110 protein-coding genes and 3 pseudogenes (1 of these 113 only partly in view) are annotated in these 112,590 nt (G+C 70.8%); 58 read left to right on the top strand and 55 right to left on the bottom strand.

Going from position 1 to position 112,590, the window contains the following annotated elements:
* The first annotated feature begins 20 nt into the window (after positions 1-20).
* The 12 genes from ODJ79_RS23145 (at position 21) to ODJ79_RS23200 (ending at position 11,410) form a co-directional block, all read left to right on the top strand.
* Positions 21-662, top strand: a complete 642-nt coding sequence (locus tag ODJ79_RS23145; RefSeq protein WP_263025644.1) for an alpha-ketoglutarate-dependent dioxygenase AlkB — start codon at positions 21-23, stop codon at positions 660-662.
* Positions 663-1,639: 977 nt separating this feature from the next.
* A complete protein-coding gene (locus ODJ79_RS23150; protein WP_263025645.1) occupies positions 1,640-2,344 on the top strand; it encodes an ABC transporter ATP-binding protein in 705 nt (234 codons plus the stop codon).
* Positions 2,341-3,045, top strand: coding sequence for an ABC transporter ATP-binding protein (locus tag ODJ79_RS23155; RefSeq protein WP_263025646.1), 705 nt, complete (start codon positions 2,341-2,343; stop codon positions 3,043-3,045). Before ODJ79_RS23150 ends, ODJ79_RS23155 begins: the two co-directional genes overlap by 4 nt.
* 1 nt (position 3,046) lies before the next feature.
* Positions 3,047-3,925: a branched-chain amino acid ABC transporter permease gene (locus ODJ79_RS23160; RefSeq protein WP_263025647.1), complete on the top strand. Its 879-nt coding sequence runs from the start codon at positions 3,047-3,049 to the stop codon at positions 3,923-3,925.
* Complete coding sequence (locus ODJ79_RS23165) at positions 3,922-4,947, top strand: branched-chain amino acid ABC transporter permease (protein WP_263025648.1); 1,026 nt, start codon at positions 3,922-3,924, stop codon at positions 4,945-4,947. Before ODJ79_RS23160 ends, ODJ79_RS23165 begins: the two co-directional genes overlap by 4 nt.
* Positions 4,944-6,209: an ABC transporter substrate-binding protein gene (locus tag ODJ79_RS23170; protein WP_263025649.1), complete on the top strand. Its 1,266-nt coding sequence runs from the start codon at positions 4,944-4,946 to the stop codon at positions 6,207-6,209. The genes ODJ79_RS23165 and ODJ79_RS23170 overlap by 4 nt, the downstream gene beginning before the upstream one ends.
* A gap of 46 nt (positions 6,210-6,255) precedes the next feature.
* Positions 6,256-6,999, top strand: coding sequence for an SDR family oxidoreductase (locus ODJ79_RS23175; protein ID WP_263025650.1), 744 nt, complete (start codon positions 6,256-6,258; stop codon positions 6,997-6,999).
* Positions 6,996-7,775 (top strand): SDR family oxidoreductase, encoded by a 780-nt coding sequence (locus ODJ79_RS23180; protein ID WP_263025651.1) that lies wholly within the window; start codon positions 6,996-6,998, stop codon positions 7,773-7,775. The genes ODJ79_RS23175 and ODJ79_RS23180 overlap by 4 nt, the downstream gene beginning before the upstream one ends.
* Entirely contained in the window at positions 7,772-8,761 is a 990-nt protein-coding gene (locus tag ODJ79_RS23185; RefSeq protein WP_263025652.1) for a phosphotransferase family protein, read from the top strand. Before ODJ79_RS23180 ends, ODJ79_RS23185 begins: the two co-directional genes overlap by 4 nt.
* The gene (locus ODJ79_RS23190; protein WP_263025653.1) at positions 8,761-9,963 is read left to right on the top strand and encodes an acyl-CoA dehydrogenase family protein; all 1,203 of its coding nucleotides are present in this window, start codon (positions 8,761-8,763) and stop codon (positions 9,961-9,963) included. Before ODJ79_RS23185 ends, ODJ79_RS23190 begins: the two co-directional genes overlap by 1 nt.
* On the top strand, positions 9,960-10,544 hold the full coding sequence (locus tag ODJ79_RS23195) for a TetR/AcrR family transcriptional regulator (protein WP_263025654.1): 585 nt from the start codon (positions 9,960-9,962) through the stop codon (positions 10,542-10,544). The genes ODJ79_RS23190 and ODJ79_RS23195 overlap by 4 nt, the downstream gene beginning before the upstream one ends.
* Positions 10,545-10,636: 92 nt before the next feature.
* Positions 10,637-11,410 (top strand): hypothetical protein, encoded by a 774-nt coding sequence (locus ODJ79_RS23200; RefSeq protein ID WP_263025655.1) that lies wholly within the window; start codon positions 10,637-10,639, stop codon positions 11,408-11,410.
* Here ODJ79_RS23200 and ODJ79_RS23205 read toward each other — a convergent pair.
* From ODJ79_RS23205 to ODJ79_RS23220, 4 genes are read right to left on the bottom strand one after another with little or no spacing between them, the layout of a single operon-like run.
* Positions 11,381-11,950 carry a DUF6886 family protein gene (locus tag ODJ79_RS23205; RefSeq protein ID WP_263025656.1) on the bottom strand — a complete coding sequence of 190 codons (570 nt, stop codon included), beginning with the start codon at positions 11,948-11,950 and terminating at the stop codon, positions 11,381-11,383. The genes ODJ79_RS23200 and ODJ79_RS23205 overlap by 30 nt on opposite strands.
* Positions 11,951-11,962: 12 nt before the next feature.
* Complete coding sequence (locus ODJ79_RS23210) at positions 11,963-13,051, bottom strand: alcohol dehydrogenase catalytic domain-containing protein (RefSeq protein ID WP_263025657.1); 1,089 nt, start codon at positions 13,049-13,051, stop codon at positions 11,963-11,965.
* Positions 13,048-14,457 carry an aldehyde dehydrogenase family protein gene (locus ODJ79_RS23215; RefSeq protein WP_263025658.1) on the bottom strand — a complete coding sequence of 470 codons (1,410 nt, stop codon included), beginning with the start codon at positions 14,455-14,457 and terminating at the stop codon, positions 13,048-13,050. The genes ODJ79_RS23210 and ODJ79_RS23215 overlap by 4 nt, the downstream gene beginning before the upstream one ends.
* On the bottom strand, positions 14,454-15,098 hold the full coding sequence (locus tag ODJ79_RS23220; RefSeq protein WP_263025659.1) for a TetR/AcrR family transcriptional regulator: 645 nt from the start codon (positions 15,096-15,098) through the stop codon (positions 14,454-14,456). Before ODJ79_RS23220 ends, ODJ79_RS23215 begins: the two co-directional genes overlap by 4 nt.
* 61 nt (positions 15,099-15,159) lie before the next feature.
* On the opposite strand from ODJ79_RS23220, the gene ODJ79_RS23225 reads away from it, so the two are divergent.
* A complete protein-coding gene (locus ODJ79_RS23225) occupies positions 15,160-16,332 on the top strand; it encodes an acyl-CoA dehydrogenase family protein (RefSeq protein WP_263025660.1) in 1,173 nt (390 codons plus the stop codon).
* Positions 16,329-17,861 (top strand): long-chain-fatty-acid--CoA ligase, encoded by a 1,533-nt coding sequence (locus ODJ79_RS23230; protein ID WP_263025661.1) that lies wholly within the window; start codon positions 16,329-16,331, stop codon positions 17,859-17,861. The genes ODJ79_RS23225 and ODJ79_RS23230 overlap by 4 nt, the downstream gene beginning before the upstream one ends.
* On the opposite strand, the gene ODJ79_RS23235 is transcribed toward ODJ79_RS23230, so the two are convergent.
* The gene (locus ODJ79_RS23235; RefSeq protein ID WP_263025662.1) at positions 17,850-18,272 is read right to left on the bottom strand and encodes a (deoxy)nucleoside triphosphate pyrophosphohydrolase; all 423 of its coding nucleotides are present in this window, start codon (positions 18,270-18,272) and stop codon (positions 17,850-17,852) included. The two genes, ODJ79_RS23230 and ODJ79_RS23235, sit on opposite strands and share 12 nt — an antisense overlap.
* 182 nt (positions 18,273-18,454) lie before the next feature.
* Between ODJ79_RS23235 and ODJ79_RS23240 the strand changes: the two genes are divergently transcribed.
* Together ODJ79_RS23240 and ODJ79_RS23245 are read left to right on the top strand one after the other, a co-directional pair.
* Positions 18,455-18,778, top strand: coding sequence for a 4a-hydroxytetrahydrobiopterin dehydratase (locus ODJ79_RS23240; protein WP_263025663.1), 324 nt, complete (start codon positions 18,455-18,457; stop codon positions 18,776-18,778).
* Positions 18,779-18,801: 23 nt separating this feature from the next.
* Positions 18,802-19,164: a PH domain-containing protein gene (locus ODJ79_RS23245; protein ID WP_263025664.1), complete on the top strand. Its 363-nt coding sequence runs from the start codon at positions 18,802-18,804 to the stop codon at positions 19,162-19,164.
* Position 19,165: 1 nt separating this feature from the next.
* Here the strand turns inward: ODJ79_RS23245 and ODJ79_RS23250 are convergent, their stop codons facing one another.
* On the bottom strand, positions 19,166-20,002 hold the full coding sequence (locus ODJ79_RS23250; RefSeq protein ID WP_263025665.1) for a nucleotidyltransferase domain-containing protein: 837 nt from the start codon (positions 20,000-20,002) through the stop codon (positions 19,166-19,168).
* A gap of 26 nt (positions 20,003-20,028) precedes the next feature.
* Positions 20,029-21,003: a G5 domain-containing protein gene (locus tag ODJ79_RS23255; RefSeq protein ID WP_263025666.1), complete on the bottom strand. Its 975-nt coding sequence runs from the start codon at positions 21,001-21,003 to the stop codon at positions 20,029-20,031.
* 127 nt (positions 21,004-21,130) lie between these two features.
* Between ODJ79_RS23255 and ODJ79_RS23260 the strand changes: the two genes are divergently transcribed.
* From ODJ79_RS23260 to ODJ79_RS23270, 3 genes are all read left to right on the top strand, one after another.
* Positions 21,131-21,595: a MarR family winged helix-turn-helix transcriptional regulator gene (locus tag ODJ79_RS23260; RefSeq protein ID WP_263025667.1), complete on the top strand. Its 465-nt coding sequence runs from the start codon at positions 21,131-21,133 to the stop codon at positions 21,593-21,595.
* A gap of 69 nt (positions 21,596-21,664) precedes the next feature.
* Positions 21,665-22,012: an ArsR/SmtB family transcription factor gene (locus tag ODJ79_RS23265; RefSeq protein WP_263025668.1), complete on the top strand. Its 348-nt coding sequence runs from the start codon at positions 21,665-21,667 to the stop codon at positions 22,010-22,012.
* Positions 21,999-22,490: an SRPBCC family protein gene (locus tag ODJ79_RS23270; protein WP_263025669.1), complete on the top strand. Its 492-nt coding sequence runs from the start codon at positions 21,999-22,001 to the stop codon at positions 22,488-22,490. Before ODJ79_RS23265 ends, ODJ79_RS23270 begins: the two co-directional genes overlap by 14 nt.
* A gap of 2 nt (positions 22,491-22,492) precedes the next feature.
* Here ODJ79_RS23270 and ODJ79_RS23275 read toward each other — a convergent pair whose 3' ends face one another.
* Positions 22,493-23,080 (bottom strand): TetR/AcrR family transcriptional regulator, encoded by a 588-nt coding sequence (locus tag ODJ79_RS23275; RefSeq protein WP_263025670.1) that lies wholly within the window; start codon positions 23,078-23,080, stop codon positions 22,493-22,495.
* Positions 23,081-23,148: 68 nt separating this feature from the next.
* Between ODJ79_RS23275 and ODJ79_RS23280 the strand changes: the two genes are divergently transcribed.
* Complete coding sequence (locus tag ODJ79_RS23280) at positions 23,149-23,604, top strand: GNAT family N-acetyltransferase (protein ID WP_263025671.1); 456 nt, start codon at positions 23,149-23,151, stop codon at positions 23,602-23,604.
* Here the strand turns inward: ODJ79_RS23280 and ODJ79_RS23285 are convergent.
* The 4 genes and pseudogenes from ODJ79_RS23285 to ychF form a co-directional block, all read right to left on the bottom strand.
* A pseudogene (locus ODJ79_RS23285) lies at positions 23,586-24,099 on the bottom strand (GNAT family N-acetyltransferase). The gene ODJ79_RS23280 and the pseudogene ODJ79_RS23285 overlap by 19 nt on opposite strands.
* 219 nt (positions 24,100-24,318) lie before the next feature.
* A complete protein-coding gene (locus ODJ79_RS23290) occupies positions 24,319-24,732 on the bottom strand; it encodes a hypothetical protein (protein ID WP_263025672.1) in 414 nt (137 codons plus the stop codon).
* Complete coding sequence (locus tag ODJ79_RS23295) at positions 24,714-24,998, bottom strand: hypothetical protein (RefSeq protein WP_263025673.1); 285 nt, start codon at positions 24,996-24,998, stop codon at positions 24,714-24,716. The genes ODJ79_RS23290 and ODJ79_RS23295 overlap by 19 nt, the downstream gene beginning before the upstream one ends.
* Before the next feature lie 82 nt (positions 24,999-25,080).
* Positions 25,081-26,160: a redox-regulated ATPase YchF gene (gene ychF / locus ODJ79_RS23300; RefSeq protein WP_263025674.1), complete on the bottom strand. Its 1,080-nt coding sequence runs from the start codon at positions 26,158-26,160 to the stop codon at positions 25,081-25,083.
* A gap of 100 nt (positions 26,161-26,260) precedes the next feature.
* Here ychF and ODJ79_RS23305 point away from each other — a divergent pair, with 100 nt between their 5' ends.
* Both ODJ79_RS23305 and ODJ79_RS23310 read left to right on the top strand, forming a co-directional pair.
* Positions 26,261-27,685, top strand: coding sequence for a DNA-3-methyladenine glycosylase 2 family protein (locus ODJ79_RS23305; RefSeq protein ID WP_263025675.1), 1,425 nt, complete (start codon positions 26,261-26,263; stop codon positions 27,683-27,685).
* Between the two features lie 84 nt (positions 27,686-27,769).
* Positions 27,770-28,264, top strand: coding sequence for a methylated-DNA--[protein]-cysteine S-methyltransferase (locus ODJ79_RS23310; protein WP_263025797.1), 495 nt, complete (start codon positions 27,770-27,772; stop codon positions 28,262-28,264).
* Positions 28,265-28,327: 63 nt separating this feature from the next.
* Here the strand turns inward: ODJ79_RS23310 and ODJ79_RS23315 are convergent, their stop codons facing one another.
* On the bottom strand, positions 28,328-29,044 hold the full coding sequence (locus ODJ79_RS23315; RefSeq protein ID WP_263025676.1) for a helix-turn-helix domain-containing protein: 717 nt from the start codon (positions 29,042-29,044) through the stop codon (positions 28,328-28,330).
* Entirely contained in the window at positions 29,041-29,220 is a 180-nt protein-coding gene (locus tag ODJ79_RS23320; RefSeq protein WP_263025677.1) for a hypothetical protein, read from the bottom strand. The genes ODJ79_RS23315 and ODJ79_RS23320 overlap by 4 nt, the downstream gene beginning before the upstream one ends.
* Before the next feature lie 1,332 nt (positions 29,221-30,552).
* On the opposite strand from ODJ79_RS23320, the gene valS reads away from it, so the two are divergent.
* On the top strand, positions 30,553-33,096 hold the full coding sequence (gene valS / locus ODJ79_RS23325) for a valine--tRNA ligase (protein ID WP_263025678.1): 2,544 nt from the start codon (positions 30,553-30,555) through the stop codon (positions 33,094-33,096).
* Positions 33,097-33,170: 74 nt separating this feature from the next.
* Positions 33,171-33,725: a hypothetical protein gene (locus ODJ79_RS23330; protein WP_263025679.1), complete on the top strand. Its 555-nt coding sequence runs from the start codon at positions 33,171-33,173 to the stop codon at positions 33,723-33,725.
* 63 nt (positions 33,726-33,788) lie between these two features.
* Here ODJ79_RS23330 and ODJ79_RS23335 read toward each other — a convergent pair whose 3' ends face one another.
* The gene (locus ODJ79_RS23335) at positions 33,789-34,592 is read right to left on the bottom strand and encodes a hypothetical protein (protein ID WP_263025680.1); all 804 of its coding nucleotides are present in this window, start codon (positions 34,590-34,592) and stop codon (positions 33,789-33,791) included.
* Positions 34,593-34,646: 54 nt separating this feature from the next.
* Between ODJ79_RS23335 and ODJ79_RS23340 the strand changes: the two genes are divergently transcribed.
* Positions 34,647-35,783 carry a DNA recombination protein RmuC gene (locus tag ODJ79_RS23340; RefSeq protein WP_263025681.1) on the top strand — a complete coding sequence of 379 codons (1,137 nt, stop codon included), beginning with the start codon at positions 34,647-34,649 and terminating at the stop codon, positions 35,781-35,783.
* On the opposite strand, the gene ODJ79_RS23345 is transcribed toward ODJ79_RS23340, so the two are convergent.
* On the bottom strand, positions 35,780-36,787 hold the full coding sequence (locus ODJ79_RS23345; protein WP_263025682.1) for a 4-hydroxy-3-methylbut-2-enyl diphosphate reductase: 1,008 nt from the start codon (positions 36,785-36,787) through the stop codon (positions 35,780-35,782). The genes ODJ79_RS23340 and ODJ79_RS23345 overlap by 4 nt on opposite strands.
* 137 nt (positions 36,788-36,924) lie before the next feature.
* Here ODJ79_RS23345 and ODJ79_RS23350 point away from each other — a divergent pair, with 137 nt between their 5' ends.
* The 4 genes and pseudogenes from ODJ79_RS23350 to ODJ79_RS23365 all read left to right on the top strand — a co-directional run bounded on the left by ODJ79_RS23350 (position 36,925) and on the right by ODJ79_RS23365 (position 39,675).
* Positions 36,925-37,452 carry a hypothetical protein gene (locus tag ODJ79_RS23350; RefSeq protein WP_263025683.1) on the top strand — a complete coding sequence of 176 codons (528 nt, stop codon included), beginning with the start codon at positions 36,925-36,927 and terminating at the stop codon, positions 37,450-37,452.
* Between the two features lie 28 nt (positions 37,453-37,480).
* On the top strand, positions 37,481-38,029 hold the full coding sequence (locus tag ODJ79_RS23355; protein ID WP_263025684.1) for a hypothetical protein: 549 nt from the start codon (positions 37,481-37,483) through the stop codon (positions 38,027-38,029).
* Between the two features lie 9 nt (positions 38,030-38,038).
* Positions 38,039-39,265: pseudogene (gene xseA, locus ODJ79_RS23360) on the top strand (exodeoxyribonuclease VII large subunit); the annotation flags it as partial.
* 200 nt (positions 39,266-39,465) lie between these two features.
* Complete coding sequence (locus ODJ79_RS23365; RefSeq protein ID WP_263025685.1) at positions 39,466-39,675, top strand: exodeoxyribonuclease VII small subunit; 210 nt, start codon at positions 39,466-39,468, stop codon at positions 39,673-39,675.
* Positions 39,676-39,763: 88 nt separating this feature from the next.
* Here the strand turns inward: ODJ79_RS23365 and ODJ79_RS23370 are convergent, their stop codons facing one another.
* Positions 39,764-40,342, bottom strand: a complete 579-nt coding sequence (locus ODJ79_RS23370) for a DUF4245 domain-containing protein (protein WP_263025686.1) — start codon at positions 40,340-40,342, stop codon at positions 39,764-39,766.
* A 101-nt stretch (positions 40,343-40,443) separates the two neighbouring features.
* Here ODJ79_RS23370 and glpX point away from each other — a divergent pair, with 101 nt between their 5' ends.
* From glpX to ODJ79_RS23385, 3 genes are all read left to right on the top strand, one after another.
* On the top strand, positions 40,444-41,481 hold the full coding sequence (gene glpX / locus ODJ79_RS23375) for a class II fructose-bisphosphatase (RefSeq protein ID WP_263025687.1): 1,038 nt from the start codon (positions 40,444-40,446) through the stop codon (positions 41,479-41,481).
* Between the two features lie 76 nt (positions 41,482-41,557).
* On the top strand, positions 41,558-42,427 hold the full coding sequence (locus tag ODJ79_RS23380) for an LLM class flavin-dependent oxidoreductase (RefSeq protein ID WP_263025688.1): 870 nt from the start codon (positions 41,558-41,560) through the stop codon (positions 42,425-42,427).
* The gene (locus tag ODJ79_RS23385; RefSeq protein ID WP_263025689.1) at positions 42,397-42,807 is read left to right on the top strand and encodes a MarR family winged helix-turn-helix transcriptional regulator; all 411 of its coding nucleotides are present in this window, start codon (positions 42,397-42,399) and stop codon (positions 42,805-42,807) included. Before ODJ79_RS23380 ends, ODJ79_RS23385 begins: the two co-directional genes overlap by 31 nt.
* Here the strand turns inward: ODJ79_RS23385 and ODJ79_RS23390 are convergent.
* From ODJ79_RS23390 to ODJ79_RS23405, 4 genes are all read right to left on the bottom strand, one after another.
* A complete protein-coding gene (locus tag ODJ79_RS23390; protein WP_411267364.1) occupies positions 42,804-43,463 on the bottom strand; it encodes a rhomboid family intramembrane serine protease in 660 nt (219 codons plus the stop codon). The genes ODJ79_RS23385 and ODJ79_RS23390 overlap by 4 nt on opposite strands.
* A 38-nt stretch (positions 43,464-43,501) precedes the next feature.
* Positions 43,502-44,191 (bottom strand): S1 family peptidase, encoded by a 690-nt coding sequence (locus ODJ79_RS23395; RefSeq protein ID WP_263025691.1) that lies wholly within the window; start codon positions 44,189-44,191, stop codon positions 43,502-43,504.
* Positions 44,192-44,386: 195 nt separating this feature from the next.
* Complete coding sequence (locus ODJ79_RS23400; RefSeq protein WP_263025692.1) at positions 44,387-45,088, bottom strand: lytic transglycosylase domain-containing protein; 702 nt, start codon at positions 45,086-45,088, stop codon at positions 44,387-44,389.
* 282 nt (positions 45,089-45,370) lie between these two features.
* A complete protein-coding gene (locus ODJ79_RS23405) occupies positions 45,371-46,762 on the bottom strand; it encodes a PhoH family protein (protein ID WP_263025693.1) in 1,392 nt (463 codons plus the stop codon).
* Between the two features lie 255 nt (positions 46,763-47,017).
* Here ODJ79_RS23405 and otsB point away from each other — a divergent pair, with 255 nt between their 5' ends.
* Positions 47,018-47,824, top strand: a complete 807-nt coding sequence (otsB, locus tag ODJ79_RS23410; protein ID WP_263025694.1) for a trehalose-phosphatase — start codon at positions 47,018-47,020, stop codon at positions 47,822-47,824.
* 242 nt (positions 47,825-48,066) lie between these two features.
* Here the strand turns inward: otsB and ODJ79_RS23415 are convergent, their stop codons facing one another.
* Complete coding sequence (locus ODJ79_RS23415) at positions 48,067-48,837, bottom strand: isoprenyl transferase (RefSeq protein ID WP_263025695.1); 771 nt, start codon at positions 48,835-48,837, stop codon at positions 48,067-48,069.
* 194 nt (positions 48,838-49,031) lie between these two features.
* Positions 49,032-50,837, bottom strand: a complete 1,806-nt coding sequence (locus tag ODJ79_RS23420; RefSeq protein ID WP_263025696.1) for a phosphoenolpyruvate carboxykinase (GTP) — start codon at positions 50,835-50,837, stop codon at positions 49,032-49,034.
* A gap of 297 nt (positions 50,838-51,134) precedes the next feature.
* Between ODJ79_RS23420 and ODJ79_RS23425 the strand changes: the two genes are divergently transcribed.
* From ODJ79_RS23425 to ODJ79_RS23435, 3 genes are read left to right on the top strand one after another with little or no spacing between them, the layout of a single operon-like run.
* Positions 51,135-51,899 (top strand): sigma-70 family RNA polymerase sigma factor, encoded by a 765-nt coding sequence (locus ODJ79_RS23425; RefSeq protein ID WP_263025697.1) that lies wholly within the window; start codon positions 51,135-51,137, stop codon positions 51,897-51,899.
* 51 nt (positions 51,900-51,950) lie between these two features.
* Positions 51,951-52,499, top strand: coding sequence for a GtrA family protein (locus ODJ79_RS23430; RefSeq protein WP_263025698.1), 549 nt, complete (start codon positions 51,951-51,953; stop codon positions 52,497-52,499).
* Between the two features lie 29 nt (positions 52,500-52,528).
* Positions 52,529-53,107 (top strand): GtrA family protein, encoded by a 579-nt coding sequence (locus ODJ79_RS23435; RefSeq protein WP_263025699.1) that lies wholly within the window; start codon positions 52,529-52,531, stop codon positions 53,105-53,107.
* Here ODJ79_RS23435 and ODJ79_RS23440 read toward each other — a convergent pair.
* From ODJ79_RS23440 to ODJ79_RS23450, 3 genes are read right to left on the bottom strand one after another with little or no spacing between them, the layout of a single operon-like run.
* A complete protein-coding gene (locus ODJ79_RS23440) occupies positions 53,073-53,651 on the bottom strand; it encodes a PH domain-containing protein (protein WP_263025700.1) in 579 nt (192 codons plus the stop codon). The genes ODJ79_RS23435 and ODJ79_RS23440 overlap by 35 nt on opposite strands.
* A 4-nt stretch (positions 53,652-53,655) precedes the next feature.
* Positions 53,656-54,522, bottom strand: coding sequence for a biotin--[acetyl-CoA-carboxylase] ligase (locus ODJ79_RS23445; protein ID WP_263025701.1), 867 nt, complete (start codon positions 54,520-54,522; stop codon positions 53,656-53,658).
* Positions 54,523-54,547: 25 nt separating this feature from the next.
* The gene (locus ODJ79_RS23450; protein ID WP_263025702.1) at positions 54,548-55,402 is read right to left on the bottom strand and encodes a hypothetical protein; all 855 of its coding nucleotides are present in this window, start codon (positions 55,400-55,402) and stop codon (positions 54,548-54,550) included.
* Positions 55,403-55,577: 175 nt separating this feature from the next.
* Here ODJ79_RS23450 and ODJ79_RS23455 point away from each other — a divergent pair, with 175 nt between their 5' ends.
* A complete protein-coding gene (locus tag ODJ79_RS23455; protein ID WP_263025798.1) occupies positions 55,578-57,143 on the top strand; it encodes an acyl-CoA carboxylase subunit beta in 1,566 nt (521 codons plus the stop codon).
* Here ODJ79_RS23455 and ODJ79_RS23460 read toward each other — a convergent pair.
* The 3 genes and pseudogenes from ODJ79_RS23460 to ODJ79_RS23470 all read right to left on the bottom strand — a co-directional run.
* Positions 57,140-57,874: a M50 family metallopeptidase gene (locus tag ODJ79_RS23460; RefSeq protein ID WP_263025703.1), complete on the bottom strand. Its 735-nt coding sequence runs from the start codon at positions 57,872-57,874 to the stop codon at positions 57,140-57,142. The genes ODJ79_RS23455 and ODJ79_RS23460 overlap by 4 nt on opposite strands.
* A 23-nt stretch (positions 57,875-57,897) precedes the next feature.
* Complete coding sequence (locus tag ODJ79_RS23465) at positions 57,898-58,113, bottom strand: hypothetical protein (RefSeq protein WP_263025704.1); 216 nt, start codon at positions 58,111-58,113, stop codon at positions 57,898-57,900.
* Positions 58,114-60,282: 2,169 nt separating this feature from the next.
* A pseudogene (locus ODJ79_RS23470) lies at positions 60,283-61,530 on the bottom strand (serine/threonine-protein kinase); the annotation flags it as partial.
* A 102-nt stretch (positions 61,531-61,632) separates the two neighbouring features.
* On the opposite strand from ODJ79_RS23470, the gene ODJ79_RS23475 reads away from it, so the two are divergent.
* The 7 genes from ODJ79_RS23475 to ODJ79_RS23505 all read left to right on the top strand — a co-directional run bounded on the left by ODJ79_RS23475 (position 61,633) and on the right by ODJ79_RS23505 (position 68,368).
* A complete protein-coding gene (locus ODJ79_RS23475; RefSeq protein ID WP_263025705.1) occupies positions 61,633-61,830 on the top strand; it encodes an acyl-CoA carboxylase epsilon subunit in 198 nt (65 codons plus the stop codon).
* A gap of 147 nt (positions 61,831-61,977) precedes the next feature.
* Positions 61,978-62,406 carry a hypothetical protein gene (locus ODJ79_RS23480; RefSeq protein ID WP_263025706.1) on the top strand — a complete coding sequence of 143 codons (429 nt, stop codon included), beginning with the start codon at positions 61,978-61,980 and terminating at the stop codon, positions 62,404-62,406.
* Positions 62,406-63,782 (top strand): hypothetical protein, encoded by a 1,377-nt coding sequence (locus ODJ79_RS23485; RefSeq protein WP_263025707.1) that lies wholly within the window; start codon positions 62,406-62,408, stop codon positions 63,780-63,782. The genes ODJ79_RS23480 and ODJ79_RS23485 overlap by 1 nt, the downstream gene beginning before the upstream one ends.
* A 3-nt stretch (positions 63,783-63,785) precedes the next feature.
* The gene (locus ODJ79_RS23490; protein WP_263025708.1) at positions 63,786-64,949 is read left to right on the top strand and encodes a S8 family serine peptidase; all 1,164 of its coding nucleotides are present in this window, start codon (positions 63,786-63,788) and stop codon (positions 64,947-64,949) included.
* Between the two features lie 255 nt (positions 64,950-65,204).
* The gene (locus tag ODJ79_RS23495) at positions 65,205-66,536 is read left to right on the top strand and encodes a hypothetical protein (protein ID WP_263025709.1); all 1,332 of its coding nucleotides are present in this window, start codon (positions 65,205-65,207) and stop codon (positions 66,534-66,536) included.
* A gap of 2 nt (positions 66,537-66,538) precedes the next feature.
* On the top strand, positions 66,539-67,687 hold the full coding sequence (locus ODJ79_RS23500; RefSeq protein ID WP_317620692.1) for a S8 family serine peptidase: 1,149 nt from the start codon (positions 66,539-66,541) through the stop codon (positions 67,685-67,687).
* Positions 67,688-67,753: 66 nt separating this feature from the next.
* The gene (locus ODJ79_RS23505; RefSeq protein WP_411267365.1) at positions 67,754-68,368 is read left to right on the top strand and encodes a Maf family protein; all 615 of its coding nucleotides are present in this window, start codon (positions 67,754-67,756) and stop codon (positions 68,366-68,368) included.
* 123 nt (positions 68,369-68,491) lie between these two features.
* Here the strand turns inward: ODJ79_RS23505 and ODJ79_RS23510 are convergent, their stop codons facing one another.
* Genes ODJ79_RS23510 through ODJ79_RS23520 form a run of 3 tightly spaced genes read right to left on the bottom strand, consistent with a single transcriptional unit; the run spans position 68,492 to position 70,810 of the window.
* Positions 68,492-69,247, bottom strand: coding sequence for an ABC transporter permease (locus ODJ79_RS23510; RefSeq protein WP_263025711.1), 756 nt, complete (start codon positions 69,245-69,247; stop codon positions 68,492-68,494).
* A gap of 3 nt (positions 69,248-69,250) precedes the next feature.
* A complete protein-coding gene (locus ODJ79_RS23515; RefSeq protein ID WP_263025712.1) occupies positions 69,251-70,195 on the bottom strand; it encodes an ATP-binding cassette domain-containing protein in 945 nt (314 codons plus the stop codon).
* A 42-nt stretch (positions 70,196-70,237) separates the two neighbouring features.
* Complete coding sequence (locus ODJ79_RS23520) at positions 70,238-70,810, bottom strand: PadR family transcriptional regulator (protein WP_263025799.1); 573 nt, start codon at positions 70,808-70,810, stop codon at positions 70,238-70,240.
* Positions 70,811-70,869: 59 nt separating this feature from the next.
* On the opposite strand from ODJ79_RS23520, the gene ODJ79_RS23525 reads away from it, so the two are divergent.
* The gene (locus ODJ79_RS23525; protein WP_263025713.1) at positions 70,870-72,618 is read left to right on the top strand and encodes an acetyl/propionyl/methylcrotonyl-CoA carboxylase subunit alpha; all 1,749 of its coding nucleotides are present in this window, start codon (positions 70,870-70,872) and stop codon (positions 72,616-72,618) included.
* A gap of 184 nt (positions 72,619-72,802) precedes the next feature.
* On the opposite strand, the gene ODJ79_RS23530 is transcribed toward ODJ79_RS23525, so the two are convergent.
* Genes ODJ79_RS23530 through ODJ79_RS23550 form a run of 5 tightly spaced genes read right to left on the bottom strand, consistent with a single transcriptional unit; the run spans position 72,803 to position 77,521 of the window.
* The gene (locus tag ODJ79_RS23530) at positions 72,803-73,576 is read right to left on the bottom strand and encodes a TetR/AcrR family transcriptional regulator (RefSeq protein WP_263025714.1); all 774 of its coding nucleotides are present in this window, start codon (positions 73,574-73,576) and stop codon (positions 72,803-72,805) included.
* A 30-nt stretch (positions 73,577-73,606) separates the two neighbouring features.
* Positions 73,607-74,149 carry a GNAT family N-acetyltransferase gene (locus tag ODJ79_RS23535; RefSeq protein ID WP_263025715.1) on the bottom strand — a complete coding sequence of 181 codons (543 nt, stop codon included), beginning with the start codon at positions 74,147-74,149 and terminating at the stop codon, positions 73,607-73,609.
* Between the two features lie 5 nt (positions 74,150-74,154).
* Positions 74,155-75,018 carry a transglutaminase family protein gene (locus ODJ79_RS23540; RefSeq protein WP_263025716.1) on the bottom strand — a complete coding sequence of 288 codons (864 nt, stop codon included), beginning with the start codon at positions 75,016-75,018 and terminating at the stop codon, positions 74,155-74,157.
* Entirely contained in the window at positions 75,015-75,953 is a 939-nt protein-coding gene (locus ODJ79_RS23545) for an alpha-E domain-containing protein (protein WP_263025717.1), read from the bottom strand. The genes ODJ79_RS23540 and ODJ79_RS23545 overlap by 4 nt, the downstream gene beginning before the upstream one ends.
* Positions 75,947-77,521 (bottom strand): circularly permuted type 2 ATP-grasp protein, encoded by a 1,575-nt coding sequence (locus ODJ79_RS23550; RefSeq protein ID WP_263025718.1) that lies wholly within the window; start codon positions 77,519-77,521, stop codon positions 75,947-75,949. Before ODJ79_RS23550 ends, ODJ79_RS23545 begins: the two co-directional genes overlap by 7 nt.
* A 370-nt stretch (positions 77,522-77,891) precedes the next feature.
* On the opposite strand from ODJ79_RS23550, the gene ODJ79_RS23555 reads away from it, so the two are divergent.
* Positions 77,892-78,686: a DedA family protein gene (locus tag ODJ79_RS23555; protein WP_263025719.1), complete on the top strand. Its 795-nt coding sequence runs from the start codon at positions 77,892-77,894 to the stop codon at positions 78,684-78,686.
* On the opposite strand, the gene ODJ79_RS23560 is transcribed toward ODJ79_RS23555, so the two are convergent.
* Positions 78,616-80,016 carry an NAD(P)H-quinone dehydrogenase gene (locus ODJ79_RS23560; protein WP_263025720.1) on the bottom strand — a complete coding sequence of 467 codons (1,401 nt, stop codon included), beginning with the start codon at positions 80,014-80,016 and terminating at the stop codon, positions 78,616-78,618. The genes ODJ79_RS23555 and ODJ79_RS23560 overlap by 71 nt on opposite strands.
* Before the next feature lie 85 nt (positions 80,017-80,101).
* On the opposite strand from ODJ79_RS23560, the gene ODJ79_RS23565 reads away from it, so the two are divergent.
* Positions 80,102-80,563 carry a gamma-glutamylcyclotransferase gene (locus tag ODJ79_RS23565; RefSeq protein ID WP_263025721.1) on the top strand — a complete coding sequence of 154 codons (462 nt, stop codon included), beginning with the start codon at positions 80,102-80,104 and terminating at the stop codon, positions 80,561-80,563.
* Between the two features lie 24 nt (positions 80,564-80,587).
* Here the strand turns inward: ODJ79_RS23565 and ODJ79_RS23570 are convergent, their stop codons facing one another.
* The 3 genes from ODJ79_RS23570 to ODJ79_RS23580 all read right to left on the bottom strand — a co-directional run bounded on the left by ODJ79_RS23570 (position 80,588) and on the right by ODJ79_RS23580 (position 82,977).
* A complete protein-coding gene (locus tag ODJ79_RS23570) occupies positions 80,588-81,325 on the bottom strand; it encodes an SCO6745 family protein (RefSeq protein ID WP_411267366.1) in 738 nt (245 codons plus the stop codon).
* Positions 81,326-81,392: 67 nt separating this feature from the next.
* On the bottom strand, positions 81,393-82,334 hold the full coding sequence (locus ODJ79_RS23575) for a hypothetical protein (RefSeq protein ID WP_263025722.1): 942 nt from the start codon (positions 82,332-82,334) through the stop codon (positions 81,393-81,395).
* 10 nt (positions 82,335-82,344) lie between these two features.
* Complete coding sequence (locus ODJ79_RS23580) at positions 82,345-82,977, bottom strand: MBL fold metallo-hydrolase (RefSeq protein ID WP_263025723.1); 633 nt, start codon at positions 82,975-82,977, stop codon at positions 82,345-82,347.
* A 109-nt stretch (positions 82,978-83,086) separates the two neighbouring features.
* Between ODJ79_RS23580 and ODJ79_RS23585 the strand changes: the two genes are divergently transcribed.
* A complete protein-coding gene (locus ODJ79_RS23585) occupies positions 83,087-84,103 on the top strand; it encodes a DUF4349 domain-containing protein (protein WP_263025724.1) in 1,017 nt (338 codons plus the stop codon).
* Positions 84,104-84,619: 516 nt separating this feature from the next.
* On the opposite strand, the gene ODJ79_RS23590 is transcribed toward ODJ79_RS23585, so the two are convergent.
* Both ODJ79_RS23590 and ODJ79_RS23595 read right to left on the bottom strand, forming a co-directional pair.
* Positions 84,620-85,879 (bottom strand): amidohydrolase, encoded by a 1,260-nt coding sequence (locus tag ODJ79_RS23590; RefSeq protein ID WP_263025725.1) that lies wholly within the window; start codon positions 85,877-85,879, stop codon positions 84,620-84,622.
* 265 nt (positions 85,880-86,144) lie between these two features.
* On the bottom strand, positions 86,145-87,710 hold the full coding sequence (locus ODJ79_RS23595; RefSeq protein WP_263025726.1) for a methylmalonyl-CoA mutase: 1,566 nt from the start codon (positions 87,708-87,710) through the stop codon (positions 86,145-86,147).
* Positions 87,711-87,917: 207 nt separating this feature from the next.
* Between ODJ79_RS23595 and ODJ79_RS23600 the strand changes: the two genes are divergently transcribed.
* Positions 87,918-89,837 carry a serine/threonine-protein kinase gene (locus ODJ79_RS23600; protein ID WP_263025727.1) on the top strand — a complete coding sequence of 640 codons (1,920 nt, stop codon included), beginning with the start codon at positions 87,918-87,920 and terminating at the stop codon, positions 89,835-89,837.
* 27 nt (positions 89,838-89,864) lie between these two features.
* Positions 89,865-91,508, top strand: coding sequence for a phospho-sugar mutase (locus tag ODJ79_RS23605; RefSeq protein WP_263025728.1), 1,644 nt, complete (start codon positions 89,865-89,867; stop codon positions 91,506-91,508).
* A gap of 46 nt (positions 91,509-91,554) precedes the next feature.
* Here ODJ79_RS23605 and ODJ79_RS23610 read toward each other — a convergent pair whose 3' ends face one another.
* Entirely contained in the window at positions 91,555-92,244 is a 690-nt protein-coding gene (locus ODJ79_RS23610; RefSeq protein ID WP_263025729.1) for a GOLPH3/VPS74 family protein, read from the bottom strand.
* A 93-nt stretch (positions 92,245-92,337) separates the two neighbouring features.
* On the opposite strand from ODJ79_RS23610, the gene ODJ79_RS23615 reads away from it, so the two are divergent.
* A complete protein-coding gene (locus ODJ79_RS23615; protein WP_263025730.1) occupies positions 92,338-92,826 on the top strand; it encodes an NUDIX hydrolase in 489 nt (162 codons plus the stop codon).
* Here ODJ79_RS23615 and upp read toward each other — a convergent pair.
* Positions 92,823-93,455: a uracil phosphoribosyltransferase gene (gene upp / locus ODJ79_RS23620; RefSeq protein WP_263025731.1), complete on the bottom strand. Its 633-nt coding sequence runs from the start codon at positions 93,453-93,455 to the stop codon at positions 92,823-92,825. The two genes, ODJ79_RS23615 and upp, sit on opposite strands and share 4 nt — an antisense overlap.
* A gap of 59 nt (positions 93,456-93,514) precedes the next feature.
* Here upp and deoC point away from each other — a divergent pair, with 59 nt between their 5' ends.
* From deoC to ODJ79_RS23645, 5 genes are all read left to right on the top strand, one after another.
* The gene (gene deoC / locus ODJ79_RS23625; RefSeq protein WP_263025732.1) at positions 93,515-94,441 is read left to right on the top strand and encodes a deoxyribose-phosphate aldolase; all 927 of its coding nucleotides are present in this window, start codon (positions 93,515-93,517) and stop codon (positions 94,439-94,441) included.
* An 8-nt stretch (positions 94,442-94,449) separates the two neighbouring features.
* Positions 94,450-95,868, top strand: a complete 1,419-nt coding sequence (locus tag ODJ79_RS23630) for an aldehyde dehydrogenase family protein (protein WP_263025733.1) — start codon at positions 94,450-94,452, stop codon at positions 95,866-95,868.
* A gap of 136 nt (positions 95,869-96,004) precedes the next feature.
* Entirely contained in the window at positions 96,005-96,796 is a 792-nt protein-coding gene (locus ODJ79_RS23635; RefSeq protein ID WP_263025801.1) for an aldehyde dehydrogenase family protein, read from the top strand.
* Positions 96,797-96,915: 119 nt separating this feature from the next.
* Positions 96,916-97,779: a DNA primase gene (locus tag ODJ79_RS23640; RefSeq protein ID WP_263025734.1), complete on the top strand. Its 864-nt coding sequence runs from the start codon at positions 96,916-96,918 to the stop codon at positions 97,777-97,779.
* Between the two features lie 67 nt (positions 97,780-97,846).
* A complete protein-coding gene (locus tag ODJ79_RS23645; protein ID WP_263025735.1) occupies positions 97,847-100,102 on the top strand; it encodes a transposase in 2,256 nt (751 codons plus the stop codon).
* Positions 100,103-100,150: 48 nt separating this feature from the next.
* Here ODJ79_RS23645 and ODJ79_RS23650 read toward each other — a convergent pair whose 3' ends face one another.
* Positions 100,151-100,807 (bottom strand): 4a-hydroxytetrahydrobiopterin dehydratase, encoded by a 657-nt coding sequence (locus ODJ79_RS23650; protein WP_263025736.1) that lies wholly within the window; start codon positions 100,805-100,807, stop codon positions 100,151-100,153.
* A 137-nt stretch (positions 100,808-100,944) separates the two neighbouring features.
* On the opposite strand from ODJ79_RS23650, the gene ODJ79_RS23655 reads away from it, so the two are divergent.
* Complete coding sequence (locus ODJ79_RS23655; protein WP_263025737.1) at positions 100,945-101,634, top strand: HAD family hydrolase; 690 nt, start codon at positions 100,945-100,947, stop codon at positions 101,632-101,634.
* Positions 101,635-101,810: 176 nt separating this feature from the next.
* Here the strand turns inward: ODJ79_RS23655 and ODJ79_RS23660 are convergent, their stop codons facing one another.
* From ODJ79_RS23660 to ODJ79_RS23680, 5 genes are all read right to left on the bottom strand, one after another.
* Complete coding sequence (locus tag ODJ79_RS23660) at positions 101,811-102,401, bottom strand: GTP-binding protein (RefSeq protein WP_263025738.1); 591 nt, start codon at positions 102,399-102,401, stop codon at positions 101,811-101,813.
* A gap of 1 nt (position 102,402) precedes the next feature.
* Complete coding sequence (locus tag ODJ79_RS23665) at positions 102,403-102,783, bottom strand: DUF742 domain-containing protein (protein ID WP_122982576.1); 381 nt, start codon at positions 102,781-102,783, stop codon at positions 102,403-102,405.
* A 132-nt stretch (positions 102,784-102,915) separates the two neighbouring features.
* Positions 102,916-103,320 (bottom strand): roadblock/LC7 domain-containing protein, encoded by a 405-nt coding sequence (locus ODJ79_RS23670; protein ID WP_014447580.1) that lies wholly within the window; start codon positions 103,318-103,320, stop codon positions 102,916-102,918.
* Positions 103,317-107,015: a nitrate- and nitrite sensing domain-containing protein gene (locus ODJ79_RS23675; RefSeq protein ID WP_263025739.1), complete on the bottom strand. Its 3,699-nt coding sequence runs from the start codon at positions 107,013-107,015 to the stop codon at positions 103,317-103,319. The genes ODJ79_RS23670 and ODJ79_RS23675 overlap by 4 nt, the downstream gene beginning before the upstream one ends.
* 455 nt (positions 107,016-107,470) lie before the next feature.
* Positions 107,471-108,556, bottom strand: a complete 1,086-nt coding sequence (locus ODJ79_RS23680) for an adenosine deaminase (RefSeq protein ID WP_263025740.1) — start codon at positions 108,554-108,556, stop codon at positions 107,471-107,473.
* 26 nt (positions 108,557-108,582) lie between these two features.
* On the opposite strand from ODJ79_RS23680, the gene ODJ79_RS23685 reads away from it, so the two are divergent.
* Positions 108,583-109,539 (top strand): putative RNA methyltransferase, encoded by a 957-nt coding sequence (locus ODJ79_RS23685; RefSeq protein WP_263025741.1) that lies wholly within the window; start codon positions 108,583-108,585, stop codon positions 109,537-109,539.
* On the opposite strand, the gene ODJ79_RS23690 is transcribed toward ODJ79_RS23685, so the two are convergent.
* The 4 genes in view from ODJ79_RS23690 to ODJ79_RS23705 are tightly spaced (at most 28 nt apart) and all read right to left on the bottom strand, a layout consistent with a single transcriptional unit that may run on beyond the window.
* Entirely contained in the window at positions 109,536-110,216 is a 681-nt protein-coding gene (locus tag ODJ79_RS23690; protein ID WP_263025742.1) for a DUF4272 domain-containing protein, read from the bottom strand. The two genes, ODJ79_RS23685 and ODJ79_RS23690, sit on opposite strands and share 4 nt — an antisense overlap.
* 6 nt (positions 110,217-110,222) lie before the next feature.
* Positions 110,223-111,500, bottom strand: a complete 1,278-nt coding sequence (locus ODJ79_RS23695) for a thymidine phosphorylase (protein ID WP_263025743.1) — start codon at positions 111,498-111,500, stop codon at positions 110,223-110,225.
* Entirely contained in the window at positions 111,497-112,216 is a 720-nt protein-coding gene (locus tag ODJ79_RS23700) for a cytidine deaminase (RefSeq protein WP_263025744.1), read from the bottom strand. The genes ODJ79_RS23695 and ODJ79_RS23700 overlap by 4 nt, the downstream gene beginning before the upstream one ends.
* A 28-nt stretch (positions 112,217-112,244) precedes the next feature.
* Positions 112,245-112,590, bottom strand: the 3' end of a protein-coding gene (locus tag ODJ79_RS23705) for an ABC transporter permease (RefSeq protein WP_263025745.1). Its footprint extends 923 nt past the window's final position; 346 of the gene's 1,269 nt are visible here — the last part of the coding sequence; the start codon falls outside the window, past its right edge; it ends in the stop codon at positions 112,245-112,247.

Genomic DNA, 112,590 nt, shown 5'->3' on the forward strand with positions numbered 1-112,590 from the left:
AGATGTACTAAGATATGCGAGTGACCAGCACCTACCAGCCGTCGATGCTCGACCTGGTGGCCGGGCCCAGCCCGACGCCCAGGCTCGAGCCGCTGCGCGGCCGCGTGACCCGCCACCGGCTGACCGCCGGGGCCTGGGTCGACGTGCTGCCCGGCTGGTTGCACGGGTCCGACGAGGTCTTCGACACGCTGCTCGGCATCGACTGGCGGGCCGACCGCCGGCAGATGTATGACAACGTCGTCGACGTGCCCCGGCTGCTGCGCTGGTTCGGCGGCGACGAGACGCTCCCCCACCCCGCATTGATCGAGGCCAAGGCGGCGCTGAGTGCCTACTACGCGGAGGAGTTGGGCGAGGAGTTCGTGACCGCCGGCATGTGCCTCTACCGCGACGGACGCGACAGCGTGGCCTGGCACGGCGACACGATCGGGCGCTCGGCCCGGCACGACACCATGGTCGCCATCCTGTCGCTCGGGTCGCCACGCCACCTGTCTCTGCGGCCGCGGGCCGGTGGGCACGAGACGCTGCGCTTTCCACAGGGGCACGGCGACCTGATCGTGATGGGCGGGTCCTGCCAGCGGACGTGGGAGCACGCGATCCTCAAGACGGCGAAACCGGTCGGGCCGCGCATCAGCGTCCAGTTCCGCCCGATCAACGTGGCGTGATTCAGGGGCGCACGGGCTGCGCCCTAGAAAGACCGCCCACCGGACGCCGCCGGGGTTGAGGTGCCGGCGCGCGTACGGGCCAGGGCAGGCGCAGCGCGGGCGGGCGCTGGCAGGGCACGGCGAGGGGGCGGGCCCGGCGCGGCGCAGGTGCGGCACGGCGCGGGTGCGGGCGCGGCACGGGTGCGGGCGCGGCACGGCGCGAGTGCGGGCACGGCGCGAGTGCGGGCACGGCGCGAGTGCGGGCACGGCACAGCGCAAGAGCGGGTCCGGGCGCAGCACGGGAGCGGAGGGGCGCGGGAGCGGCGCGGACGGGTGCGGGCGCGACACAGCGCGAGAGCGGGTCCGGGAGCAGCACGGCAGCGGCGCGGCGGAGGTGGGGCACGGCGCGGCGCGGGAGCGACACGGCGCGGGAGCGGGTCCGGGAGCAGCACGGGAACGGCGCGGCGGAGGTGGGGCGCAACACGGCGCGGCACGGCACGGGAGCGGGCGCGGCACGGCGCGGGAGCGGGCGCGACACGGCGCGGGAGCGAGTCCGGGCGCAGCGCGGGAGCGGCGCGGCACGGGAGAGGGCGCGGCACGGGAGCGGCGCGGCGGAGGTGGGGCGCAACACGGCGCGGGAGCGGGTCCGGGCGCAGCGCGGGAGCGGCGCGGGAGCGGCGCGCGGCGCGGGAGCGGCGCGCGGCGCGGGAGCGGCGCGGCACGGGAGAGGGCGCGGCACGGCGTGGCTACGGCGCGGGTGTGGGCGCCGGGCTGGCTCGTGCGGGCGTGAGACCGCCGTCGCAGGTGTGGCCTTTGGGCGCCGGCTTGAGTGTGCGGGCACGCTCGTGGGCGCCTCGTCGGGGGCTGTTTGGCGAACGACGGGCTACGTCGGGCAAACCAATGGTTGACGCGGCGACCTGGAAAGTTACACTCCAAGTGTAAAAAGTTGACCTTCACGCTCCACTCAGGACTTCCACCGGTGCAAGCCCGAGGTGACCATGTCAACGCACGATGACCAGGGGCTTTTCCTCCATCACATAACGGTTCGCTTCGGCGGGCTACTCGCGCTCGACGATGTCTCGCTCCGCGTGCCGCCTGGGCGGGTGGTCGGGATCATCGGGCCCAACGGGGCCGGCAAGACGACGCTCTTCAATGTGATCTGCGGGTTCGTGGCGCCGCAGTCGGGCGCGATCACGTTGGACGGCCGGCCGCTGCGGCCCCGGCCGCACCGCCTCCATCGGCACGGCATCGCGCGCACCCTCCAGGGCGTGGGTCAGTTCGGCGGCCTGACGGTCCTGGAGAACGTGCAAGTGGGACAGCGCCGAAAAGCCAAGGCCGAGGAGGCGTACGCCGCCCTCGAGCGCTGCGGCGTCGCCGAGTATGCGGGCGCGTACCCGGCCTCGCTGCCCTATGCCAAACGGAAACGGGTCGAGTTGGCCCGGGCGCTGGTTGCCCGGCCGCGGATCCTCATGCTGGACGAGCCGGCCGGCGGGCTGGACGCCGATGAGATCGGCTGGCTGGCCGACCTGATCCGGGACGCCGGCACCACGGTTCTGCTGGTCGAGCACCACATGGATCTGGTCATGTCGGTCTGCGACGAGATCCTCGTGCTCGACTTCGGCAAGCCGATCGCGCTCGGCACCCCGGGCGAGATCCGAACGAACCCCAAGGTCGCCGAGGCATACCTGGGAGCCGCCGCATGACCGCGTTGCTCGAGGTGGAGGGGCTCACTGCTGGGTACGGGGCCGCGCCCGTGCTGCACGACGTCGGCCTCACCGTGGGCGCCAGCCGGATCGTCGCCGTGCTCGGGGCGAACGGTGCCGGCAAGACGACTCTCCTCCGTACGCTCTCCGGCCTTTTGCCGTTGTCCGCCGGCCGCGTGACGTTCGACGGCCTTGATCTGCGCGGGGTGAAGGTCGAAAAGATGGTCCGGCACGGCATCGCGCACGTGCCGGAGGGCCGTGGCGTGGTCACCGAGCTGACCGTGGACGAGAACCTGCGGCTCGGCGGCCTCTGGCGCAAGCCGCCCACGAAGCTCGACGAGATCTACGACCTGTTCCCGGCGCTCGCCAACCGGCGCAGTCACCTCGGTCATCAACTGTCCGGCGGCGAGCGGCAGATGCTGGCGATCGGCCGGGCGCTGGCCGCGAAGCCCCGGCTGCTGCTGCTCGACGAGCCGTCGCTCGGGCTGGCTCCGAAGATCACCGCCCAGATCATGGGGCTGCTGCGCGACCTGCGCGACCGCACCGGCCTGGCCGTGCTGCTGGTCGAGCAGAACGTGCGCAGCGCACTGTCCATCGCCGACGAGGGCATCGTGCTGAATCTCGGCCGCATCGCGGCCCGGGAAAAGGCCGACAAACTGGCCGGTGACGCCGACCTCCGGCATGCCTACCTGGGGTTCTGACATGGACCGTTTTCTTTACCTGACCTTCGACGGCCTGAGCCGGGGCGCCGTCTACGCAGCGTTCGCCCTGGCCCTGGTGCTGATCTGGCGGGCGGCGCGGATCGTGAACTTCGCCCAGGGCGCGATGGCGGTGGCGACCGCGTACGCCGGCTATTCGGTGGCCAACGCGACCGGCTCCTACTGGCTTGGGTTCGCCGTCGCCATCGCCGGTGGCCTCGTGCTCGGCGCGGTGGTCGAGCGGGTGGTGATGCGCTTCGTCGACCACTCCTCGCCGCTCAACGGCGTGGTGGTGGCGCTTGGCCTGGTGCTGATCATCCAGGGTGTGCTCGGGATGATCTACGGCAACGAGTACCGGCCGGCCCCGACACCGTTCAGCCGGGACGCGTTCGAGATCGGCGGCATCGCCATCCTCTCCCGTTACGACCTGTTCGTGTTCGCCGCGGTGGGTGCGGTCGTCGTCCTTCTCACGCTTCTTTTCACGCGTACGTCGACCGGCTTGCGGATGCGCGCGGCGGCGTTCGCGCCGGACGTCTCGCGGCTTCTCGGGGTGCCGGTCGGCGGGATGTTGACGCTCGGCTGGGCGCTCGCGGCGGCGGTCGGCTCGCTCGCCGGAATGCTGGTCATCCCCACCGAACTGGGCCTGCACCCGAACGCGATGGATCTGCTGTTCATCTCGGCGTTCACCGCGGCGGTGCTGGGCGGCCTGGACAGCCCGGTCGGCGCGGTGGTCGGCGGCCTGGTGGTGGGCCTGCTGCTGACGTACGTCAGCGGCTATCTGGGCGCCACGGTCGCGCCGATGGCCGTGCTGATCCTGCTCGTGGTGGTGCTGTTGAGCCGGCCCGACGGCCTGTTCTCCAAGGCGAAGGCGAGGACCGCATGACGATCGTCGAGCCGGTGGCAACACGGACGAAAAATCAGCAGAAGTCGTCGCAAATAAACAAGTTCGTGCCGTTGCTGGTCGTCATTGCCGGGGCGATCATCGTCGTCGCCCTGACCTACACGCTGCCGCCGTTCCGGAACTACCAGTTGGCGACCATCGGCGCGTATCTGTGCGTCACCGCGGGGCTGACCGTCCTCACCGGGCTCAACGGCCAGCTCAGCCTGGGGCACGGCGCGCTGATGGCAACGGGCGCCTACACCTTGGCGCTCTGGCAGAACAGGTTCGACCTGCTGCTGCCCGGGATCATCCTGGCGGTCCTGGTCACCACCGCGGTCGGCGGCGTCATCGGGCTCGCCGCGGCCCGCCTCCGCGGCCCCTACCTGGCCGGGCTGACGCTGGCGGTGGCGGTGGTCGTGCCGAGCATCACCAGCACGTTCGACCAGACGTTCAACAGCGACCAGGGCCTGCCCGTGGCGCTCGACCCGCCGCCGGGCGTGATCCCGGTCGAGCAGTGGCAGGTGTGGATCTGCTGGGCGGGCGCGCTGGTGACGGTGCTGGTTCTCGCGTACCTCGTCCGCGGCCGCTTCGGTCGTGACCTGCGCGCGGTGCGGGACGACGAGACGGCCGCCAAACTCGCGGGCGTCGGCGTCGCGCGTACCCAAGTCTTGGCTTTTGTGGTTTCCGCGGCCTGCGCCGGGTTGGCCGGCGCCCTGTTCGCGGTGCTCGCGCAGAGCGTCTCCCCCGGCGCCTTCCCGCTCAGCCTGTCGCTGTTCCTGGTGATGGCGATCGTGATCGGCGGCCTGGGCCGGCTCACCGGCGCGCTGATCGGCGCGTTCCTGCTGGTCGTGCTGCCGTCGGTGGCTCAGTCGATCGCCGAGGACGCGGGGTCCCAGCACCTCGAGGGCAACCTCGCGCTGACCTTCTTCGGCATCGTCCTGGTCCTCGTCATGCTCGCCGCTCCTGGCGGGCTGGCCTCCCTGAAGTTCCCCCGCAAACCCCGTAAGCAGAAAGGCCAAGAATGAAACGCACCGCGACCGTCCTCGCCGCGCTGCTGCTGGCCGCAGGCTGCAGCAACGGAAACAGCAATAGCAGTGGTGGTTCCAGCAGCAATACGCCCGGCGTGACCGACAACTCGATCCTGATCGGCTCGCATCAGCCGCTCACCGGGCCGGCCGCCGCTGGGTACTCCGAGATCGCCCCGGCCACCAAGGCCTACTTCGACTACGTCAACGCGAACGGCGGCGTCTACGGCCGCAAGATCACATACAAGTACCTCGACGACGGGTACAACCCGGCCAACACCCAGCAGGTCGTCCGCCAGCTCGTGCTGCAGGACAAGGTGTTCGCGATCCTCAACGGCCTGGGCACGCCGACGCACACCGGCGTCCTCGACTTCCTCAAGACCAACCGGGTGCCCGACCTCTTCGTGGCCAGCGGCAGCCGCACCTGGAACCAGCCGGACAAATATCCGGGCACGTTCGGCTTCAACCCCGACTACACCGTCGAAGGCAAGATCCTTGCGACGTACGTGAAGCAGACGTACGCCGGCAAGAAGGCCTGCTTCCTCGGCCAGGACGACGACTTCGGGCGGGACAGCCTGGCCGGCGTCGAGAAGGTCCTCGGGCCGGTGGCGACCAAGCAGACGTACGTGGTGACCAACCCGAACGTCGGCCCGCAGATGGGCGCGTTCAAGGCCGCGGCCTGCGACGTCGTGATCCTCGCCAGCATCCCCGGGTTCACCGCGCTGTCGATCGGCACGGCCGCGAAGATCGGCTTCAAGCCGCAGTTCGTGGTCAGCAACGTCGGCTCCGACCCCAGCACGCTGACCAAGACGCTGGGTGCGGCGGCGCCGCTGCTCGAGGGTTTGGTGGCGGCCGGCTATCTACCGCTGGACACCGACGAATCCAACCCCTGGATCCAGCTTTACAAGAAGGTCAACACCCAATACAACGGGAACGCCGCATTCGACAACAACGTCGTCTACGGCATGTCCGTCGGCTATCTGTTCGTCCAGGCGTTGCAGGCCGCCGGCAAGGACCTCACCCGGGACAAGCTGACCGAGGCGGTACAAAAGGGCGGATTCACCGGGCCGGGATCGGTCCCGCTGCGCTTCTCCGCGCAAGATCATTCCGGCTACGCGGGTGAGCAGATCACCAAGCTCACCGGCGGCAAGGCGTCCTACCTCGGGACGCCGTTCACCACCGACGACGCGGACGGCGCGGTCACGGCGTTCACCGGGGCGGCCGCGGTGCCGCCGCAGAACGGTATCCCTACGGCCCAGTAACGTCTGGGTAGGAACGAATCTCGAAGTTGCTAGCAAAGGAGCGGCGATGGCGGACCAAGTGGCGATCGTGACCGGAGCCAGCCGAGGAATCGGCTTCGCTATCGCGCAACGTTTCGTTGCCGAGGGCTATCGGGTCGCCATCACCGGACGCAACGCGGAGGCGCTCGCCCAGGCCGCACTCGACCTGGGCGGGCCCGACGTGGCGATCGGCATCCCCGGCAAGGGCGATGACACCGACCACCGGGCCGAGGTGGTCGACACGGTGATCGGCCGATTCGGCCCGATCACCACGCTGGTCAACAACATCGGGATCAACCCGGCGTACGGCCCGCTCGGCTCGCTCGACCTGGGCGCCGCCCGCAAGATGATCGACGTGAACGTGCTCGGCACCCTCGGCTGGGTGCAGGAGGCACTGCGCGGCGGTCTGTCCGAGGGCGGCGCCATCGTCAACATCTCGTCGGTCTCCGGCGTGCGCCCGGCGCCGGGGATCGCCTTCTACGGGGTGACCAAGGCCGCGCTGATCCACCTCACCGAGGAGCTGGCCGTCGAGCTGGCGCCGAAGGTGCGGGTCAACGCGGTCGCCCCGGCCGTGGTGAAGACCAGGTTCGCGACCGCCCTCTACGAGGGTCGCGAGGAGAAGGTGGCCGCCACCTACCCGCTCGGCCGGCTCGGCGTGCCCGAGGACGTGGCCGGCACGGTCGCCTTCCTCTGCGGGCCGGACGCCGCCTGGATCACCGGCCAGACCATCGTCATCGACGGCGGCGTCACGCTGACCGGGTCGGTGCAGTGACCCGGCGCGTCGTGGTCACCGGCGCCGGCGGCGGGATCGGCGCGGCCCTGGCCCGCCGGTTCGCCGCCGACGGCGCCGAGGTGATCGTCAGCGACCTCGACCCGGCCGCCGCCGCGGCGGTGGCCGGCGAGATCGGCGGCCGGGCCGTGCCCGGCGACGCCGGGAACGAGGACGACACCCGTCGGCTGATCGACACGGCCTGGGCCGAGCTCGGCGGGATCGACCTGTTCTGCTCAAACGCGGGCGTGCTCACGGCCGGCGACGAGAACACCCCGGACGCGGCGTGGACCAGGGATTTCTCGGTCAACGTGCTGTCGCACGTCTACGTCACCCGGCACCTGCTGCCGCGCTGGCTGGATCAGGGTGAGCCGAAGCGGCTGCTCATCACGGTCAGCGCCGCCGGGCTGCTCTCGATCCTGGGCAGCGCCTCCTACGCGGTCACCAAGCACGGCGCCCTGGCGTACGCCGAGTGGCTGCGGGCCACGTACGCGCATCGGGGTTTGCTGGTGCAGGCCCTGTGCCCGCAGGGGGTGCGGACCGACATGCTCACCCGCAGCGACGAGCACGACAGCGCGAGCGCCGCGATGCTCGCCGAGGGTGCGCTGGAGCCCGCCGAGGTGGCCGAGGTCGCCGCCAAGGCGATCGAGGGCGAGAGCTTCCTGATCCTGCCGCATCCCGAGGTCGCCGACTACTACCGGTTGCGGGCGACCGACACCGACCGGTGGCTCGGCGGGATGAACAAGATCCAGCGCGCGTTCGAGGACGGTCGCCGGTGAAGGGCCTCGACCTCGCCGTCCTGCAGGCGTATCTCGGATCGGGTCCGTTGACCGGCCGGATGTTCGCCGGCGGAAGATCCAATTTGACGTACGCGATCACCGACGGCGAGCGGCGCTGGGTGCTCCGCCGGCCCCCGCTCGGCCACGTCCTGCCGACCGCGCACGACATGGTCCGGGAGCATCGGGTGCTGGAGGCGCTGTCGAAGGCCGGCTTCCCCGCCCCCACCCCCGTTCTACTTTGTACGGATATTTCGGTCATCGGCGCTCCGTTCTACATGATGGAGCACGTCGATGGGAGAATTTACCGCGACGAATCGGATTTGTCTGATTTGGGCGCGTCGGCGCTGCGCGGCCTGATCCTCGCGCTCGTGGACACGCTCGCCGATCTGCACGCACTCGACCCGGCCGCGATCGGGCTCGCCGACTTCGGCCGCGCCGAGGGTTTCAACCAGCGCCAGGTCGGCCGCTGGAAGAAGCAGCTCGACGCCTCCCGCAGTCGCGACGTGCCCGGCATCGAGGAGCTGCACGCCCGGCTGGCCGTGGACATCCCGGCCGGCGGCCCGGGCGCGGTCGTGCACGGCGACTACCGGCTGGACAACGTGCTGATCGGCGACGGGCTGCAGATCAACGCGGTGCTCGACTGGGAGATGTCCACGCTCGGCGACCCGCTCAGCGACGTGGCCCTGATGCTGGTCTACGCCGGGCTCCCGCTGCAGGTCGACGGCGGACGGGCGACCGTGCCGCTGAAGGTCGCGGGGCATCCCACGCTGGCCGAGATGAGTGCCCGCTACGCCGAGCGCAGCGGGCGCGACGTGAGCGACCTGCACTGGTACGTCGCCTTCGCCGCCTTCAAGCTCGCGGTGATCCTGGAGGGCGTGCACTACCGCTACGTCCAGGGGAAGACGGTCGGTGACGGCTTCGATACGATCGGCAACCTGGTTGGCCCGCTGGTGATGCGCGGCCACGAGGCGCTGGAGGGGAACTGATGGAGTTCGGCTTCGACGCGAGGACCGAGGACTACCGGAAACGGCTGCTGTCCTTCATGGACGAGCACGTCTACCCGGCCGAGCCGTCCCTCGCCTCGCATTCGGGATGGGAGCCGCCGGAGGCCCTCCCCGAGTTGCAGGCGCGGGCGAGGGAAAAAGGCCTGTGGAACCTCTTCCTGCCCGGCGAGCACGGCGCCGGCCTGACCAACCTCCAGTACGCGCCGCTCGCCGAGATCACCGGTCGCAGCCCGTCGCTGGCGCCGGCCGCGCTGAACTGCGCCGCGCCGGACACCGGCAACATGGAGGTACTCAACGAGTTCGGCTCCGCCGCGCAGCGGGAAGAGTGGCTGACGCCCCTGCTCGAGGGCGAGATCCGGTCCGCCTTCGCGATGACCGAGCCGGGCGTGGCCTCCTCGGACGCCACGAACATCGGCACCCGGATCGAGCGCGACGGCGACGAGTACGTCATCAACGGCCACAAGTTCTACATCAGCGGCGCGATGAACCCGAACTGCAAGATTTTCATCGTGATGGGCAAGACCGATCCGGCCGCCGCCCGGCACGTCCAGCAGAGCATGATCCTGGTGCCGCGGGACACGCCCGGCCTGCAGATCAAGCGCGGCATGCACGTCTTCGGCTACACCGACGGCGATCACGGCGGGCACGCCGAGGTCATCTTCGACAACGTCCGGGTGCCGGCGGCGAACCTGATCGGCGAGGAGGGCAGCGGCTTCGCGATCTCCCAGGCCCGTCTCGGCCCCGGCCGCATCCACCACTGCATGCGGCTGATCGGCATGGGCGAGCGGGCGCTCGAACTGATGTGCACGCGGGCGCTGGCCCGCACCGCATTCGGCAAGCCGATCGCCGAGCAGGGCGTGGTGCAGGACTGGATCGCCGACTCCCGGGTGCGCCTCGAGCAGGCCCGCCTGCTGGTGCTGAAGGCGGCCTGGCTGATGGACACGGTCGGCAACAAGGGCGCACACACCGAGATCCAGGCCATCAAGATCACCGTTCCGGCCACGGTCGAGTGGATCATCGACAAGGCCATCCAGACGTACGGGGCGGCCGGCGTCAGCCAGGACACCCCACTCGCCGCGCTCTGGGCCGGCTCGCGCACCCTCCGACTGGCCGACGGCCCGGACGAGGTGCACAAGCGGTCGCTGGCGCGGCGCGAGCTGAACCGCTACCGGAGCCACTCGTGACCACTTCCCCGCAGCGCGTCGACGGGCGTACGGCTCGCTCCGAACGCACCCGCAACGCCATCGTCGACGCCCACCTCCAGCTCATCCACGAGGGCGACCTGCGTCCCACCGCCGAGCGGATCGCCAAGCAGGCCGGCGTCTCGCTGCGGGCGCTCTGGAGCCACTTCTCCGACCTGGAGGCGCTCTTCGCGGCCAGCGGCGAGCGGGTGCTGCGCCAGGCCGCCGAGGGCCACCGGCCGGTGTCCACGGAGCTGCCGCTGGCCGAGCGGATCGACGCGTACACCAAGCAGCGCGCCCGGATGCTGGAGCAGCTGGCCCCGAACTCGAGGGCGTCGGCGCTCAAGGAGCCGTTCTCGGAGACCTTGCAGCACTATCGCCGCGCCCACCTGAACCGGGCCCGGGACGAGATCGCGACGCTGTTCGCCGCCGAGATCGACGGGGATCAGGAGCTGCTGGACAGCCTCACCGCGGTCACCATGTCGGCCACCTGGTCGACCTGGCGGGAGGTGATGAAGATGTCGGTGGCCGCGTCCCGGTCGGCGTTGTCGCGCACCTTCACGGCCCTGTTGACCACCGCATGATCCATTAGCATGGGACGATGCCGTGCTCGCTGGGTCACCCTGTCGAACCTCGGGAGCGCGTCCTTCCCGGCCTCTACCGCTGCCTGACGTGGGTGACGATCCTGGTGCCGCAGCCGTTCGGGCCGACCGGTGCGGTGCAGCCGGTGCCGACGTCGTATCCGCACGGCGAGATGTATTACGACGCCTCGGTCGAGCCGATCGCGACCTGCGCCTGCGGCCAGTACGCCGCCACCGTCTGCCCCCAGTGCCGCCGGTATCGCTGCCCGGCCTGCCAGCCGTCCGGCGGCCCGGTCTGCACCGAGTGCGCCGACACGGCCGTGCCGCCGGACGCGGCGGACCGGGAGCGGCGGCTCGGCCTGGTCGCGCAGATCCCGGAGCCGACCGAGCGGCTGCTCCAGGCCGCCATGGTCCTCGAGGACGATCCGGGCGACGACCTCTACGCGGCGCTGTACCGGGTCTGCCCCTTCCTGCCGTTCATGCCTGGCATGACCTATTGGGAACCGCTGGCGGCGGTCTTCCCGCCCGGCCCGCAGTGGGTGCCGTGGGACTCCGGCATGGTCGGGCGGTGGTTCGCCGCCCGGGCCGCCGCGCAGCGCCTGCGGCCCGGCTTCGAGATCGCCGAGGGGCGGGTGTTCGCCCAGACCGCGTACGGCTGGCGGCTCCTCGGCGGCAGCACGGTCCGGGAGGACGACGGCTTCACCGACACGGCGTTCGTGCTCACCTCCGGCGCGGTGCTGCGCGCGGTGGCGCCCGAGGAGCGCCGCCCCGGGTTCATCGCCACCCGCCGCACCGAGCCCACCGGGCTGAACCTCCTGGCGCTCGCCGAACTGGGCGGCCTACTCGGTCTGCAAGCACCGGTCGGCTGACGGGCGCGGCCGGGCGTTGCGCAGGCGGATGCCGCTGAAGCCGGCCGTGCTCTCGACGACCTGATCCCAGAAGGGCCACAGGTTGTCGAGCAGGCGCAGCTGGATGCCGGCCGACGCGTGGCAGTCGAGCAGGTCGCCGACCGGCTCGGGTGGCCCCAGCGGGGTCACCGGCTCGGTGGCCACGAGCGCGTGCGGTTCGGAGTCCGGGGACGAGACGTGGTGGAACGGGCCGGCGGGGAGGCGGTAGGCGTACACCATCGTGGTTTGCATGGTTTTCAGCCACTCGAACTCGATGGCGTGGACCCGCTCGCCGCAGCCGGGGCCGATGATGCGCTCCCGGTCGGCGGTCGTCGTGCGGTCGCGGACCCACGCCATCGCGCGCGGGCACTGCCTGGGAAACCAGTAGCTCGGCGCGTTGCGCCAATCCACGGCCCAGACGTACGGGGTGGTCGTGCCGGACGTGGCGGCCACGTGCGGCACGAACCTGGTGATCGTCGGGTCTTCCGAGAAGTGCAGAACCTCGCCCGGACGCGGTCGCATCCGGTCACCCTGTCACAGGACGACGACCGAGCGGGCCCCTTCCCCGCGCGACATCCGGTCGAACGCCGCGGGGACGTCCGGCAGCCCGATGCGGTCGGAGATCAGGTGGTCGACGGAGAGCGCGCCGGAGAGCACGTCCGCGGCCAGCTTGGGGATCTCGGCGTCGAAGTCGGCACCGCCGTAGACCGAGGAGCGCAGGGTGCGGGCCGAGGAGAAGATGTCCAATGCGGACAGCTGGACCAGGTCCTCGTTGCTGCCCATGCCGACGACCGTGACCTGCCCGCCGCGGCGGGTGGCCCGCCAGGCGGCGCGGATGGTGGCGGCCCGGCCGACGCACTCGAAGGCGTGGTCGGCACCGCGGCCCGAGGTGCGCACCCGGATCTCCTTGGAGAGCGCGTCCGAGGACACCACGAAGTCGGTGGCGCCGGCCGTCTCGGCCAGCCCCTTCTTCGCCTCGGAGACGTCCACCGCAATGACGGCGGCCGCGCCGGCCGCGCGGGCCGCGGCGACCACCGAGAGGCCCACGCCGCCCAGGCCGATCACCACGACCGACTCGCCGGGGGCGACCCGGGCGGTGTTGCGGACCGCGCCGGTGCCGGTCAGCACGCCGCAGCCGAGCAGCGCCGCGCGATCGAAGCCGAGCTCGGCCGGGACCTTGATGACCGCGCTCTCCGGGGCGACCACCTGATCGGCGAACGCGCCCAGACCGAGCGCCACGTGCACCGGCACGCCGTCCAGGGTGATGCCGTTCGCCAGGGCGGCGACGCCGGACGAGGTCGAGCAGAGCCACGGCTCGCCCTGTCGGCAGAACCAGCAGTCGCGGCAGGGCGGCTGCCAGTTGAGGACCACGGGGTCGCCGACGGCGGCGCGGGTGACGTGCTCGCCGGCCTCGATCACCTCACCGGCCGCCTCGTGCCCAAGGATCAGCGGGTACGGCGCCCGGATCGTCTCGTTGACCATGGAAAGGTCGGAGTGGCAGACCCCGGCCGCGCGGATGCGCACCCGCACCTGGCCGGGCCCGATCTCGGGCAGCCGCAGCTCGGCCACCTCGGGCCGGGCGCCGGACGAACGAACCACCACGCCGTTGAAGTAGTTGGTCATCGCTGAATCGCCTTCACCTGTTGGAATTCAGTGAGACCGTACTCGCCCAGCTCGCGGCCCACACCGGACTGCTTGTACCCGCCGAACGGCGCGAACGGGTTGAAGGCGCCGCCGTTGACGTCGACCGCGCCGGTCCGCATCCGCCGGGCCACCGCGAGCGCCCGCTCGTCCGAGCCCCAGACGCCGCCGGCCAGGCCGTAGCGGGAATTGTTGGCGATCGCCACGGCCTCGTCGTCGTCGGCGAACGGGATGATCGACAGCACCGGGCCGAAGATCTCCTCCTGGGCCAGCTCGCTGTCCGGGGCGACGTCGGCGAAGACGGTCGGCGCGACGAAGTGTCCCCGGCCGGGCAGCGGCGCGTCCGGGCCGCCGGCGACCAGGCGGGCACGGGAACGGTCCACGAACCCGCGCACCCGGTCGCGCTGCGCCGCGGAGACCAGCGGCCCGAGCCGGGTGCCCTCGTCGAAGGGGTCACCGACGGTGTAGCCGCCGGCGGTCTTCGCGGCCAGCTCGACCGCCTCGTCGTAGTGCGAGCGGTGCACCAGCATCCGGGTCCACGCCGTGCAGGTCTGCCCGGAGTTGAGGAACGCGTTGCCGACACCGACCTTCACCGCCTTGACCACATCGGCGTCCTCGAGGATCACGTTGGCCGACTTGCCGCCCAGCTCGAGCGCGACCTTGGCGATCCGGTCGGCGGCCGCGTGGGTGATCGCCCGACCGGTCGCGGTCGACCCGGTGAACGACACCATGTCGACCCCCGGATGCCCGGCGATGGCCGCGCCGACCACCGGCCCGGTGCCGGTGACCAGGTTGAGCACGCCGGCCGGGACGCCGGCCTCCGCAGCGGCGTCGACCAGCAGGTACGCCACCAGCGGGGTGAGCTCGCTCGGCTTGAGCACCACGGTGCAGCCGGCCGCCAGGGCCGCCGCCACCTTGGCGACCACCTGGTGCAGCGGGTAATTCCACGGCGTGATCGCCCCGACCACCCCGACCGGCTCGTGGACGATCAACGAGTTGCCGATCGTCTCGTCCGGCGAGGGGCGTACGGCGAGGTCGGCGTAACCACGCAGGACCGTGAGCGGAAGTCCGGCCTGTACCGCCTTCGCGATCTTGAGCGGCGTGCCCAGCTCGAGCCCGACGGTCCTGGCGATGTCGCCGGCCCGGGCCGCGAGCGAGGCGTGCAGGCGGTCGAGCACCGCGCCGCGATCGGCCATCGAGCGGCCCGCCCAGCCGTCGAAGGCTTTCGTCGCGGCCGCGACGGCCCGGTCGACGTCCTCGGACGTGCCGGCCGGCACGCGCGCGATGATCTGTTCGGTCGCCGGGTTCTCGACCGGGATCGTCTCGGGAGAGGCGGGCGGCACCCACTCCCCGCCGATGAACAGCAGCGGACGGTCTAGCGAGGTCATCGACTGATCTCCCCTTCGTGGGCAAACAGAGCTTTCTGCGCGGAAAGGCCCTTGATGAGCAGGTCGAGGCCGAGCTCGAAGGCGGCTTCGTCGACGGCCTCATGATGCGCCGCGAGCAGCGGCGCGCGGTGCAGATGCGGGTATTGGTCATACAACTGCGGGTCGATGTCGAAGCCGAGCGCGAACGAGCCGAGCGCCGAGCCGGTGACCAGATAACGCATGAGCGCGCCGATGTGGGTGGCCCGGGCGGGCGGCCAGCCGGCGTCGACCAGCGCGCCGAAGACCGCCTCGGCCATGGCCAGCGCGGCCGGCCGGCGACCGGGGCCGGTGGCCAGCACCGGCACGATGTTCGGGTGGGCGACGAGAATCGCGTGGTACGACCTCGCCCAGCGGCTCAGCGCCTCGGGCCACTCGTACGTGCCGAAGCCGGTCAGATCGACCTGCTCGATCACCGCGTCGGCGACGGCGTCGACGATCTCGGCCTTCGTGCCGAAGTGGTTGTAGAGCGAGGGCCCTTGGACGCCGAGCTCGGTGGCGAGCCGGCGCATCGACAGCGCCTCCAGTCCTTCCTCGTCGACCAGGGCGGACGCGGCCTCGATGATCCGCTCGCGAGTCAGCAACGCCTGCCGAGGTCGGGCCATGCAGCATTCTCCTAGGAATTCGCACTGGACGCGCAAAAACTTACACCGCTAGTTTAAGCGTATGGACTTCTCGCTCACCGACGAAGAGCGTGCGATTCGCGACACCGCTCGTCAGTTCATCACCAAAGAGGTCATGCCGCTGGAGCAGGAGGTACTCCTTCGTGAGCGCCGCCACCAGCCCGGCCTGGAGCTCAGCGAGCTGCGCGAGCTCCAGCAGAAGGCGAAGAAGTTCGGCTTCTGGGGCCTGTCCACTCCGGAGGAGTACGGCGGGATGGACCTGCCGGCCATCCTCCAGTCGCTGATCTGGACCGAGATCGGCCGTACCTTCGTGCAGTTCAGGTTCGGCGGCGAAGCGGACAACATCCTCTACTACGCCAACGAGGACCAGAAGCGCGAGTTCCTCACCCCGACGATCGAGGGCGAGCGGATCTCCTGCTTCGCGATCACCGAGCCGGGCGCCGGCTCGGACGCCGCCAACATCAAGTTGCGAGCCGTCCGCGACGGCGACGACTGGGTGCTCAACGGCGAGAAGACGTTCATCACCAACGGCAACGACGCCGACTTCGCGATCGTGGTCGCGGTGACCGACCCGTCCCGCAAGGCCAGCAGCGGCGGCGCCACGGCATTCCTGGTCGACCGCTCGATGGGCTGGCGGTCCGAGTTCATCCAGACGATGGGCGAGGGCGGCCCGGCCGCGCTGATCTTCGAGGACGTCCGCGTGCCGCACCGCAACATCCTCGGCGAGATCGGCCAGGGCTTCGAGCTCGGCATGAAGTGGATCGGCAAGGGCCGCTACCTCATCCCCTCCAACGCCCTGGGCATCGCCGAGCGAGCCCTGTCGATGGCCATCGACTACGCGAACACGCGCGAGACGTTCGGCGCCCGGATCGGCGTCAACCAAGCGATCCAGTGGATGATCGCCGACTCCGAGGTCGAGCTGGAAGCGGCCCGCTGGCTGATCTTGCGGGCAGCCTGGACTGTTGACCAAGGCTGGGATCCCCGACACTCTTCATCGATGGCAAAGCTGTACGGCGCCGGCATGGTCAACCGGGTGGTGGACCGGGTCATGCAGATCCACGGCGGCATGGGTTACACCCGTGAGCTCCCGATCGAACGCTGGTACCGGCAGGTCCGGCTGATGCGGATCTACGAGGGCACCGACGAGATGCAGCGCCTCATCATCTCGCGCGACCTGCTGCGCGGATACACGAAGATCGGAGGGCACCTGGCATGACCCAACTGTCGCTCGCCACCGTCCTGGCTGAAGCGGCCCGGAAACACCCCGGCAAGGTCGCCGTGATCGACAGCGCGACGACCGAGCGGATCACCTATCGCGACCTGTGGCAGCAGACCCTCGCGTACGCGGCGGGCCTGCGCGAGCTCGGCATCGGCCCGGGCGACACGGTCGCGATCCAGATCCCCAACCTTGCCGACTTTCCCCGGGTCTACTACGCGACGCTCGCGGTCGGGGCCACCATCGTCCCGATGCACCTGCTGCTCACCCCGGCCGAGAACGCGTACGTCCTGCGGGACAGCGGCGCCAAGCTGCTGGTCGCGCACTCCAGCCAGCTGGCGAACGCGGTGGAGGCGGCCAGGACGGCCGGGATCGAGGCGGTGTCGGTCGGCCCGGCGGTGCCCGGCGTGCGCCGGCTCGAGGACGCGGCGGCCGCCGTGCCTCCGCTGCGCACGTACGTGAGCCGCGAGGCCGAGGACGTGGCGGTCGTCTTCTACACCAGCGGTACGACCGGCAAACCCAAGGGCGCGCTGCTCACCCACCTCAACCTGGTGATGAACACGGTCGTCAACGTCTTCGACGTGCACGACCTCTACCCGGACGACGTGGTGATGGGCTGCCTGCCGCTGTTCCACACGTTCGGGCAGACCGTCGGGATGAACGGGACGTTCCGGATGGGCGGCACCATCGTGCTGATGGCCCGGTTCACCGGCGAGGCCGCGATCGACCTGATGGTCAAGGAGAACGTGACCATCTTCCACGGCGTCCCGACCATGTACATCGGACTGCTCGAGGCGGCGGCGAAGGCGGACCGGCTGCCCGCGCTGCGGCTGTGCGTCTCCGGCGGCGCGTCGCTGCCGGTGGCCGTGCTCGAGAAGTTCAACGAGGCGTTCCACGCGACCATCTTCGAGGGGTACGGGCTCTCCGAGACGTCGCCGACCGCCACCACCAACCAGCCCGCGTTCGGGGTGAAGGCCGGCACCGTCGGCCACCCGATCTGGGGCGTCGAGGTGGAGATCGCGCGGCCGGAGCTCGACGACCGGATCGAGTTCATGGAGAACGGCGAGCTCGGCGAGATCGTCATCCGCGGGCACAACGTGTTCTCGGCGTACCTGAACAACCCGGAGGCGACCGCACAGGCCGTCGTCGACGGCTGGTTCCGCACCGGCGATCTCGGCACCAGGGACGATGACGGGTTCATCACGATCGTCGACCGGAAGAAGGACATGGTGATCCGGGGCGGCTTCAACGTCTACCCCCGCGAGGTGGAGGAGGCGTTGGCCCGGCACCCGGCCGTGCTGCAGGTCGCGGTGATCGGCGTGCCCGACCCGGTGCACGGCGAGGAGATCTGCGCGGTGGTGGTGCCCGATCCGGGCGGCGTCACGGCCGAGGAGCTCATCGAGTGGTCGCGGGAGAAGCTGGGCAAGCACAAGTACCCGCGCCAGATCCGGTTCGCCGAGTCGCTCCCGCTGGGCCCGAGCATGAAGGTCCTGAAGCGGGAGCTGCGGAAGACCTACTCAGAGCAGTAACGGCGGAAGGGCGGCGACGATCGGCTTGTCCGCGGGCAGCCAGTGCACGGTGTCCAGCTCGTCCGCGGACAGCCAGCGCATGGCGTTATGTTCGAGGGCCCGCGGTTCGTCGTCGCCCAGCAGCTGGACGGCGAAGACACGCAGAACCGCGCGACCGTGGGCGAGCGGGACGTCCGGGCCGATCCGGGCGCCCACCGCCACGCGTACGCCGAGCTCCTCGACGCACTCGCGGGCGAGCGCCTGCTCGTCGGTCTCGCCCGGCTCGACCTTGCCGCCGGGAAACTCCCATCGGCCGGCCACCTCGGGCGGCGCGGAGCGCTCGCAGGCCAGCACGCGACCCTCGGCGATGATCGCCGCCGCCACGATGACCCTGCGTGACTTTACGGCGTTGACGTGCTGTTCCCCCGGCATGAGATGAGAGCTTCCCACAAAACTTCACCGTTCAGGTTGTCCAAGCCGTCCCGATCGTCACGCAAACACGTATATGTGGGCGTGGACATGGTTGTCCCGAAAGACAAGACTGTGGGCACCGACCATGACGACACGGCGACAGTTTGGCCACAAGCCGGCAACGACGCCTAGGGGGTGCGGCGATGCGGGCCAGAAGACGTCGGGCCAACGGCACCGACTATCTGAGCGACGCACTTGCTCTGCTGTCCGGCTGGACGCGCGACGGCGTTCAGCTCAAACGCGAGCTGGCATGCGACGAGAGTCAGCATGCCGCATTGACGGAACGGATCAAGGTGGCGGCGGACACACTACACATTCGGCCCAGTATCCGGCGCCTCGACGGTCACACACAGATCTGCCTGGGTTCCCGCGATGGCGACGCCATCACGGACGGTGAGGTCACGCTGGCCGCCCGGATCGAGGACTTCTACCGGACCGTGGTCCAGGCCGCTCAGCCCACGCCATAGAGGCGGCTCGCTAGGCTCGCCTCATGAGCGACGTCATCTTCGACAACAAGGGCCAGCTCCAGCAGGTCGAGAGCGGCCTCCTGGACGGCGAGCAGATCATCGCCGTCTACGACGCGATCGGGGCCGGCACCGGGTTCATCGGGCTGACCAACCGGCGCATCATCATCCAGGACAAATCCTTCATCGGTAAGCGCGTCGCGATCACGAGCATCCCGTACTCCAAGGTCAGCTCGGTCAGCGTCGTGAGCAACAAGAGCTGGGCCGGTGAGTTCTTCTCCTCCGGCACCATCGTCATCACCGTCGGCACGCACCAGCACGAGGTCGAGTTCCGCGGGGTGGAAAAGACCCAGCACGTGCACAACGTGATCCTGCACTACACGTCGTAGCTCAAGATCGGATCATCAGGGCGCACGCGTCCGCGGTGTCGAGCACGAGATCCGCGGCGATGTCGATGGCCGCGGTCAGTTGCAGCGGGTCACCGCTGAGGCAGCCGAACGTCTGATCCACCCGCTCCCGGAACCGCTTCGGAGCACCGGGCAGGGCGGCGGCCGCGGCCACCGCGCCCTTCTCGTTGATCAGCCACTCCCGGGCGGCGCCGTGCAGGGCGTGCGCGCACACCCCGACCACCCGGAACAGGCAGCCCGCGACGTAGGCGCTGTCGGCGCGGGAAACCGCCTTCCGGGCCACGGCGATCAGGAAGTCGGCCTCCCACAGGGCGGCGACCAGCGCCTCGGACAGCTTCGGTGGGTAGTCGCGCATCCGCGACTGCACCTCGGTGAGCTCGCCGGTGTGGTCGACCAGAATGCGGCCGAGGGCGAGCTCACCCACGTACGCGAAATCGGGGAAACCCAGCGGATGGCCGCTCTGCACGTGGAACCCGAACCTGCCGCGCTCGGCGTCGGCCCGGACGGCCAGCACCCGGTCGAGGTCCCGGTAGATCCAGTCCACCGCCTGCCCGTCGATCCGAAGCCAGCCGCCGCCGTCGACCCACGGCCCCCAGCCACCGGGCGCGGTGACCATGGCGGCCGGCCCGCCGATCGACTTGGCCAGCCGGTCGAGCCCGTCGACGTCGAGCGGAGAGCGGTAGTAGAGGCCGATGTCGGTGTCCGAATCCGGGGTGTGCGCACCGCGGGCCCGGCTGCCGCCGAGCACCAGGCCGACCACGCCGGGAACCTCGGCGACGCGCTCGGCGACCTCGATCAGGTGGGCATCGGTCAGCGGCACGGGTTCCAGTCTTCCCCCTGGCGCGGTCAGCAGACCAGTCCTTCGAGATAGCCGATGTCCTCGGCGTCCGCTGCGTCGAGATAGCCGAGGTCCTCGGCGTCCGCGACCGGGTCGGGCGGAGGGATCGAGGCGGCCTCCTCGTGGCCACCGTCCGAGCAGAGCGGATTGCCGACGAACGGGAGGCAGAGGTTGAGGATCAGGCCGCAGTTGCGCACCGGGCGGTTGGGCGCCGGACGGTTGTTGTCGGTCGCCGGGCGCTGCGGTCCCTGGACGGGGCGCCGCACGGGGCGCTGGGTGCCCAGCGAGACCACCTGAAACTGGGGCCGGCGGGTCACGACGGTGGCGATCAGTCTCCGGTCGGTCGGCCGGCCGTCCGTGAGTGTCACCAGATAGCGGAGGGTTTCCAGACCGTTGACGCCGGGCGTCTCGATCTGTCGGGTGCCGCGCGGAAGGCCCGGATCGCGGACCGTCCTCGTCTCGTACGGAATCTCCCTGGTTTCGGTCTCGACTCGCGTCGTTTGTACCGGTTGCACCGCGCCGCCGGCGACCGGCGCGGGTCCGCCGATCACCGCGGACTTCGGCGGCGCTGCCGCGTTGATCCCCGGGTTCGCCTTTTGCTGATTTTTCGGCATGGGGTGCTGCTTGTCGGCGCGAAGCTTGCTCGCTGCCGCCTCCCCCGCCGGAACCGGCACCAGGATCGTCCCAGCGGCCGTGCCCGTGGCCAGATCCGCGCCGTCGGCCGTGCCCGTCCCGGTGGCCACGCCTGTGCCTCCTGCCGCCGGAGCGGCCCCGTTCGGCTCGGTGACGATCCGCGGCCCGGGTGCCCGGCCGCCACCACCCTCGACCAGGGTCGCGACGCCGGCCACCCCGGCGCCGAGCACGACCAGCACGGCGCTGGCGCCGCTCGCCATCCGCACCCCGAACGGCAACCTCGCCCACCAAGACTTACGTGGCATTTCGAGCAATTGTTGCCACGAGTCACTAGATGTCTGGTTTTGCACCTCAGCATTGGACAAGCGCGCGGACCGGGATGCAAGCACCGTCCCCCTGCTGGCGAGCCGATCAAGCGCGTCATTCGCTTGTTTCGTCAAACAAACCCTCGGGCGCCGGAGCCGTAGGATCCATCTCATGCCCGCCACGCCACCCGACGGCATCCCCCCGCTGAGCCCGGAGGAGGAGGCGGTGATGCGCGCGCTCGGCCGGCTGATGCTGGTGCTGCCCCGCTCGCTCAACAGCGATCTCGAGCGCGACCAGCGCATGACCGCCAGCGAATACAGCGTGCTCCGGCACCTCTCCGAGTCGCGCTGCGGCCGCATGCGGATGAGCGAGCTCGCCCAGTCCTGCGACATGTCGCTGAGCGGCATGACCCGGCTGGCGGCCAAGCTCGAGGCGCACGGCTATCTGAAGCGCACCAAGTGCGCCGACGACGCCCGCGGCTGGAACGCCGAGCTCAGCGAGCAGGGCCTCGCCCGCCTCGAGCAGGCCTGGCCGACCCATCTGGCCAGCGTCCGGCGCCACATCTTCGACCATTTGGGCGACCTCGACCTGCCGACGCTGGCCAAGGCCCTGAACGCCATCGCCGGGGACGCCTGAAATTCAAACCCTTTCCTCTCGTACGCCGTTGTTCCTTGACGTATTCCGTTATGGGTATACGATCGCGTCATGGCACGAGCGGCAACGACGACGGACGCGTTCAACGCGGTGGCCGAGCCGCGGCGCCGGCAGATCCTCGACCTGCTGGCCCAGGGCGAGCGCCCGGTCAACGACCTGGTCGCCCAGCTCGGCCTCGCCCAGCCCCAGGTCTCCAAGCACCTGCGCGTGCTGCGCGAGGTCGACCTGGTGCGCGTCCGCGACGAGGGCCGCCAGCGGCTGTATCGGCTGAACCCCGGGCCGCTGCGTCCGATCCACGCTTGGCTGAGCCGGTACGAGCAGATGTGGAACGACCGTTTCGATCTGATGGACGCCGTCCTGGCCGACCTTTCCGAGGAGGATTCGAATGACAACCACTAGCGGCACGGCCAAGGTGACCCTTCCGGCCGACAACCAGATCCTGATCACCCGGGAGTTCGCCGCCCCGCGCGCGAACGTGTGGCGCGCCTACACCGAGCCCGAGCTCATCAAGCGCTGGTGGGCCGGCCGGAAGGGCACGGTCACCAGCGTCGAGGTCGACCTGCGGGTCGGTGGCCGCTGGCGCTACGTGATGACCGCCAACCGCGGCTTCGAGGTCGCCTTCCACGGCGAGTTCCGTGAGATCGACGCCCCGGCCCGGCTGGTCAACACGGAGGCCTACGAGGGCGTCCCCGACCCGGACGGCACCGCCGGACTGGTCACCGTGACGCTGGCCGAGCGGGACGGGCGGACCTACCTGGAAATGCTGTGCGAATACCCCGACAAGGCCGTCCGCGACATGGTCGTCGACTCGGGCATGGAGTCCGGCATGCAGGAGTCCTACGACGCCCTCGAGCAGGTCGCGGCCGCGCTCGCCTGAGCTCAGGCCAGCCCGTAGGACGCCAGCGTGGCATCCAGCATCCGCTCCTGAGCGTCCGCCGGATAAGCGGCCGGATCGGCGGCGGCGAACGCCGCGGCGCCCTCCACCATCGCGCCCAGGGCGAGCGCCGCAACACTGACGCGCGCGGCCGGCCACTCCGGGGCGGCGGCGCCGATCAGGCGTTCGAGGCGCTCGCGCCACAGCCGGTTGTTACCCCGGTGGATCTCGATCAGCTCGTCGTCGGCGAACGCGGCGGCGAGGAAGCCGATCCACACCACACTCCCGTTGATGGTCTCCTCGTCGATCGCCAGGCCCTGCCGGAGCACCGCCCGCAGCGCCTCCCGCGGCGAGCCGGCCGCCGCCTCCAGCGCCTCGACCCGCCGGCGCGAGGTCTCGTGCAGCAGTTCGCGGGCGTGCCGCAGCAGCGCCCGGCGGTTCGGGAAGCGATGCATCACCAGCCCGGTCGTGCAGCCGGCCGCGGCCGCCACGGCCCGCACGGTCAACCGCTCGAGGCCCTCGTGAGCCAGCACGTCCCAGACCGCCCGGGACAGCGCCTCCTGCTGAGCGGGCCGATCCGCCGTCCGTGACACGAGTCTCCCCCTCCATTTCCGTAACGGATGTTACCGTAACGTCCGTTACGAACAAGGGGGGTGGGCCGATGGCCTGGACGATCGAGGAACGCGCCTGGGACGACCCGGCCGGCGAGGCCCTGCGCGCCGCCCAGCGCACCGAGCTGGACGCGCGGTACGGCAGCGACGACCACGAGCCCGGCGCCGCCCCGTCGGCCGCCGACATCGACGTCTTCCTGGTCGCCGTCACCCCCTCCGGCACGGCGATCGCCTGCGGCGCCCTCCGCCGGCTGGACGCCCGCAGCGCCGAGGTCAAGCGCATGTACGTCGAGCCGGCCAGCCGCGGCTCCGGCGTGGCCGCGGCCCTGCTTCGATCGCTGGAGCAGCAGGCCCGCGCCCACGGCTGGACCACCCTGCGCCTGGAGACCGGACCGGCCCAGCCGGACGCGATCCGCTTCTACGAGCGCGAGGGCTACCGGCCGATCCCCCTCTACGGCGCGTATGTCGGCTCGGACCTGTCGCTCTGCTACGAACGCACGCTGTGAGCCCGGTCGGTCAGATTCAGGTACATGATGTGGAGGCCGACCAGGCCGCGCTCCGGGTGGTCGAAGGCCTCCGGAACGGTGGCGAGCACCTCGAAGCCCAGTGAGCGCCACAGCCGCACCGCGGCCTCGTTGGTCTCGACCACGGCGTTGAACTGGATGCTGCGGTATCCCGCGGCCCGCGCCCACTCGACGACGTGCTCGCCCAGGGCGCGACCGACGCCGCGGCCGGCATGCCGCGGATCCACCATGAAGCTGGCGGTCGCCACGTGCGCTCCACGACCCGGCCGGTTCGGGCCCATCTTGGCGCTCCCGAGAACGGTCGGCCCGTCCACCGCAACGACGGTACGGCCCGGCGGCGACTCCATCCACAACCCGCGAGCCTGCTCCGAAGAAAGACCCTCGGGGTACGCGTAGGTCTGTCCCCGCGGCGACGATCTCCCGGAAGAAGGGGTAGATCGCCGGCCAGTCGCCGTCCTCAGCGTCCCGGATCATCATCGCGCCAAGGTAAGCCGGTCAGCCGCGCCCAGCAAGCAAATCGTCCACCACCAGCGGTCAGTCGACCGGCGGAGAGATGGCCGCGCAGGTGGACGTCAGGGGCGACCACCACGACCGTCATCGGCGGCGCACGGGATCAGACGTCGAAGCGGAACTCGACCGGATTACGTCGCCGAGCAACATCACCCGGTGACTGGCCGACGACACCGCAGCAAGGGCTCAAACCGCCACAAGCCGGACGCGATCGCCGCAGAGCTTGACCATGTCGTCAATGTCGGAAGTCAACATGACCACGGGGCGATGCTGGCGCAACGCAGCCTCGGCAACCGCCGCATCGATCGCGTACTTGTGCCCGTGCAAACCGGCATCCATCAGTAGGTTCGACGCAGCCCTCGCCTCCTCCTCGCCCACCGGGACTACGCGCAACCCAGAGAGCACCCCGTTCAGGCGAGCCTTGTGGGTGCGAGCGTGGACTGCCTCGATGATGGTGAGTGCGCTGATCACGGCCTCCATGCCACGCGAGCGCGCCTCGGCAGTCAATGCCACCACCTGCTCGTCGTCGGCAAGCAGCTTCGAGAGCCCTTCGCTGTCGAGGACCAGCGTCCCTTCGTGGATCAGCTTGCGGCGGGCCATTCGCCCTCCTCGGCGAACACCTCGTCGAAGACCTGCCGCGCCCGCTGACGAGCCTGCTCGGAGACCGGGCCCTTGCGGCTCTCGTAGTCCGCCAGGTACTCGTCAAGCATCTGCCCGCGCAACTCTCGCTCGACCGCCTCGGCGATGAACGCGGAGAACTCCCGCCTGCCTACCCGCGCCCGGATCGCCTCGGCGGTTCCCTCCGGCAGCGACAGGCTCACCCGCGTCGCGGGTCCTTCGCCGATGCCGTACCCCGTTTCGCCCATGCCCCCAGTGTGTCAAACGAGTAGGAAAACCGCTATGCTGACACTGCGGGGCCGACGCCAGCCGGCAGATGTTGACCCGAAATCAGACATTAAATCTGAATTCGACGACGTCGCCGTCCTTCATGATGTAGTCCTTGCCCTCCATGCGGACCTTGCCGGCCGCCTTCGCCGCGGCCATCGAGCCCGCGGTCATCAAGTCGTCGAAGCTGACGATCTCGGCCTTGATGAAGCCGCGCTGGAAGTCGCTGTGGATCACGCCAGCGGCCTCGGGAGCGGTGGCGCCGACCGGGATCACCCAGGCACGGGCCTCCTTCGGGCCGGCCGTCAGGTACGTCTGCAGGCCGAGCGTGTCGAAGCCGACCCGGATCAGCTGGTTCAGGCCCGGCTCGGTCTGGCCGGTCGACTCGAGCAGCTCCATCGCCTCCTCGGGCGGCAGGTCGATCAGCTCCGACTCGATTTTCGCGTCCATGAAGACGGCCTCCGCCGGGGCGACCAGGGCCCGCAGCTCGTCGAGGAACGCCGCGTTATTGAGCTCGGCCTCGTCGACGTTGAACACGTACAGGAACGGCTTGGTGGTCAGCAGGTGGAGCTCGGCGAGCAGGGAAAGGTCGATGTCCTGGCCGCCGGAGTACAGCGTCACGCCGTCGTTGAGCAGCTTGAACGCGGCCTCGGCCGCGGCCACCGCGGTAGCGCGGTCCTTCTTGAGCTTCGCCTCCTTCTGCAGGCGCGGCAGGGCCTTCTCCACCGTCTGCAGGTCGGCCAGGATCAGCTCGGTGTTGATCGTCTCGATGTCGTCGGCGGGCGAGACCTTGCCGTCCACGTGCAGGACGTTCGGGTCGGAGAACGCGCGCACCACCTGACAGATCGCGGACGCGTCGCGGATGTTCGCGAGGAACGCGTTGCCCCGGCCCTGGCCCTTCGACGCACCGCGCACCAGGCCGGCGATGTCGACGAAGCTGACCGGCGCGGGAATCACCTTCTCGCTCTGGAACAGCTCGGCGAGCTTCCCCAGTCGCTCGTCGGGCAACCCGACGACCCCGACGTTCGGCTCGATCGTGGCGAACGGGTAGTTCGCGGCGAGCACGTCGTTCTTGGTCAGGGCATTGAACAGGGTGCTCTTGCCGACGTTCGGCAGGCCGACGATTCCGATGGTGAGGCTCACGGAAACCCAGTCTACGCAACCGGCCGAGAGCGGCCCGGCGGCGATGCTCATGTCCGAATCCCGCCAGCCTTGCGAGGCAAAAGCGCGCAGACTCGACGCCATGGAACTGGACTTCGAGCGGTGCTACCGAGCCGTGGACAGCCGGGACCAGCGCTTCGACGGCTGGTTCTTCACCGCCGTGACCAGCACCGGCATCTACTGCCGACCGTCCTGCCCGGCGATGACGCCGAAGCGGGAGAACGTCACGTTCTTTCCGTCCGCGGCCGCCGCCCAGCGCGCCGGCTTCCGCGCCTGCAAGCGTTGCCGGCCGGACGCCGCGCCCGGCTCCCCGGAATGGGACGTGCGCGCCGACCTGGTCGGCCGCGCGATGCGGCTGATCGGCGACGGGGTGGTCGACCGCGAGGGCGTGCCGGGCCTGGCGAGCCGGCTGGGCTACACCGAGCGCCACCTCAACCGGATGCTCACCGCCGAACTGGGTGCCGGTCCGCTGGCGCTCGCCCGGGCCCAACGCGCGCAGACCGCGCGCATCCTGATCGAGACCACCGACCTCGGCCTCGCCGAAATCGCGTTCGCGTCGGGCTTCGGCAGCGTGCGGCAGTTCAACGACACCATTCAGGAGGTGTACGCGCAGCCGCCCTCGCAACTGCGCGAACGCCGCCCGGTCCGGACGGCCGAGGCGGGCACGATCAACCTCCGGCTCGCCTATCGGTCGCCGCTGCACGTCCCGGCGCTGCTCGACTTTCTGGAGATGCGGGCGCTGCCGGGCGTGGAGGAGCGGTCGGGAAACACGTACCGCCGCGGTCTGGTCTTGCCGCACGGAAGCGCGACGGTCGCGCTCACCCCGGCCGACCGCTGGGTCTCCGCGTCGCTGCGGCTGGCCGACGTGCGCGATCTCGCGCCGGCCGTGGCCCGCTGCCGGCGGCTGTTCGATCTCGACGCGGACCCCGACGCCGTCGATGCCACGCTGAGCGCGGACGTCGCGCTGCGCGCGTCGATCAAAACCGAGCCGGGCGTACGCGTGCCGCGAGCGGTCGACGGCTTCGAGATGGCCGTGCGCGCGATCGTGGGGCAGCAGGTCAGCGTGGCGGGTGCGCGCACGACGCTGACCCGCATGATTCGCGCGGCCGGCGGCTTCGACGGCGCCGACCTCGTCGGGTTCCCGGCGGCCCGAGCGGTCGCCGACCTGCCGGACGCGGCGTTCGGGATGCCGGCCGCCCGGCGCGACACGATCCGGCGGCTGGCCGAGGCGGTCGCCGACGGAAAGATCGACCTGGAGCCCGGCGCCGACCGCGAGGAGTCGGCGGCCCGGCTGCTCGAACTGCCCGGGATCGGGCCGTGGACGGCCGGCTACGTGGCGATGCGCGCGATCGGCGACCCGGACGTGTTCCTGCCGACCGACCTGGCGGTGCGCCGGGGTGCGGCCGCACTCGGCCTGCCGGACACGCCGAAGGCCCTGGAGCGGCACGCCGAGCGGTGGCGGCCCTGGCGGTCGTACGCACTGATCCGCCTGTGGCGAGCCTCCTGAACCCAGTTGTCCACAGGCACCGAGAACGTCGAGCGCGGCCGGCCCCGGCGGGCCAGGCTGGGCAACCAACCCCTGGAGGAGACGATGTTGAAGTACCAGACCATGGAGACCCCGGCCGGCCCGCTCACGATCGTGGTCGGCGAGACCGGCGCCGTGCGCGCCGCCGGGTTCACCTCCGAAGTGGACGACCTGCTCCCCCTGATCCACCCGGCGCTGGCCGGCGAGGCGGTCCCGGCCGACGACGTGGGCCCGGTCACCGGCCACGTGCGCTCCTATCTCGACGGTGACCGCACCGCGCTCGACGCGGTGGTCGTCGAGCAGCGCAGCAGTGGGGAGTTCATGGCGCACGCGTGGCGGGTGATGCGCGACATCAAGCCGGGCAGCCCGGTGACCTATTCCGAGTTCGCCCGGCTGGCGGGCCGGCCGGCGGCGGTCCGGGCAGCCGCGGCGGCCTGCGCGCGCAACCCGGTGGCCCTGTTCACCCCGTGCCATCGGGTGCTGCGGCTGGACGGCTCGCTCGGCGGCTACCGCTGGGGGCTGGACGTGAAACGCTGGCTGCTCGACTTCGAGGCCGAGTGAGGGGCCGAATGACCGGTGGTCGCCCGGCTCCCGCCCTTGGGGAGCGGAGGCCGGGCGACCGGCTCACGCCTGGGTGCGGTCGTCGTCGAACAACCTGCGGAGGAGGGTGAGTTCGTCGGAGCGAGCGTTCCAACCGGTGATCGACTCGCTGGGCGGCGCCGTTCCCCCGGACGGGTCGATCGTCATGTGCCACTCGAGGTGCAGGGCGGTGTCGTTCACCCAACTTCCGCACCGGTCGCACTTGAAGGCGGTCTGGGCGACATTCACACCGTCGCTTTCCGAGTGCCCGGCGGTGCCGGTCGGAAGCCGGACCGGTTCGGCTACCGGCACGCTGGCCCGGCCCCGGATCGTTCCGGGCTGGCGTCGGTGCATGTTCGCCGCCGTCCAGAGGATGTGCCACTCCCGCAACACGGCCGGCGGGACCCGGAAGCACCGTCCGAGCCGCTGCACCAGCACCCAGGAGGGCATCGCCTTGCCACAGAAGACCTTGGACAGCGTCGCCTTGCTGTACTCGACCTTGTCCCCGAGCGCGGTGAGGGACGGCTTGCCCGCCCGGGTGTAGGTGAGGCTGAGGTCGGCGATCAGATCGTCGTAGGCACGATCCGGATCCATCAGCTTGGCCCGGTTCCGGGCCTCGGCATCCGAATAGGGGAACGGGATCTCCCGCGGGTGTGCCTCCGCCGCCTCGGTCTCGCGCCCGGTCGCCCGGCGATGCCGCCCGACCGGCATACGCGGCGCCTCTTCCCGGTGGTCGATGTCATTCCGGCGGCGCTCGGTCATGCCGTGCCGCCCGAGAAGCGCGCCAGGAACGTGCCGATGGCCGGCGACGGGGCGCCGTCGAGCAGCCACCCGGCGACCGTCGCGCCGGCGAGGCCGAGCCCGGCCATGGTCATCAGCGCCGTCGGCAGATCGCGCCCGCTGCAGATCAGGAGCAGCCCCGGAACCAGCACAAGCACAAGAACGAGGATTCGCCCTCCGACGCGACAGTCACGGACAGTGGTCGGCTCTTTCACCGGCACCAGGCATTGCCATGGGGTGGGCAGATTAACGTGTGGGACTTTCATATTCCGGATGACCCCTCATCTGGATGGTCTCGGACCTTGGTCAAAGGGCGCGAGAAACCAGATGGTGGACTGGCCGCATCGCCCCGGCCGCCGATTCTGTGCGGCGGCTAAGAGAGATTCCAGCACTCAGAGTGGCCCCGATCAAGGCCTACTGGACACGCCGGACAAGCGTGCAACTTGCACGTCCCGGTAGTGAGACAACTTAACTATTCGCACGGAAAGACGCCCGCGAAACGACGCGGACGGCAATTCCGGATAATGCGATCGAGGGGCCGGTCAACGCCATGGCGGCGCCGCATCGACCCCTCGACCGATCCGGAAAGACTGCCACCATAGCCGCTTTCCGGCCTTGCCATCTCCGATTGCGGTCCGAGACCAATCAGAACCAGCATCGGGCGAAAATGCATGACCTTCGCACGGGTCACCCTACTAGCCGTGCACCGATGCGACCAGGCCCGCCAAGGCTGAGCCGCGACGCTCAGGCCGGAGGCCTCCTCGCCATCGGCCATCAGAGTCGGTGCAACGGCCACGACGCGCCACCCCCACGAAACACCGCGAAACGGCCGGCGCCGCCCAACGAAGCCTGAGCAGGCAGATTTCAGCATAACGATCGTCCTGGTTTAGAAACCACGCGAAACACGGCGAAACGCGAAGCGCCGGTACGCAACGACCGGAGCTGCACGATCGGGCGGTCTGCGGTTGCCCGATCGCGCTCCTCGGCCCGGCGGCCCGAAAGGCACGGCCAATGATCAGGAGAGGGCTCCCGTGCGGGCCCGGTTTTGTCGCAATCCTTTGCCCGTAGGCATGAAACCACCGCGACTCCAATCGGAGATGCCCCGCAAAAATGACTCGCCCGGCAGGAAAGCCTCGCGTTCTGCGACGGGCCGAGGCGGCATTCGCCGATCCGGTCCACCGAATGCGCCGAATTGTTGATCCCGAAGCCACTCTGGTCAGATGGTTGCCTTATTAGCATCGGTATCAGTGGGGCGAAACACCTGATGAGCGCTAAAGACGTGATACTGGCATAGTGGACACCGAAAAATACGATGCGTAACGTCTCGGGTTCCTGCCGTCAGGACGTTGAACGAAATTTCGCGTTTCCCTGGTTCGGTGATCGGCAGCGCCACCCGGGCGCCCGCGGGACACCGCCCGACCGTTCGAGGCGACGCGGCCGGGCGGGTTATCGGGCGGTCACGATCCGCATACCGCCGTAGCATTCTGCCCATGACTGATACGGGTAGGACCGCGCGCGCCGGTCTCCCCGAGCGACCGTCGCTGGACGGCCTCGAGGGCAAATGGTCGCGCCGCTGGCAGGAGGAGGGTGTGTATGCGTTCGACCGCTCGAAGGAGCGCTCGGACGTATATGCCATCGACACGCCTCCACCGACCGTATCGGGCGAGCTGCACATGGGGCACGTCTTCTCGTACACCCACACCGACACCGTCGCGCGGTTCCAGCGGATGCGCGGCAAGGCCGTCTTCTACCCGATGGGCTGGGACGACAACGGCCTGCCCACCGAGCGCCGGGTGCAGGTCCGCTACGGCATCCGGTGCGACCCGTCCCTGCCGTACGACCCGGCCTGGCGGCCGCCGGCCACCCCGCCGAAAGACCCGATCTCCGTCTCCCGGCGGAACTTCGTCGAGACCTGCGCCGAGCTGACCACCGAGGACGAGAAGGCGTTCGAGCAGCTGTGGCGCACGCTCGGCCTGTCCGTCGACTGGGGACTGACCTACACCACGATCGGAGATCGGGCCCGGGCCGTCTCGCAGCGCTTCTTCCTCACCAACGTGGCGCGCGGCGAGGCGTACACGGCCGAGGCCCCGACGCTGTGGGACGTCGGCTTCCGCACCGCGGTCGCCCAGGCGGAACTGGAGGATCGGGACCGCCCCGGCGCGTACCACAAGCTGCGCTTCCACGGGCCGGACGGCCCGATCGAGATCGACACCACCCGGCCCGAGCTGCTGCCGGCCTGTGTCGCCCTGGTTTTCCACCCCGGCGACGAGCGCTATCGGCACCTGGTCGGCCGGACGGTCAAGACGCCGTTCTTCGACGTCGAGGTCCCGGTGCACGAGCACCCGCTCGCCGCGCCGGACAAGGGCACCGGCATCGCGATGGTCTGCACCTTCGGCGACACCACCGACGTGACCTGGTGGCGTGACCTGCGGCTGGAAACGCGCGTCGTGCTGGGCCGGGACGGCCGGTTCCGGCCGGACCGCCCGGCCGGGGTGCCCGCGGCGGCGTACGAGCCGTTCGCCGGCCTCACGGTGAACGCGGCCCGGCGGGAGATCGTCCGGGTGTTGCGCGAGGCGGGCGACCTGATCGGCGAGCCTCGGCCGGTCACCCACCCGGTCAAGTTCTACGAGAAGGGCGACTCGCCGCTCGAGATCGTCACGAGCCGGCAGTGGTTCATCCGCAACGGCGGGCGCGAGCCCGAGCTGCGGGAGAGGATGCTGGCCCGGGGCCGGGAGCTGCGCTGGTTCCCGGAGCACATGCGGCACCGGTACGAGCACTGGGTCACCGGCCTGACCGGGGACTGGCTGATCAGCCGGCAGCGCTTCTTCGGCGTCCCGATCCCGGTGTGGTACCGGCTCGACAACGCTGGCGAACCGGATTACACCCAGCTTCTCATACCGGACGAATCAGCACTGCCGGTTGACCCTTCCTCGGAGTGTCCGCCCGGCTTCGACGAGTCCCAGCGGGACGTCCCCGGCGGCTTCACGGCCGACCCCGACGTCATGGACACCTGGGCCACGTCGTCGCTGACCCCGCAGATCGTCGGCGGCTGGCACGACGACGAAGACCTCTTCCGGCGCGTCTTCCCGATGGACCACCGGCCGCAGGCCCACGAGATCATCCGGACCTGGCTGTTCTGCACGGTGCTGCGCGCCGACCTGGAAAACGGCGTGCTGCCGTGGCGCACCGCGGTCCTCTCCGGCTGGATCCTCGACCCCGACCGCAAGAAGATGTCCAAGACCAAGGGCAACGTGGTCACCCCGCTCGACCTGCTCGAGCAGAACGGCTCGGACGCGGTCCGGTACTGGGCGGCGAACGGCCGGCCGGGCGCCGACCTGGCCTACGACCCGGCCCAGATCAAGGTCGGCCGGCGACTGGCGACCAAGCTGCTCAACGCGTCGCGGTTCGCGCTCGGCCTGGGCGCGGCGGAGGCGCTGCGGCAGCCGGTGACCGAGCCGATCGACCGGGCCATGCTGACCCGGCTCGCCACCGTGGTCACCGCGGCCACCGAGGCGTTCGACCGGTACGACCACACCGAGGCCCTGCAGGTCACCGAGGCCTTCTTCTGGACGTTCTGCGACGACTACATCGAGCTGGTCAAGGAGCGGGCGTACGCATCCGGCCCGGCCGCGGACTCGGCCCGCGCCGCGCTGGCGGCCGGGCTGTCGGTGCTGTTGCGGCTGTTCGCGCCGGTCCTGCCGTACGTGACCGAGGAGGTCTGGTCGTGGTGGCGGTACGGCTCGGTGCACCGCTCGACCTGGCCGACCCGGTACGAGCTGACCCGGGTCGCGCCCGAGGGCGACGTCGGCCTGCTCGACCTGGCCGGCGAGGCGCTGCGTCAGGTCCGCAGGGCAAAGTCCGACCGGAAGCTGTCGATGAAGGCCGAGGTGCCGCTGGCCGAGGCGCTCGGGCCGGCGGCGCTGCTCGACCGGCTCGCCCTGATCGAGGGTGACCTGCGGGCGGCGGGCCGGATCGGCAAGCTCGACCGGCTGCCCGACCGCACGCCCGAGCTGGTCATCGCCTGCGCCTTCTGACGCCTCGCCGGAAACGGGGCCGGGACCGGTTAAAACGCCGGTCTCGGGCCCCTCCTGCGGGCAGCATGAAGGGCATGTCGATCGCGCCCGAGCAGGTGGCGGCGCCCGCCACCGACACCGTGCTGTTCCGATCCTCGCCGTGGCGGACCTTCGGCACCGTCTTCGCGCTGCTGATGCTCTCGTTCACGGCGGTGTCGCCGATCGCCGCGCTGCTGGCCGGCGGCACCGGCAACCCGTGGTGGCAGACCGCCCTGCAGGCCGCCGCGATCAGCGTCATTGCCGCCGGCCTCTACGCCTGGTCGACCCGGGGCGCGCTGAAGACCTGGATCCGGATCTCGTCGGGCGGCCTCGAGATGGCCGCCCAGGACAGCGACCCGATCCTGCTGGCCTGGCCGGACATCGCCCACGTGCAGGTACGCCGGCAGGGCATCCGCTCGATCCTCGAGGTCACACCGCTGGACCTCGACCGGGTGCACCCGGTGCAGGGCGACGGCCCGGGCGGGCCGGCGATGACCGAGACCGCCGAGGGGCCGGCCTTCACCGCCGACCTCACCGAGCTGTGGCCGGGCCCCCGCGCCCTGCGGCGCGAGCTGGCCCGGCACCTGCCGCCGGAAAAGCCGGCACCCTAGCCGGACCCGGCCAGCTCGAACGAGCCTCGGCCGCCTCGAACCAGTCCCGGCCGGCCGCCTCGGTCAGAAATCTCCGCCGAAGTCGCCGCCGCCGAAGTCCCCGCCGTCGAAGCCGCCGAAGTCCTGGCCGCCGCCGTCGTAGCCGCCGCCGTCGTAGCCGCCGTTGTCGAAGCTGCCCGCGTCATACATGCCGTCGGCGCCGCCGCCGAAGTCCTGCGCGGCGTCCTGGAAGCCGTCCTGGTAGCCGTCGCCGTAGCCCGTGTCGCCGAAGCTGGGCGAGAACAGCGCGTCGAAGATCAGCAGGCCGCCGAGCGCGCCGGCCCCGGCGCCGAGCGCCGTCTTCCACACCGGCGTCGAATACCACCCGGCCGGCACCGGACGGCCCTGCACCCGGCCGCCCGGGTAGTAGTAAGGCATGTCGGGTTGGGGCTGCGGGCCGGCCTTGTAGTGCTGGCCCTGCACGGTGACCTCGCGCTCGCGGGTCAGCTGGCCGACGCCCTGCGCGGTGGACAGCGGCGGCAGGTCGGGGCCCGGGTCGATGCCCATCGCCACCCGGGCGGCGCGCACGTAGTTGAGGCCCTCCAGCGCCGACTCGCGGGCCAGCGCGAACTGGTGCACGGTCTTGGCCTGCTGGAGCTGGCCACCGGCCGCGTTGTACCGCTCGCCGGCGTCGGCCAGGGCCTGCCGGGCGGCCGCGTCGTCGCCGTGCAGGTTCATCAGCTGGCCGCCGAGCCGCTCATACCACCGCTGGGCGTCGGCGCGCGCGTCCTCGAGGCTGGTTTGCTGGCTCGCGGCGCCATTGCGGCGCGCGAGCATGACCACCAACAGGACGACGATGACGATGGCCAGGATCAGCAACACGCTCATGTCTTAACGGTACCCTCGCGGTTCTTGTCATACCGATCTGGCAATCTGCCCGTTGTGACCGTCTCGACGCTGGCCGTGGTGCTCCTCTGTCTGGCGGCGGGCGTCGCCCTCGGGTGGCTGGCGGCCCGGTTGCGGGCGGCGGCCGACATCGCCCGGCTCGAGGCCACCGTGCAGGCCCACCGCGACGGCGAGGAGCGGCTCGAGCAGTCGATGCGCGCCCTGTCGTACGAGTCGGCGGCCCAGTCGCAGGAGGCGGTGGCCCTGGCGGTCGCCCCGCTGCACGACACGCTGCGCCGCTACGAGCAGCGGGTGGCCCAGCTCGAGCGCGAGCGGGTGGATGCGTATGCCGAGCTTCGCGAGCAGGTGCGGCAGATGGGCGCCGTCTCCGGCGAGCTGCGCACCGAGACGAAACAGCTGGTGGCGGCGTTGCGGGCGCCGCAGGTGCGCGGCCGCTGGGGCGAGCATCAGCTGCGCCGGGTGGTCGAGGCGGCCGGCCTGCTGGAGCACTGCGACTTCGCCGAGCAGGTCACCGCCGCCGACGGCGAGGGCGGCGTGGTCCGGCCCGACCTGGTGGTCCGCCTGCACGGCGGCCGCAGCGTGGTGGTCGACGCGAAGGCGCCGCTGGAGGGCTACCTGGCCGCCGCCGAGGCCCGCGACGAGCGCACCCGGGAAGCCTGCCTCGACCAGCACGCCCGCCACCTGCGCGGGCACGTCGACGCGCTCTCGGCGAAGGAGTATTGGGCCGTCTTCGAGCCGGCCCCCGACTTCGTGGTGCTGTTCGTGCCGGCCGACCCGTTCCTCGACGCGGCGCTGCGGCACGACCCGACCCTGATGGAGCACGCGTTCCGGCGCAACGTGGTGCTGGCCACCCCGGCGACGCTGGTGGCGATGCTGCGCACGGTGGCGTATTCGTGGCGGCAGGAGGAGCTGGCCCGCAACGCGCTGGAGGTGCACGGCCTGGCCCGCGAGCTGTACGCCCGGCTGGCCACCCTCGGCGACCACGTGGGCAAGCTCGGCACGGCCCTGGGCGGGGCGGTCACCGCGTACAACAAGGCGGTGGGTTCGCTGGAGTCGCGGGTGCTGGTCAGCGCCCGCAAGCTGGCCGAGATGGGCGTCTCCCGCGAGGAGATGCCGGCGCCACCGCAGGTCGAGGTCGCGCCCCGCCAGCCTCAGGCGCCGGAACTGAGCTAGCGATCGTCGCCGGGCGACTGCCCGCGGAGCGAAGCGGAGCCGGCCAGCTCAGCCTTCTTCATGTCGCGGCGCAGCTCCTGCGGCAGCGAGAAGGTCAGCCGCTCCTCGGCGGTGGTGTACTCGGTGACCTCGCCGAAGCCACGCGACGCGAGGTGGGCGAGCACCTCCATGACCAGGTCCTCCGGCACGCTCGCGCCCGAGGAGACCCCGACGGTGGTGGCCTCGGAGAGCCACTCGTCCTGGATCTCGGAGGCGTAGTCGACCAGGTAGCCCGCGCCGGCGCCGGCGTCGACCGCCACCTCGACCAGGCGTACCGAATTCGACGAGTTCTTCGAGCCGACGACGATCACCACGTCGCAGTCGGGGGCGATCTCCTTGACCACGTGCTGGCGGTTCTGCGTGGCGTAGCAGATGTCGTCGCTGGGCGGCGACTGCAGCAGCGGCAGCCGGGTCTTGAGGCGGGACACCGTCTCCATGGTCTCGTCGACCGAGAGGGTGGTCTGGGACAGCCAGACGACCTTGGCCGGGTCGCGCACCACGACCTTGTCCACCGCGTCCGGCCCGTCGACCAGCTGGATGTGCGCCGGGGCCTCGCCGGCCGTACCGATGACCTCCTCGTGGCCCTCGTGACCGATGAGCAGGATGTCGTAGTCCTCGTTCGCGAAGCGTTTCGCCTCGTGGTGCACCTTGGTGACCAGCGGGCAGGTGGCGTCGATCGCCCGCAGGTTGCGCGCGCGGGCCTGCTCGTGCACCTCGGGCGCGACGCCGTGCGCCGAGAAGACGACGATCGACCCCTCGGGGACCTCCTCGTTCTCCTCCACGAAGATCGCGCCGCGGGCCTCGAGGGTGCTCACCACGTGCTTGTTGTGCACGATCTGCTTGCGTACGTAGACCGGGGCGCCGTACAGCTTCAGCGCCTCCTCGACGGTCTGCACCGCCCGGTCGACGCCGGCACAATAGCCGCGCGGCTTGGCCAGCAAAACACGCTTACGAGGTTCGCTCACCCGGCCATGGTACGTGCCGACCTCCGGCCGCCGCCGGTCTGCGAGATGTGCCACACGCCTGGTCCCGCGGGCGACGCGGAGAACCCGGGCCCATCCGGGCCGACCGCGGGGCCGCAGGACTGCGGCATACTCGTCCGGTGGCGGACGAGACGATGATCGATGAGAAGGCGCCCTCGCGGTGGGCCGCCGCGGGTCGGACGGCGCGCTGGCTGCTCGGCGCATTATCCCTGGTCTGCGGCTTCACCTGGATCCTGTTGACGGTGCACGGCACGAGCGCGGCGGGCGACCTCACGGTGGGCACGGTCTTCGCGGTGGCCGGGCTGGTGCTGCTCATGCCGCACCGAATCCGGCTGCCCCGGCTGGTGACCACGCTCGTGATGGTCATGGTGGCGATCGCCGGGACGGCCGCCGGCCTGGCCCGTGGGACGGAGCGCGTCAGCGGGATGTATGCGTACATCGCCGACCGCGGCTTCCCGGTCACCTGGGCGCAGCGGGGAGCGATCGCCGACGACGTGGACACGGCCGAGCGGCTCGCGCACTCCGCCAACTGGACGGTCGACCTCATTTCGCTCGCCACGAACCTCTTGTTCTGGGCGTACACGGGAATGATCTTGGTAGTGATCGCCGTGCTCATCCGCCGCAAAGCGGGGGAAAGCCGCCGGTAGCGGTGCTTTTGCGACGATACTCGGTCGCATGAGCGACGCCGAGCCGGAGGGCCACGGCCCGCTGGCCTCGTTTCTGATCATGGCCCGGCTGATGATCGGCTGGTGCTGCACGGCGCTCGGAGCGCTCGGCCTGCTGATGGGCTTCGGCGGCGCGCGCTATCTGACCTACCACGCGGTGCTGCTGCTCGGCGGCCTGGCGCTGCTCGCGTTCCGGCCGATGGTCCGGCGCCCGCGGCCGATCGCGTACGTGGTCGGCGGCGGGGTGACCGCGCTCGGCCTGATGCTGTCCGCCGTGCCACGCGCCTCCCGCGCGGTGTGCTGTCACCTCTCGGGATATGCCCATCCGCACGGATTCCCGCTCGCGTTCGTCGCCTCCGGTCATTTCGACCCGTGGCGGGCCTTCGCCGATCTGCTCTTCTGGGCCCTGGTCGGCCTGATTCCGCTGGTCGTGCTGACGCGCCTGTGGCCGGCCCCGGCGCCCGGCGCGAGCGTCGAGCAGCCGGCCGCCCGGCCCGCCGGCCACGCCGAGCAGCGGGCCGAGGTGGCGGACGACGAGAATGTCGGTGGTCTTCCGTAATCTGGCCCGGTGAGTGAGCCCGAGCCGACCGCGACGCCCAAGAGCACCGCCGACGAGCCCTGGCCGGTCCGCGTCGTCAGTCAAAAGGTCGGCGCATGGATCGCCAAGCTCGGCTGGGTCTGGGTCGACGGCCAGGTCGCCCAGATCAGCCGCCGCCCCGGCTCGTCCGTGGTGTTCCTGACCCTGCGCGACCCCTCGGCCGACCTCAGCCTCACCGTCACCGCCCACCGCGACGTGCTCGACGCCGGCGCCCCCGAGCTGGCCGAGGGTGCCCGGGTCACGCTGCACGCCAAGCCCGAGTTCTACCCCGCTCGCGGCACGCTCAGCCTGCGCGCCGACGAGATCCGCCAGGTCGGCCTGGGCGAGCTGCTCGCCCGGCTGGAGCGGCTGAAAAAGCACCTCGCCGCCGAGGGGCTGTTCGCCCGCGACCGTAAGCGCCGGCTGCCCTTCCTCCCGCAGCGGATCGGCCTGATCACCGGCCGGGCCAGCGCCGCCGAGCGCGACGTGCTGATGAATACCCGTCGTCGCTGGCCCGCCGTCGACTTCCGGGTGATCAACGTGCCGGTTCAGGGCCCCACGGCGGTGCCCCAGATCATCGACGCGCTCAAGGTGCTGGACAACGACGACACGATCGACGTGATCGTGATCGCCCGCGGCGGCGGCAGCGTGGAAGACCTGCTGCCGTTCTCCGACGAGGCGCTGTGCCGGGCGGTCTTCGGGGCGCGCACCCCGGTGGTCAGCGCGATCGGGCACGAGACCGACGCGCCGCTGCTCGACTACGTCGCCGACCTGCGCGCCTCCACCCCCACCGACGCGGCCAAGCGGATCGTGCCCGACCTGGCCGAGGAGCGGCAGCTCATCGACATCGCCCGGCGCCGCATCGAGCGGTCGGTGCTGACCCTGGTCGAGCGCGAGGAGCATCGGCTCGCCTCCTGGCGGTCCCGGCCCTCGCTGGCCCGCCCCGAGCTGCTGGTCGACCAGCGCGCCGCCGAGGTGACCGGGCTGCGCGAGCGGGCGGTCCGCAGCCTCGAGCACCGGCTGCGCCGCGCCGACGACGACCTGCGGCACACCCTGGCCCGGCTGCGCGCGCTGTCCCCGGCGGCGACCCTGCAGCGGGGTTACGCGATCGTCCAGCGCGCCGACGGCCACGTGGTCCGGGCGGCGGGCGAGGTGCGGGCCGACGACCCGCTCCGCGTGCGCCTAGCCGAGGGCGAGCTGCGAGCGACGGTGACCGAGACGCCCGCGACCGAGGCGACCGCGACCGAGGCGACCGCGACCGAAACGACCGGGACCAAGGCGCCCGCGACCAAAGCGACCAGGGCCAAGGCGACCAGGGCCAAGGACACCAGGGCCAAGGGCACCGAGACCAAGGCGACCGGGACGGCCGCGGCGGGAGCCGACCGAACCGACATCGACCCATCGGCAGAGGAGAGCGCATGACCGACGACACCCTGTCCTACGAGCAGGCCCGCACCGAGCTCGCCACCGTGGTGGAGCGCCTGGAGCAGGGTGGCAGCTCGCTGGAGGAGTCGCTCGCGCTGTGGGAGCGCGGCGAGAAACTGGCCGACATCTGCCAGCGCTGGCTCGACGGGGCCCGGGAGCGCATCGACGCCGCCCGAGCCGCCCGCGCTGAGTCCGACAACTAGCTCAGCCGCCCGCCCGAATCCGGCGGCAGCACAGCCCCGCACCCGAACCCCCCGACTAACTCACGCGCGCGCCGAGCGCCGGCGGCGGCTAGCTCAGCGTCGACGCGAGGGCTTCCAGCTGCGACAGCTCGGCCTTGCCCACCACCACGATCGTCCGGGTCGGCTCGGCCAGGACCAGCGCCTTCTCCCCCTGTCGCCCGTCGTAGACCCGCCACACCCCGGCCGGCGTGCGGAAGACGTCGAGCGCCTTGCCGCCGCTGCCCAGCTCACCGGGGAGGAGCGTGGCCGGCGGGACGCTGCTCTCCACCAGTTGCACCGGGTCCTTGCCCGGGTCGACGTAGCCGATCCGCAGCGTCGCCCCGTCGCTCTGCCGCTGGAAGGTCGCGCTCGCCGTGTGCCAGTCGTCGCCCAGCCCGCGCGGCACTGCCACCGGGAACGCGGCCGCCTGCTGCGCCTCCTGGATGGCCGGCGTTGCATCGACGGTCACCGGCGCGTCGCCGCTCAGCACCACCCGATAGAAGATCAGCAATAGTGCGATCGGCACCAGCAGCACCGCCAGCGACAGCGTCATGTCCCGGGCGGACCGCTCCTGCCCTCGGCCGAGCCGGGCCGGAGCCTCCTCGGCGGGCCGGCTCTCGTTGGTCTCGGTGCTGGGTGCTGGTTCCACGCACCCATTGTTAACCATGTCGCTGATGCGGGACTTTGCGCGTCCGGACATGTGAGGATCGGTGGATTACCAGCCCCGCAACGTCGCGAGGAGGCGCCCTTATGCCTGCCCGGGTTCCGCAGGATCTCGACCGCAACATCGCTCTCGACCTGGTCCGCGTGACCGAGGCCGCCGCCATGGCGGCCGGTCGCTGGGTAGGACGCGGCGACAAGAACGGTGGTGACGGAGCCGCCGTCGACGCCATGCGCAAGCTGATCAACTCGATCCAGATGCGCGGCACCGTGGTGATCGGTGAGGGCGAGAAGGACGAAGCCCCGATGCTCTTCAACGGCGAGCTAGTGGGCGACGGCACCGGCCCCGAGGTGGACGTGGCGGTCGACCCGATCGACGGCACGACGCTGATGAGCAAGGGCATGCCGGGCTCGGTGAGCGTTCTGGCGGTGGCCGAGCGTGGCGCGATGTTCGACCCGAGCGCGGTCTTCTACATGGAGAAGATCGCGGTCGGCCCCGACTGCGCCGACGTCATCGACATCAACGCCCCGACCGCCGAGAACCTGCGCCGGATCGCCAAGGCGAAGCGCTCGTCGGTCTCCGACGTGACGGTCTGCATCCTCGACCGCCCGCGCCATGGCCGGTTGGTCGAGGAGGTACGCCAGGCCGGCGCCAACATCAAGTTCATCTCGGACGGCGACATCGCGGGCGCCATCTCGGCCGCCCGGATGGAGTCGGACGTGGACGTGCTGATGGGTATCGGCGGCACCCCGGAGGGCATCACCGCGGCCTGCGCGCTGAAGTGCCTGGGCGGCATGATCCAGGCCAAGCTGTGGCCGCGGGATGACGCCGAGCGGGAGAAGGCGGTGGCCGGCGGCCATGACCTGGACCGCGTGCTGACCACCGACGACCTGGTCACCGGCGACAACTGCTTCTTCGTGGCCACCGGCGTCACCTCGGGTGACCTGCTGAAGGGCGTCCGGTACCGGGCCGGCGGCGCGCACACCCAGTCGATCGTGATGCGGTCCAAGAGCGGCACGATCCGGGTGATCGACTCCTACCACCGCCTGGAGAAGCTGGCCCTCTACTCGGCGGTCGACTTCGACGGGCACCTGCCGACCGTCCCCATGGGAGAGCCGGTCATCTGACGGGAAGGCGGGCCGCGGCCCGCCTTTCCTTTGGGCTGATAGTCAGCTCTACTGACGATCGGTTAGGCTGACGAACATGACGGAACTGACGATCGGCTGGAAGGCCTCCCCACAGCACTTCACCATCGGCGAGTACCGCGAGCTCTGGCGCCTGGTCGACGCCGCGGGCTTCGACAGTTGCTGGGTCTTCGACCACCTGCGACCCATGGGCCGGGACCGCGACGGCGACATCTTCGAGGCCTGGACCGTCCTGGCCGCGATGGCCGAGGCGACATCCCGGGTACGCGTCGGCACCCTCGTGTCCAGCAACCTCTATCGGCACCCGGCATTACTGGCCAAGATGGCCACCACCGTCGACCACATCAGCGGCGGCCGGCTCGACCTCGGCCTGGGCGCCGGCGGCGATCCGGGCGTCGACCCCGCGATCGGGCTGGCCGAGCTGTCCGGCCGCGAGCGGGTGGAGCGCCTGGACGAGTCGGCCCAGATCGTCCGCCACCTCTGGACGCGGCCCCTGACGACCTTCGCCGGAAAGCACTACCGGCTCACCGACGTACCCGCCGACCCCAAGCCGGTCCAGCACCCGATGCCGTTGTGGCTGGCCAGCAACGGCGAACGGCGAGGCCTCCGGGTTGTCGCCGAGCGGGCCACCGGTTGGCTGACCGCGACCTTCGACACCACGCCCGGCGACCTGACCCGGCTGATCGGGTTGCTGGATCAACACTGCGAGAAAGCGGGCCGCGATCCGGGTACGCTCCGCCGCGGCGTCCAGTTCCCGCTGCCGGAGAGCGATGATGAGATCCTCGAAGCCGTCGAGGCGTTCGCCCGCGCGGGCTTCACCGATCTGGTCCTGATGCCTCGCGGCGGCGGCCTCGCCCGCGTGGCCGCCACCGGAACCCTGCTGCCAAGGATGCGAGAGTGCTTCAAGACCGCCTCGGGTACCTCCTGAAACACGCTCAGTCGGCGCTGGCCGCGCACACCGCGGCCGCGCTGGAGCCGCTGAACATCAACGGTCGCGAGCTGGCCGTGCTGTCCGTGCTGGGTGCCGCCGAGCCGCTGGCCCAGCAACAGGCCGCGACCAGGCTGAGCGTCGACCGTACGACGATGGTCGACCTGGTGGACACCCTGGAGCGCAAGGGCATGGTCGAGCGCCGATCGGACCCGGCCGACCGGCGCCGCAACCTGGTCCACCTGACCCCGGAGGGCGAGAAGACCCTGGCCGAGGGCAACCGCCGCTACCAGGAGATCGAGCGCGGTCTGCTGACCGAGAGCGAGGCCGACGACCTCAAGCGGCTGCTACGCCGGCTGCTGGCCAACGCCGAGTCTTAGCCGTCGGTGAGCGTGGGCGCGTAGAGCGCCGGCTGCGGCTTGAGCTTCTTCCGGCGGAACAGGATCGCCGCGATGACGCCGCCGAGCAGCCCGAGCAGGTGCCCCTGCCAGGAGATCGGCTGGTCGGTCGGCAGGATGTTGTAGAGCTGGTACCAGTACAGCAGCCCGATGAACGCGGCCACCGCGAGGTTCCACCAGCTGCGCTCGACGAGCCCGCGGGTCAGCAACAGCCCGAGATAGCCGAAGATCACTCCGCTGGCACCGACCACCACGGTTCTCGGGTCACCGATCAGCCACACGCCCAGCCCGCTGACCAGCATGATCACGAGCGTCGACCAGATGAATCGCCGCCCACCGCCGGCCAGCGCGAACGTGCCGACCAGGATCAGCGGGACGGCGTTGCCGTACAGGTGGTCCCACCCGGCGTGCAGAAACGGGCTGAACAGCACGCCGTCGAGCCCGTACAGGTGGTGGGGGATGATGCCGCCGGCCGCGTCGAGCCGGCCGTGCCCGATACCCCGGTCGATGACCTCGATGAGGAACAGGAACGGGATGACCGCGCACATCGTCACGAAGGCCCGCCCGAGGGAGGCGTAGAACGCCGGGGTGCCGAACTTTGTCGCATCTGACTGAGCGTCCGCACCGTCGTAACTCATGGTTCCCATGGTCCCAGGCCGCGGCAACGCCTGCCAGATCAGCCGAGCCTGCGGGTGGCCTCGCGAATGTCGTCGCGGAAGGTGGAGATTTGCGAGTAGACGCCCGGATAGCCGTCCCGGGCGCAGCCGAGCCCCCAGCTCACGATGCCGACCTGGACCCACTCGCCGGTCGCGTTCCGGCCGACCATCGGGCCGCCGGAGTCGCCCTGGCAGGTGTCGACGCCGCTCTTGCCGGCGCAGATCGAATCGGACGCGACCAGCTTCACGCCGGCCTTCTTGTACTCGGCGGCGCAGGTGTCGTCGGGAACGGACGGGACGGTCGCGTAATGCAGCTTCCGCTCCTGCCTCATCGAGCCCTCGCGGGTCTGCCCCCACCCCATCACCACGAACTCACCCTCCTCCACGGTGCCCTCGACCAGCGGCAGGGTGGGCAGGTCGAGCACGCGGTCGAGCTGGACCAGCGCCCAGTCGTCGCCGCGGGTCTCGTCCCGGAAGCCGGGCGCCCGGAACACGGTGACCGAGTGGGCGACGATCGCGCCGCGGGACTTGAGGTCGACCGCGCCGGCGATGACCTTGATGCCGGTGGTCGGTCCGGTACGGCCGACACAGTGCCCTGCGGTGAGCACCACCCGGGGCGCGGTCAGGGCGCCACCGCAGCCCATCGAGAGCCGCACCACCCACGGGAACTTGCCGGACGTCGCGACGGCCCCGCCGACGACCTCGGCCACCGGTCTCGACGCGGAACCCGCGTGGGCCGGCAGATCGGTGACGGCCGCTACGCCCGCGATGGCACTAATGAGGACGAGCGCGGCGTTTCGGACCATACATACATTTGAGCACAGCAAAACGGGCCGCGCGGCGTATGCCACGCAGCCCGTTTTGTCAAATTTGTCTAAATCGCGCCGATGAGCTAGGGCAGGCCCCTAGTACCAGCCCGTGTTCTGCGAGTGCGACCACGCCCCACACGGCGAGTTGTAGCGGTTCTCGATGTAGTCCAGACCCCACTTGATCTGCGTGGCGGGGTTGGTCTTCCAGTCGTCACCGAACTTCGCCATCTTGCTGCCGGGCAGCGCCTGCGGGATCCCGTACGCCCCGGAGCTGTTGTTGGTGGCCTTGTAGTTCCAGCCACTCTCGCGGGCGAAGAGCTTGTCGAGGCAGGGGAACTGGTCGATCTTGAAACCGGCCGCGAGCATCAGCGCGCACCCGGTCTGCCGGCTGCCGCTGAAGTCGTTGCAGGAGCCCGGGATCGGGCCGTTGTAGGCGACCGGTCCGCCGCTGCCGCTGTCCGCGGCCTTCTTCGCCGCGGCGGCCTTCTTCGCCGCGATGGCCTTGGCCTCGAGCGCATGCGCCTTGTCGGCCGCGGCCTTCGCCTCGGTGGCGGCCTTCGCCGCGGCGTCGCCCTCCGCCTCGCGCTGGTAGGCGCGGGCCGCGGCGTGCTCGGCTTGCCGCTGCTTGAGCAGCTGCATGTCGTCGACATCCACCTGGACGACGTTCGAAGCTTCGGAATGCTGCTGTGGTGCCGGGACCACCCGGTCCTTGCCGAGGTACACGCCGCCGATCAGGCCCGCAACAAGCAGACCGACCGACGCGGAACGTACTCCGACCCGGCTCCAAGGCCGACTCACGAAGTATCCCTTCGTCGGGGGCAGGGACGCGGCACGCCCGGCCGCCCGGAAGGCGGTTGGCCGTGCCGCGAGCACCGCGACCACTCGGGCCGACGCCTCGGTCTCAGTCGATCAAGGCGGTGGCCCGACGTCGATCTCCGACGAAGATGACCACGCGATGGCGCTCGCCGAACACCATTGCGCAAGGTGAAGTGGATGTGAAATGCGTACGCAGTGATGTGATGTTGCTCACATAAATTTTCAGCGCAAACCGGTCGATAGTTCGCCCATTCGAGGGTCACCTCATAGCGGGATGTCCTCCAGCAGATCGGTGACCACCTCAGCGATCGGCGACCGCTCGGACCGTGTCAAGGTCACGTGGGCGAAGATCGGATGCCCCTTCAGCGCCTCGATGACCGCCGTCACGCCGTCGTGCCGGCCCACCCGCAGGTTGTCCCGCTGGGCGACGTCGTGGGTGAGCACCACCCGCGACCCCTGCCCGATACGGGAGAGGACGGTGAGCAACACGTTGCGTTCCAGGGACTGCGCCTCGTCGACGATCACGAATGCGTCGTGCAGGCTGCGGCCGCGGATGTGGGTCAGCGGCAGCACCTCGAGCATGCCGCGGGCCATGACCTCCTCCATGACGTTCGCGTGCACCACCGCGCCGAGGGTGTCGAAGACCGCCTGCGCCCAGGGCGACATCTTCTCCGACTCGGTGCCGGGAAGGTAGCCCAGCTCCTGGCCGCCGACCGCGTAGAGCGGGCGGAAGACGATCACCTTCTTGTGGCGGCCGCGCTCCATGGTCGCCTCGAGACCGGCGCAGAGCGCGAGCGCCGACTTGCCGGTGCCGGCCCGGCCGCCCAGCGAGACGATGCCGATCGACTCGTCCAGCAGCAGGTCGAGCGCGACGCGCTGCTCGGCGGAGCGGCCCCGCAGGCCGAACGCCTCGCGGTCGCCGCGGACCAGGCGCACCGTCTTGTCGGGGTTGACCCGGCCGAGGGCCGAGCCCTTCGACGAGTGGATCACCAGGCCGGTGTGGCAGGGCAGGTGCTCGGCCTCCTCCAGCTCCAGCTCCGCGCCGCCGTAGAGCGCCGAGACCTGCTCCTCGGCGAGCTTGAGGTCGGCCATGCCGGTCCACGTCGGGTCGCTGGCCTGGCCGTGGCGGTACTCGTCGGCGGTCAGACCGACCGACGCCGCCTTGACCCGCAGCGGCATGTCCTTGCTGACCAGCGTGACGTCCCCGCCTTCGGCGGCCAGGCCGAGCGCCACGGACAGGATGCGGGTGTCGTTCGAGTCGTTGCGGAACCCGTGCGGTAGCACACTCTGGTCGGCGTGGTTGAGCTCCACCCGAAGGGTGCCGCCCTCGTCGTTGCAGAGCACAGGCTGATCGAGCCGGCCGAACTTGATACGCAGCTCGTCCAGCATGCGCAGCGCCTGCCGCGCGAACCAGCCCAGCTCCGGGTGGTGACGCTTGCCCTCCAACTCCGTGATGACCACGAGCGGGATGACCACCTCGTGATCGGTGAACCGGCGGAATGCCGCCGGGTCGGACAGCAGGACCGAGGTGTCCAACACAAAAACACGGCCCGTCGGGGCCGGTTCGGCGTCAGCGTGGCGATCGCGGGGTGTGCGTCGCGTTGCAGCGCGGGTGTTGGAGGGGGTGCCCTCGGCGTCAGATCGGCGTGGTGTCACAGGCCTGCTCCAGCGGGCGTGCAACCCGTCGACGCCCGCGGTCCGCAACCTCCGGCGGCCGGCTGTTGCACGGGGTCGGATTGCGGGGCCCCGTGGCGCACTTGTCGCAGGTCCGGGCCGTCCGGCTGACTCGGGATGACCCCGTGTCATGCCTAGAACGCTAGCGGTCAACAGGCTTACGCGGTAGTACGCAAAACCCGGCTCAGGGCAATTTCTCAGGCCGCCAACCGGACTTCCGGCAGGTAATCTGACGTCGTGGCAGAGACTCAGCGTCCGAACCATCCGCCGAGCATCGCCGAGGCCTGGGCCGTCACGGTCGCGCGGGCGGCGGAGACCACCTTCTTCTTCGACTTCGACGGTGTCCTTTCCCCGGTCACCGACGACCCCGACGCGTCCCAGCCGGTCGCCGCCGTGCCCGGCGTGCTCGAGCGCCTGGCGTCCGCCGTGCGCCGGGTGGCGATCGTCTCGGCCCGCCCGGTGAGCTTCCTGCGGTCACGCTTCGAGTCGCTCGAGCGCGTCGACCTGTACGGGCTCTACGGCCTCGAGGTGTGGCACGAGGGCGACGTGGTCACCGAGCCGGCCGCGCTGCCGTGGATACCCCCCATGTCCGACCTCGCCGAGCGGGCCCGGGCCGAGCTGCCCCCGCAGATCCTGGTCGAATACAAGCGGCTCTCGGTCGCCCTGCACTACCGCACGGCGCCGCAGCTGGCCGGCGAGGTCGAGCGCTGGGGCCACGAGCAGGCCGAGCGTCTCGGCCTGCGGGTCCAGGGCGGCCGCATGGTGATCGAGCTGAAGCCGCCGGTCGACCAGGACAAGGGCATGGTCATCACCGAGGGCGTCCGGAACGCACACTGCGCCTGGTATTTCGGCGACGACATGTCCGACATCAAGGCGTTCGACGCGCTGCGCGCCCGCGAGGCCGTCGACCCCGACTTCTTCGGCGTCGCGGTCGCGGTGGCCAACCCGGAGACCGGCGCCGAGGTCTCCAGCGCCGCCGACCTGACCTTGGATTCGCCCGACGCGGTGGCGGCATTCCTCACCGACGGATTGCGCCGCTTCTAAAAGTCAAATTCCCTTTACCGTACGAGGCTGAGCCAAGCCCCCGCCGATCACCGCGACCTGGCTGCCGTCCCGGCCCTTTGCCGCGAGCGTCCGGGCGGAGCTGCAACCCGGGCCGGCCGGCCCAGGCGGTTGGTCGCCCGTCTGCCGCCGCTCACCGCCGCGTCGTGAGGCGCCGCGTCGTGAGGCGCCGCGTCGTCAGGCGCCGCGTCGTCAGGCGCCGCGTCGTCAGGCGCCGCGGCGGGTCATGCGCCGAAGCGGCGCTGGCGGCTCGCATAGGAACGCAGCGCGCGCAGGAAGTCGATGCGCCGGAAGTCGGGCCAGTTGGCGTCGTGGAAGTAGAACTCGGACTGAGCCGACTGCCAGAGCAGGAAGCCGGAGAGCCGCTGCTCGCCACTGGTCCGGATGATCAGGTCGGGGTCGGGCTGGCCGCGGGTGTAGAGGTGCTCGGCGATGTGCTCGACGTCGAGGATCTCGGCGAGCTCCTCCAGCGTGCCGCCGGCCGCCGCGTGCTGTTGCATGAGGGAGCGGACCGCGTCGGCGATCTCGCGCCGGCCACCGTAGCCGACCGCCATGTTGACCTCGACGCCGACCGTGCGGTCGCGGGTCTTCTCCTGCGCGGCCTTCAGCGCGGCCGCGGTCGAGGCGGGCAGCACGTCGAGCGCGCCGACCATGCGCAGCCGCCAGGGGTTGCCGTCCTCGGCCAGCTCGGTCGCGAGGTCCTCGATGATCCTCAGCAACGGGTCGAGCTCGGCGGACGGGCGGCGCAGGTTGTCGGTGGCCAGCAGGTACAGCGTGACGTGCCGGATGCCGGCCTGGTCGCACCAGGTGAGCAACTCCTTGACCCGGGCGGCGCCCACCCGGTGACCGTCGTTGGGGTCGACGAACCCCATCTCCTTGGCCCAGCGCCGATTGCCGTCGCACATGACGCCGACATGCTGGGGGACGGGCTTGCCGACCAGCCTTCCGGCCAGCCGACGCTCGTAGAAGGAATAGACCAGGGACCGCACACTCATCGCCCCAAACCCTAGCCCCCATACCAGCCGGCGGCCTCGTCCGGGCGGTTAATAACGTTTGTCACGGTGGGCGAGAACGCGTGCTCGACGCGTACGGGCAAAGACGCCGCACAAAGCCGCCTCGCTCCGCCCCGGCAGGAAGCCGAAGCGGAGCGAGGCGATGGAGAAGAAGCGAGGCGATGGAGAAAGAAGGGTCAGGCGTCCGCCAGCCGAGCACGGAGGGCGTCGAGCTCGGCCCAGAGGACGGCGGGCAGCTTGTCACCGAACTTGGCGAACCACTCGGTGACCTGAGGGATCTCGGCCAGCCACTCGTCCCGATCGACCTTGAGGACGGCGGTCAGGTCGTCCTCGGACAGGTCGAGGCCGGTGAGGTCCAGCGCGGTCGCGGTGGGCACGTGGCCGATCGCGGTCTCCACCGCATCGCCCTTGCCGTCGAGGCGCTCGACGATCCACTTGAGCACCCGGCTGTTCTCGCCGAAGCCCGGCCACAGGAACCGGCCGTCGTCGCCGCGGCGGAACCAGTTGACGTAGAAGACCTTGGGCAGCTTGGCGGCGTCGCCGGACGCGCCCTTGGCCATGTCGATCCAGTGCTGGAAGTAGTCGCCGGCGTGGTAGCCGATGAACGGCAGCATCGCCATCGGGTCGCGGCGTACCACGCCCACCTGGCCGACCGCCGCCGCCGTGGTCTCGCTGGACAGCGTGGCGCCCAGGTAGACCCCGTGCACCCAGTCGCGCGCCTCGGTGACCAGCGGGACCGTGGTCTTGCGGCGGCCGCCGAAGAGGATCGCGTCGATCGGTACGCCGCGCGGGTCGTGGTACTCGTCGGCGAGAATCGGGCACTGCTCGATCGGGGTGCAGAACCGGCTGTTCGGGTGGCTGGACGGCGCGGCCGAGTCCGGCGTCCAGTCGTGGTTCTTCCAGTCGGTGAGGTGCGCGGGCGGCTGGCCCATGCCCTCCCACCAGATGTCCCCGTCGTCGGTGAGCGCCACGTTGGTGAAGACCGAGTTGCCCTGGGCGAGCGTGCGCATCGCGTTCGGGTTGGTGTGGAAGTCGGTGCCGGGCGCGACGCCGAACAGGCCGAACTCCGGGTTGGTGGCCCAGAGGCGGCCGTCCTCGCCGAAGCGCATCCAGGCGATGTCGTCGCCGACCGTCTCCACCTTCCAGCCGGGCAGGGTCGGCTCGAGCATGGCGAGGTTGGTCTTGCCGCAGGCCGACGGGAACGCACCGGCGATGTACCGGACCTGCCCCTCGGGCGACGTCAGCTTCATGATCAGCATGTGCTCGGCGAGCCAGCCCTCGTCCCGGGCGGCCACGCTGGCGATGCGCAGCGCGTAGCACTTCTTGCCGAGCAGCGAGTTGCCGCCGTATCCGGAGCCGTACGACCAGATCTCCCGGGTCTCCGGGAAGTGCGAGATGTACTTCGTCTCGTTGCACGGCCAGGCGACATCCGGCCGGCCGGGCTCGAGCGGGGCACCGACCGAGTGCAGCGCCGGCACGAAGTCCGCATCGTCGCCCATCGCCTCGAGGACACCGGCACCCATCCGGGTCATGATGCGCATGCTGGCGACGACGTACGGGCTGTCGGTGAGCTCCACGCCGAACATCGGCTGCGGCGCGTCGAGCGGGCCCATGCAGAACGGGACGACGTACATCGTCCGGCCGCGCATGCACCCCCGATACAGCTCCGTCATGATCGTTTTCATCTCGGCCGGCGCCATCCAGTTGTTGGTGGGTCCGGCATCGGCCTCGTCGACCGAGCAGATGAACGTGCGCTCCTCGACTCGGGCCACGTCACCCGGGTCGGTGCGGGCCCAGAACGAGTTGGGCTTCTTGGCCTGGTCGAGCCGGACCAGGGCGCCGGAGTCGACCAGCGCATCGGTGATGCCGGTCCACTCCGCCTCCGATCCGTCGCACCAGACGATCCGGTCGGGCGTGGTCAGGGCTGCCACCTCGGCCACCCACGCCAGGAGACGGGGATGGGAGGTCGGGGGTTGTTGCATGCGATCTCCTTCGGTCGGCACTGACCAATGACCGCCAGGCCGGGCGCCCGGCTAGGTCATGGGAGTCACATGAGCGTAAGGCGATTCGACGTGCTGTTCATCGGTTGTTCCTGTGGATAACCGCACAATCATCGGAAGCTTTGCTTGCAGACGATCGATTCTTCGTCGGTAAGTGCAGTTCTGCGCAACATCGGCCGTACGACGCCCCGCCACCTGCTCGTCCGGGCGCTTCCAAAAAACGGACTAAAAGTCCTAAACTGCTGTTATCTGATCTTCCCCGTCCAACAGGGGGCAGGAATGACGATCCCGGCAGAAGGACCCGACTCGGACAGCGACTTGCTGGCCGCGGTCCGCTCCGGCGACACCGCCGCGTACGGCACGTTGTACGAGCGGCATCGCGGAGCGGCCCGCCAACTCGCGTACGGGCTCGCGCACGACCCGGCCGACGCCGAGGACCTTGTTGCCGAGACGTTCGCCAAGGTGTTCGCGTCGCTGCGCGCCGGGCGGGGTCCCCTGGTCGCCTTCCGCGCCTACCTGAACACGACCATGCGGCACGTCTGCTACCACCGCACGCGGCGCGACCGGCGGCTCGAGTTCACCGACGACCTCACCCGGTACGACGAGGGCCAGCCGTTCACCGACCCGGCGCTGGAGGGGCTCGAGCGGGCGTACGCCGCGGCCGCCTTCCGGCAACTGCCCGAGCGCTGGCGGGACGTGCTCTGGCAGACCGCGGTCGAGGGCAACTCCCCGGCCGAGGTCGCCGGGATGCTCGGCATGACGCCGAACGCGGTGGCCGTGCTCGCCCACCGCGCGCGGGAGGGGCTCCGCAGTCTTTATCTGCAACAGCACCTCGCGGTGGCCGAACACCCGGAGTGCCGCTGGGCCGGCGACCGGCTCGGCGGTCACCTGCGCGGCCGGCTCGCACCCCGCGACGCCGGCCGGATGCACGCCCACCTGGGCTGGTGCGGCGAATGCCGGGGGCGGTTCGCCGAAATCCGCGAAATCGACGGTCTTCGTCACCGATCGTATCGACAACGACACCACGCCCGTCGCGCCGGTTAAGACTCGCCAACGAAAAGTGCGCACCGTGACAGCCGCCGGTACTCTCGGGTCGTGCCCGACACCTCGCCCACGCCGCCGTCACGCGTGCGGGCCAAGCTTCAGGCTCTGATCCGCGAGGTAGGCAAGTTCGGCACGGTCGGCGCGGTCTCGTTCGCCGTCGACTTGACGGTTTTCAATGTCCTGCTGCAGCTCGGCCTCGAGACGCTGTTCGCCAAGACCATCTCCACCGTGATCGCAACGACGGTCGCCTTCGTGGGCAACCGGTTCTGGACCTGGCGGCACCGCTCGCACACCAACATGGCTCGGCAGTACACGATGTTCTTCGTGCTGAACGCCATCGGCCTGGGCATCGGCCTGGCCTGCCTGGCGATCAGCCACTACGGACTCGGGCAGATCTGGCCGGCGCTGCAGACCCCGCTCGCCGACAACATCTCCGGCCTGCTCATCGGCACCGCCTTCGGCACGCTGTTCCGCTTCTGGTCGTACAAGCGGTTCGTGTTCCGCGCCACAGAAGAATCCGATCAGGGCACTGCGGGGCGGCGCCCCGAGCGTCACGCGGCTACCGTTGCGGAGACCTCGCCCATCGGTGACTCCGCGTGACCATCCCCTCACTTCGTTAGGTTGACCCCATGCCTTCAGCCAGTACGCTGACGGAACGCCTGCGCCATCTCGCCCCCGAGGCGATCGCGTTCGGTGTCATCGGCGCCGGCAACACGCTGCTCTACATGGCAATCACGTGGGCAGCCCTGCCGATCGGCGCGGTCAAGGCGAGCGTCATCGCGACCATCGTGACCACCACGCTGGCGTACTTCGCGAACCGCTACTGGACCTACCGGCACCACACGCGTACGGCGCTGCGCCGCGAGTACACGCTGTTCTTCGGGTTCAACCTGGTCGGCATGGTGATCCAGTCGGGGATGGTGGCGCTCGGCAAGTACGGCTTCGGGCTCACCGAGGAGCACGACGAGCTGGCGTTCATGGGGTTCACCGTGATCGGCATCGTGATCGCCACGGTGTTCCGCTTCTGGGCGTACCGCACGTTCGTCTTCCTGAAGCCGCCGGTGGACGGGCACGAGGCCGACCTGGCCGACCTGGACGCGGTGGCCGGCCTGGCCGAGCTCAGCGCGGAGGCCGAGCTCAGCGCGGAGGCCGAGCTCAATGCGGAGGCCCAGCTCACCGGCGGGGCCCAGCTCGACGCCACGCGCTGAGCCCGCGCTGCGGCGGCACCTCGGGCTCGTCGTCTTCCTCTTCTTCTTCCTCGTCGTCCTCGGGCAGGCGCTCGATCAGCTCGTAGAGAGCGCTCTGCAGCTGGTGCGCGTGCGGGACGGCGGTCAGCACCGCGGCCTGGTCGCCGATCGAGTCGACGGTCAGCGTGCCCGAGCCGAAGAGCCGGTCCAGCAGGGACTGGGCCAGCAGGTGGTCGTTGATCCGGTTCAGCGGCAGGTCCCGGCGCTCGCGGGCGATCACCCCGTCCTGCAGCAGGAGCCGTTCGTCGGTCAGCACGTAATGGGTGCACCGCCAGGCCACGAGCGGACCCGCGCCGTACCTGATGCCGTAGTAACCCATGATCGCGACGACCACGCCGAACGCCAGGAAGCCGCCGGTGTTCTGCGGGAGCATGACCCACGCGAAGGCCGTCGTGGCCACCGCCAGCACCGTGACCAGGGCCGGGCGGATCGCCGTCCGCCAGTGCGGGTGCAGGTGGAGGACGACCTCCTCCTCGTCGGTGAGTACCTCGTCCGGGAAAGCCACGCGGTCAGCGTACGTGCAGCACGTCACCCGCCGAGACGCGAAGGTCGGCGCCGTCAGCCGTACGGATCACCAATTGCCCGTCGGCGTCGACCGATGTCGCCTCGCCGGTGGCCTCGCCGCCGCCGGGCAGCAGCGCGCGCACCGGGCGGCCGATCGTGGCGCAGCCCCGCCGGTACGCGCCGAGCAGGCCGGACATCTCCGCGTCGCCGCCCGCCTCGCGCCACCCGGTGTACCAGTCGGCGACGCCCCGCAACACGGCGCGCAGCAGCGGCTCCCGGTCGGTCGCGCCGGCACCGGCCAGCAACAGCGAGGTGGCCGGCAGCCCGGTCGTCTCCGGCAGCTCCTCGGCGCGGGTGGTCACGTTCAGCCCGATGCCGACCACCACGGCGTCGCCGGCCACCTCGGCGAGGATGCCGGCCGCTTTGCCGGGCCCGTCGGCCGGGCCGACGAGCAGGTCGTTCGGCCACTTCAGAGCGGCCTCCACCGCGGCGACCTGGCGCACCGCCTCGAGCAGGGCAACCCCGGTCAAAAGCGGCAGCCAGCCGTACGCGCCGGTTGGCACCGCCGGCCAGCCCCGCTCGTCGTCGGCCACGCCCGGACGCAGCAGCACACTCAGCGTCAGTCCGGCCCGCGCCGGCGACGTCCACTGCCGATCGCGGCGACCGCGCCCGGCGGTCTGCTGCTCGGCGACCACGACCAGGCCCTCCGGCTCGCCGCGCAGGGCCGCCGCGGCCGCGTCGGCGTTGGTCGAGGCGGTCTCGGCGCGTAGGTCCACCCTGGTCCAGAACCCGCCCGGGGTCACCAGCGCCCGGTCGACGCTGCGCGGGGACAGCGGCGGGCGATCCAGGTCGTCGTACGGCGAGGACGGCATTCCCCGAGCCTAGTCGCCCTGGTTTCTAGTCCCGCCGGGGCGACGGGTCTGCCGCGTGCCTGCTCACGTAGACGGTGCTCGGGTCGCTCGGCTGCTCCGGGTCGGGACGCGGGCGCGGCCGTGGGCGCCGGGGCTCGGGCTTCGCCAGGCGCTTCTCGTTCCGGCCGGACCACGAGCGGGGCAGGTCGATCAGGCCCGTGCGGTCGTCGGCGGGCGGCCAGGTGGGCAGTAGGCCGGTCGGCTCGGAGATCGGGATCAGGTCGAAACCGGTGGCCGGCTCGTAGTCGGGGACGGCGGGGAGACGCTCGACCGGGCGGGGCCAGCCGTACCCCTTGGCCGACGGCTCGGCGTCGCCGGCCAGGTCGACCGGGATCGGGGTCCAGTACTCGCCGGGGCGGGGCTCGTCGGGCGGGTCCTGGTACCGGGGCCGCACCCAGCCCTCGATGCGGTCGCCGTAGCGATCCGGCGGGGGCGAGGCCGGGGACGGGAGTGGCGGCGGAGCGGGCTCGTCGTTCTCCGCGACGTCCCCGCCGTCCGCCTCGACCGGCATCGCCGGGTCCTCGTCGTCGGAGAAGCCGATCGACGCCAGACCGCCCTGATCATCCTCATCGGACGCCGTGGGCACCGAGGGCGCGGCGACCGGTTCTCGCGGCCGCCCCGGCCGGGCGCTCCCGGCCGCCTCGCCCAGCCCAGCGCGCCGATCACGCTCACCGTCGCCGATCTGGCCGCGTTCGGCCCGGACCAGGTCTTCGGTCCCGCGCGCCGGCCGCCGCCGGGCGCCGCGCTCCTGGGTGCCGAACAGGATCGAGCGGAAGCTGAGCAATGTCGCGAGGCCACCGGCGATGAGGGCGAGCCCGGCCCCGGTCATCCAGTTCGTCACGACCGGAGTAACGAATAGGGCATTGGGTGCGAAACGCACCCGTAGCGACGCTCGATCCGGGGCCGCATTACGATCACGACGAGGCTTGTTCCCAACGGCGGAGGACGACGTGACGACGCAGCAGGACTCCCCATCCGACCGCCCCACCACCACACTTGACCGGACTGAAGACTCGATGAAGGCCGACATCCACACCACCGCCGGGAAGCTCGCCGATCTCGAGCTGCGCACCGACGAGGCGGTGCACGCCGGTTCGGCCCGCGCCGTCGAGAAGCAGCACGCCCGCGGCAAGAAGACCGCCCGCGAACGCATCGAGCTGCTCCTCGACGAGGGCTCGTTCGTCGAGCTGGACGAGCTGGCCCGGCACCGCAGCACCAACTTCGGCCTGGAGCGGAACCGCCCGTACGGCGACGGCGTCGTCACCGGCTACGGCACCGTCGACGGCCGCCAGGTCTGCGTCTTCTCCCAGGACTTCACGATCTTCGGCGGCTCGCTCGGCGAGGTCTTCGGCGAGAAGATCGTCAAGGTCCTCGACCTGGCCATGAAGATCGGCTGCCCGATCGTCGGGATCAACGACTCGGGTGGCGCCCGCATCCAGGAGGGCGTGGTCGCGCTCGGCCTCTACGCCGACATCTTCTTCCGCAACGTCCGGGCCAGCGGCGTCATCCCGCAGATCTCGCTGATCATGGGTCCGTGCGCGGGCGGCGCGGTCTACTCCCCGGCGATCACCGACTTCACCGTGATGGTCGACCAGACCTCGCACATGTTCATCACCGGGCCCGACGTGATCAAGACGGTGACCGGCGAGGAGGTCGGCTTCGAGGAGCTGGGCGGCGCCCGCACCCACAACTCGCGCAGCGGGAACGCCCACTACCTGGCCGCGGACGAGGACGACGCGATCGACTACGTGCGCGCGTTGCTGTCCTACCTGCCGTCCAACAATCTGGACGAGCCCGTCGTGTTCGAGGAAGCGGCGGACCTGTCCCCCTCGGCGGCCGATCTCGCGCTCGACACCCTGATCCCCGACTCGGCCAACCAGCCCTACGACATCAAGCAGGCAGTCGAGGCCGTCGTCGACGACTTCCTCGAGGTGCAGCCGCTCTACGCGCAGAACATCGTGGTGGGCTTCGGCCGGGTCGTGGGCCGGCCGGTCGGTGTCGTCGCCAACCAGCCCATGCACTTCGCCGGCACACTCGACATCGCGGCCAGCGAGAAGGCGGCCCGCTTCGTGCGCACCTGCGACGCCTTCAACATTCCGGTGGTCACCTTCGTCGACGTGCCCGGCTTCCTGCCCGGCACCTCCCAGGAGTGGGACGGCATCATCCGCCGGGGCGCCAAGCTGATTTACGCGTACGCCGAGGCCACCGTCCCCAAGGTCACCGTGATCACGCGAAAGGCGTACGGCGGCGCGTACGACGTCATGGGGTCCAAGCACCTCGGCGCCGACCTGAACTTCGCCTGGCCCACGGCGCAGATCGCGGTGATGGGGGCGCAGGGCGCGGTCAACATCCTCTACCGGGGCGAGCTCGCGGCGGCCGGCGATCCGGCGGCGCGGAGGGCCGAGCTGATCCAGGAGTACGAGGACACGCTGGCCAACCCCTACATCGCGGCCGAGCGCGGGTACGTGGACGCGGTCATCCGCCCATCCGAGACCCGAGCGCAGATCACCAAGGGACTACGGATGCTGCGCACCAAGCGCGAGACGCTGCCGCCCAAGAAGCACGGCAACATTCCCCTTTAGGAGGTCGCTGCTGGCAGCCACTGGCCGGCCAGCAGGAAGGCGCCGGCCACGAGCGCGGCCAGATCCACCGCGAGGAAGACACCGACCCAGAACAGGGCCGGCACGTGGGTGATGTGCGCGAGCTGGTCGGCGTCCGACTGCGGCATCCGGCCCCGGCGGCGGAGACTCTGCAACTCGAAGATCGGGCGAACACCCCCGAACAGCAAGAACCAGACCCCGGCGTACGCGAAAACGGCTTGGATCTGCGGCGACGCGAACCAGGACACGATGAAGACGATCGCGCCCGTGACCACCAGCGAGATCACGCCGAACAGGTTGCGCACGTTGATCAGCATGAGCAGCAGCAGAAGCACCGCCAGCCAGAGCAGCAGGGTGATCCGGTTGCCGCCGAGCAGCCAGGCGCCGAGCACGCCGACCAGCGACGGCGCGACATACCCGCCGAGCAGGGTCAGGATCATCCCCGGCCCGGTCGGCCGACCCGACGACAGGGTCAGGCCGGAGGTGTCGAACTCGAGGCGGATGCCGCGCAGCCGACGGCCGGTCAGCAGCGCCGCCAACGCATGACCACCCTCATGGGCGATGGTCACCGCGTTACGGGCCACCCGCCAGACCGGGCGGATCGCCACCGCCAGCAAGCCGGCCAGCGCGGTGAGCAACACCAGCAGGCCGGGCGGGTCCGGCTGAGCGCCGAGCAGCTTGTCCCAGAAGTCAGTCACACCGTCGATCGACACGCCGGGGACTGTAGCCGATCACGCTAAGCCCGCGGCCGAGCCACCGTCTTGCCGGCCCCGTCGGACCGGTGCAGCAGGGCGCGAGCGGCGACCACGCCACCGGCGAGGGCGACCAGGCCGGCCACGATCAGAAGCATGGTGACCACACCGGCGGCGGCGACCAGGATCGCGACATCAGCGATCGCGATCAGCATCCAGAGACCGATCGTGGGCTTACTGCCGTGCCGTCGGCAGTTCATGGCACTGCACCTCCATCCGTGACACCGAACGGATTACCCATTTCCGCGGTGTCACGCACATCGGTGTCGTCAGCCCGGCTGAAATCCCTGGTAGAGGGTCTTAAGTTGGGCCTGCGACGGACCCCAGTCCTCCGGTGAGACATACCACGACAGCATGTACGCGGAGTGCGCGTCGACCCGAATGTTGCGCCGGACCACGTGCTGCGGGTTGCCGTTCTCCGAGGTGTACAGATACTCCCAGTCGGCGGCCGAGTCGTAGTCCCGGTACTGCACCTTCCTGATCCCGAGGAGCGAGTAGTCGCGCTTGTTGCTGCCCGCGGCCTCTTTGTCCTTCAGGTCCTGGTAGGCGTCCGGCTGCGGGCTGTTGGTGCGGTCGACGATCAGCAGGCGGTTGTTCCACCGGAACTCCACCGTGACGCCCCGACCGCCGGTGATCTTCGCGTTGTTCGGGATGGGGATGGTGAACGCGGGGGCGCTGGAGGTGGCCGGCTGGGTGTACATCCGCCAGCCGGCGGGCAGGACGAAGCTGCCGGGGGTGGGCGCTTGACTGGTCGCGGACGGGGTCGTCGAGGCGTTGTCGCTGGGCCGGCCGTTCCCGTTCGAGCCGTTCCCGTTCGAGCCGTTCCCGTTCGAGCCGTTGCCGGCCGGGCCGTTGCCGGCGCCGGTCGGCTTGACCACGGCGGTCGGGGCGGCGGTCGGCTTGGTCGTCGACGGGGTGTCGTCGTTGCCGAAGGCCTTGACGGCCAGCACGACCAGCAGGACGAGGACGACGAGCAGGACGGCGGCGCCGATACCGGCCTGAGCGTAGGTCAGGCGGGTGCCGAAGACGGTGATGCCGGGGCGGGCGGAGGGGCGGACCTCCATCGGGCGCCAGGCCGGCCTCGTCGAACGGCTGATCGGCGGGGAGATGGGAGCTAGGTCGTCCGGGTCCCTGCCGGAGTGGGCCGCGGGGTCGCCGGCTGCCGGGGCGCGCTCGTCTTGGCCTGTGGCGGGCTTGCTTTGCCCGGCGGTGGACTTGCTTTGCCCGGCGGTGGACTTGCCGGGCCCGACGATGGGCACGCTGGGCCCGGTCGTCGCCATGTCGGCAGGCGGCGTGGGCTCGTTCGGGGTTGGCTGGGCCTTGTCGGTGCCGGCTGTGGGCGTGTCGGGGGCGGCCTTCGCCCTGTCGGTGCCGGCTGTGGGCGTGTCGGGGGCGGCCTTCGCCTTGTCGGCAGCGGTGGCGGGCTCGCTCGGTTCAGCCTTCGGGTCGCCGGGCTGGGGCTGGGCGGGCTCTGTCTCGGGCTCGGCCGTGGGCTCTGCGGTGGGCTCGACCCTGGGCTCGGCCGTGGACTCAGCGGTGTGCTCGGCCGTGGGCGAAGCGGGACGGGTGAGCGGGACCTGGACGGCAGCCAGCGACATTTCCGATTTATCGGCGTTTAGCGGGGTGGCCTTGGCTCCTTCGAGCGCGTCGGCCGCCTGCGGCTGGGCCTTCTTCGGCTTCTTGGCGTCCCGGCCGGTGTCCCTATCGGATATTTCCGACTTGTCGGCGTCGGTGCTGTCGGTGACGACCGCGGCTTCGTCGTTCGCGGACTTCGTCGGGCTCCCGGTCGATGGGGCCGCGGCGACCTTCGCGTCGGGCTGGGCTTCCGTGTGGGGCTGGGTCTTCGCCTCAGGCCGTGCCTTGGCCTTCGGCTGCGCCTTCGTTTTGGGCTGCGCCTCTTCGGAAGGCTTCGCCTCCTCCGCAGACTTCGCCCCTCCCGCAAGCTGCGCCTCTTCCGCGGGCTGCGCCCCTTCCGAGGGCTTCGCCTCGGGCTGCTTTGTGTCGGCCGGTCCAGCCTTGGGCTGCTTCGTCTCCGCGGGCGGGGTGGCTTTCTTCTTCGGGCGCTGCGGGGCGGGGACGACCGTGGTCGCCTCGGCCGAGTTGGTTATCGGGCCGCGGACCACGGTGGTGGCGTCCGCGGGCGGGCCGCCGACGATCGTCGTGGCATCGGCAACCGGGCCCCGGACGACCGTGGTGGCGTCGGCGGGCGGACCACTGACGACCGTGGTGGCGTCGGCCGGCGGGGTGTCGACGCGGCTGACCAGCGAGGTCGCCTCGGCTAGGGACTGTTCGTGCTCGGGGGCAGCCTGGCGCCGGCGATTGGCGGCGACGTCCGCGGCCGTGAACGCGCCCGGCCCGCCTCGACTCGTGCGCATCGGGGGATTCGCGGGCGTCGCTCCCGGGCGCACCGGGGGCGAGCCCGGGGGTGGACTCGATGCGGTTGGGGCGTGGTCGCGCGTACCAAAGAATTTGGAGGTTTTGTCGTCTTTGACTGGCGGGGTATCCACCCGCGTCGCGTCGAGGCGGGGGGCGTCGACCCTGGTCGGACGGTCCGGGTCGGTGCGGCCGACGGGCGCCTTGCCCGGCACATAAACCGGCGGCCGGCCCTCGCCGACCGCCGGGCGACCACCCGTGAGCGGCGCACGACCCGGCGGATCCACCGGTCGCGCCGGAATAACCGGCGGCCGGGGCCCCGGCACCACCGGAGTCGCCCCGGTCGGGCCCATCGCGCCCAGCCGGTCGCGGCCCACGCCCGGCCGGCGCATGGTCGGGCTCATCGGGAAGGCAAGCTTGGAGCGGCGGCCGGCGGCCCGGTTGAGCAGGCGCTCGGCCTCCTCCGCGTTGATCCGGTGCGACGGGTCCTTGCGGAGCAGACCGTTGAGCACCGGCTTGAGCGGGCCGGCGTTGCGGGCGGGCGGCGGGTTTTCGGTGGCCAGCGCCGCGAGCGTGGCGATCGCCGACGGACGGGCGAACGGCGAGGCGCCCTCGACGGCGGCGTAGAGCGTGGCGCCGAGCGACCAGAGGTCGGCGGCGGGGCCGGCGGTGCCCTCGCGAGCACGCTCCGGGGCGATGTACGCCGGCGAGCCCAGCACCAGCCCGGTACGCGTGACGTTCGGGTCGCCCGGCACGGTGGCCAGGCCGAAGTCGGTGAGCACGACCCGCCCGTCGGCGCCGATCAGCACGTTGCCCGGCTTCACGTCGCGGTGCACGACGCCGGCCCGGTGCGCGGCGCGCAGGGCCCCGAGCACGCCGAGGCCGATCTCGGCGGCCCGAACCGGGTTGAACGGCCCCTCGGCAGCCAGCGTGTCCTGCAGGGAACGGGACGGCACGTACTCCATGACGATCCACGGGTCGGCATCCGTCCGCAGCACGTCGAAGACGCGGACCACGTTCACGTTGTTGAGCCGGGCGATCGCGCGCGCCTCGCGCAGCGACCGCTCACGCATCTCCTGCCGCTCGCCCGGGGTGAGACCGGGCGGCGGAACCAGCTCCTTGATGGCCACGTCGCGGTGCAGGACAACGTCGACCGCCCGCCAGACGCGACCCATCCCGCCCTGACCGAGCGGCGCAATGAGCCGGTAACGGTCAGCGACTACGGCTGGGGGAGAAGAAGACATCACGCAGAAAATACCCGGTCCTGTCCAGCGACAGCGAATCGATCAGCCGAGTGTGGGACGCGTGTCACCGGACAAGCTACTCCCCTGTCGTACGCTCGGTCGATGGATGAGGAACCGCTGGTCAGCGTCGTACGCGGCACTCCGACCGATCGAGAGCTGGCCGCCCTGGTCGCGGTCATCGCGGCCCGATCCACCTCGATGGATACGGTTTCGCCCCGGCCACCCGTTTCCGCCTGGATGATGTCCGCACGACCGTCGATGGGCCCTTCCTCGTGGCGCCACTCCGGCCTCCCCCGATAGATCATCAATCATCGATCAATCGGCGGGAGATACTACTGTCCACATCCGCTGGAGAGGGTTCCACGAAGCTGGCGACGACCGACTACTCTCTCCTATGCGTCGTCGGCGTTCCGGTGATGTGCAGAGTTCGGTCGGGGGAGGGCACGAATGATTCCTGAGGACGACCTGGGTCCCGCCTGGTTGCGTGACTATGGGTATACGGATTTCAGCCAGATCGAGGCCGACATCCAGGCGATGGAGCACTTCGCCCAGAAGCTGTCGGCTAACGTCGCCGACAACTACGCCCCACACCTGACCACGGTCACCGACGGCATGTCGACCAAACTGCCCGACCCGCCGAGCGAGTTCATCGAGCTCTACACGTTCCTGTTCGTACACCGCGACGCCATGGACGTCACCCACCAGAACGTCTACAACTACGCGAACGGCACAAAGAGCTTCGCGATCGCCGCGAAGGACATCAGCGACACCTACCGCGGCTCGGACGCCTTTTCCCACGCGAAGGTGGGCGACGTCAACAAGGCTTTCGATCAGGTCGGCATCCCGGCCCAGCAGCCCGATCAGGGGGTGGCCTGATGTTGGACGGAGGCGGCGGTGGCGGCGGTACCCCGTGGGAGTCGATGACTCTCGAACTTATGCAGCAGCTGATCCAGAACCCGAGCACCGACGCCCAGTGGAAGCTGGCCAGCGCGTGGCAGAAATCCGCTGACCTGTTGAGCGAGCACAGGTTCCAGGTGCAGCAGTACCGGGACAATCTCGCCGCCGCCTGGCCTCCGGAGAAGAGCGCGGCATCGGCCGCCTATCTGGACCGGCTCGACCAGCTGATCAAGAACCTCTCCGACACGTACGACGCGTCGGTCACCAACCAGGCGGCTCTTTCGGCAGCGACTGGGTCCATCTATCGCGCCCAGCTCCAGATGGACAAGATCTACGAGGAGTACTCGGCCAACAAGACTGCTCTGGACGCCTACAACGCCAAGTTGGTGCAGCAGCAGAACAGCGCCACCCCGACACCGAGTCCCAGCGCGAGCGGCGACGAGCCGCCGGTCGCCCCGGGACGGCAGGAGGCGCTGCGAGCCCAAGCCGCAACGTTGCTCAGCGGCGTGAGTACCGAGCTGGCTCAGGCCCAGGCCCACATCGTCAAGCCGGTCGCCTACACCGAGTATCCGACGTTCGAAGATAACAAGGCCATCCGAGACGGGGGCACCTACAGCGCTCCCGCACTCCCGCCGATCATCCCGACCTCGGTCGACGGCACGACCACCACTACGCGGCCAACGGGGACTACGACTACCTTCCCGACCTCCACCCCGGCGACGGCCACCCCGGTAACGCCGACCACCGGCACGCCCCCGCCTGGCATCGTGCTCGGCGGGGCAAGCCCAACCTTGCCGACGACAGCACCCGGGATCAGTCCGATAGCTCCGATCAACCCCGGTGGCGGTGGCGGCGGGCCGCTGCCCAACCCCGGTCTCCTACCGCCGAGCATCGGCCCGCTGCCAGGCGGAAGCTCGCCGCTGAAGCCGGCCGCGCCCGGTGTTGGGCCTGGAGGTCTCGGCGTGCCGCGTGAAGGAGTCCTGCGGTCCGGCGGTCTGCCCGAGGGTGGCATGCGAGCGATGGCGCCCGGCGGCATCATCGGCGGTAGCCCAGGCGCCCGCGGCCTCGGCCAACCGGGCACCGGAACCCGGCGCGTCAACCCGGTAGGCGGCGTCATCGGTGAGAGTGAAGGCGGGGTCGGCTCACGTCGCGGCGTTGGCATGCCCGCCGCGGAGCACCCCGCCGGTATGTACGGACAGGGCGCGGCCGGTCGACGGTCCGGGCGTCGGGACGAGGGCGAGAACATGCACTGGGACCCCGACAACCCGTGGGCGACCGTCGAAGGCGTCGACCCGGTTGTTCTGCCGATCCAGGCTCAGCGCGTCGATCCAGGTCCGGCGATCGGGCTCGGCTGACCGATGCGTTCTCGATTCGCCGCGGCCGCAGGGGCCATCTCACTTGCGGCCGCCGTTGCGGTTCCGGCGACTCCCGCGTTCGCGGACAGTGTTCGCAACGATCAGTGGTACCTCAAGAGCCTGAACGTGGCGCAGGCCCAAACCATCAGCGAGGGATCCGGCGTCTCAGTCGCCGTCATCGACACTGGGGTATACCCGCATCCCGACCTCCAGCGGAACCTCCTGCCGGGGGCCGATCTCCTGCCCGGGGGTACGGGTGACGGACGCGTCGATGACAACGGTCACGGGACGAATGTGGCGGCGCTGGTGGCCGCGCACGGAAGAAACAACGACGGCGTCCTAGGAATCGCGCCGTCCGCCAAGATTCTCCCAATCAAGATCGGGAACAAGGCGAACGGATTGTCCATCGATGCCGCGACGGATGCCTTCGGCTGGGCAATAGCCCACGGTGCGAAAGTTATCAACGTATCCTCAGGAACCGGCCCCACCGACGCACTGATCAATTCGGTCAACGGGGCGATCAGTCATGACATCGTCGTTGTTGCGGCCGCCGGAAACACTAGCGAGGCAGCCATTCTCAGCTATCCGGCGGCGATTGACGGCGTCCTTGTCGTGGGCGCCACCGACCGGAATGGGAAACACGCGCCGTTCTCGATAGTCGACAAGAAGGTCGACATCTGCGCGCCCGGCAAGGACGTCATCACGGCCGAGCCCAAAAAACGATACGCGGACGTCGACGGCACATCCTTCGCGGCGCCCATCGTTTCGGGTGCGGCCGCTCTAGTGCGGGCGAAGTTTCCCAACCTGTCCGGCCCTGAGGTCATCCATCGTCTGGAGGCGACCGCCGACGACATCGGCCCGCCCGGGCGTGACGACCAGTGCGGCTACGGCGAGCTGAACATCGTCAAGGCGCTCACCGCCGACGTGCCCCCGTTGGCCAATAGCACCGCCTCCCCCGCCGCCACCGCGTCGGCCACCGCGAGCAGCGACGGTCAGGCCCACTACATCGACCCGGGCGCGACGACGGCCGCCGCCCAGCCCGAGAACGGGGACACCAAGCCGGCCTCGAGCAGCACGCCGCTGATCCTCGGACTGGTGGTCGGCCTCGTCGTGGCCGGCGGTCTGGTGGCCCTGTTCGTAGCCCGGCAGCGCCGCAACAACTCCTGATCTTCCCGCCGCACAATTGATCGTCGATCATTATTCGGCGTCCACCCCGATTGGGTTATCCACAGGCGCCGGATAATTTTCTTCCGCGCTGGCGCCGATTGGCTACTCTCGCCTATGCGTCGCCCCCACGGTCGCAATTAAGATCAGAAATCCCCACAGCGACTCCGACAAACTTCGCCATGCGAAGATCCGCGACGCGCTAACGGCATTCGGCCGGGCGCATATCCCGGCCGAGACCCGGCAAGGATGTGGCCCATGCTGGACACAGGCGGCGGTGGCGGAGGAACGCCCTGGGAGTCGATGACGCTCGACTTGATGCAGCGTCTGATCCAAAACCCTGACGTCGAAGCGCAATGGCAGCTGGTCGAGGCGTGGAACAAGTCCGCCCAGCTACTTGGCGATCACCTGTACCAGATGCAGGAATACCGCAACAACCTCGCGGCCGTCTGGCCGCCGCAAAAGAGCGCGGCCGCAGCGGCATACCTCGATCGTCTCGACGTGCTGATCAGGAGCCTCAACGAGACCTACGAGGCATCGATCGCCAACCAGCGAGCCCTTTTCGTGGCCACCGGTTCCATCGATCAGGCGCAGGCCCAGATGCACAAGATCTACCAAGAGTACGAGAGCAACAAGGCGGCGCTTGAAGCCTTCGCTGCGAACAGCCAACAGACTGGCGCGACATCCGGCCCGAGCAACGTAGCGCCACCGGTCGCCCCGAGCCGCCAGGAGGAACTCCGCCTCCAGGCCGTGAAGCTGCTCAGCGGCGTGAGCACCGACCTCGCCGAGTCCCAGGCTCAAGTCATCAAGCCAACCCCGTACAAGACGATCACCGAAAGAGGTGACATCACGACGCCCGCCACCGGCGGCCAATTCGTGGCCCCGCCGATTCCGCCGATAGTCCCGCGGCCCGCCGCTCGCAACGCGCCAACTGCGCCTTCGGATGCGGAGAAAATGTTGCCGTCGTCGGCCGCGGCGAGTAAGGCTGGCGGACTGCCGCCCGGGCTGGTCCTCGGAGGCATCGACCAGCCCGTGCTACCGCCACCGTCCACCGCCGGCGTCGGCTCCTTAGAGTCTCCGCTCCCCGGCGTAGCGGGCGGTCCGCAGTCGAATCGTGGCTTTCCACCGCCCAGTGCGGGAGTGTTTCCCGGAATCGGATCACCCGTGCCGCCGACCGGTCCTGGCCCGGGACGGCCAGTCGACGTGCCCCACGAGGGCGTAACTCGTGCCGGAATTCGCATCCCTGGAGGAGCTACGCGGGCCAGGACACCGAGTGGATTCATCGGCGGCTTTCCCGGCGGCGTCTCCAGTCAGTCGGGCTCCGGGCGCATCACGTCGCGACGCATCAATCCGGTCGGTGGGCTTATCGGCGAGGGCGGGCGTGCGCTACGTTCCCGGCACGGCGCCGGCGAGCAATCCGGCGGACTGTATGGAACGGGCGTCGGACAGCGGCAGGGACATCGCCAGGACGAGGAACGGCCACGATGGGATCCCACCAATCCGTGGGAGATCACCGAAGGCGTTGACCCGATCGTCCTGCCGCCGCGGGAACGACGGATCGATCCAGGACCTCTGATTGGACTCGATTGAGGATGCGACTCAGAATCCTCGCGGCCACAGGAGCCACCGTTCTCGCAGCCGTCGTTGCGACTCCGCCCTCTCCGGCGGTCGCCGACGGCACTCGCGACGCCCAGTGGTACCTGAAGACTCTGCAAATCTTACGAGCGCATGCCATCACCGAAGGCGTCGGCGTTACCGTCGCGGTCGTCGACAGCGGGACCTACCCACATCCCGATCTGCGACGAAACCTCCTCACCGGCGCGACCACCGTCACTGGCGAGACTGGCAATGGGCAGGACGACAATTCCGGCCACGGCACGAATATGGCAGCGGTGATCGCCTCGCACGGACGAGGAGGGGACGGGGTTCTGGGAATTGCGCCGTCTGCCAAGATTCTGCCGATCAAGGTGGAGAACACTCCGCGAGAGGCCAACAAGGCCAACCTGGGCAAGGGCATCGAGCAGGCCGTGACGAGCGGTGCCGACGTCATCAATGTGTCGGTGGGAACGGGCCCCGACCCTGACATCGAAGATGCGGTCGCGGACGCTCTGACCGCGAACATCGTGGTCGTCGCCGCCGTCGGCAACGCGCCGCAGTCGGCGATCATCGACTATCCGGCCGCGATAGCCGGGGTGCTGGTCGTCGGCGCCACCGGTATGGATGGGAAGCACGCGTCCTTCTCCATCGACGACTCCAAGGTTCAGCTCTGCGCCCCTGGCGAGAAGATCAGAACGGCTGAGCCGAAGACCAGATACGTGGACAGCACGGGGACCTCGCCGGCCACGGCGATCGTTTCCGGGGCGGCTGCTCTGGTGCGGGCGAAGTTTCCTGAGCTGTCGGCTCGTGAGGTCGTTCATCGGTTGACCGCTACCGCCGACGACATCGGGCCGCCCGGGCGGGACAAGGAGTGCGGCTTCGGCGAGCTGAACATTGTGAAGGCGTTGACCGCTGACGTGCCGCCGCTGGCGGGGGCTGCCTCTGCCGCCACCCCCACGGCCGGTTCGGTGGGGAGCGGGCGGGACGGATATCTCGATCCGGGGGCTACCGCCGTGACTCCGCCGGCAGCGCAGGTGGTCTCGAACGGTGCACCGCGAACCCTTTTGGTGGTGCTGGGCGGGTTGGTCATTGCCGGTGGGGTGGTGGGGTTCCTCGTGTTGTGGCGACGCCGGCTCCGGCGCTGAAACTTCGGGTTGAAACGCGGGGTCTGTGGGCCTTCGCGCATGGTTGTGGCTTGTAGCCTCGGTGGCGTGGGAAACGACATCAACTACCGGCTCGTCCTGGCCTCGGCCAGCCCGGCTCGGCGTGCTCTGCTGAGCGCCGCGGGCATCGATGCCGAGGTGGTGGTCAGCGGGGTGGACGAGTCCAACGTCGATGCCGGGGACGCGTACGGGATCTGTCTGACCCTCGCCCGGATGAAGGCGCGCGCGGTGGCCGCCGAGCTGCCGCCGGATCCCGGTGTTCTGGTGCTCGGGTGTGACTCGGTGCTGGCGTTCGACGGGCAGGTTTTCGGTAAGCCCGCCAGCGCCGAGGCAGCCGCTAAGCGGTGGACGATGATGCGCGGGCGATCCGGCGTGCTGCACACCGGGCATCACCTGACCGGGCTGGTCAGTGGCCGGCAGGCCGAGGCGGTCGGCACCACCGTGGTGCACTTCGCGGAGGTCACCGACGAGGAGATCGCCGCCTATGTGGCGACCGAGGAGCCGCTCAACGTGGCCGGGTCGTTCACCATCGACGGGCGGGGCGGCGCGTTCGTGGAGCGGATCGAGGGCGACGCGGGCAACGTCATCGGGCTGTCCCTGCCGCTGCTGCGCAGACTGCTCCTCGAGATGGGTGTCTCGATCACCTCACTCTGGCGAGCCTGACCCGCCCAAGAGGCACCCGCCCAAGAGGCACCCGCCCAAGAGGCACCCGCCCAAGAGGCACCCGCCCAAGAGGCACCCGCCCAAGAAGGACCCGCCCCGAGAAGGGCGGGTCACCAACTCGATTCACCGCACGCTGCGAGCGAACTCCCGCGCCGCCCACCCCACCGCAGCGGCGGCCAGCACCGCCATGATGAGCAGGCCCTGCCAGACCGCGGGCGCACCCAGATCACCGCGGAACAACGCCCGCGTCCCGTCCACCGCCCACGAGAACGGGTTCCAATCGGCGATCCCCTGCAGCCAGCCCGGCGCGAACGTCAGCGGCAGCAGGATCCCGGAGAGCAGCAGCACCGGCTGGGCCACCGTGTTCATCAGCGGCGCCAGCGCGTCCTCGCTCTTCACCACCAGCGCCACGCCGTAGCTGAGCGCCGAGGTCATCAGCGAGATCAGCGCGAGCATCAGGTACGCCAGCAGCAGGTTGAGGAGGACCACGCGCAGGTCGAAGATCAGCGCCAGCAGCGTGATGATCACGGCCTGGGCGATCAGCGAGACCACGTCGCGCAGCGAGCGGCCGAGCAGCAGCGCCAACCGGCTGACGGGAGTCACCCGGGATCGTTCGATCACTCCGGCGCGCAGTTCGGCGATCAGGCCGAAGCCTTGGAACAGGCCCCCGAAGATCGCCAGCAGAACCAACAGACCAGGGACGAAGATTTCGTACGCCTCGGCGTTGGAGCTCACCTGGAGCGCGGGTTTGAGCAGCGGCGCGAACAGCAGCAGGTACATCACCGGCTGGAAGACGCCCACAAAGATCCAGACCGGGTTGCGCAGGAGCAACTGCATCTGACGTTGGAAGATCAGCGAGGTGTCACGCAGCATTTTCATGGGTCAGCTCTCCCGCAGGGATCGGCCGGTCTTGGTGAGGAACACGTCGTCGAGGCTGGGCCGGTGCAGCTCGATCGCCCCGAGCGGGACGTCGGCCGCGTCGAGAGCGCGCAGGATCTGCGGGATCGCCGTGGCGCCGTCGTCCACGAACAGGCGCACGCTGTCGTCGTACGTCTCGATCTTGTAGTTCTCCAGGGCCTGGGCCGCCGCGGCGATCGCGTTCACCGGCAGGGCGACCCGCACGACGTCGCCGGAGATCTCCCGCTTGAGGGCAGCGGGCGTGCCGGACGCGACGATCTCGCCGTTGTCCATGATGGAGATGCGGTCGCAGAGCGCGTCCGCCTCGTCCAGGTAGTGCGTGGTGATGAAGACCGTCATGCCCTCCGCACGCAGACGGCGGATCTCGTCCCACATGTGTGCGCGACTCTGCGGGTCGAGCCCGGTGGTCGGCTCGTCGAGGAAGACGACCTGGGGCTCGTGGATGATGCCGAGCGCGATGTCGACCCGGCGCCGCTGGCCGCCCGAGTACGTCTTGCACCTGCGATCGGCGTACTCGCTCAATTGGAAGCCGTCGAGGACACTCGCGGCACGCGCCTGAGCCGACGCCTTGCTCGCGCCGTAGAGGCGCGCCTGCAGCACCAACTCCTCGCGCGCGGTCGAGTCGTCCCACGTGCTGCCGCCCTGGGCGACGTAGCCGATCCGGCGGCGCACCTCGCCGGGATCGCGGCGCAGGTCGGCGCCGGCGATCGTGGCGGTGCCGCCGTCCGGCTCGATCAGGGTGGCGAGCATGCGCAGCGTGGTGGTCTTGCCGGCCCCGTTCGGACCGAGGAAGCCGAAGATCTCGCCCTCGGAGACGTCGAGATCCACGCCGCGTACGGCCTCGACGGTCTTTTTCTCGCGCCCCTGGCGCGACGTGAACGACTTGCGCAACCCGCGAGTCTCTATCATGCGGGAAGCGTACGATGCTCAAGTTTTACTAGTCAAACTTGACTAGAGCTCCCGGGGCCACTCCTCATAACCGGGCCGGTCCGGCAGGTACGGGTCACCGGCCTCGATCTTCTTGGCCGTCCGCTCGCACCAGGCGATCTCCGCCTCGGCTCGGGCGATCGACAGCTCCCACATCCAGGACACATAGATCGGCTTCCGGTCCGCCCAATCGGCCGCGGTGGCCGCCTCCAACTGCTGCGTGCCCGCCCGCAACTGCAAGGCCCGGTTGCGCAGCGCCGCGGCCGCCTCCTCCCGGGACAGTGCCGGCAGGAACGCGAAGGCCGCCATGAACGGATCGGGCGCCGCGGTCATGGTCCACCAGTTGCCGCGCAGCAGCGTCTGGAACTCGGCCTGGCCCTTCTCAGTGATCTCGTACGTGGTGCGGGCCGGCCGGCCGCCGACCTGCTCGGTGCCGACCTCGCGCAGCAGGCCCTCCTCGCTGAGCTTCCGCAAGGCGTGGTAAATCGACCCAGGCTGCACATTGGCCCACTTGTCCGCGCTCCAGCTGAGCAACTCGCGCCGCACGTCGTAACCGTGGACGGGCTGCATCCAGTGCACCAGGCCGAGGATCATCATGCGCGTAGCGGACACTACTTCAGAGTAGAACTGTCGGCCGTTGCCACTAAGCTCAGGCCGTGCGCAAGGTATTGATCGCGAACCGTGGCGAGATCGCCGTCCGGGTCATCCGGGCCTGCCAGGACGCCGGCCTCGCCAGCGTCGCCGTCTACGCCGACAGCGACCGCGACGGCCTGCCGGCCCGGCTCGCCGGCGAAGCGTACGCACTGGGTGGCGAGACCGCCGCCGAGACCTATCTGCGGATCGACAAGCTGCTCGACGTCGCGGCCCGCAGCGGCGCCGACGCGGTGCACCCGGGCTACGGCTTCCTCTCCGAGAACGCCGAGTTCGCCCAGGCCGTGCTCGACGCCGGGCTGATCTGGGTCGGCCCCACCCCGCAGGCGATCCGCGACCTCGGCGACAAGGTCACCGCCCGGCACATCGCCCAGCGCGCGGGTGCCCCGCTGGTGGCGGGCACGGCCGAGCCGGTGGCCGACGCCGACGAGATCATCGTCTTCGCCCGCGAGCACGGTCTGCCGGTGGCGATCAAGGCGGCGTTCGGCGGCGGCGGCCGGGGGCTCAAGGTGGCGCGCACCCTCGACGAGATCCCGGCGCTGTTCGAGAGTGCCACCCGCGAGGCGGTCGCGGCGTTCGGGCGCGGTGAGTGCTTCGTCGAGCGCTATCTCGACCGTCCCCGCCACGTCGAGGCGCAGGTCCTCGCCGACCTGCACGGCAACGTCGTGGTGGTCGGCACCCGAGACTGCTCGCTGCAGCGCCGTCACCAGAAACTGGTGGAGGAGGCGCCGGCCCCGTTCCTCACCGACGAGCAGCGCGCCCAGATCCACTCCAGCGCCAAGGCGATCTGCCGCGAGGCGGGCTACCACGGCGCCGGCACCGTGGAATACCTGGTCGGCCAGGACGGCACGATCTCGTTCCTCGAGGTCAACACCCGTCTGCAGGTCGAGCACCCGGTCAGCGAGGAAACGGCCGGCATCGACCTGGTCCGCGAGCAGTTCCGCATCGCCGACGGCGCGACGCTGGCCATCACCGAAGACCCGACCCCCCGCGGCCACGCGATCGAGTTCCGCATCAACGGCGAAGACCCTGGCCGCAACTTCCTGCCGGCGCCCGGCACGGTCACGTCGCTCACCTGGCCGCTCGGCCCCGGCGTGCGGGTCGACGCGGGCGTCGAGGCGGGCAGCGTGATCGGCGGCAACTTCGACTCCCTCCTCGCGAAAATCATCGTGGTGGGCGCGACCCGCGAGGAGGCGCTCGAGCGCTCCCGCCGCGTCCTCGACGAGACCGTGGTCGAGGGCATCGCCACCGTTCTGCCGTTCCACCGCGCGGTGGTGCGCGACGAGGCGTTCACGGCCGCGCCGTTCACCGTCCACACCCGATGGATCGAGACCGAATGGGCCGCCGTCGTGCCGCCGTTCGTCGCGGCGGCGGCCGGCGCCGCGCCGGCCGAGCGCGAGACCGTCGTGGTCGAGGTGGGCGGGAAACGGCTCGAGGTGAGCCTGCCAAAGACCCTTTTCTCCGGTACGAGTTCAGCACCCGCCGCCCGGCCCAGTGCGCGTCGATCGGGTGGCGGTGCGACCGCGGCCGCGGCGAGCGGCGCGACCGCGCTGACCGCCCCGATGCAGGGCACGATCGTCAAGGTCGCGGTCTCCGACGGCGACGAGGTGCAGGAGGGCGACACCATCGTCGTGGTCGAGGCGATGAAGATGGAGCAGCCCCTGCAGGCGCACAAGCCGGGCACGGTCGCCGGCCTGTCCGTCGAGGTCGGCGCCACGGTCACGGCCGGCACGGTGATCTGCACGATCGACTGAGCAAGCCGCCGCACCGAGCGGACCGCCGCACCGAGCCGCCCGCCGCACCGAGCCGCCCGCCGCACCGAGCGGACCGCCGCACCGAGCCGTCCGCCGCATTGAACGGACTGCCGCACCGAGTGGGCCGCCACGCCCGGTGGGTCGCCACGCCGAGTGGGCCGCGCACTGAACCCGGCCGCCACGGCTATGACGCGTGCACCCAGGCGAGCTCGGTGAACAACTGCCGGGCTGCCTCGGCCGGGTCACCGTCGCTGTCCGGGAACGCGCCGGTCAGCCACAGCGTGGCAAAGCCGTGCGCCATCGACCAGCCGGCCCGGCCGGCGGTGCGCACCTCCGGCGGCGCGGTCTCGGCGGCGCCGGGTTTAGCGGGCCGAGCCGGTCGCACCACGCCGTCCGTCACGCTCACCACAGTGGACGTGGCACCACCGGCCGAAGCACCGCCAGCCGAGGCACCGCCATCCGAGGCGCCATCGGCCGGAGCACCGCCGGCCGAGGCCGCCACGCCGCCGTCCGGAGCGGGCACACCGTCGGACGCGGCCGGCATGGCGTCGGGCAGGTCGAGGACGGCGGCGTAGAGCATGTCGGCTGCCCTCGCCCGAGCGGCCAGCAGGTCGGGATCGTCCCGGTGGTAGAGGTCGGTGCGGAACATGACCTCGAACATCGCCCGGCGGGTCACCGCGAACCGGATGTAGGTGACGCCCATCTCGACGATGCTGTTGCTGGCCAGCCGGGACGTCGCCAGCGCCTTGGCCAGTTGCTCGAAACCCTCGATCGCGAACGCGGTGAGCAGCCCCGCCTTGTCTCTGAAGTGGTGGGTGGGCGCCGTGTGCGAGACCCCGGCCCGGCGGGCCAGGTCGCGCATGCTCAGCGTGGCCACGCCGTTCTCGGTGATCGCCTCCTCGACGGCTGCCAACAGGGCCCGGCGCAGATCGCCATGATGGTAGGTCGGTTTCGCCATGGCCCGATGGTAACTAGCCACTGGCAAGATTCAGGACGTGGGCAGCCAGAAGCGAAGTTTCTCGTCGAGCTGGTCGTGCAGCACGCCGCCGTTGCGCTCGATCGTGCGACGGGAGGCCACATTGTCGTCGTCGCAGGTGATGAGCACCCGCGACAGGCCCAGGGACGCCGCTATCGGGAGCGCGGCCGCGAGCATCGCCGTGGCGTGCCCCTGCCGGCGGGCCGACGGGCGCACGTCGTACCCGATGTGGCCGTTTCGTTCGCCGACCCGGCCGGGCGCGAGCCGGTGCCGAATGCCCAGCCGGCCCAGGTACTCGTCGCCCTCGACCCACCACACCGACGTGGTGGGCACGAACAGCGCCGGGCGCGGCGCGTCCGCCGACTCCTGGGCCAGCAGGTCGCCGACGAAGCGGGCGAACTCCGCCTTGTCGTCCCAGGTAGCGCCGTAGACGCGGAGGTACATGCCCACGTTGGACTCGTCCGAGGGCAGGCCGCGCCCCTCCGCCCGGTGCTCCGCCATGGCACGCAGGAACGAGGCTTGAAGCTCGACGGTGGGCGAGATCAGTGCGGGCACGACGCTCAGCGTAGGCGAGTGATGGTCACCTCGACGCCCTGTCCGGTGCTCTTCGGCCCGGCGTAGACCCCCTTGAGCGGCGGCACGTCCCCGTACTCGCGCCCGCGCCCGACCACGACGTGGCGCTCGCCGACCGGTACCCCGTTGGTCGGGTCGAAGGCCGTCCACCGGCCCACCCACCACTCCACCCAGGCGTGACTCTGCCCGACGAGGCTTTCCCCGATCGCGGCGGACGGCATCGGGTGCAGGTAGCCGGACACGTACCGGGCCGGCAGCCCCATCTCCCGCAGCATGCCCACGGTCAGGTGGCTGATGTCCTGGCAGACGCCCTTGCGCTGGGCCCACGCGTGCAGCGCGTCGCTCTGCACCCCGGTCGCGCCGGGCTGGTAGGTCACCTCACCGCGGACGAACTCGCAGACCGCGAGCGCGGCCAGGTACGGGGTGGCGTGCGAGCCCCTGATGTCCGCGACGATGCCGCGCAGCTCGTCGTCGAGCCCGGTGCGCGGGCTGGGCACGAGCAGCTCGTACCAGCGGTCGACCGCCTCGGGCAGCTCCAGGGCGTCCCAGCTCGGGCCCTCGCCGGCCGAGATCAGGTCGCCGGGCGGCAGCGTCTCCACCGTGGACGTCGCGGTCACGGTGAGCGCCTCGTGCCTGGCGTGCACATCGAACGCGGTGACGACGGTGCCCCAGTAGTCCTCGTACCGGTACGTGCGGGCCGGCGGCCACACCTCGACCCGGGCGTCGAGCACCGCCTGCCGGGCCTCGTTGCGGGGCCACATCCGAGCCTCGTTGTACGACGACGACACCGGCCCGGCGTAGTCGAAGCCGGTCCGGTGCTGAATGCGCAGCCGCCACGAATCCACCGTCATGCGACCGCTCCCCGAACCCAGTTGACCGCCGAGGTCTGCCGGAAGTACCGCCGGGAGACCGCGTCGTTGACCTGCGAGCACGTCTTCTCCAGGCTGGCCAGCACCGCGGACATCTCACCGATCAGCTCGTCCGCGCCGCGGAACTCGAGGTTGGTGCGCGCCCGGCCGACGATCCGCTGCGCGTCGGTGGCCACGCCGGCCCGGCCCGGGTCGGGCTCCAGATCGGCGAGGCAGCCCTCGGCGGCCGACAGCGCGGCGAAGACCGAACGCGGGAACAGCCGGTCGAGCAGCAGGAACTCGGCGGCGTGGCGGTCGTCGAGCGCGCCCCGGTACGTACGCAGGAAGGTTTCCCAGGCCCCGCTGGAGCGCAACAGGGTCATCCAGGACGGAATGCTGCCGCCGGCCCGCTCGTGGGTGCGCAGCAGCCGCGCGGTCATGTCGACCCGCTCGACGCTGCGGCCGAGCACCAGGAACAGCCAGCCCTCGTCCCGGCTCATGGTGGCGTCGGTGAGCCCGGCCATCACCGCGCAGCGCTCGCGCACCCAGCGGAAGAACGCGTGCACGCCCTGCTGCTCGACCTGCCGGCGGGCGTTGGGCAGGCCGTTCCAGGTGGCGTTCAGGCACTCCCACATCTCCGAGGAGACCGTCTCGCGGGCGCCGCGCGCGTTCTCCCGGGCCGCGGCGAGCGCGCCGACCACCGAGGACGGGTTGTGGTCGTCGAGGCCGAGCAGCCCGATCACCTGGGCCGAGGTGAACGGGCCGTCGACGATCGGCATGCCCATCACGGCCAGCAGCGAGCGGCAGGCCGAGTCCTCCTGCGTCCAGGGGTCGGCGAGGACCCGCTGCAGGTGCACGTCGAGGATGCGGGCGGTGTCCTCGGCGCGCTCGACATAGCGGCCGATCCAGTACAGGGACTCCGCGATGCGGCTCAGCACGACGATCTCCCCTGCTGCTGCTGTTGTTGTTGCTCCTCACTGCCCGATGCGCCGGGGCCGAGATCGGGGCTGGCGGCCGGCGAGAGCGGCGCGCGCGTGATCGGCCGCGAGGGCACCTCGAACGGCACCATGTCGTCGTCCCCGGCGAGCACCCAGGTGTCCTTGGAACCGCCGCCCTGACTGGAGTTGACCACCAGCGCGCCCTCGGGCAGCGCGACCCGGGTGAGCCCGCCGGGCAGCACCCAGATTTTCTCGCCGTCGTTCACCGCGAACGGCCGCAGGTCGACGTGCCGGCCGCGCAGCCGGCTGCCGACCAGCGTCGGCACCATGGAGAGCTTCACCTCGCGCTGGGCGATCCATCCGCGCGGGTTTTCCAAGACCTTTTCCCGTACGTCCGACAGCTCCCGTTCCGAGGCCTGCGACCCGATCACGATGCCCGCGCCGCCGGCCCCGTCCACGGGCTTGAGCACCAGCGAGTCCAGCCGGGGGAGCACCTCGTCCAGCACGCCCGGCTCGTCCAGCCGGTAGGTGTCCACGTTGGCGAGCAGCGGCTCCTCGTTCAGGTAGTAGCGGATCAGGTCCGGCACGTACGTGTAGAGCAGCTTGTCGTCCGCGACCCCGTTGCCCACCGCGTTCGCGATCGTCACCCGCCCGGCCCGCGCCGCGTTCAGCAGGCCGGCCACCCCGATCACCGAGTCGGCCCGGAAGTGCACCGGATCGAGGAAGTCGTCGTCGATCCGCCGGTAGATGACGTCCACCCGCTGCTCGCCGCCCGTGGTGCGCATCGCCACGTCGTTGCCCACGCAGACCAGGTCGCGCCCCTCGACCAGCTCGACCCCCATCTCCCGGGCGATCAGCGCGTGCTCGAAGTACGCCGAGTTGTAGACGCCCGGGCTGAGCACCACCACGGTCGGGTCGCTCACCCCGACCGGCGCGGCCGCTCGCAGCGCCCGCAGCAGCATCGCCGGGTAGCTGTCCACCGGCAGGATCCGGGTGGCCGCGAACACCTCGGGCAGCACCTGGGCCATCGCCCGCCGGTTCTCCATCACGTAGCTCACCCCGGACGGGATGCGCACGTTGTCCTCGAGCACCCGGAACGTGCCCTGCTCGTCCCGGATCAGGTCGACGCCGGCCACGTGGATGCGGACGCCGTTGGGCGGGTTGATCCCGGCCGCGGCCCGCAGGAAGTGGGCGCTGGTCGCGATGATCCGCCGGGGAACCACGCCGTCGGCGAGCACCTGGCCGGTCCCGTACACGTCGGCGAGGAACGCCTCGAGCGCCCGGATCCGCTGCGCCACGCCGAGCTCGACCGACCGCCACTCCGCCGCGGCGATGATGCGGGGCACGATGTCCAGCGGGAACGGCCGCTCGACGCCCTTGAGCGCGAAGGTGATGCCCTGGTCAAGGAAGGCTCGGGCCAGCACCTCGGCGCGGGTGCCCAGCTCCGCGCTGGAGAGCGGCTGGAGCGTGGCGTGCAGCGCCTCGTAGCTCGCCCGGGGCATGCCCAGTTCGCTGAACATCTCGTCCCAGCCCGGGCCGAGGCGGTACTCCTCGAAAAGATCCGCCATGCGAGGACCCTACGCACGGCTCGTTTCGCTTGCGTAACACGGAAAATGCGCTCTTCAAGCGGGATTTACGGGTGGGCCGTCGGTACGGGACCTACCGACGGCCCATCGCCGAGACACCGAGAACGGGGGACCCGGCGTCTCCGGCAATCAAACGGTACGCCCGGGAGCGGCGAGCGAAAAACTCGCTCGGCGCGGGCGGGTGAAATCGGGGGAAATAACCGGCGCGGCTTCCCACCCATGATCGGGATCTCCCCGTGTTCGTTATCACCAAGGCAGGGGCCTGATCAGGGCGCATGCTGTAACACAGCACATTCTCAGCTACACCGATCGAGAATATGCCGAGCGCTGACGGGGGGAGGTGGCCAGTCCGATGACCGAATTGTTGGCGATGATGGCCACCCCGCTCTGGGCCTACTTGGCGCTGTTCGGCTTCCTGACCGTCGACGCGATGATTCCGGTGGTGCCGACCCAGGCGATCATGATCACCTCCGGGGCGCTCACCGTGTACGGCAACCTCAGCCTGCCGCTGGTGATCGCGGTCGGGGCCGCCGGCATGTTCGCCGGCGACACGATCGCCTTCCTGCTCGGCCGCTCCACCGGCCAGGTCGGCCGGGGCTGGCTGGCCGCCCTGCGCGCCCGCTGCGCCCCGAGACATGACGAGGCGCCCCGCGAGCGGTCCAAGACCCGCAAGGCCGCGGTCCGCTTCACCCGGGGGCTGCGCAAGCCGGGACCGCTGGTGCTACTGCTCTGCCGATTCGTTCCCGGCGGCCGGATGGCCGCCGGTTTTCACGCCGGCCGCACCGGTTACCCGATGAAGCTCTTCGTGCTCTACGACGCGGCCGCCGCGCTCTGCTGGGCGGGCTACGGCGGCCTGGTCGGTCACGTCGGCGGGACGGCCATCACCCAGTCGGCCTGGCGGCTGTTCGTGATCGCCGCCGCCGCGGCGCTGGTCTTCGGCACGGCCGGCTGGATCCTCGCCCTCTCCGGCGGCCGCAAGGAGATCGACGCCGAACTGGCCGTCGACGCTCACCTGGCCGCCGAGGCCGAGCTCGCGCTGGAGCTCGAGGTCGCCGAGGCGGTGGCCGAGGCCGACGTCATTGCAGCTCGTGCTGCATCAGCTGACGAGCAGCTTCCGCGATCGACCCGGACAGCGACGGGTAGATAGTGATCGTGTGGGCCAGCTGGTCCACGGTCAGGTTGTTCTCGATCGCCATCGTGATCGGCAGGATCAGCTCGCTCGCCTTCGGCGCCACCACCACGCCGCCCACGATCTGACCGGTCGCCGGCCGGCAGAACAGCTTCACGAAGCCGTCGTGCAGGTCGGCCATCTTGGCCCGGGCGTTGCCGGTCAACGGCAGCATCACCTGGCGGGCCGGCACCCGGCCGGCGTCCACGTCGTTCTGCGTGACGCCGACGGTGGCCAGCTCGGGGTCGGTGAAGACGTTGGCCGACACGGTACGCAGCCGCAGCGGTGCGACCGCCTCCCCCATCGCGTGCCAGATCGCGATCCGGCCCTGCATGGCGGCGACGCTGGCCAGCGGCAGCACGCCGGTGCAGTCGCCGGCCCCGTAGATGCCCGGCACGTTGGTGCGCGACACCCGGTCGACGGTGAGGTAGCCGCCGTCGCCGACCTCGACGCCGTACTCGCGCAGGCCCAGCTTCGCCGTGTTCGGGATGGCGCCGACCGCCATCAGCGCGTGCGAGCCCTCGACCGTACGGCCGTCGGCGAGGGTGACCAGGACGCCGTCGCCGGTGTTCACCACCGACTCGGCGCGGGACTGGTTGAGGATCGTCATGCCGCGCTCGCGGAACACCCGCTCGATCGCCATCGCCGCGTCGGCGTCCTCGTGCGGCATGACCCGCTCGCGGCTGGAGACCAGCGTCACCTTCGTGCCCATCGCCAGGTAGGCGCTCGCGAACTCGGCGCCGGTCACGCCGGAGCCGATCACGATCAGGTGCTCGGGCAGCTCGGTCAGGTCGTACACCTGCCGCCAGTCGAGGATGCGGACGCCGTCCGGCTTCGCGGTCGGCAGCACGCGCGGGGTGGCGCCGGTCGCGAGCAGCACCGTGGCCGCCTCGATCGAGTACATCTCCCCGATCTCGGGCATGACCAGCACCTGGTGGGTGTGGCCGAGGGTGTCCTCGCCGAGCAGCGCCCGGCCCTGGACCACCTCGACGCCCGCCTTAATCAGCTTCGTCTGGATGTCGGCCGACTGAGCCAGGGCAAGCTTCTTGACCCGGCTGTTCACCGCCACCGCGTCGACCTGGACGCCGTCCAGGCCGGCCGAGCGGATACCGAACCGGTCGTTGTGGCGATATCCGGTCATGACCTCGGAGCTGGCGATGAACGTCTTCGACGGAACGCAGTCGGTCAGCACGCATGCGCCGCCCGGGCCGTCGGCCTCGACGAGGGTTACTTCCGCGTCGAGCTGGGCGGCGACCAGGGCCGCCTCGTACCCGCCCGGCCCCCCACCGATGATCACGATCCGACTCACGACGTACCCCTCCGTAACAACGCGACTGTGCCGACACGCACTCTCTTATTCTCCACCAAGGCCGTATCGGGCTATCGTCATCGCCGTGCGTCATTACGCCGCGTATGGCTCAAATCTCGACCCGGCCCGCATGCGGGCCTACTGTCCGCACTCGCCCATGGTTGGCGTCGGGTGGATAGAAGGCTGGCGCCTGACCTTCGCCGGTGAGGGGGAAATGGGCTGGGAGGGAGCGGTCACGACGATCGTCGAGTCGCCTGGCGACCGCGTCTTCGTGTCGCTCTACGACGTGCATCCGTGGGATGCGTCACAGCTCGACGAGGTCGAGGGGGTGACTGCGGGGGCATACCAGAAGCTCACCGTGCGTGTTTCTACGCTCGAGGGCGAGTTCCCGGCGTGGGTCTACGTCTACGACGGGTACGAGGGCGGGCTGCCCACCGCCTGGTATCTCTCCGAGATCGCCAACGCCGCCGAGAAGGCCGGCGCCCCGGACGACTACGTCCAGGACCTGCGCCGCCGGCCGAGCGCGACCTCCACGCCGGAGATCTGACCGCTGCCGTTCCCCTGCGGGGCGTCAGCGGGCCAGGCGCTGGCTCAGCGACTCGAGAAGGCCGACCAGCTCGATCCGCTCGGCCATGTCGAGCGTCGCGTACGCCTGGCCGGCCAGCGCGTCGGCCACCGAGTCGGCCCACATCAGCCGCCGCACGATCGGCCCCGCCGACGGGTACGGCGGCTGCCAGCCGAACGCGACCGCCCCGGTCTCCCCCTCCGGCCCCGCGATGATCGCCTGCAGCGGGGTGAGCCCGCTGGCCCGCACGGCCACCAGGTGCACCCCGAGCCGGTGCTCGTGCAGCAGGTGCAGGGTCACCGCGGCCCGCGCCCCGGCGGCCTGGTCCGGCACCGGCATCGCTCGCCACGCGGCGAACAGTGGCAGCGCGGCGCGATCGGCCGCGTCCACCACGCGGCCGCCCAGCTCCAGCAGACGGCTCAGCCGGGGGAAGCCGCCGATCTGCTCGATGCCCCATTTGCACAGCTCGTGCAGATGCCAGCTGGCCACCTCCATCGGCGCCGACGTCTTGGCGGTGGACTCCCAGCCGTCGATGACGGCGTCCGGAGCGATGAAGCCGATGGCCGCGGCCACCGTCTCGGGTCGTACGTCGCCGAGCGCACCGGCCCGCGCAGACACGTGGTAAGCCCAGCCGGACAGCCCCAGCAGACGCGCTCGGCGCAGCGTCTGCGGCGACTCGGCAAAGGCACCGACGATCGTTGCGAGCCCGGTCATGGCGTTGGCGGCAGCCTGTTCGGGGGTCACGCGGTGATTCTGCTCTTACCCCGACCGATCTGGAAAATATTCTTCCTACCTGGGGCGACGATTCGGATCAATCCGGCTCGTCCGCTTCCAGGTCCTCCAAGGCCGCCTGTACGTCGCCCACCTGGCGCCGGGCGGCGGCCGCCTCCCGCTCGGCGGTGCGACGGGACTGCTTGCGCCGGGCGACGTCGGCCTGCGCCTCGGTGCGCCGACGCTCCAGCTCGGCCAGCTCGGCGTCCAGGTCCTCGACCCGGTGGCCGGCGTCCCGCTCGGCCGCCTCGGCCCGCTCCAGCTGCTCGTCGGCCCGGCGCTCGGCGGCCTGCGCCGAGCTCAGCTCACGGCGCAGCTCCCGGCGGCGCTGCTCCCACTCCCGCCGGCGACGCTCGGCGGCCTGCCGGTCGCGCGCCGACTGCTGCGGGAACTCCACCACCTCGCCCTCGGCGCCGTCCTCCTCGCCGGTCTCGTCAGCGTCGGTGTCGGTGTCGAGGTCGCTGACCAGGCGCAGCCGGGGCCGCGGCACCTCGCCGAACCCGGCGTAGGTGGCCGCGCGAATCAGTCGCCCGGTACGCACCTGCGCGGCCACGGCCGGCTCGGCCAGCGCCGCGGTCAGCGTCGCCTCGACCTCGCCCAGCGGCAGCTTCGCCCCGGGCTCGGCGCGGGCGCCGGCGTCGGCGGCGAGCGCCTCCGTCGCCAGCTTGCGGGCCGCGCCGACCAGTGCCGAGACCACCTGGCGCCGCTGCGCGTTCAGCTCGCGCAACTGGTCGCCGTCGAGGCCGCGCTGCGCGTCGCGCAGCGCGGTGGACAGGTCGACCAGTTGCTCGATCAGGTCGGGCCGGCGCAGCGCCAGCAGGTTGACCACCCAGGCGGCGACGGTCGGCTTCTTCAGCGCGGCCAGCCGCTTCGCGGCGTCCCGGTCGCCGGCCTGCTTGGCATCGTTGATCGCGGCGGTCCGGGCCGCCACGAAGCCGTCCGGCGGCTCCTCGTAGAGCCGCTGGATCAGCGCGTCGGTCATGCTCGGCACGTCAGATCGTGGTTTCGGGCGCCACGTGCGCGTAGGTGGTGCCGGAGAGCCGGGTCAGGTGACCGTCGGAGATCTGCGCGCCGGTCGGGTTCAGCAGCGCGTCGTGCACCGCGAAGGCGCGGGCCGGCTTCACCGCGCGGACGAAGTCGATCGACTCCATGAGCTTCATCCACGGAGCATTCAACGGGACGAACAGCGTGTCCACGACCGTGTCCTCCGGAACGGTGAACGAGTCGCCGGGGTGGTAGACGTTCGTGGTCTCGTCGCCGATCAGGTACGCCAGGTTCGCGATCCGCGGGATGTCCGGGTGAATCACGGCGTGCCGGCCGCCGAACGCGCGTACCGGAAAGCCCGCGGCGGCGAAGCTCTCACCCGGACCCACCGCGGTGGCGATGTCGCCGAAGGCGGCGAGCTTGGGCAGCACCTGCTCGTGGGCGAAGATACGCAGGCCCGGACGGCTGCCGGCCGCCTCGGTCAGGGCCGCGACGTCCAGGTGGTCCGGGTGCTCGTGGGTGATCAGCACGGCGTCCGCGCCGTCCAGCGCGGACCGTTCGCTGAACTCGCCCGGATCGACGACCAGCACTCCGTCGCCGTCCAGCCGGACGCAGGAATGCGTGTACTTCGTGATGCGCACGGGACCCCTCCGCTGCCGATTTGTAACCGCTCACCACGCAGTCTGCCGGAACCAGGATGCCTCTGCCGCACGTCCCAGGGGCACGCCCGAACGGGGATCGGAGAGAAGCATGCGCGTCAACCATCGGAAAACCACATATGTCTTGGCCTCCGCGCTCGTCGCGGGGGCCTTGCTGACCGGCTGCAGCGCCGGGGACAGCAGCAACATGTCGAGTTCGTCCGGCGTGGGTACGGCGGACAAGGCGGCGGAGCCGCAACGAGCCGACGGCGGCGCCGCTCAGGTGGAGCAGCAGCCCGCCACCGCCAAGGACCAGCCCGCCCAGCAGTCGCCGAATCTCGCCGTCGACCAGCGATCGATCATCTACCGGGGCAGCAGCACGGTACGCGTGAAGGACAGCGTGAACGCCGCCGCCGGGCAGGCGACCGGCATCGCCGTCACGGCCGGCGGCTTCATCGGCTCGGACAACCGCACCACCGGCGAGGGCGGCTCGGACACCGCCACGCTGACGCTGCGGGTCCCGGCCGACAAGTTCACCACGGTCGTCGACCAACTCGCCCGGCTCGGTAAGGAGGAACACCGCGAGATCAACACCGAGGACGTCACCGAGGAAACCGTCGACCTGGACGCCCGGATCCAGGTGCAACAGGCCAGGGTGGACAGTGGCCGCAAGCTGCTGGCTCAGGCGAAGACGCTGAACGACCTGGTGATGCTGGAGAAGGAGGTGGCCACCCGGCAATCCGACCTGGCGTCGCTGCAGGCAAAGAAGCGCAAACTGGCCGACCTCACCGCACTGTCCACGATCACCGTGACCTTCCTCGGACCGGCAGCGCCCGCGCCGAAACCGGAACCGGAGAACCCGGGCGGCTTCCTCGGCGGCCTGACGGCGGGTTGGCACGCGCTCCTGGCGTCGCTGAAGGTCGTGCTGACCGTAGTCGGGGCGCTGCTGCCCTGGGCAATCGTGCTAGGCCTGCCGCTCTGGCTGGCGTTCTACCTATACCGCCGCTACGGCCGAGGACGGCTAACCCCGCCCCAGCCCACTCTCGCCCCCGCCGGCACCCCTCCACTGCCCTCAGCCCCGCCCATCTCAGAACAGCCAGCCCCCGAGCCGCAAACTTCCGAGGACTAGTAACCAGGGAACGACCGCCATCGCCCCGCTGATAACACCGGCATCTGCAGGGCGCCCCTCGTCCGAGCACGGGCCCGCGATCGCCCCGCTGATGAGGAGGCAGTCGCTTTTCGTCGCCGCGGGGTTTGCGGCGTCGAAAAGCGGCTGCCTCCTCATCAGCCCCCGAAGGGGCGATCGCCCGCGGAGCGAAGCGGAGCCAGCCAGCTCAGCCGCACGGGACAGTCCCCCACGCGACTCACCCGGCCAACCGCACCCACCGCAAACCGCACCCACCCAGCCCACCGCACGGGACAGTCCCCCCACGCGACTCACCCGGCCGACCGCACCCACCGCAAAGCGCACCCACCCAGCCCACCGCACGGGACAGTCCCCACGGGACTCACCCGGCAGACCGCAACCACCGCAAACCGCACCCGCCCAGCCCACCCGCACGGGACAGTCCCCCACGGGACTCACCCGGCCGACCGCTCCCACAGCAAACCGCACCCACCCAGCCCTAACGGGCCAGACAACACCTCAGAACGCGCCGGTCGACAACGCCGCCAGGGCCGTGTGCACGAAGACCCGCACGCCGTACCCGATGCAGCTCTCGTCCACATCGAAGCTGCCCTGGTGCAGGTCGTACCGCTTGTCGGAGCCGGGGAACCCGGTGCCCAGCCGGATCATCGCGCCCGGCACGTTCTCCTGGTAGAACGAGAAGTCCTCGCCGCCCATGCTGATCTCGGCCTCGACCACCCGCTCGGGGCCGAGCGCCGCGCCCGCGGCACCGGCGATGACCGCGGTGGCCATCCGGTCGTTGATCACCGGGGGCATGCCGCGGTGGTAGCCGACCTCGACCTCGGCCCCGGTCGGCGCGACCACGTCGCGGATCAGCTGGGTGATCAGCTCGGGCGCTTCCCGCCAGGCCTCCCGGCTCAGGATGCGGACCGTGCCGGTGGCCCGGCCCTCGGCCGGGATGGCGTTGAACGCCTCGCCCGCGTGCACCGAGCCCCACACCATCGAGACCCCGGCCCGCGGGTCGATCCGCCGGTCCACCAGGGCCGGCACGTCGACGACCACCCGGCCGAGCGCGTGCACCAGGTCGGCGGTCAGGTGCGGCCGGGCGGTGTGCCCGCCGGGGCCGGTGAGTTTGACCTGGACGATGTCGGCGGCCGCGGTGAACGGACCGGAGCGCACCCCGACCAGGCCGGCCGGCAGCTGGGGGTAGCAGTGCAGCGCGTAGATGGCGACGACGTCCTTGAGCGCCCCGGCCGCGACCATCTCGGGCGCACCGGACGGGATGCTCTCCTCGGCGGGCTGGAAGATCAGCCGGACCTTGCCGGCGAGTTTGCCCTGCTCGGCGAGCTGCGCGAGGGCGAGGCCGAGGCCGAGCAGCACGGTGGTGTGCACGTCGTGCCCGCAGGCGTGCGCGACCCCGTCGACCGTCGACCGGTACGGCACGTCTTTGAGGTCGGTCAGCGGCAGCGCGTCCAGGTCGGCGCGGAACGCCACCACCCGGTCGCCCTCGCCGATGTCGCAGACCACGCCGTTGCCCTTGGGCATCAGCCGGGGTGAGAGGCCGGCCACGGCCAGTTCCCGGGCGACCAGCGCGGCGGTTTCGAACTCGTGGTGGGAGCGCTCGGGGTGGGCGTGAATGTGCCGACGAATGGCTACGAGCTCCGTGCCGTGGGCGGCAAGCCAGCGGTCGAGCTGGCCGGGCAGGGGCTCGGCGCCGGGCAACGGCCCGGGCCACTCCGTCTGCGCCTCCTGGTGGGGCGCTGTCAGAGCAGTAGTCACGTCGGATTCCGTATCGCTCTCGAAGGTTTGTCTGGGCCATGCTGGACAGCTCTGTGCGACGCGCGACAGCTTAGACCCATTTTGGTGACGCTGTGCAACATCATTCCCGTACACGCTGAGTTGCGTAGGGTCACGAATGCCCTGATAAGAGCCTTCGACGGCGGTGCGGGAGATGCTCGGGGTGTCGTCCCAGCGACGCATCTAGCCCTTCACCTCCTACAACGTGTAACGAGTCGTGGAGGTGATGACACACCACGAGTCCGTTTCAGAAACGCTCGACCGGGCGGTACACACCCCACACGCCGCGCAGTGTGTGGCATACCTCGCCCACGGTGGCACGTAACCGCAATGCCTCTTTCATCAACGGTAGGACGTTCTCGCTGCCTTGGGCGGCCTTCGCCAAATCCGCCAGCGCGGCCTCGACGGCCGTTCCGTCCCGCTTCGCCCGGAGTTCTGCCAGACGCGCCACCTGGGCGGCCTCGATCGCCGGGTCCACCCGGAGCGGTTCGTACCGTTCTTCCTCGTCGGAGGCGAATCGGTTGACCCCGACCACGACCCGCGCGCCGGAGTCGATCTCGTTGGCGATCCGGTACGCCGAGGTCTCGATCTCCTCCTTCTGGAACCCCTGCTCGATCGCCTCGACCGCCGACCCGAACGCGAAGACCCGCTCGATCAGCCCGGACGCCTCGGCCTCCACCTCGTCGGTCATCGCCTCGATCGCGTACGAGCCGGCGAACGGGTCGACCGTGCCGGTGAGGCCGGACTCGTAGGCGAGCACCTGCTGGGTGCGCAGCGCGAGCCGGGCCGACTTCTCGGTGGGCAGGGCGATGGCCTCGTCGTACGCGTTGGTGTGCAGCGACTGGGTGCCGCCACCCACCGCGCCGAGCGCCTGGATCGCCACCCGGACCAGGTTGACCTCGGGCTGCTGCGCGGTGAGCTGCACCCCGGCGGTCTGCGTGTGGAAGCGCAGCATCAGCGACTTCGGATCCTTCGCCCCGAAGTCGTCCCGCATGATCCGGGCCCACATCCGGCGGGCCGCACGGAACTTGGCGATCTCCTCGAGCAGGGTGGTGCGGGCCACGAAGAAGAACGACAGCCGGGGCGCGAAGTCGTCGACGGCCAGGCCTGCGGCGAGCGCGGCGCGCACGTACTCGATGCCGTTGGCCAGGGTGAAGGCGATCTCCTGCGCGGGCGAGGCGCCCGCCTCGGCCATGTGGTAGCCGGAGATGGAGATGGTGTTCCACTTCGGGATCTCCGCCCGGCAGTACGCGAAGGTGTCCGCGACCAGGCGCAGCGACGGTTTGGGCGGAAAGATGTAGGTCCCGCGGGCGATGTACTCCTTGAGGATGTCGTTCTGGATCGTGCCCTGCAGGGCGCTGCCGTGCACCCCGTGCTCCTCGGCCACCAGCTGGTAGAGCAGCAGCAGGAGGGAGCCGGGCGCGTTGATCGTCATCGAGGTGGAGACCTGGTCGAGCGGGATGCCGTCGAACAGCCGGCGCATGTCGTCGATCGAGTCGATCGCCACGCCGACCTTGCCCACCTCGCCGTGCGCGATCGGGTCGTCCGAGTCGTAGCCCATCTGGGTGGGCAGGTCGAACGCCACCGACAGGCCCATCGTGCCGGCCTTCAGCAGCTGGTGGTAGCGGGCGTTGGACTCGGCGGCGGTGCCGAAACCGGCGTACTGCCGCATGGTCCAGGGGCGTTTGGTGTACATCGTCGGGTAGACGCCCCGGGTGTACGGATATTCCCCGGGCTCGCCGATCGGCGCGCCGGCCGGCACGTCCCCCGCCCGGTAGACCGGTTTGATCTCGAAACCCGACTCTGCGTCCACAATCGTGATCCTAAGACGTCGTTCAGGGCGAAAGCGTGAGGAGTTTTGCACAGAGCGTCCCGAAAGTGCGCACACAATGCTGTTTCCCGCTCACGGACGGTCGAGTTCACCGGAACGTCGGCGTCGCGACTTTCAAATCAGGCCACCCACCCGGCAAGATAGCGGGGTTGGTCGACGGCCCCTACATCCCCCTCGGTGGCATCCTCAGTGACTCAGATTCCGACGTGGAGCGGCGGCAACACGGCTCCCACCAGCGGACGCGCAGCCCCGGGCACGCTCATCGGCGGGCGGTACACGCTCCGCGCGGCGGTGGGGCACGGCGGCATGGGCACGGTCTGGCGCGCGGCGGACACGCTGCTGCGCCGCGACGTGGCCGTGAAGGAGGTCGTCCTCCCGGTCGGCCTGGCCCCCAGCGACCGCGACGCCATGTACGAACGCACCATGCGCGAGGCCCGTGCCGCGGCCGCGCTCCAGCACCCGGCGGTGGTGCAGGTCTACGACGTCGTGCACGAGAACGGCCGGCCGTGGATCGTGATGGAGCTGCTGGACGCCCGCAGCCTCGCCGACATGGTGATCGAGGACGGGCCGGTCTCGCCGCGCGTGGTCGCCAAGATCGGCATCGCCCTGCTCGGCGCCCTCGAGGTCGCCCACGCGCACGGCGTGCTGCACCGCGACGTCAAGCCGGCCAACGTGCTGATCTGTTCGGACGGCCGCTGCGTGCTGACCGACTTCGGCGTCGCCCGGATGCCCACCGACGTGCAGCTGACCACGCCCGGCATGGTGCTCGGCTCGCCGCACTTCATCTCCCCCGAGCGGGCGATGGGCAGCGATTTCGGCCCGCCGAGCGACCTGTTCTCGCTGGGCGTCACGCTGTTCACCGCGGTCGAGGGCCGTCCGCCGTTCGACAAGGGCGACCCGATCGAGACCATGCACGCGGTGGTCGAGGACCCGCCGGCCGCGGCCGTGCGGGCCGGCTCGCTCACCCCGGTGCTGATGGGCCTGCTGGAAAAGGACCCGGCCCGCCGGATGGACGTGCAGACCGCGCGCACCATGCTCCGGCAGCAGCTGGCCGGCCCGCTGGCCAGCACCAGCCCGCCGCACATGGCGACGGACCCGTACTCGGTGGTCCCCGCGCAGCGCCCGCCGGCCCAGCCGGTCGAGACCCAGCCGCTGCCGCCCCAGCCGAGCGGTCAGATCGGCGGGCGGGCCATGCTCGCGGCCGGCGAGTCGCTCACCGACCACCTGGCCAGGCTGCAGCAGAGCAACGCGCCGGCCGGCCGCGGCCGGCGTCGCGCCGCCGAGCCGGACGACGCCCAGATGCCGGGCAGCCCGACCGGGCTGATGCCAGCCACCCCGTCGGCCGACCCGACCGCCGCGATGCCGCCGCGCTACGCGTGGGACGGCGGCCGCTCCGCCCGTGAGCCGCTGGGCGGCACCGTGGTGACCAGCCCCGCCGCCAAGCGCGCCGCGATGGTCGAGAAGGCCGTCGGCTCGGTGAAGGAGGCCGTCGGCAAGGCGGTCGCGACCTTCCAGGGCTGGCCGCGCAACAAGCAGCTGATCGCCGGTGGCGGCGCGCTGGCCGTGGTGGTGCTGCTCGTGCTGCTGGTCAGCCTGACCGGCGGCGGCGACAAGGCGCCGACCACGCCGGTGGCCCAGCCGACCGGCGGCCAAGACCCGGCGCCGAGCTTCGCGACCCAGGCGTACCGGGACCGGGGCATCTCGGTGCAGGTGCCCAAGGGCTGGACCCGCAAGGCGGGCGGCAGCTACGTGGACTACATCGACCCGGCCGACGCCAAGCGCAAGGTCCGCATCCTGGTCGAGAAGGGCAACGGCACGGCCTCGTCGTTCCTGGGCGTCGCCGAGAGGAATCTGAGGAAGAACGCGGCGAGCTGCCCCGGGCCGTACAACCAGGTGGGCCTCACCAAGACCACGATCTCCGGCAAGGACGGCGCGGTCCTGGAGTACACCTGCGGCAGCGGCGACGACAGCCGGCACGGCATGTGGGGCGCGGTGCTCACCGGCGGCAAGGCGTACTCGTTCTTCGTGACCTCGAGCGAGGCGCAGTTCGCCGACAGCAAGCCGATCTTCGATGAACTGATCAAGACTTACACCCTCACGGACGCCTGATCACCCGGCACGTGCTATCAATCCCAGATGGCGCCTGACGAACTGCGAGTGACCGCTGAGGCCTGGCTCGCCGACGATCCCGACCCGCAGACCCGGGCCGAGCTTCGCGAGCTGATCGACGGACTGCCCGGCACGACCGAGGAGCTGCGCGACCGGTTCGCCGGCCCGCTGACCTTCGGCACGGCCGGCCTGCGCGGCCGCTTGCGGGCCGGGCCGAACGGGATGAATCTCGCGGTGGTCACCCGGGCGGCGGCCGGCCTGATCGCCTGGCTCGACGAGCAGGGCGGCGACGGCCCACTGGTGATCGGCTACGACGCCCGGTACGGCTCCCGGGACTTCGCCGAGCGCACCGCCCGGGTCGCCACCGGTGCCGGCCGCGAAGCGCTCGTCATGCCCTCGACGCTGCCCACACCGGTGCTCGCGTACGCGGTGCGGGCGCTCGACGCGGTGGCCGGCGTGATGGTCACGGCCAGCCACAACCCACCGCAGGACAACGGCTACAAGGTCTACCTCGGGCGGCAGCTCGGCGGGCCCGGCGGCGACGGCGCGCAGATCGTGCCGCCGGCCGACGCCGGCATCGAGGCGGCCATCCGGGCGGTCGGGCCGATCGCCGGGATCCGGCTGGGCGTTCCGGGCACGCTTCTCGACGAAAAGATCGTTCAGGGGTACGTGCAGAGCGCCGCCGCCGTGCTGACCCCCGGCGGGCCGCGCGACCTGACCGTGGTCTACACGCCCCTGCACGGCGTCGGTGGCGGCACGCTGGCCGCCGCGTTCGCCACCGCCGGGTTCGGGGTGCCGGTGCCGGTGACCGACCAGTCCGAGCCCGACCCCGAGTTCCCGACGGTCTCCTTCCCCAACCCGGAGGAGCCGGGTGCGATGGACCGCCTGCTGGCGCTGGCCAAGGCGTGCCGGGCCGACCTGGCGATCGCCAACGACCCGGACGCGGACCGGTGCGCGCTGGCCATCCCGGCCGGGGACGGCTCCTGGCGCCCGCTGCGCGGCGACGAGCTGGGCGTGCTGCTCGCCGACCATCTGATCCGGCGGGGCGTGCCCGGCACGTACGCGACCACGATCGTCTCGTCGCAGCTGCTGGGCCGGCTCTGCGCGGCCCGCGGCGTGCCCTACGCCGAGACCCTGACCGGCTTCAAGTGGATCGTGCGGGCCGCCGAGGAACTGGCCTTCGGCTACGAGGAGGCGCTCGGCTACTGCGTCGCCCCGGCCCTGGTGCGGGACAAGGACGGCATCACCGCCGCGCTGACCGCCGCCGAGCTCGCCGCCGGGCTGCTCGAGTCGGGGCGCGGCCTCGCCGACCGGCTGGACGAGCTGGCGGCCGAGTTCGGGGTGCACGCCACCGACCAGCTCTCGGTGCGGGTCGACGATCTCGCCGAGATCGGGGCGGCGATGGGCCGGGCCCGGCGGGAGCCGCCCGCGACACTGCTCGGCGCGACGGTGACGGCCGTCGACGATCTGCTGCCGGAGAACGACGTGCTGACCCTGCGGACCGAGGCCGCGCGGGTGGTGATCCGCCCGTCGGGGACCGAGCCCAAGCTCAAGGCGTACCTGGAGGTGGTGGAACCGGTCGCCGACGGCGACGTGCCCGCGGCCCGCACCCGCGCGGCGGCCCATCTGCGGACCCTCCGGCAGGAGGTAGCCGCAGCGCTTGGTGTCTAGGCCTTAGGTCGGGCCGAGGCCGGCTTGGCCTCGTCCGGGCCCGAGGTCAGGCCGAGGCCGGCTTGGGGGCGCCCAGCGCGGCCGAGATGGCCTTGCCGAGCGTGTAGACGACGAGGGCGACGGCCGGACGGACCACCGAGTCCTCGAGGTCGGCGGTGCCGGAGAAGCCGGCGCCGGTGGCGATCTGCTCGAGCCGCTGGTGCGCCCGGTCGGACTCCTCGGACGGCAGGCGCAGCGCCGGCTCCATCCGGCTGGCGACCAGCAGGGTGGCCAGCGCCGCGGTCCGCTCGTCGCACATGCTCTCGCCGGTCAGTGCCTCGGCCAGCCGCCGCCGGATCTCGGCCTCGTAGGCCGGGTCGGTGGTCGGGTAGCGGTGCACGTGGATGAACTCCAGCTGCGTCTCGTCGACGTCCTGCACCACGCCACGAGCGACGAGGTCTTCCAGCACGCGGGTGCGCAGCCGGTGACGCAGGCGCTGCACCCACTGGCTCGGCGTGTGCGGCTCATCCTCGGCCGCCTTCGCCAGCACCGAGTCGGCGATCGGCTCGCCGGTCGGGGTCGGATCGAGCACCTTCAGGTAGCCGTCGACGTACGCGATTCGGCCCGCGAGCGCCAGGTCGACCAGCACGGCGGCGGACATCCCGAGGTCGAGCCCGATGCGTGAGCCGGTCGCCTTGCCGGTCTGGTCGTCATAGGCGAGGAGGAGCAGTTCCTCGGCGAGCGGAATGGGGGTCATGGGACGCAACGATAGTGTCCCGAGTCACGCAAAACGATCGCCAGGTCGGGTCGAAAGCCCGGCCAGGTCGGACAGATTGGAAGGAGATCACCATTGCGGGCAGTTCTGGCCACGCTCGGTTACCTGCTCTCGCCGGACCGGCAACGGGTGTTGATGATCCGGCGGGACGCGCGGCCGGATGACATCCACTACGGCTACTACAACGGGCTCGGCGGCAAGCTCGAACCCGGCGAGGACGTGGTCACCGGGATGCGGCGAGAGATCCGCGAGGAGGCCGGGCTCGAGTGCAACGTGCTCGACTTCGCCGGCACGATCTCCTGGCCGGGCTTCGGCAAGGACGGCGCCAACTGGTTCGGCTTCCTGTTCCGCATCCCGCTCTGGACGGGCACGCCGCTGACCGCCAACGACGAGGGCAGTCTGCATTGGATGCCGGTCGCCGACGTGCTCGCCGGCACCCTGCCGATGTGGGAGTCGGACCGGCATTTCCTGCCGCTGGTGTTCGCCGACGCACCCCGGGTGTTCCACGGGGTCATGCCGTTCGCCGACGGCAAGGCCGTCAGCTGGTCGTACACGAGCGCCTAGAAGCGGCGCATCCCGCCGAACTGACGGTCGCCCGCGTCACCCAGGCCGGGCACGATGTACGCCTTCTCGTTGAGGCCCTGGTCGATCGCGGCGGTCACCAGCCGCAGCGGCAGGCCCGACTCACGCAGCCGCTGGATGCCCTCGGGCGCGGCCAGCACGCAGCAGATGATGACGTCGGTGCAGCCGCGCTCGACCAGCAGCCGGCAGCAGTGCAGCAGCGAGCCGCCGGTGGCCAGCATCGGGTCGAGCACCAGCACCGGCTGGCCGGCGAGGTCGCCGGGCAGCGACTCCATGTACGCCCGCGGCTCGAAGGTGAGCTCGTCGCGGGCCAGGCCGACGAAGCCCATCGACGACTCCGGGAGCAGGGCCAGGGCCGAGTCGGCCATGCCGAGGCCGGCCCGGAGCACCGGGACGATCAGCGGCGGGTTGGCCAGCCGGGTGCCCTGGGTCGGCGCCACCGGAGTGGTGATCGGGTACTGCTCGACGTCGAACGTGCGGGCAGCCTCGTACACGACCATCGTGGTGAGCTCGTGCAGAGAGGCACGGAAGACGCCCGAGTCGGTCTCCGCGTTGCGCATCGCGGTGAGCCGGGTCTGGGCCAGCGGGTGATCTACGACGAGTACGTCCACGGCGACAACCTACCGGTCCGTCAAGATCAAATGTTAACGCCCCGCGTAGAATCCCTTTCATGACTGCGACAGCGACGTCGACCAGCACCCTGCGGGCCCTCCTGCACGGGCTTCCCGGGGTCGACAAGGTGGGCGTCGAGGCCCGGGCGGCCGCGCTGGGCACCCGATCGGTGAAGACGACGGCGAAGGCCAAGGCGATCGACCTGGCGATCCGGATGGTCGATCTGACCACCCTCGAGGGCGCCGACACCCCGGGCAAGGTCCGCGCCCTCTCCGCCAAGGCGATCCGGCCCGACCCGGCCGATCCGAGCTGCCCGTCGGTCGCCGCGGTCTGCGTCTACCCCGCGATGGTCCCGACCGCCGCGGCGGTGCTCGCCGGCAGCGGGGTGCACCTGGCCAGCGTGGCCACGGCGTTCCCGTCCGGGCAGGCGCCGCTCGACGTGAAGCTGGCCGACACCCGCGACGCGGTGGCCGCCGGCGCCGACGAGATCGACATGGTGATCAGCCGGGGCGCGTTCCTGGCCGGCGACTACGCCAAGGTGTTCGACGAGATCGTGGCGGTCAAGGAGGCGTCCGGCACCGCCCACCTCAAGGTCATCCTGGAGACCGGCGAGCTCGGCACGTACGACAACGTCCGCCGCGCCTCCTGGCTCGCGATGCTGGCCGGCGCCGACTTCATCAAGACCTCCACCGGCAAGGTTCCGGTCGCGGCGACCCTCCCGGTCACGCTGATCATGCTGGAGGCGGTGCGCGACTTCCGCGCCGAGCACGGGCGCCAGGTGGGCGTCAAACCGGCCGGCGGCATCCGTACGACGAAGGACGCCATCAAGTATCTGGTGCTGATCAACGAGACGGTCGGCGACGACTGGCTCGATCCGGACTGGTTCCGCTTCGGCGCCTCCTCGCTGCTCAACGACCTGCTCATGCAGCGCACCAAGCTCACCACCGGCCACTACGCCGGTCCGGACTACTTCACGCTGGACTGAGGCCACACATGTTCGACTACGCCCCGGCACCCGAATCCCGCTCGATCGTCTCCATCGATTCCACCTACGGCCTCTTCATCGACGGCGAGTTCTCCGACGGCAAGGGCACCTTCAAGACGGTGAGCCCGGCCAGCGAGGAGGTCCTCGCCGAGGTCGCCATGGCCGCCCCGGAGGACGTCGACCGGGCCGTCGCGGCCGCCCGCCGCGCCTTCGGCCCGTGGTCGGCGCTGCCCGGCGCCGAGCGCGCGAAGTACCTGTTCCGGATCGCCCGGATCATCCAGGAGCGCTCCCGCGAGCTGGCGGTCCTCGAGTCGCTGGACAACGGCAAGCCGATCAAGGAGTCGCGCGACGTCGACCTGCCACTGGTCGCCGCACACTTCTTCTACTACGCGGGCTGGGCCGACAAGCTGGCGTATGCAGGCTTCGGTCCGGACCCCAGGCCGCTGGGCGTGGCCGGCCAGGTCATCCCGTGGAACTTCCCGCTGCTCATGCTCGCCTGGAAGATCGCGCCGGCGCTCGCCGCGGGTAACACGGTCGTGCTCAAGCCGGCCGAGACCACCCCGCTCTCGGCGCTGTTCTTCGCCGACGTGTGCCGCCAGGCCGACCTTCCGCCGGGCGTCGTCAACATCATCACCGGCGCCGGCGACACCGGCCGTTACCTGGTCGAGCACCCGGACGTCGACAAGGTCGCCTTCACCGGCTCGACCGAGGTGGGCCGGCAGATCGCCCGCTCGGTGTCCGGCACCGGCAAGCGGCTCACCCTCGAGCTGGGCGGCAAGGCGGCGAACATCGTCTTCGACGACGCGCCGATCGACCAGGCGGTCGAGGGCATCGTCAACGGCATCTTCTTCAACCAGGGGCACGTCTGCTGCGCCGGCTCCCGGCTGCTGGTGCAGGAGTCGATCGCCGACGAGCTGCTGGCCTCGCTCAAGCGGCGGATGGCCACCCTGCGGGTGGGCGACCCGCTGGACAAGAACACCGACATCGGCGCGATCAACTCGGCGGCCCAGCTCGCCAAGATTACCGAGTTGTCGGAGATCGGGAGCTCGGAGGGCGCCGAGCGCTGGTCGCCGCCGTGCGAGCTGCCGGACCGCGGCTTCTGGTTCGCCCCGACGATCTTCACGGGCGTGACCCAGGCGCACCGGATCGCCCGGGAGGAGATCTTCGGACCGGTGCTCTCGGTGCTGACCTTCCGCACCCCCGACGAGGCGATCGAAAAGGCCAACAACACGCCGTACGGGCTGTCGGCCGGCGTCTGGACCGAGAAGGGCTCGCGGATCCTGGCCGTGGCCGACAAGCTGCGGGCCGGCGTGGTCTGGGCCAACACGTTCAACAAGTTCGACCCGACGTCACCGTTCGGCGGTTACAAGGAATCCGGTTACGGCCGCGAGGGTGGCCGGCACGGCCTGGAGGCGTACCTTGCCTAAGTCAGCACCCACCACCTCGCCGGCGGCGAAGAAGGCGGCGAAAGCCGCGGCCTCCGCCAAGCCCGCGGCCGCCGCCAAGCCCACGGCCGCCGCCAAGCCCACGCCGGCCGCCGAGCCCGCACCCGGCCGGCTTTCCGTGCGCAAGACCTACAAGCTGTACGTCGGCGGGGCCTTCCCGCGCAGCGAGTCAGGACGGACCTATCTCGTGGACGGCGACAACGTGGCCCTCGCCTCCCGCAAGGACGCGCGCGACGCGGTCGTCGCGGCCCGCAAGGCCCAGCCCAAGTGGGCCGGCGCCACCGCGTACAACCGCGGCCAGGTCGTCTACCGGATCGCCGAGATGATCGAGGCCCGGCGCGCCGAGTTCGCCGCCCTCGGCGTCCCGGCCGCCGAGGTGGACGCCGCGATCGACCGCCTGATCTGGTACGCGGGCTGGGCCGACAAGATCGCCCAGGTGGCCGGGAACGCCAACCCGGTGGCCGGCCCGTTCTTCAACATCTCGGCGCCCGAGCCGACCGGGGTGGTCGCCGTGGTCGCCCCGGCCTCGCTGCTCGGCCTGGTCAGCGTGGTGGCCCCGGCCGTCGTCACCGGTAACACCGTGGTCGTGCTGGCGGCCGGCCCGCAGGTGGCGATCACCCTGGCCGAGGTGCTCGCCACCTCGGACGTACCCGGTGGGGTGGTCAACATCCTCACCGGGCGCGCCGCCGAGACCGCGCCCTGGCTCGCCTCGCACGACGACGTCAACGCGCTCGACCTGACCGGCGTGGCCGACCCGGAGCTGGCCGCCGACCTGGAACGGGCCGCCTCCGGCACGCTCAAGCGGGTGCTGCGCCCGCGCGGCGAGGTCGACTTCACCGCCGACCCGGGACTGCGTCCGATGACCGCTCTGCTGGAGACCAAGACGGTCTGGCACCCGAAGGGCTATTGACCCACTTTTATCGGCCGATACCGAAGTAGGGGGATGGTCGGCGCGCACTCAGGCACGCCCACTAGGGTGTGTCGGCAGAATCACCGTCCAACCGTGCGCAAGTCATCCCGGAGGTCACCGTGGCCAGCCAGTCCGACGAGTCCGAGGCGTCGACGCCGGTGGACGACAAGTCCGGTCTCTCCGGACAGGAGCTCTGGGACGACGTCCGGATCGAACCGGTGGAGATCGCCCTCCCGGCCGGCGTCGGACTGACCCTGCGCGCCTTCCGGATGTCCTCCGAGCTGACCCCGACCGAGACCGCGGTGGAGGACGACGACCCGTTCGACGCCCGCAAGGGCGCCGGCTCCCGCGATGACGAGGAAGAGGTCATCGTCGACGAGGAGTTCCAGGCGCTGCTCGCCGAGGGCGAGGACGACCCGGATGCGGCGCAGGCGGAGGAGCCCGATCCGGCCGAGTTCGAGGACGAGACGGACGAGGCCGAGGAGCAGGAGGCCGATGAGGAGGTGCCCATGTTCCTGAGCCACAAGGGCCGCCTGCTCGCCTTCAAGAGCCCCGAATCGCTGGTCTCCTTCATTCGTTCGGGTGCTCCGCACGACCTCGCACAACTTGACAGCTGGGCGACCCTCGCCGAGCGGGTACAGTCGACCGACATCGACCCGTCGCCGGACGACCGTTACGAGCTAGACCTCGTGGTGGAAAACCTGCGCGGCGGGCACGACACGTGGGATCTGCCGTTGCTCATCGCGGCCGGCGAGGTCGCCCGCGATCTGGGGTATGGTCTTCGGCTCAAGCCGGTGATCCTGGCCCTGTCGCCCGGCTCGCCGCTCGATGATCTCGACGAGGCCCTCCGGTCCGCGGAAAGCGGCGGGATGGGTGGATTCTTCGGCCGCCGCCGGCTGAAGAAAATCGGGGCACAACAGGCAAGTCTCGGGTGGCGCTCGGTAATCGGCAAGATCTCTGCCGCTGTGGACTGGCGCGACTGACCCCTAACCAGGGACCATCAGTGCTTGGCCTTGGACAGCATCCCATCCCGGGGAGGAGGACGACGCCGTGGCGCTCGTGCGCGTGTACTGCGGTCTCGCGTCGGCTGATGATTCGGTGCGTGCGGCCCCAACCGCGCAGCTGACCATTGCCGTGGTTGATGACGCAGGCCGGCTGCTCGGCGTCCACGAGATCAGCGACGACCCCGGCGGGTACGCCGAGCTGGGCATGCTGCTCGTGGAACGGACGAGTGGGTTCACCGACGCCGCGGTGGCCGCCGACAGCGACGACCACCTGGTCACGTCCCTGCTCATCGCGGCGGGCCGGCCGCTGGTCGTCACCGACGACGACGCCACCGACGACTTCGCCGAGCGCTTCGCCGACGACGACTCGATCGAGGAGATGCAGGCCCCGCCGGCCGCCCGCCGGGCCGTGGGCCTGGCCCGGGCGCTGCAGGCCGGCGCGATCGCCGCGGTCACCCAGGCCACCCCGCGGGAGCTGGTCAGCTACAAGCCGGTCCTGGCCGCCCACGTGGCCCTGCTGACCGGTCGGAGCGCGGCCGCCGGCGCGCTGCGGGAGGTGCTTCGCGAGCTCTACCCGGCCGCCCTCCGGGCGTATCCCGACCCCGCCCACGCACTCGCCCTGGCCGTGCTCGACGCGCTGCCCGAGCCGGGCCGGCTCACCTCGCAGGGCGCCGAGCCGCAGCAGGTGGCCGAGCAGGTCGCGGTCGAGCTGATCCGGGCCGGCGCCGGCACCGACGACGAGATCATCTCGGCGGTCACCGCGCTGCAGGTCGCGATCAGTGAGTCACCCCGCCGCGGCGGGGTCAACAAGTCGCTCGCCCCGGCCGCCGCCGAGACGGTTCGCCAGGCGATCGCCGCGGTCCGTGCCTGCGACGCCGCCTGCGCCTCGCTGATCGGCACGATCGCCGCGCGCAGCGTCCCGGCCACCCGCCGGGCCGATCCGGCTGCCGCCGCGGCGCGGTCCGGGCCGGCGGCCGCCGCCGGTCGGCGCAGCCGCCGCGAGCCGACCAGCACCGGCGTCGGCGCCATCCCGCAGCCGATGAACGCTCCGCCCGTGGCGCCCGACCCGGTGGCTCCGCCGCCGCTCGCGCCGCGCCCGGTCGCGCCGCCGCCCGCGGCGCCCGCCGCCGCGACGGTGTTCCCGAACCGCTCGCCGATCCCCAGCAACCGCCCGGTCTCGGTGCCTCCGCCTCCACCCGGCATGACGCCGATCACGCCCGGCTCGCGGCCGTCCCCGGCCGCCGCGCCGTCGTCGCCGGCCGCCTCGCGGCCGCCGGCCATGCCGCCGTCATCGCTGCCTGCCGCGTCGCTGCCGGGGGGCTCGTTCCCGCCGGCCTCGGTGTCGCCGGCCGATAGCGGGCAGCCGTTCCGGGCCACCCTCACCAACGCGGCGATCAACAGCGCCCGTGCCGAGCGGCAGCGCACGGTCGTCCCGCCGCGGCCCAGCCGCGCGCCGTCGAGCCCCGCGCCCGGCAGCGCCACCGACTACTCGCTGCCGATGCCGACCCAGCGGCCCGAGCCGACCGAGCCGGGTTCCCGGGCGAACTGGCCGCTCATCAACCCGGGCGGCGACGAGGCGGCCTCGCCGGCCGCGTCGATCAGCGCGCCGCCGACCAGCACCGGCCGGGTCAAGCCGCCGTGGCAGGACATGCCCAAGGAGCCGCCGGCCCTGCGCCTGGTCGAGCCCCAGCTGAGCGGTGGCCTGGATGCGACGTTGACCGGCGGCCTGCCGCCGATCAACGAGCCGCCGTCGCTGCGAGTGGTCGACGGCGAGCGTAGCCGGATCTCCGGCCGCCGCGGCGGTTCGGCGCCGAGCACGACGAGCACCAAGCTCACCGCGCTCGACCGCAGCACCACGCCGCCGGTCGCGGCCGACGGCAACGACACCGACCTGCTGATCTTCGCGGCGGCTCGGTCGGCCTGGTTCACCGGGCACAGCGACACCTCGGCCGATCTCGACTGGGCCAACCCGAACGACAGCGGGTGGCGCGCGGCTCAGCGGGCGGCCACGCCGGAGATCGCGGCCGAGACCTCGGCCGGCCTGCCCAAGCGGGTTCCCCAGGCCAACCTGGTGCCGGGCTCCCCGCTGCGCGACGAGCGCCCGCTGCGCATCGTGCGCGACGCGGCGAGCATCGCGGCACACACCACCGGCTACTTCCGGGGCTGGCGCCGCGGCCAGGAGATCGGCGGGTTCGCGATGGGTGGCCGTCCGGGCCGCGAGTCGGCCGGTGGGTGGGACTTCACCCGCGACCGCGAGGGCGCCGACGACTACCGGAACAACGCAAACTACAGCTCCCGATAGTTCTTCGAACAGGTGGCCGCGACCCGGACGGGTCGCGGCCACTTTCGCTCAAGCCCCACGGTCCTGCCAGGTGCACAGGCAGACCTTGTTGCCCTCGGGGTCGGCCAGCACCCAGAAACTGGGCGCCTCCGCGTCGCTGACCAGCGTGCCGCCGGCCGCGACCGCCGCGTCGATCCGGGGCTGCACCTCGGCCGGGTCGACCCAGACGTCCGGGTGCCAGCGCTGCCGCGGCTCCTCGCTGCCCGACTCCTGGAACCAGATCAGCGGCAGCGTCCCGGCGGGGTCGCGCAGGTCGTCCCCGACGTCCGGCCCCCGGTCCGGCTCCATCGCCAGCACCGCACCCCAGAACGGCAGCACCGTGGCGAGCGCCGGGGTGTCCAGGGCCAGCTCGAGCTCGCTGACCCCGCGCGCCGACTGGGTCAGTCCCGCGTCCGCGACCAGGGCGGAGATGGTGCGGGCCAACCGGACGTCCCGGCCGGTGACCCCGTTCTCGTCGTGGCTGGCCAGCCGCACGTTCAGGTGCGGATAGCGCAAGTCGAGGTCCGGGTGGTGGTTCATCTCCTCGGCCGCCCGGCCGATCGCGTTCACCAGGGCCAGGCCGGTCGCGAAGTCACCGCTGCGGATCCGGGTCTGCAGGCTGTTGGCCAGCAGCACCCAGCCGGACAGCCCCTCCGCGGCGATCTGCTTTCCCGTCAGCTTCGTCATGCAGGCCATCCTGCCGCGTTCGGCGCGGTGCGTGCGGTGCGGCTTCGTCAGCATGCCCCTCCTGCCGCGTTCGGCGCGGTGCGTGCGGTGCGGCTTCGTCAGCATGCCCCTCCTGCCCCGTTTGGCATCATGACGCGGTGCGCGCGATCGTCTTCGACTTCTTCGGCACGTTGACCGATCCGGGGGCCGAGGCCGGCCGCCGCGCGTCGTTCACCGCCACCGCGGCCGCGCTGGGCGTGCCGGCCGAGCAGTTCTGGCGGGAGATGGCGGCAAGCTTCCCCGAGCGGATCGTCGGCCGGCTCGGCGGCACCCGGGCCACGCTGCGGGCGATCGCCCGGCGCTGCGGCATCGAACCGGCCGAGGAGCGGCTCGACGCGGCGGTCGCGGTCCAGCTGGCCGGCGCCGAGCTGGTGCGGCCACCCCGCGCCGGGGTCCTCGACCTGCTCGACCGGCTACGCGCCGACGGCTTCCGGATCGGGCTGATCAGCGACTGCTCGAGCGAGTTATACGAATCCTGGCCGATGACGCCCTATGCGCCCCGTATCGACGCTGCAGTGTTCTCCTGGCACGAGAGGTGCCGGAAGCCCGATTCGCGCCTCTACGTGGCCGTGAGCGCCCGTCTCGGCGTCTCCCCGGCCGACTGCTGGTACGTGGGGGACGGCGGCAGCCGTGAGCACGACGGCGCGCGCCGGGCCGGGATGCGCCCGGTGCTGGTCAGCAACGCCGGCTACCCGGGTGTGCACGACTACCGCACCGACCCCGACCCGTACCGCCCCGACCTGGTGATCGCCGACCTCGACGAGCTACCCACGTTGATCGGTTCCTGAACAGGCAGAAGCCCCGCTCCGAGTTCTCGGAGCGGGGCTTCACGCACGTGATGACTCGCAGCGACCGCGACGACGACACCGTGCGGCATCCGGGGGCTCGGCCCCCGGACCAGGTATGCGACGAGCGACCCCGGTCCGCGCTTTCCGCGGACAGAGATCGCCCGATCGCTCGTCGCTCAGGCCGGCGCCACGGCGCGTGAACGACGCATCGTCAGCACATACTCGACAAGCGAGATGAGGACGTTCTTCGTCGACTCACGGTTCCGGGCGTCGCAGCTCACCACCGGCACGTCGCTGGAGATCGCGAGCGCGTCGCGAACGTCCTGCGCGTTGTGGTACTGCATGCCGTCGAAGCAGTTGATCGCCACCAGGTACGGCAGGCGACGGTGCTCGAAGAAGTCGATGGCGGCGAAGCAGTCGGCGAGACGCCGAGTGTCCACCATGACCACGGCACCGATCGCGCCACGCACCAGCTCGTCCCACATGAACCAGAACCGCGTCTGGCCGGGCGTGCCGAACAGGTAGAGGATCAGGTCACGGTCGATGCTGATACGGCCGAAGTCCATGGCGACGGTGGTCGTCATCTTCCCCGGCACCTGCCGGTTGTCGTCGACACCCACACCGGCCGAGGTCATGATGGCCTCAGTGGTCAGCGGGGTGATCTCCGAGACCGACCCGACCAGCGTCGTCTTACCGACGCCGAACCCACCGGCGATGACAATCTTCGCCGATGTAACGCGCCCCCCAGCAGCGGGACGGTGCGACATGTCAGAGCCTGCGAAGTCCACTCAGCACCCTTTCCAGCAGTTCAGTGCCTACCGCGTCGGTCTCGTCTTCCAGCGAGGTGGGCTCGTACACCGCGACCAGGCCATCGGAGGCCATGTCCGCGACGATCACTCGAGCCACACCGAGCGGCAGTTGCATGCGTGCGGCGATTTCCGCGAGCGACTGCACACGGCCGCCGTCGCACATAGCCGCGATGTACTGATGCTCGCTTCCACCCTGCCCGCCGCGGATCATTCCAGATCGGCCGCGCACGGTTGTCTCGACCAGCGCTTCCAGCGCTATCTCAAGCTTCGGCCGGGTCCGACCGCGGGTCACGGCGTACGGCCTGACCAGCGCGCCGGTCGGCTCATCGCGCTCGGGCATCGTCACCGCTCACCCCTTCCTCGAACCCTTAGAAGTGTATGTGTGTTCAATGTTTTGAACAGCCGCCGAGTGGCTCTGCACTCGATGGAACAGTCCGGTAAACCCCGTTGGCTCAGCCGGCCCACGGCTCGTTCAGCCGAGTACCCCGGCCGCGGACCGCGGAGCCGGAGTAAGTGCCTCGCCGACCCGGTCGACGAGAAGAGCCATCTCGTAACCGACCTGCCCGACGTCACAGCTGCGCGCCGCGAGAACCGCGAACGACGAGCCGTCGGAGATCGACATCAGGAAGAGGAACCCGTTGTCCATCTCGACGACCGTCTGCAGAACCGCACCGCCCTCGAAGCACCTTGCGGCGCCCTGAGTGAGGCTGACCAGGCCGGAGGCGATAGCCGCCAGCTGGTCGGCGCGGTCACGCGGAAGGTCCCGCGAGGCTGCCAGGAGCAGACCGTCGGCGGAGACCGCGATCGCATGTGCGACTCCGGGAACGCGGTCGGCGAAGTTGGCCAGGAGCCAACCGAGATCCTGCGTAGATGTCATGCCTCATGCTCCTTGCCAGCCTGCGAGGACTGCTGCCCTCCCGGAGTCTCCTCCGGGTTGGTCGATTGTTCCTTGGTGCGACCGCGCTGCACACCCCGGTGGTACGCGGACAACAGACCGCGAACGCCCTCCGGAGTACGTTTCTGGGCGGGATCTCCGCCCCGGTCGACACCGCCGGGGACGAGCTGCGCCATCGGTGTGCGCTTGGGCAGCCCGGCCGTGGTGGTGGTGTCAACAGTGTGCTCGGCAGCCGCACGGGCGGCCTGCCAACCCTCGTCGGCCGCGGTGCGCCACGGGTTGGTTGCCACACCGCCGCCGGTCGAGCCGCTGCCATTGGAAGTACCGTAGCCGTTCGCGGCCCCGACGCCCACCGGAGCGGGGTCATGGTCGCGGGATTCGGGCGGTCCGGCCTGCTGTGGCACGCCAACCGTACGAGAAGGCTCGCCGGTCGGGATGCGCTGGGCCGTCCCATCGTCGCCGGCCGGCTTCTGCTCGGCCGGGTGAGCCGTGGTGAACCAGGCCGACTCCAGCTCGCGGAAGATCGGCAGCTCCATCGTCTCGTCGGCGAACTGGCCCTGTGCGCTGTCCCGCTGGCGGGCCGCGGCCTGCGCCGCGGCGATCTGCGCCGCCGCGGTGGCCTGCGCCTCGGCGGCCTGCGCCGCCGCGATCTCGTGAGCCGCCCGGGCCGCCGCGGCCGCCCGCTGGGCGTCGATCGGCGAGGCGCTGGAGATCGGCGTGCCGGTCACCGGGGCCGCCGACACCGGGCGAGCCGGCGGGGCGGACGACGGGATCGGCGCCGTCTGCGGGTTGGTCGGACGCTCGACCTGCGGCTGCTGGTCGACGCCGCCCGGCCGGTAGCGCGGGATCTCGGCGGTCATGTCGAGCGCCGCGGCAAGGCTTTCCGGCACGTGCGGGGCAGCGGTCTGGTCCCGCTCGGGGGCCGGCGGCCAGGCCGGCGGCGCGACCGGCGCACCGCTCGTGGGCGGGCCGGACACCGGCGGCTCGTTGGCCGGCGGCACCGACGTGGGCCGGGCGTACGGCGGCGCGGAGATGGGGGGCATCGACGGGACGGACCCACCGCGACCCTGGCTCTCCGGGTTGGACGGCAGCTGGCGCGGGATGGTCGGCCCGTAACCGCTGTCACCCTCGGGCCGCGGCTGCTCGCCGTTACGGCGCTGCGGCAGGCCGTCGGGGCCGGCGAAGCCCTGCGGGCCCTGCGGCAGCGGCGGGATCATCTCGTTGCTCCGCGGGCCGTAGAAGCCGTTGGCCGAGCCGTTCCCGTTGCCGTTGCTGCCGTTGGTCGAGGGGCTCGGGCCGAAGCCGTTGCCACCCATGCCGTTGGCCGGGCCGAACCCGTTGCCACCCATGCCGTTGGTCGAGGGGCTCGGGCCGAAGCCGTTGCCACCCATGCCGTTGGCCGGGCCGAAGCCGTTGCCACCCATGCCGTTGGCCGGGCCGAACCCGTTGCCACCCATGCCGTTGCCGCCGTTGCCGGGCGCGCCGGTCAGGTCGGACCAGGCCGGAACCGACCGGCCGCCGGCACCGAGCATGCCGCCGTTGTTCATCGGCGGGTTCGGGTCGAAGGGACGGCCGCCGGGGTAGCCACCGCGGCCGCCGCTCTCCAGAGCCAGCGGCTCGGGCAGGCCGGGACGGCCGCCCTGCGGCAGGCTCTCGTAGCCACCGGACTGGACGCTGCGGCCGGCCATCGCGCCGGCGATCAGCACCTGCACCGGCAGGCCGACCTCGGCCACCGTGCCGCGCTCGGAGTCGGCCGGCCGAAGCTCGACCTTGACCCCGTGCCGGTTCGCCAGCCGGGCGACCACGACCAGGCCCATCATCCGGGAGACGGCGACGTCCACCATGGGCGGGTTGGCGAGCCGCTCGTTGAGGTCGCGCAACTGCTCACGGCTGATGCCGATGCCGCGGTCCTCGACCGACAGCAGCGCACCGTCGCCGAGTCGCCGGGCCTCGACGGTGACCGTCGAGTTGGGCGGGGAGAACGCGGTCGCGTTGTCGAAGAGCTCGGCGACCAGGTGGACCATGTCGTTCACGGCGTGCGCCGCGACCTCGATGTCCCGGTCGATCATGCCGAACTCGATGCGGGTGTAGTGCTCGACCTCGGACTGCGCGGCGCGGAGCACGTCGATCAGGGCGGCCGGCTCGCGCTGCACGCGGGTCGAGTCGGCGCCGGCGAGGACCAGGAGGTTCTCGTCGTTACGACGCATCCGGGTGGCCAGGTGGTCGAGCTGGAAGAGCTCGGCCAGGCGGTCCGGGTCTTCCTCGCCGCGCTCCAGACGGTCCAGGTGACCGATGAGCCGGTCGACCAGGATCTGCGAACGGCGGGCCAGGTTGACGAACATCGTCGCGACGGAGGCTCGCAGGGCGGCCTGCTCGGCCGCGGTGCGCACCGCCTCGAGGTGAACCGCGTTGAACGCCTCGGTCACCTGCCCGAACTCGTCCCGGCTGCGCACCGGGAGAGGCTCGGCGATCTGGTCGGCGACCTGCGCCGGGGTGAGCGAGGTGGCCAGCGCCGGGTCCCGCAGGCGGGACACCGCGTGCGGCAGGCCGAACTGGGCCACCGACAGCGCACCCTGGCGCAGCTCGCGCAGCGAGCGGGCCATCGACCGGGCGACGAGCCAGGCGAACAGGATCGCGAGCAGCAGCATCGCGAGCAGCACACTGGTCTCGATGAAGACTCGCCGGTTCACGTCGTTGCGCAGGTTGGTGGCCTCGGCGACGACGTCGGAGTCCAACTTCTGTTCCACCTGGCGGAACAGGTTGTTGTAACCGATCATCGCCTTCTCCCACGACGGCGCGTCGTACGGGATGTTGCGCGTGTTGGCGCCCTGCAGCGACTTGAGCTGCACGGTGAGGTTGGTGGCGGCGCGGCCGTCCGGAACGCTGTCGATGCGCTCGAAGAGCTGGACCTCGGCGTCGGTGCCGATCGAGTGGATCGTGCCGGATGCCAAGTCGAAGCCGGCGACGGTGAGCAGGAACCGCTGGCGCAGGGCAGGGTTGAAGTCGCCCACACCGAGCACCTCGTGGCCGAGGTCGCGCTGCTCGGCGACGTACTCCTTGGCCCGGGCCACGGCCGCGACGGTACGCAGGTGGTCGGCGAGCTCCGAGTCGCTGGACAGCTGGGCCGAGATGTCGCGCACGGTCAGCAGGTCGTTGATGAGGATGTCGTACGTGCTCGCGACGTCCGCCGGTTGTCCCAGCTGGCCCTTCGCGATGGACGTGCGCTTGGCCGGCAGTTCCTCGAGGTTGCGGTCGAGGCGCAGGAGCAGCGTCGCCACCTTCGGCGGCACGTCGTCCAGCGAGGCCTTCTGCTGGGAGTACGGCACCTTCGCCTGGTCGGTGGCCGCGTTCTCCTTGAGGTACGCGGTGGCGGCCGCCTGGCCGACCGGCGTCTTGCCGTATACCTTGATCATCACGCCGTAGGCGCGTTCGTTCTGCAGCCGGTCGACGAGGCCACCGGCGGCCTCCGACAGAGCCGAAAGGTTGCGTGCGCGCTCCGCGTTGCTGGCCGTATCGATATGGTCCACGAGACCGCTGACGCCGACGATGATCGTCGCCAGGGTGGGCACCAGCATGATCAAGCCGAGCTTCGACCAGATCGGCAGATCTCGCAGCCGATCGGCCGGCCGACGGAGACGCGACATGACGCCGGTCGCCGTCTTGGGGCGCTTGCTCACGTCACCGTCCTCCTGATTCGGGCCCGGCTTCGGATCGCCGGACGCCGCACACGGCCGACTACCGCGTCGGGCCCCCGAGATTCCATCACGACGAGTGTCAAAGAGAAAGAGCAGTCGGACACGGACCGGCTGTGTGATGCGATGTTGTCCTGTCCTGGACGCTCATCGCCGGTTCGATGTAACTGCCTGTATCTGTGCGCGTTTCTCAGTGTCACTCGCTCCGCTCGGCATGGCGTGGGGGTGGCGCCGGCCGAACGGGCCCGATCGTAGTGGATCGCGGCAGGAGGAACGATGGCGCGGTACCGCCCCCAGAGCAAGGTGAGATGCCCGATTTTGCAGTCTTTGTTGGGACCATTCTGGCCGAACGGATGAGGAAGCCGACCGAACCGCGAGCATCGCGACCCATAGGAGGGGTGCTATTTGCCAGACGGCACAAACCCGACGGCCGGCCGCCCTCAGCCCAGGAGCTTCGCGTACGCCGGTTTGATGGTCTCGTCGATGATCGCCAGCCGCTCGTCGAACGGGATGAACGCCGATTTCATCGCGTTGATGGTCAGCCAGCGCAGTTCCGCCCAGCCCCACCCGAAGGCCTCGCAGAGCAGGGCCATCTCCCGCGACATGGACGTGCCGCTCATCAGCCGGTTGTCGGTGTTGACGGTGACCCGGAAGCGGAGATCGTGCAGGAGCCCGATCGGATGTTCGGCGATCGAGGGGGCCGCCCCGGTCTGCACATTGGACGAAGGACACAATTCCAGCGGAATCCGCTTGTCCCGCACATAGGCGGCCAGCCGGCCGAGCGCCGCGTCGCCCCCGGCCGGCGTTCCGGTGACGTCGTCCACCAAACGGACCCCGTGGCCGAGCCGGTCGGCCCCGCACCACTGGATGGCCTGCCAGATCGAGGGCAGCCCGAAGGCCTCGCCGGCATGGATGGTGAAGTGGAAGTTCTCCCGTTGCAGGTACTCGAAGGCGTCCAGATGGCGGGTGGGCGGGAAGCCGGCCTCGGCGCCGGCGATGTCGAAGCCGACCACGCCGGCGTCCCGGTAGCGGACGGCGAGCTCGGCGATCTCCTGCGAGCGGGCCGCGTGCCGCATGGCGGTCAGCAGCACCCCGACCCGGATCGGCCGGCCCTGGGCGGCCGCCTCGGCGCAGCCGTCGACGAAGCCGGCGTTCACCGCGTCGACCACCGCGTCCAGCGAGAGCCCGCGCTCCAGGTGCTGCTCGGGCGCGTAGCGCACCTCGGCGTAGACGACCCCGTCGGCGGCCAGGTCGAGCGCGCACTCCCGGGCCACCCGGTGCAGCCCGGCCTCGGTCTGCATGACCGCCACGGTGTGCGCGAACGTCTCCAGGTAGCGTTCCAGCGAGCCGGAGTCGGCGGCCGCGACGAACCAGGCGCCCAGCGCCTCGGCGTCGTTTGCCGGCAACGGGTGCCGCACGGCCTCGGCGAGCTCGAGGATGGTCTCGGGCCGCAGGCCACCGTCGAGGTGGTCGTGCAGCAGCGCCTTGGGCGCCTTGACGATGTCGGAGTGCGTGATGGCCGCCATCAGCCGAGCCTAGAGGTCGGAAACGGATGATCGACGCAGCATTGCCGTACCTGCGGTGCCCGAACTGCGCGCAGCCGCTGACCCGGTCGCAGCAGGCGCTGCGCTGTGCCCGCGGCCACAGCTTCGACCTGGCCAAGCAGGGGTACGCCGACCTCAGCGCCGGTCGCCTCCCGCACCATGGCGACTCCGCGCCGATGGTGGCCGACCGCGAGACGTTCCTGGCCGCCGGCCACTACGACTTCATCGCGGACGCGCTCGCCGCGGCGGCGCCGAGCGGTTTCCTGGTCGACGCGGGCGTGGGCACCGGTTTCTACCTGGCCCGGGCGCTGGGCGAGACGCCGACCCCAGCGCCGGGCGAGACGCCGACCCCGGCGCCGGGCGAGACGCCGACCCCAGCGCCGGGCGAGACGCCGACCCGGGCACTGGGCGAGACGCCGACCCCAGCGCCGGGCGAGACGCCGACCCGGCCACTGGGCGAGACGCCGACCCCGGCGCCGGGCGAGACATCGAGCGGGGTCGGGCTGGACGTGTCCAAGCCAGCGCTGCGCCGCGCGGCCCGCGCGCACCCGCGGGCGGCGGCGGTGCTGACCGATCTGTGGCGGCCGCTGCCGATCGTGGACGGGTGCGCGGCGGCGGTCCTGAACGTGTTTGCCCCGCGCAACGGCGCCGAGTTCCGGCGCGTCCTGCGGCCGGACGGCGTCCTGCTGGTGGTCACGCCGGCCGCCGGGCACCTGCGAGAGCTGGTCACCGCGTACGGAATGATCGGGGTGGATCCGGACAAGGAACGACGGGTCCGCAGCAGTTTGGACGACTTTTTTCTGCTAAAAACGACAAAGAACTTAAAAAGCCAAATGAGGCTGAACGCCACCGAGGCTCGCACGCTGATCGGCATGACGCCGAGCGCCCACCACGGCGCCGGCGCACCGACGGAGGACGTCACGGTGACCGCCGAGGTCACCTTGAACGTTTATCGCCCGGTTTAGACCGAGAGGTCGACTTCCTCCCACTCCGGGGGCTTGTCGTGATACGGGCCGTGGAAGACGATCGCCCACTCGAGCGCCCAGCGCCGCTGCCCGATCGCGTTGCCGTCGATCTCGCCGGGCGGCTGCATCCCGATCCGCTCCGCCTCCTGGAACGCCCAGTCCAGGCAGTAGTACAGATCGAGCAGGATGGCCGCCTCGATCGGGTCACGCGGCGACATCAGCGACCGGGACCGCCAGCTGCCGAAGGTCTCCCCCGCCGGCAGGTCGGGCATCTCCGCCATCAACCGGCCCTCGGGTGGCACGGTCGGGTCCAGGTGCCGGCTGAGGCCCAGCAGCCAGGCCAGCGCGAAGACCGCGTCGTGGTGCAGGACGAACGAGCGGTGGTCGCCCTTGGCCCCGATCACGAACTGCCACTCCGGCGGGGTGACCAGGTCGACCAGGTGCGACCCGAGCAGCCAGCCCATCGCGAGCTCGGTGGGCATCCCGAAGCACCGGGCCACCACCACGTGCAGCACCGCGGCCCGCGCCTCGATGTCGAACGTCGGGCGCAGCTCGACCGCGTCGCCGGCCTCCCAGATCAGCGGGAAGCCCGGCGGCGGCAGCGGGAGCCCGAGGCGTTCGACCTCGTCGAGGCTCGCCTCGCGCACCGTGCGAGGGTCGGGTGCGGCCTTCGTCATGGTGCGTCAGGCTATGCGGTCAAGGACGAGCGGGGTAAGGGTTGGGGCGACATCTCCGACAATCACCGCTTCGGCCGCCAGGTTGCGCGCCGCGGGAATTCGGGACTGTTCATCCGTACGCAGCTCGAACAGCACATCTCCGGCCCGTACCCGATCGCCCGGCTTCACCTTGAGCAGCACGCCGGCGCCGAAGCTGACCGGGTCCTCCTTGCGGGCCCGCCCGGCGCCGAGCCGCCAGGCGGCCACTCCGATCCCGTACGCGTCGACCGCGGTCACCACCCCGTCGGTCGTGGCCCGGACGACCTCGTTCTCCCGTGCCACGGGCAGAACAGAAGACGGGTCGCCGCCCTGCGCCGCGATCATCCGGCGCCAGGTGTCCATCGCCGCCCCCGACTCGAGCACCTTGGCCGGGTCGGCGTCGATCCCGGCCGCGGCCAGCATCTCGCGGGCCAGTGCCAGGGTCAGCTCGACCACGTCGGCCGGCCCGCCGCCGGCCAGCACCTCGACCGACTCGGCCACCTCGATCGCGTTGCCCACGGCCAGGCCGAGCGGGGTGTTCATGTCGGTGAGCAGGGCGATCGTGGTGACCCCGCTGTCCTTGCCGAGCCGCACCATGGTGCTCGCCAGCTCCCGGGCGGTGGCCAGGTCCTTCATGAAGGCGCCGGAGCCGACCTTGACGTCGAGCACCAGCGCGCCGGTGCCCTCGGCGATCTTCTTGCTCATGATCGAGCTGGCGATCAGCGGGATGGCCTCGACCGTGCCGGTGACGTCGCGCAGCGCGTACAGCTTGCGGTCGGCCGGCGCGAGGCCCTCGCCGGCCGCGCAGATCACCGCGCCGACCTCCTGCAGCTGCCGCTTGAACGCGTCGTTGGAGATCGACGCCTGCCAGCCGGCGATCGACTCGAGCTTGTCCAGGGTGCCGCCGGTGTGGCCGAGCCCTCGGCCGGAGAGCTGCGGCACGGCCGCGCCGCAGGCTGCCACCAGCGGGGTGAGCGGCAGAGTGATCTTGTCGCCGACGCCGCCGGTGGAGTGTTTGTCGGCGGTGGGCCGGGTGACCGCGGACAGGTCGAGCCGCTCGCCGCTGGCGATCATCGCGGCGGTCCAGCGGGCGATCTCGGCGGCCGTCATGCCCCGCAGCAGGATCGCCATGGCCAGCGCCGACATCTGCTCGTCGGCGACCACGCCCTTGGTGTACGCGTCGACCACCCAGTCGATCTGCGCGTCGGACAGCACGTGCCCGTCCCGCTTGGCCCGGATGACGTCGACCGCCGCGAACTCGCTCATACCTGCTCCTCGTTCCACTTTGCGGGGATGCCCTCCGGCGGCTCTCCCTCGCCGGCCCACGCCAGCCCACCGGACGCGTCCACCACCACGATCCGCGGCGTGCGGACCTGTCCCCAAGCGACCGCCTCGGCAGCGGTAGGGAAGTTCGGGCCCTCCTCGAGCACGCCCTTCTCGGCGTCGCCCTCCGAAGGGCTGCCCCCGGACCGTTCCCAGTACCCGGTCCAGACCGTAGTGCCGCCGGCCAGATCGGGGTGCACGAAGACCGTGCCTCGGCCACGCCACTTGGCGAGGTCCGAGGGCACCTCATGACCGAGCGCCGGGCCGTTGACCTTGTCCAGGTCGGCCGGGCCGAACGCGTACGGCAGCAGGTCGTGCACCCGCAGCGGGGCCGGCACCGCCTCGACCAGACACTCCGGGCCACCGTGCTCGTAGAGCAGCTGCCGGCAGCGCCCACAGGGCATCAGCGGCTCGCCGTTGGCGTCCACGCAGGAGATGGCCACCAGCCGGCCGCCGCCGGTCGCGTGCAGCGAGCTGACGAGCCCGCACTCGGCGCAGAGCCCGAGGCCGTAGGACGCGTTCTCCACGTTGCAGCCGACGACCACCCGGCCGTCGTCCACCAAGCCCGCCACGCCGACCGGAAAGTCGGAGTAGGGCGCGTACGCGTGCCGCATCGCCTCGATGGCGGCGGCCCGCAGCCCAGCCCAGTCGATCTCCATGGAGCCGATTCTGCCCCATGGCAAATGATCAGCTCTTTACATACGGCACACCGTCGGCGGCGGGCGCCCGGACCCGGCCGACCAACCCGGCCACGGCGATGATCGTGGCAATGTACGGCAGCATGTTGAGGAACTGGTTGGGCACCGGACTGCCGGCCACGCTGAGGTAGTACGCCAGCTTCTGCGAGAACCCGAAGAACAGCGCCGCACCGAGCGCCCCAAACGGCGTCCACCGCCCGAAGATCAGCGCGGCCAGCGCGATGAAGCCGGTGCCGGCGGTCATGTTCTTGTTGAACGCGCCGGTGGACACCAGCGTGAAGAACGCACCGCCGGCGCCCGCGACCAGGCCGCCGAGCAGCACGTTCAGGTAGCGC

Origin of the sequence: Actinoplanes sp. KI2 (assembly GCF_025630775.1) — a bacterium.
Taxonomy (GTDB): Bacteria; Actinomycetota; Actinomycetes; order Mycobacteriales; family Micromonosporaceae; genus Actinoplanes.

Excerpts from the sequence above, each read along its gene's own strand:
- ODJ79_RS23150 (WP_263025645.1), top strand. The coding sequence starts at position 1,640 with ATGTCAACGCACGATGACCAGGGGCTTTTCCTCCATCACATAACGGTT.
- ODJ79_RS23155 (WP_263025646.1), top strand. The coding sequence starts at position 2,341 with ATGACCGCGTTGCTCGAGGTGGAGGGGCTCACTGCTGGGTACGGGGCC.
- ODJ79_RS23160 (WP_263025647.1), top strand. The coding sequence starts at position 3,047 with ATGGACCGTTTTCTTTACCTGACCTTCGACGGCCTGAGCCGGGGCGCC.
- ODJ79_RS23165 (WP_263025648.1), top strand. The coding sequence starts at position 3,922 with ATGACGATCGTCGAGCCGGTGGCAACACGGACGAAAAATCAGCAGAAG.
- ODJ79_RS23170 (WP_263025649.1), top strand. The coding sequence starts at position 4,944 with ATGAAACGCACCGCGACCGTCCTCGCCGCGCTGCTGCTGGCCGCAGGC.
- ODJ79_RS23175 (WP_263025650.1), top strand. The coding sequence starts at position 6,256 with ATGGCGGACCAAGTGGCGATCGTGACCGGAGCCAGCCGAGGAATCGGC.
- ODJ79_RS23190 (WP_263025653.1), top strand. The coding sequence starts at position 8,761 with ATGGAGTTCGGCTTCGACGCGAGGACCGAGGACTACCGGAAACGGCTG.
- ODJ79_RS23205 (WP_263025656.1), bottom strand. The coding sequence starts at position 11,950 with ATGCGACCGCGTCCGGGCGAGGTTCTGCACTTCTCGGAAGACCCGACG.
- ODJ79_RS23210 (WP_263025657.1), bottom strand. The coding sequence starts at position 13,051 with ATGACCAACTACTTCAACGGCGTGGTGGTTCGTTCGTCCGGCGCCCGG.
- ODJ79_RS23215 (WP_263025658.1), bottom strand. The coding sequence starts at position 14,457 with ATGACCTCGCTAGACCGTCCGCTGCTGTTCATCGGCGGGGAGTGGGTG.
- ODJ79_RS23220 (WP_263025659.1), bottom strand. The coding sequence starts at position 15,098 with ATGGCCCGACCTCGGCAGGCGTTGCTGACTCGCGAGCGGATCATCGAG.
- ODJ79_RS23225 (WP_263025660.1), top strand. The coding sequence starts at position 15,160 with ATGGACTTCTCGCTCACCGACGAAGAGCGTGCGATTCGCGACACCGCT.
- ODJ79_RS23230 (WP_263025661.1), top strand. The coding sequence starts at position 16,329 with ATGACCCAACTGTCGCTCGCCACCGTCCTGGCTGAAGCGGCCCGGAAA.
- ODJ79_RS23235 (WP_263025662.1), bottom strand. The coding sequence starts at position 18,272 with ATGCCGGGGGAACAGCACGTCAACGCCGTAAAGTCACGCAGGGTCATC.
- ODJ79_RS23240 (WP_263025663.1), top strand. The coding sequence starts at position 18,455 with ATGCGGGCCAGAAGACGTCGGGCCAACGGCACCGACTATCTGAGCGAC.
- ODJ79_RS23245 (WP_263025664.1), top strand. The coding sequence starts at position 18,802 with ATGAGCGACGTCATCTTCGACAACAAGGGCCAGCTCCAGCAGGTCGAG.
- ODJ79_RS23260 (WP_263025667.1), top strand. The coding sequence starts at position 21,131 with ATGCCCGCCACGCCACCCGACGGCATCCCCCCGCTGAGCCCGGAGGAG.
- ODJ79_RS23265 (WP_263025668.1), top strand. The coding sequence starts at position 21,665 with ATGGCACGAGCGGCAACGACGACGGACGCGTTCAACGCGGTGGCCGAG.
- ODJ79_RS23270 (WP_263025669.1), top strand. The coding sequence starts at position 21,999 with ATGACAACCACTAGCGGCACGGCCAAGGTGACCCTTCCGGCCGACAAC.
- ODJ79_RS23280 (WP_263025671.1), top strand. The coding sequence starts at position 23,149 with ATGGCCTGGACGATCGAGGAACGCGCCTGGGACGACCCGGCCGGCGAG.
- ODJ79_RS23290 (WP_263025672.1), bottom strand. The coding sequence starts at position 24,732 with ATGGCCCGCCGCAAGCTGATCCACGAAGGGACGCTGGTCCTCGACAGC.
- ODJ79_RS23295 (WP_263025673.1), bottom strand. The coding sequence starts at position 24,998 with ATGGGCGAAACGGGGTACGGCATCGGCGAAGGACCCGCGACGCGGGTG.
- ODJ79_RS23305 (WP_263025675.1), top strand. The coding sequence starts at position 26,261 with ATGGAACTGGACTTCGAGCGGTGCTACCGAGCCGTGGACAGCCGGGAC.
- ODJ79_RS23310 (WP_263025797.1), top strand. The coding sequence starts at position 27,770 with ATGTTGAAGTACCAGACCATGGAGACCCCGGCCGGCCCGCTCACGATC.
- ODJ79_RS23315 (WP_263025676.1), bottom strand. The coding sequence starts at position 29,044 with ATGACCGAGCGCCGCCGGAATGACATCGACCACCGGGAAGAGGCGCCG.
- valS (WP_263025678.1), top strand. The coding sequence starts at position 30,553 with ATGACTGATACGGGTAGGACCGCGCGCGCCGGTCTCCCCGAGCGACCG.
- ODJ79_RS23330 (WP_263025679.1), top strand. The coding sequence starts at position 33,171 with ATGTCGATCGCGCCCGAGCAGGTGGCGGCGCCCGCCACCGACACCGTG.
- ODJ79_RS23335 (WP_263025680.1), bottom strand. The coding sequence starts at position 34,592 with ATGAGCGTGTTGCTGATCCTGGCCATCGTCATCGTCGTCCTGTTGGTG.
- ODJ79_RS23355 (WP_263025684.1), top strand. The coding sequence starts at position 37,481 with ATGAGCGACGCCGAGCCGGAGGGCCACGGCCCGCTGGCCTCGTTTCTG.
- ODJ79_RS23365 (WP_263025685.1), top strand. The coding sequence starts at position 39,466 with ATGACCGACGACACCCTGTCCTACGAGCAGGCCCGCACCGAGCTCGCC.
- glpX (WP_263025687.1), top strand. The coding sequence starts at position 40,444 with ATGCCTGCCCGGGTTCCGCAGGATCTCGACCGCAACATCGCTCTCGAC.
- ODJ79_RS23380 (WP_263025688.1), top strand. The coding sequence starts at position 41,558 with ATGACGGAACTGACGATCGGCTGGAAGGCCTCCCCACAGCACTTCACC.
- ODJ79_RS23390 (WP_411267364.1), bottom strand. The coding sequence starts at position 43,463 with ATGAGTTACGACGGTGCGGACGCTCAGTCAGATGCGACAAAGTTCGGC.
- ODJ79_RS23415 (WP_263025695.1), bottom strand. The coding sequence starts at position 48,837 with ATGAGTGTGCGGTCCCTGGTCTATTCCTTCTACGAGCGTCGGCTGGCC.
- ODJ79_RS23420 (WP_263025696.1), bottom strand. The coding sequence starts at position 50,837 with ATGCAACAACCCCCGACCTCCCATCCCCGTCTCCTGGCGTGGGTGGCC.
- ODJ79_RS23425 (WP_263025697.1), top strand. The coding sequence starts at position 51,135 with ATGACGATCCCGGCAGAAGGACCCGACTCGGACAGCGACTTGCTGGCC.
- ODJ79_RS23435 (WP_263025699.1), top strand. The coding sequence starts at position 52,529 with ATGCCTTCAGCCAGTACGCTGACGGAACGCCTGCGCCATCTCGCCCCC.
- ODJ79_RS23445 (WP_263025701.1), bottom strand. The coding sequence starts at position 54,522 with ATGCCGTCCTCGCCGTACGACGACCTGGATCGCCCGCCGCTGTCCCCG.
- ODJ79_RS23455 (WP_263025798.1), top strand. The coding sequence starts at position 55,578 with ATGAAGGCCGACATCCACACCACCGCCGGGAAGCTCGCCGATCTCGAG.
- ODJ79_RS23465 (WP_263025704.1), bottom strand. The coding sequence starts at position 58,113 with ATGAACTGCCGACGGCACGGCAGTAAGCCCACGATCGGTCTCTGGATG.
- ODJ79_RS23475 (WP_263025705.1), top strand. The coding sequence starts at position 61,633 with ATGGATGAGGAACCGCTGGTCAGCGTCGTACGCGGCACTCCGACCGAT.
- ODJ79_RS23480 (WP_263025706.1), top strand. The coding sequence starts at position 61,978 with ATGATTCCTGAGGACGACCTGGGTCCCGCCTGGTTGCGTGACTATGGG.
- ODJ79_RS23485 (WP_263025707.1), top strand. The coding sequence starts at position 62,406 with ATGTTGGACGGAGGCGGCGGTGGCGGCGGTACCCCGTGGGAGTCGATG.
- ODJ79_RS23490 (WP_263025708.1), top strand. The coding sequence starts at position 63,786 with ATGCGTTCTCGATTCGCCGCGGCCGCAGGGGCCATCTCACTTGCGGCC.
- ODJ79_RS23495 (WP_263025709.1), top strand. The coding sequence starts at position 65,205 with ATGCTGGACACAGGCGGCGGTGGCGGAGGAACGCCCTGGGAGTCGATG.
- ODJ79_RS23500 (WP_317620692.1), top strand. The coding sequence starts at position 66,539 with ATGCGACTCAGAATCCTCGCGGCCACAGGAGCCACCGTTCTCGCAGCC.
- ODJ79_RS23510 (WP_263025711.1), bottom strand. The coding sequence starts at position 69,247 with ATGAAAATGCTGCGTGACACCTCGCTGATCTTCCAACGTCAGATGCAG.
- ODJ79_RS23515 (WP_263025712.1), bottom strand. The coding sequence starts at position 70,195 with ATGATAGAGACTCGCGGGTTGCGCAAGTCGTTCACGTCGCGCCAGGGG.
- ODJ79_RS23520 (WP_263025799.1), bottom strand. The coding sequence starts at position 70,810 with ATGATGATCCTCGGCCTGGTGCACTGGATGCAGCCCGTCCACGGTTAC.
- ODJ79_RS23530 (WP_263025714.1), bottom strand. The coding sequence starts at position 73,576 with ATGGCGAAACCGACCTACCATCATGGCGATCTGCGCCGGGCCCTGTTG.
- ODJ79_RS23540 (WP_263025716.1), bottom strand. The coding sequence starts at position 75,018 with ATGACGGTGGATTCGTGGCGGCTGCGCATTCAGCACCGGACCGGCTTC.
- ODJ79_RS23550 (WP_263025718.1), bottom strand. The coding sequence starts at position 77,521 with ATGGCGGATCTTTTCGAGGAGTACCGCCTCGGCCCGGGCTGGGACGAG.
- ODJ79_RS23555 (WP_263025719.1), top strand. The coding sequence starts at position 77,892 with ATGACCGAATTGTTGGCGATGATGGCCACCCCGCTCTGGGCCTACTTG.
- ODJ79_RS23575 (WP_263025722.1), bottom strand. The coding sequence starts at position 82,334 with ATGACCGACGCGCTGATCCAGCGGCTCTACGAGGAGCCGCCGGACGGC.
- ODJ79_RS23585 (WP_263025724.1), top strand. The coding sequence starts at position 83,087 with ATGCGCGTCAACCATCGGAAAACCACATATGTCTTGGCCTCCGCGCTC.
- ODJ79_RS23605 (WP_263025728.1), top strand. The coding sequence starts at position 89,865 with ATGGCGCCTGACGAACTGCGAGTGACCGCTGAGGCCTGGCTCGCCGAC.
- ODJ79_RS23610 (WP_263025729.1), bottom strand. The coding sequence starts at position 92,244 with ATGACCCCCATTCCGCTCGCCGAGGAACTGCTCCTCCTCGCCTATGAC.
- deoC (WP_263025732.1), top strand. The coding sequence starts at position 93,515 with ATGACTGCGACAGCGACGTCGACCAGCACCCTGCGGGCCCTCCTGCAC.
- ODJ79_RS23630 (WP_263025733.1), top strand. The coding sequence starts at position 94,450 with ATGTTCGACTACGCCCCGGCACCCGAATCCCGCTCGATCGTCTCCATC.
- ODJ79_RS23650 (WP_263025736.1), bottom strand. The coding sequence starts at position 100,807 with ATGACGAAGCTGACGGGAAAGCAGATCGCCGCGGAGGGGCTGTCCGGC.
- ODJ79_RS23660 (WP_263025738.1), bottom strand. The coding sequence starts at position 102,401 with ATGTCGCACCGTCCCGCTGCTGGGGGGCGCGTTACATCGGCGAAGATT.
- ODJ79_RS23665 (WP_122982576.1), bottom strand. The coding sequence starts at position 102,783 with ATGCCCGAGCGCGATGAGCCGACCGGCGCGCTGGTCAGGCCGTACGCC.
- ODJ79_RS23670 (WP_014447580.1), bottom strand. The coding sequence starts at position 103,320 with ATGACATCTACGCAGGATCTCGGTTGGCTCCTGGCCAACTTCGCCGAC.
- ODJ79_RS23680 (WP_263025740.1), bottom strand. The coding sequence starts at position 108,556 with ATGGCGGCCATCACGCACTCCGACATCGTCAAGGCGCCCAAGGCGCTG.
- ODJ79_RS23685 (WP_263025741.1), top strand. The coding sequence starts at position 108,583 with ATGATCGACGCAGCATTGCCGTACCTGCGGTGCCCGAACTGCGCGCAG.
- ODJ79_RS23690 (WP_263025742.1), bottom strand. The coding sequence starts at position 110,216 with ATGACGAAGGCCGCACCCGACCCTCGCACGGTGCGCGAGGCGAGCCTC.
- ODJ79_RS23695 (WP_263025743.1), bottom strand. The coding sequence starts at position 111,500 with ATGAGCGAGTTCGCGGCGGTCGACGTCATCCGGGCCAAGCGGGACGGG.
- ODJ79_RS23700 (WP_263025744.1), bottom strand. The coding sequence starts at position 112,216 with ATGGAGATCGACTGGGCTGGGCTGCGGGCCGCCGCCATCGAGGCGATG.